Annotated in this window: 104 protein-coding genes, 1 pseudogene and 1 other annotated feature; of the genes and pseudogenes, 93 read left to right on the top strand and 12 right to left on the bottom strand. The window is 34.2% G+C overall.

Translation table 11 applies throughout. From position 1 onward, the window contains the following. Window positions 1-157 precede the first annotated feature (157 nt). From upp to Q9R40_RS03565, 14 genes are all read left to right on the top strand, one after another. Window positions 158-787, top strand: a complete 630-nt coding sequence (gene upp, locus Q9R40_RS03635) for a uracil phosphoribosyltransferase (RefSeq protein WP_004897613.1) — start codon at window positions 158-160, stop codon at window positions 785-787. Window positions 788-878: 91 nt separating this feature from the next. Beyond that, the gene (atpB, locus tag Q9R40_RS03630) at window positions 879-1,595 is read left to right on the top strand and encodes a F0F1 ATP synthase subunit A (protein ID WP_004894150.1); all 717 of its coding nucleotides are present in this window, start codon (window positions 879-881) and stop codon (window positions 1,593-1,595) included. 18 nt (window positions 1,596-1,613) lie between these two features. Beyond that, window positions 1,614-1,826, top strand: coding sequence for a F0F1 ATP synthase subunit C (atpE, locus tag Q9R40_RS03625; protein WP_004894153.1), 213 nt, complete (start codon window positions 1,614-1,616; stop codon window positions 1,824-1,826). 49 nt (window positions 1,827-1,875) lie between these two features. Then, a complete protein-coding gene (atpF, locus tag Q9R40_RS03620) occupies window positions 1,876-2,376 on the top strand; it encodes a F0F1 ATP synthase subunit B (protein ID WP_004894154.1) in 501 nt (166 codons plus the stop codon). Continuing rightward, window positions 2,376-2,924: a F0F1 ATP synthase subunit delta gene (locus Q9R40_RS03615; RefSeq protein ID WP_300723137.1), complete on the top strand. Its 549-nt coding sequence runs from the start codon at window positions 2,376-2,378 to the stop codon at window positions 2,922-2,924. The genes atpF and Q9R40_RS03615 overlap by 1 nt, the downstream gene beginning before the upstream one ends. A gap of 14 nt (window positions 2,925-2,938) precedes the next feature. Further along, complete coding sequence (atpA, locus tag Q9R40_RS03610) at window positions 2,939-4,450, top strand: F0F1 ATP synthase subunit alpha (protein ID WP_297940822.1); 1,512 nt, start codon at window positions 2,939-2,941, stop codon at window positions 4,448-4,450. A 17-nt stretch (window positions 4,451-4,467) separates the two neighbouring features. Next, window positions 4,468-5,424: a F0F1 ATP synthase subunit gamma gene (locus Q9R40_RS03605; protein ID WP_297940820.1), complete on the top strand. Its 957-nt coding sequence runs from the start codon at window positions 4,468-4,470 to the stop codon at window positions 5,422-5,424. Between the two features lie 22 nt (window positions 5,425-5,446). After that, complete coding sequence (gene atpD / locus Q9R40_RS03600) at window positions 5,447-6,889, top strand: F0F1 ATP synthase subunit beta (protein WP_004897607.1); 1,443 nt, start codon at window positions 5,447-5,449, stop codon at window positions 6,887-6,889. 11 nt (window positions 6,890-6,900) lie between these two features. Continuing rightward, a complete protein-coding gene (locus Q9R40_RS03595) occupies window positions 6,901-7,341 on the top strand; it encodes a F0F1 ATP synthase subunit epsilon (protein WP_300592052.1) in 441 nt (146 codons plus the stop codon). Window positions 7,342-7,391: 50 nt separating this feature from the next. Further along, the gene (locus Q9R40_RS03590; protein ID WP_012846386.1) at window positions 7,392-7,625 is read left to right on the top strand and encodes a DUF1146 family protein; all 234 of its coding nucleotides are present in this window, start codon (window positions 7,392-7,394) and stop codon (window positions 7,623-7,625) included. A 107-nt stretch (window positions 7,626-7,732) separates the two neighbouring features. Then, entirely contained in the window at window positions 7,733-8,722 is a 990-nt protein-coding gene (locus Q9R40_RS03585) for a rod shape-determining protein (protein ID WP_004894172.1), read from the top strand. A 189-nt stretch (window positions 8,723-8,911) separates the two neighbouring features. After that, window positions 8,912-9,205 carry a membrane protein insertion efficiency factor YidD gene (gene yidD / locus Q9R40_RS03575; protein WP_011161824.1) on the top strand — a complete coding sequence of 98 codons (294 nt, stop codon included), beginning with the start codon at window positions 8,912-8,914 and terminating at the stop codon, window positions 9,203-9,205. Window positions 9,206-9,215: 10 nt separating this feature from the next. Then, entirely contained in the window at window positions 9,216-9,443 is a 228-nt protein-coding gene (locus tag Q9R40_RS03570; RefSeq protein WP_004894179.1) for a DUF2969 domain-containing protein, read from the top strand. Between the two features lie 18 nt (window positions 9,444-9,461). Further along, window positions 9,462-10,658, top strand: coding sequence for an FtsW/RodA/SpoVE family cell cycle protein (locus tag Q9R40_RS03565; RefSeq protein WP_304676390.1), 1,197 nt, complete (start codon window positions 9,462-9,464; stop codon window positions 10,656-10,658). 49 nt (window positions 10,659-10,707) lie between these two features. On the opposite strand, the gene Q9R40_RS03560 is transcribed toward Q9R40_RS03565, so the two are convergent. From Q9R40_RS03560 to rpsD, 5 genes are all read right to left on the bottom strand, one after another. Then, a complete protein-coding gene (locus tag Q9R40_RS03560) occupies window positions 10,708-11,187 on the bottom strand; it encodes a universal stress protein (RefSeq protein WP_304676389.1) in 480 nt (159 codons plus the stop codon). 57 nt (window positions 11,188-11,244) lie between these two features. Then, window positions 11,245-11,529 (bottom strand): hypothetical protein, encoded by a 285-nt coding sequence (locus Q9R40_RS03555; protein WP_011161826.1) that lies wholly within the window; start codon window positions 11,527-11,529, stop codon window positions 11,245-11,247. Window positions 11,530-11,813: 284 nt separating this feature from the next. Next, window positions 11,814-13,109, bottom strand: coding sequence for a replication-associated recombination protein A (locus Q9R40_RS03550; RefSeq protein ID WP_297940468.1), 1,296 nt, complete (start codon window positions 13,107-13,109; stop codon window positions 11,814-11,816). A 2-nt stretch (window positions 13,110-13,111) separates the two neighbouring features. Beyond that, window positions 13,112-13,576: a YueI family protein gene (locus Q9R40_RS03545; protein ID WP_170088198.1), complete on the bottom strand. Its 465-nt coding sequence runs from the start codon at window positions 13,574-13,576 to the stop codon at window positions 13,112-13,114. A gap of 117 nt (window positions 13,577-13,693) precedes the next feature. Then, window positions 13,694-14,305 carry a 30S ribosomal protein S4 gene (gene rpsD, locus Q9R40_RS03540; RefSeq protein ID WP_003647084.1) on the bottom strand — a complete coding sequence of 204 codons (612 nt, stop codon included), beginning with the start codon at window positions 14,303-14,305 and terminating at the stop codon, window positions 13,694-13,696. A gap of 279 nt (window positions 14,306-14,584) precedes the next feature. Between rpsD and ezrA the strand changes: the two genes are divergently transcribed. From ezrA to mreD, 12 genes are all read left to right on the top strand, one after another. Then, on the top strand, window positions 14,585-16,309 hold the full coding sequence (gene ezrA / locus Q9R40_RS03535; protein ID WP_297940464.1) for a septation ring formation regulator EzrA: 1,725 nt from the start codon (window positions 14,585-14,587) through the stop codon (window positions 16,307-16,309). Between the two features lie 90 nt (window positions 16,310-16,399). Beyond that, complete coding sequence (locus tag Q9R40_RS03530) at window positions 16,400-17,554, top strand: cysteine desulfurase family protein (protein ID WP_304676388.1); 1,155 nt, start codon at window positions 16,400-16,402, stop codon at window positions 17,552-17,554. A gap of 9 nt (window positions 17,555-17,563) precedes the next feature. Then, window positions 17,564-18,781, top strand: coding sequence for a tRNA uracil 4-sulfurtransferase ThiI (thiI, locus tag Q9R40_RS03525; RefSeq protein WP_304676387.1), 1,218 nt, complete (start codon window positions 17,564-17,566; stop codon window positions 18,779-18,781). A 50-nt stretch (window positions 18,782-18,831) separates the two neighbouring features. Then, entirely contained in the window at window positions 18,832-19,533 is a 702-nt protein-coding gene (locus Q9R40_RS03520; RefSeq protein ID WP_300592067.1) for a pseudouridine synthase, read from the top strand. Between the two features lie 237 nt (window positions 19,534-19,770). Beyond that, on the top strand, window positions 19,771-22,398 hold the full coding sequence (locus Q9R40_RS03515) for a cation-translocating P-type ATPase (protein ID WP_304676386.1): 2,628 nt from the start codon (window positions 19,771-19,773) through the stop codon (window positions 22,396-22,398). Between the two features lie 41 nt (window positions 22,399-22,439). Next, window positions 22,440-22,652, top strand: a binding site (T-box leader). A gap of 38 nt (window positions 22,653-22,690) precedes the next feature. Further along, window positions 22,691-25,330 carry a valine--tRNA ligase gene (locus Q9R40_RS03510; protein WP_304676385.1) on the top strand — a complete coding sequence of 880 codons (2,640 nt, stop codon included), beginning with the start codon at window positions 22,691-22,693 and terminating at the stop codon, window positions 25,328-25,330. A 2-nt stretch (window positions 25,331-25,332) separates the two neighbouring features. Beyond that, window positions 25,333-26,598, top strand: a complete 1,266-nt coding sequence (locus Q9R40_RS03505) for a folylpolyglutamate synthase/dihydrofolate synthase family protein (protein WP_304676384.1) — start codon at window positions 25,333-25,335, stop codon at window positions 26,596-26,598. Further along, the gene (locus Q9R40_RS03500; RefSeq protein WP_304676383.1) at window positions 26,588-27,268 is read left to right on the top strand and encodes an HAD family phosphatase; all 681 of its coding nucleotides are present in this window, start codon (window positions 26,588-26,590) and stop codon (window positions 27,266-27,268) included. The genes Q9R40_RS03505 and Q9R40_RS03500 overlap by 11 nt, the downstream gene beginning before the upstream one ends. Window positions 27,269-27,306: 38 nt before the next feature. Continuing rightward, on the top strand, window positions 27,307-27,918 hold the full coding sequence (locus tag Q9R40_RS03495) for a RadC family protein (protein ID WP_300592082.1): 612 nt from the start codon (window positions 27,307-27,309) through the stop codon (window positions 27,916-27,918). Between the two features lie 137 nt (window positions 27,919-28,055). Then, complete coding sequence (locus Q9R40_RS03490; RefSeq protein ID WP_004897587.1) at window positions 28,056-29,057, top strand: rod shape-determining protein; 1,002 nt, start codon at window positions 28,056-28,058, stop codon at window positions 29,055-29,057. Window positions 29,058-29,121: 64 nt separating this feature from the next. Then, window positions 29,122-29,973, top strand: coding sequence for a rod shape-determining protein MreC (gene mreC, locus Q9R40_RS03485; RefSeq protein WP_300592084.1), 852 nt, complete (start codon window positions 29,122-29,124; stop codon window positions 29,971-29,973). Continuing rightward, entirely contained in the window at window positions 29,973-30,506 is a 534-nt protein-coding gene (gene mreD, locus Q9R40_RS03480; RefSeq protein WP_300592086.1) for a rod shape-determining protein MreD, read from the top strand. The genes mreC and mreD overlap by 1 nt, the downstream gene beginning before the upstream one ends. A gap of 48 nt (window positions 30,507-30,554) precedes the next feature. On the opposite strand, the gene Q9R40_RS03475 is transcribed toward mreD, so the two are convergent. Continuing rightward, window positions 30,555-30,683 (bottom strand): DUF4044 domain-containing protein, encoded by a 129-nt coding sequence (locus tag Q9R40_RS03475; protein ID WP_297939630.1) that lies wholly within the window; start codon window positions 30,681-30,683, stop codon window positions 30,555-30,557. A gap of 97 nt (window positions 30,684-30,780) precedes the next feature. Here Q9R40_RS03475 and Q9R40_RS03470 point away from each other — a divergent pair, with 97 nt between their 5' ends. The 26 genes from Q9R40_RS03470 to Q9R40_RS03345 all read left to right on the top strand — a co-directional run bounded on the left by Q9R40_RS03470 (window position 30,781) and on the right by Q9R40_RS03345 (window position 56,149). Beyond that, window positions 30,781-31,116 carry a DUF3397 domain-containing protein gene (locus Q9R40_RS03470; RefSeq protein WP_297939627.1) on the top strand — a complete coding sequence of 112 codons (336 nt, stop codon included), beginning with the start codon at window positions 30,781-30,783 and terminating at the stop codon, window positions 31,114-31,116. A 181-nt stretch (window positions 31,117-31,297) separates the two neighbouring features. Then, window positions 31,298-31,729, top strand: a complete 432-nt coding sequence (gene mraZ / locus Q9R40_RS03465) for a division/cell wall cluster transcriptional repressor MraZ (RefSeq protein WP_011161838.1) — start codon at window positions 31,298-31,300, stop codon at window positions 31,727-31,729. 4 nt (window positions 31,730-31,733) lie between these two features. Beyond that, a complete protein-coding gene (gene rsmH / locus Q9R40_RS03460) occupies window positions 31,734-32,681 on the top strand; it encodes a 16S rRNA (cytosine(1402)-N(4))-methyltransferase RsmH (RefSeq protein WP_304676391.1) in 948 nt (315 codons plus the stop codon). A 28-nt stretch (window positions 32,682-32,709) separates the two neighbouring features. Next, entirely contained in the window at window positions 32,710-33,072 is a 363-nt protein-coding gene (ftsL, locus tag Q9R40_RS03455; protein WP_061400787.1) for a cell division protein FtsL, read from the top strand. Beyond that, window positions 33,072-35,222: a penicillin-binding protein gene (locus tag Q9R40_RS03450; protein WP_304676382.1), complete on the top strand. Its 2,151-nt coding sequence runs from the start codon at window positions 33,072-33,074 to the stop codon at window positions 35,220-35,222. The genes ftsL and Q9R40_RS03450 overlap by 1 nt, the downstream gene beginning before the upstream one ends. Window positions 35,223-35,246: 24 nt before the next feature. After that, on the top strand, window positions 35,247-36,206 hold the full coding sequence (gene mraY, locus Q9R40_RS03445) for a phospho-N-acetylmuramoyl-pentapeptide-transferase (RefSeq protein WP_163588755.1): 960 nt from the start codon (window positions 35,247-35,249) through the stop codon (window positions 36,204-36,206). Window positions 36,207-36,213: 7 nt separating this feature from the next. Beyond that, on the top strand, window positions 36,214-37,596 hold the full coding sequence (gene murD / locus Q9R40_RS03440; RefSeq protein WP_304676381.1) for a UDP-N-acetylmuramoyl-L-alanine--D-glutamate ligase: 1,383 nt from the start codon (window positions 36,214-36,216) through the stop codon (window positions 37,594-37,596). Window position 37,597: 1 nt separating this feature from the next. Beyond that, window positions 37,598-38,710, top strand: a complete 1,113-nt coding sequence (gene murG, locus Q9R40_RS03435; RefSeq protein ID WP_300734942.1) for an undecaprenyldiphospho-muramoylpentapeptide beta-N-acetylglucosaminyltransferase — start codon at window positions 37,598-37,600, stop codon at window positions 38,708-38,710. Window positions 38,711-38,728: 18 nt separating this feature from the next. Beyond that, complete coding sequence (locus tag Q9R40_RS03430; protein ID WP_163588752.1) at window positions 38,729-39,577, top strand: cell division protein FtsQ/DivIB; 849 nt, start codon at window positions 38,729-38,731, stop codon at window positions 39,575-39,577. Window positions 39,578-39,641: 64 nt separating this feature from the next. Then, the gene (gene ftsA / locus Q9R40_RS03425; RefSeq protein WP_304676380.1) at window positions 39,642-41,012 is read left to right on the top strand and encodes a cell division protein FtsA; all 1,371 of its coding nucleotides are present in this window, start codon (window positions 39,642-39,644) and stop codon (window positions 41,010-41,012) included. A gap of 17 nt (window positions 41,013-41,029) precedes the next feature. Continuing rightward, complete coding sequence (ftsZ, locus tag Q9R40_RS03420) at window positions 41,030-42,406, top strand: cell division protein FtsZ (protein WP_304676379.1); 1,377 nt, start codon at window positions 41,030-41,032, stop codon at window positions 42,404-42,406. Window positions 42,407-42,424: 18 nt separating this feature from the next. Then, window positions 42,425-42,859 (top strand): cell division protein SepF, encoded by a 435-nt coding sequence (locus Q9R40_RS03415; RefSeq protein ID WP_004897575.1) that lies wholly within the window; start codon window positions 42,425-42,427, stop codon window positions 42,857-42,859. Then, window positions 42,859-43,155, top strand: a complete 297-nt coding sequence (locus Q9R40_RS03410) for a YggT family protein (protein ID WP_297939599.1) — start codon at window positions 42,859-42,861, stop codon at window positions 43,153-43,155. Before Q9R40_RS03415 ends, Q9R40_RS03410 begins: the two co-directional genes overlap by 1 nt. A 1-nt stretch (window position 43,156) precedes the next feature. Further along, complete coding sequence (locus tag Q9R40_RS03405) at window positions 43,157-43,954, top strand: RNA-binding protein (RefSeq protein WP_304676378.1); 798 nt, start codon at window positions 43,157-43,159, stop codon at window positions 43,952-43,954. Between the two features lie 4 nt (window positions 43,955-43,958). Next, on the top strand, window positions 43,959-44,747 hold the full coding sequence (locus tag Q9R40_RS03400) for a DivIVA domain-containing protein (RefSeq protein WP_300592100.1): 789 nt from the start codon (window positions 43,959-43,961) through the stop codon (window positions 44,745-44,747). A 227-nt stretch (window positions 44,748-44,974) separates the two neighbouring features. Next, window positions 44,975-47,761 carry an isoleucine--tRNA ligase gene (gene ileS, locus Q9R40_RS03395; protein ID WP_304676377.1) on the top strand — a complete coding sequence of 929 codons (2,787 nt, stop codon included), beginning with the start codon at window positions 44,975-44,977 and terminating at the stop codon, window positions 47,759-47,761. Then, window positions 47,761-47,970: a cold-shock protein gene (locus tag Q9R40_RS03390; protein ID WP_297939589.1), complete on the top strand. Its 210-nt coding sequence runs from the start codon at window positions 47,761-47,763 to the stop codon at window positions 47,968-47,970. Before ileS ends, Q9R40_RS03390 begins: the two co-directional genes overlap by 1 nt. Before the next feature lie 13 nt (window positions 47,971-47,983). Next, on the top strand, window positions 47,984-48,547 hold the full coding sequence (locus Q9R40_RS03385; RefSeq protein WP_297939586.1) for an NUDIX hydrolase: 564 nt from the start codon (window positions 47,984-47,986) through the stop codon (window positions 48,545-48,547). Then, window positions 48,540-48,830 (top strand): hypothetical protein, encoded by a 291-nt coding sequence (locus tag Q9R40_RS03380; protein ID WP_300722975.1) that lies wholly within the window; start codon window positions 48,540-48,542, stop codon window positions 48,828-48,830. Before Q9R40_RS03385 ends, Q9R40_RS03380 begins: the two co-directional genes overlap by 8 nt. 15 nt (window positions 48,831-48,845) lie before the next feature. Further along, window positions 48,846-49,547: a 5'-methylthioadenosine/adenosylhomocysteine nucleosidase gene (locus tag Q9R40_RS03375; RefSeq protein ID WP_304676376.1), complete on the top strand. Its 702-nt coding sequence runs from the start codon at window positions 48,846-48,848 to the stop codon at window positions 49,545-49,547. Between the two features lie 101 nt (window positions 49,548-49,648). Further along, window positions 49,649-50,803 (top strand): cysteine desulfurase family protein, encoded by a 1,155-nt coding sequence (locus tag Q9R40_RS03370; protein ID WP_304676375.1) that lies wholly within the window; start codon window positions 49,649-49,651, stop codon window positions 50,801-50,803. 103 nt (window positions 50,804-50,906) lie between these two features. Then, the gene (locus Q9R40_RS03365) at window positions 50,907-51,242 is read left to right on the top strand and encodes a DUF1831 domain-containing protein (protein ID WP_297939576.1); all 336 of its coding nucleotides are present in this window, start codon (window positions 50,907-50,909) and stop codon (window positions 51,240-51,242) included. A gap of 16 nt (window positions 51,243-51,258) precedes the next feature. Further along, window positions 51,259-52,386, top strand: a complete 1,128-nt coding sequence (gene mnmA / locus Q9R40_RS03360) for a tRNA 2-thiouridine(34) synthase MnmA (protein WP_297939574.1) — start codon at window positions 51,259-51,261, stop codon at window positions 52,384-52,386. A 104-nt stretch (window positions 52,387-52,490) separates the two neighbouring features. Then, window positions 52,491-53,150, top strand: a complete 660-nt coding sequence (locus Q9R40_RS03355; RefSeq protein ID WP_304676374.1) for a histidine phosphatase family protein — start codon at window positions 52,491-52,493, stop codon at window positions 53,148-53,150. Next, a complete protein-coding gene (locus tag Q9R40_RS03350) occupies window positions 53,143-53,787 on the top strand; it encodes a lipopolysaccharide assembly protein LapB (protein ID WP_304676373.1) in 645 nt (214 codons plus the stop codon). Before Q9R40_RS03355 ends, Q9R40_RS03350 begins: the two co-directional genes overlap by 8 nt. Continuing rightward, window positions 53,774-56,149 (top strand): ATP-dependent RecD-like DNA helicase, encoded by a 2,376-nt coding sequence (locus Q9R40_RS03345; protein ID WP_304676372.1) that lies wholly within the window; start codon window positions 53,774-53,776, stop codon window positions 56,147-56,149. The genes Q9R40_RS03350 and Q9R40_RS03345 overlap by 14 nt, the downstream gene beginning before the upstream one ends. A 38-nt stretch (window positions 56,150-56,187) precedes the next feature. On the opposite strand, the gene Q9R40_RS03340 is transcribed toward Q9R40_RS03345, so the two are convergent. From Q9R40_RS03340 to def, 4 genes are all read right to left on the bottom strand, one after another. Beyond that, entirely contained in the window at window positions 56,188-57,123 is a 936-nt protein-coding gene (locus Q9R40_RS03340) for a diacylglycerol kinase family protein (protein ID WP_304676371.1), read from the bottom strand. A gap of 51 nt (window positions 57,124-57,174) precedes the next feature. Beyond that, the gene (gene rnjA / locus Q9R40_RS03335; RefSeq protein ID WP_023599724.1) at window positions 57,175-58,854 is read right to left on the bottom strand and encodes a ribonuclease J1; all 1,680 of its coding nucleotides are present in this window, start codon (window positions 58,852-58,854) and stop codon (window positions 57,175-57,177) included. A 5-nt stretch (window positions 58,855-58,859) separates the two neighbouring features. Then, window positions 58,860-59,087 (bottom strand): DNA-dependent RNA polymerase subunit epsilon, encoded by a 228-nt coding sequence (locus Q9R40_RS03330; RefSeq protein WP_004894289.1) that lies wholly within the window; start codon window positions 59,085-59,087, stop codon window positions 58,860-58,862. Window positions 59,088-59,273: 186 nt separating this feature from the next. Next, window positions 59,274-59,828: a peptide deformylase gene (gene def / locus Q9R40_RS03325; RefSeq protein ID WP_004894291.1), complete on the bottom strand. Its 555-nt coding sequence runs from the start codon at window positions 59,826-59,828 to the stop codon at window positions 59,274-59,276. Between the two features lie 246 nt (window positions 59,829-60,074). On the opposite strand from def, the gene typA reads away from it, so the two are divergent. From typA to holA, 9 genes are all read left to right on the top strand, one after another. Beyond that, window positions 60,075-61,931 carry a translational GTPase TypA gene (gene typA, locus Q9R40_RS03320; protein WP_012846345.1) on the top strand — a complete coding sequence of 619 codons (1,857 nt, stop codon included), beginning with the start codon at window positions 60,075-60,077 and terminating at the stop codon, window positions 61,929-61,931. A 113-nt stretch (window positions 61,932-62,044) separates the two neighbouring features. Further along, on the top strand, window positions 62,045-63,229 hold the full coding sequence (locus Q9R40_RS03315; RefSeq protein WP_297940752.1) for an FtsW/RodA/SpoVE family cell cycle protein: 1,185 nt from the start codon (window positions 62,045-62,047) through the stop codon (window positions 63,227-63,229). Next, window positions 63,226-63,561 (top strand): YlbG family protein, encoded by a 336-nt coding sequence (locus Q9R40_RS03310; RefSeq protein WP_297581028.1) that lies wholly within the window; start codon window positions 63,226-63,228, stop codon window positions 63,559-63,561. The genes Q9R40_RS03315 and Q9R40_RS03310 overlap by 4 nt, the downstream gene beginning before the upstream one ends. Beyond that, window positions 63,558-64,106, top strand: a complete 549-nt coding sequence (gene rsmD / locus Q9R40_RS03305; protein WP_304676370.1) for a 16S rRNA (guanine(966)-N(2))-methyltransferase RsmD — start codon at window positions 63,558-63,560, stop codon at window positions 64,104-64,106. Before Q9R40_RS03310 ends, rsmD begins: the two co-directional genes overlap by 4 nt. A 1-nt stretch (window position 64,107) precedes the next feature. After that, window positions 64,108-64,608, top strand: coding sequence for a pantetheine-phosphate adenylyltransferase (gene coaD, locus Q9R40_RS03300; RefSeq protein ID WP_300593731.1), 501 nt, complete (start codon window positions 64,108-64,110; stop codon window positions 64,606-64,608). Next, window positions 64,595-65,605, top strand: a complete 1,011-nt coding sequence (locus Q9R40_RS03295; RefSeq protein WP_304676369.1) for a SepM family pheromone-processing serine protease — start codon at window positions 64,595-64,597, stop codon at window positions 65,603-65,605. Before coaD ends, Q9R40_RS03295 begins: the two co-directional genes overlap by 14 nt. 57 nt (window positions 65,606-65,662) lie before the next feature. Then, window positions 65,663-66,349 (top strand): ComEA family DNA-binding protein, encoded by a 687-nt coding sequence (locus Q9R40_RS03290; protein WP_304676368.1) that lies wholly within the window; start codon window positions 65,663-65,665, stop codon window positions 66,347-66,349. Further along, the gene (locus Q9R40_RS03285; protein WP_300593737.1) at window positions 66,306-68,588 is read left to right on the top strand and encodes a DNA internalization-related competence protein ComEC/Rec2; all 2,283 of its coding nucleotides are present in this window, start codon (window positions 66,306-66,308) and stop codon (window positions 68,586-68,588) included. The genes Q9R40_RS03290 and Q9R40_RS03285 overlap by 44 nt, the downstream gene beginning before the upstream one ends. Next, the gene (gene holA / locus Q9R40_RS03280) at window positions 68,585-69,574 is read left to right on the top strand and encodes a DNA polymerase III subunit delta (protein ID WP_304676367.1); all 990 of its coding nucleotides are present in this window, start codon (window positions 68,585-68,587) and stop codon (window positions 69,572-69,574) included. Before Q9R40_RS03285 ends, holA begins: the two co-directional genes overlap by 4 nt. Before the next feature lie 68 nt (window positions 69,575-69,642). Here the strand turns inward: holA and rpsT are convergent, their stop codons facing one another. Continuing rightward, window positions 69,643-69,900: a 30S ribosomal protein S20 gene (rpsT, locus tag Q9R40_RS03275; protein ID WP_004894312.1), complete on the bottom strand. Its 258-nt coding sequence runs from the start codon at window positions 69,898-69,900 to the stop codon at window positions 69,643-69,645. A 194-nt stretch (window positions 69,901-70,094) separates the two neighbouring features. Here rpsT and rpsO point away from each other — a divergent pair, with 194 nt between their 5' ends. The 32 genes from rpsO to Q9R40_RS03115 all read left to right on the top strand — a co-directional run bounded on the left by rpsO (window position 70,095) and on the right by Q9R40_RS03115 (window position 101,450). After that, a complete protein-coding gene (rpsO, locus tag Q9R40_RS03270) occupies window positions 70,095-70,364 on the top strand; it encodes a 30S ribosomal protein S15 (protein WP_004894315.1) in 270 nt (89 codons plus the stop codon). A gap of 160 nt (window positions 70,365-70,524) precedes the next feature. Continuing rightward, window positions 70,525-72,300: a ribonuclease J gene (locus Q9R40_RS03265; protein WP_297940537.1), complete on the top strand. Its 1,776-nt coding sequence runs from the start codon at window positions 70,525-70,527 to the stop codon at window positions 72,298-72,300. Beyond that, complete coding sequence (locus tag Q9R40_RS03260) at window positions 72,300-73,157, top strand: hypothetical protein (protein ID WP_304676366.1); 858 nt, start codon at window positions 72,300-72,302, stop codon at window positions 73,155-73,157. The genes Q9R40_RS03265 and Q9R40_RS03260 overlap by 1 nt, the downstream gene beginning before the upstream one ends. 177 nt (window positions 73,158-73,334) lie before the next feature. Continuing rightward, window positions 73,335-74,525, top strand: a complete 1,191-nt coding sequence (gene tuf / locus Q9R40_RS03255) for an elongation factor Tu (protein ID WP_004894320.1) — start codon at window positions 73,335-73,337, stop codon at window positions 74,523-74,525. A 158-nt stretch (window positions 74,526-74,683) separates the two neighbouring features. Beyond that, on the top strand, window positions 74,684-76,033 hold the full coding sequence (tig, locus tag Q9R40_RS03250) for a trigger factor (RefSeq protein ID WP_304676365.1): 1,350 nt from the start codon (window positions 74,684-74,686) through the stop codon (window positions 76,031-76,033). A 144-nt stretch (window positions 76,034-76,177) separates the two neighbouring features. Next, window positions 76,178-77,443 carry an ATP-dependent Clp protease ATP-binding subunit ClpX gene (clpX, locus tag Q9R40_RS03245; RefSeq protein WP_300723482.1) on the top strand — a complete coding sequence of 422 codons (1,266 nt, stop codon included), beginning with the start codon at window positions 76,178-76,180 and terminating at the stop codon, window positions 77,441-77,443. Continuing rightward, the gene (gene yihA / locus Q9R40_RS03240; RefSeq protein ID WP_271328999.1) at window positions 77,443-78,027 is read left to right on the top strand and encodes a ribosome biogenesis GTP-binding protein YihA/YsxC; all 585 of its coding nucleotides are present in this window, start codon (window positions 77,443-77,445) and stop codon (window positions 78,025-78,027) included. Before clpX ends, yihA begins: the two co-directional genes overlap by 1 nt. Window positions 78,028-78,238: 211 nt before the next feature. Then, window positions 78,239-78,715, top strand: coding sequence for a low molecular weight protein-tyrosine-phosphatase (locus Q9R40_RS03235; RefSeq protein ID WP_271329000.1), 477 nt, complete (start codon window positions 78,239-78,241; stop codon window positions 78,713-78,715). Beyond that, a complete protein-coding gene (locus tag Q9R40_RS03230) occupies window positions 78,715-79,230 on the top strand; it encodes a hypothetical protein (protein WP_304676364.1) in 516 nt (171 codons plus the stop codon). Before Q9R40_RS03235 ends, Q9R40_RS03230 begins: the two co-directional genes overlap by 1 nt. Before the next feature lie 122 nt (window positions 79,231-79,352). Next, window positions 79,353-79,523 (top strand): hypothetical protein, encoded by a 171-nt coding sequence (locus Q9R40_RS03225; RefSeq protein ID WP_271329002.1) that lies wholly within the window; start codon window positions 79,353-79,355, stop codon window positions 79,521-79,523. Between the two features lie 20 nt (window positions 79,524-79,543). Next, window positions 79,544-80,194, top strand: a complete 651-nt coding sequence (locus Q9R40_RS03220; RefSeq protein ID WP_053106965.1) for a DsbA family oxidoreductase — start codon at window positions 79,544-79,546, stop codon at window positions 80,192-80,194. A gap of 139 nt (window positions 80,195-80,333) precedes the next feature. After that, the gene (locus tag Q9R40_RS03215) at window positions 80,334-80,867 is read left to right on the top strand and encodes a DUF4767 domain-containing protein (RefSeq protein WP_304676361.1); all 534 of its coding nucleotides are present in this window, start codon (window positions 80,334-80,336) and stop codon (window positions 80,865-80,867) included. Window positions 80,868-80,963: 96 nt separating this feature from the next. Next, complete coding sequence (locus tag Q9R40_RS03210) at window positions 80,964-82,232, top strand: hypothetical protein (RefSeq protein ID WP_304676359.1); 1,269 nt, start codon at window positions 80,964-80,966, stop codon at window positions 82,230-82,232. Between the two features lie 67 nt (window positions 82,233-82,299). Further along, a complete protein-coding gene (locus Q9R40_RS03205; RefSeq protein ID WP_135942826.1) occupies window positions 82,300-82,965 on the top strand; it encodes a DsbA family oxidoreductase in 666 nt (221 codons plus the stop codon). 118 nt (window positions 82,966-83,083) lie between these two features. Beyond that, complete coding sequence (locus tag Q9R40_RS03200) at window positions 83,084-83,938, top strand: hypothetical protein (RefSeq protein WP_304676357.1); 855 nt, start codon at window positions 83,084-83,086, stop codon at window positions 83,936-83,938. 207 nt (window positions 83,939-84,145) lie between these two features. Next, window positions 84,146-84,625, top strand: coding sequence for a sigma-70 family RNA polymerase sigma factor (locus tag Q9R40_RS03195; RefSeq protein WP_304676355.1), 480 nt, complete (start codon window positions 84,146-84,148; stop codon window positions 84,623-84,625). Window positions 84,626-84,865: 240 nt separating this feature from the next. Beyond that, on the top strand, window positions 84,866-85,870 hold the full coding sequence (locus Q9R40_RS03190; protein ID WP_135942829.1) for an LCP family protein: 1,005 nt from the start codon (window positions 84,866-84,868) through the stop codon (window positions 85,868-85,870). A gap of 6 nt (window positions 85,871-85,876) precedes the next feature. Continuing rightward, entirely contained in the window at window positions 85,877-86,740 is an 864-nt protein-coding gene (locus Q9R40_RS03185) for a YveK family protein (RefSeq protein ID WP_304676353.1), read from the top strand. A 10-nt stretch (window positions 86,741-86,750) separates the two neighbouring features. Continuing rightward, a complete protein-coding gene (locus Q9R40_RS03180) occupies window positions 86,751-87,506 on the top strand; it encodes a CpsD/CapB family tyrosine-protein kinase (protein WP_304676352.1) in 756 nt (251 codons plus the stop codon). Between the two features lie 6 nt (window positions 87,507-87,512). Beyond that, entirely contained in the window at window positions 87,513-88,283 is a 771-nt protein-coding gene (locus tag Q9R40_RS03175; RefSeq protein WP_304676350.1) for a tyrosine-protein phosphatase, read from the top strand. A 27-nt stretch (window positions 88,284-88,310) separates the two neighbouring features. Beyond that, complete coding sequence (locus tag Q9R40_RS03170; protein ID WP_304676349.1) at window positions 88,311-88,970, top strand: sugar transferase; 660 nt, start codon at window positions 88,311-88,313, stop codon at window positions 88,968-88,970. A 10-nt stretch (window positions 88,971-88,980) separates the two neighbouring features. Continuing rightward, window positions 88,981-89,757: a DUF4422 domain-containing protein gene (locus Q9R40_RS03165; RefSeq protein WP_304676347.1), complete on the top strand. Its 777-nt coding sequence runs from the start codon at window positions 88,981-88,983 to the stop codon at window positions 89,755-89,757. 9 nt (window positions 89,758-89,766) lie between these two features. After that, window positions 89,767-90,846, top strand: coding sequence for a glycosyltransferase (locus tag Q9R40_RS03160; protein ID WP_304676346.1), 1,080 nt, complete (start codon window positions 89,767-89,769; stop codon window positions 90,844-90,846). A gap of 14 nt (window positions 90,847-90,860) precedes the next feature. Continuing rightward, complete coding sequence (locus tag Q9R40_RS03155) at window positions 90,861-91,961, top strand: glycosyltransferase (protein ID WP_135942836.1); 1,101 nt, start codon at window positions 90,861-90,863, stop codon at window positions 91,959-91,961. Then, window positions 91,958-93,076, top strand: a complete 1,119-nt coding sequence (locus tag Q9R40_RS03150; RefSeq protein WP_304676343.1) for a glycosyltransferase — start codon at window positions 91,958-91,960, stop codon at window positions 93,074-93,076. The genes Q9R40_RS03155 and Q9R40_RS03150 overlap by 4 nt, the downstream gene beginning before the upstream one ends. A gap of 9 nt (window positions 93,077-93,085) precedes the next feature. Further along, window positions 93,086-94,180, top strand: coding sequence for a glycosyltransferase (locus Q9R40_RS03145; RefSeq protein ID WP_304676342.1), 1,095 nt, complete (start codon window positions 93,086-93,088; stop codon window positions 94,178-94,180). 17 nt (window positions 94,181-94,197) lie between these two features. Continuing rightward, complete coding sequence (locus Q9R40_RS03140) at window positions 94,198-95,106, top strand: glycosyltransferase family 2 protein (protein WP_304676340.1); 909 nt, start codon at window positions 94,198-94,200, stop codon at window positions 95,104-95,106. Next, complete coding sequence (locus Q9R40_RS03135; RefSeq protein ID WP_304676339.1) at window positions 95,106-96,395, top strand: O-antigen polymerase; 1,290 nt, start codon at window positions 95,106-95,108, stop codon at window positions 96,393-96,395. The genes Q9R40_RS03140 and Q9R40_RS03135 overlap by 1 nt, the downstream gene beginning before the upstream one ends. Further along, a complete protein-coding gene (glf, locus tag Q9R40_RS03130) occupies window positions 96,392-97,504 on the top strand; it encodes a UDP-galactopyranose mutase (protein ID WP_304676337.1) in 1,113 nt (370 codons plus the stop codon). Before Q9R40_RS03135 ends, glf begins: the two co-directional genes overlap by 4 nt. 5 nt (window positions 97,505-97,509) lie before the next feature. Beyond that, on the top strand, window positions 97,510-98,937 hold the full coding sequence (locus Q9R40_RS03125; RefSeq protein WP_304676336.1) for a flippase: 1,428 nt from the start codon (window positions 97,510-97,512) through the stop codon (window positions 98,935-98,937). Between the two features lie 130 nt (window positions 98,938-99,067). Continuing rightward, window positions 99,068-99,718 carry a hypothetical protein gene (locus tag Q9R40_RS03120; RefSeq protein WP_304676334.1) on the top strand — a complete coding sequence of 217 codons (651 nt, stop codon included), beginning with the start codon at window positions 99,068-99,070 and terminating at the stop codon, window positions 99,716-99,718. Between the two features lie 667 nt (window positions 99,719-100,385). Continuing rightward, window positions 100,386-101,450: a hypothetical protein gene (locus Q9R40_RS03115; RefSeq protein ID WP_304676332.1), complete on the top strand. Its 1,065-nt coding sequence runs from the start codon at window positions 100,386-100,388 to the stop codon at window positions 101,448-101,450. A gap of 354 nt (window positions 101,451-101,804) precedes the next feature. On the opposite strand, the pseudogene Q9R40_RS03110 reads toward Q9R40_RS03115, so the two are convergent. Beyond that, window positions 101,805-103,002 (bottom strand): annotated as a pseudogene (locus tag Q9R40_RS03110) (ISL3 family transposase). Window positions 103,003-103,144 lie beyond the last annotated feature (142 nt).

Raw genomic sequence — 103,144 nt, 5'->3', positions numbered from 1 at the left:
CAACTAAAAAATAAAGTCAAACATCCTATTGTGCTTGACTTTACGTAGAAAAAGGCATGTAGAAAAACATGCCTTTTTTCGTATGATTTAGGAAACATTTATCTAATAATTTGTTAAAATAATGAACGAAGTATTATTTTTAAAATAGGAGGCCATTATGGGTAAGTTTACCGTTTTGAATCATCCATTGATCCAACATAAGTTGACAATCATTCGTAAGAAAGATACAGGTACAAATGAATTTCGTCAAATTGTTGGTGAAATTGGTGGACTCATGGTTTATGAAATGACACGCGATTTGCCATTGAAGAATGTTGAGATTGAAACTCCAATTGGAAAGTCAACTCAAAAAGAATTAGCAGGTAAGAAACTAGTTATAGTACCAATTTTACGTGCTGGTCTTGGAATGGTTGATGGTGTTCTTCAAATGATCCCATCTGCAAAAGTAGGACATATCGGAATGTATCGTGATGAAGAAACTCTAAAGCCACATGAATATTTCTTCAAGATGCCGCCAGATATTGAAGAACGTGAATGTATTATTGTTGATCCAATGCTTGCAACAGGTGGTTCAGCAAATATGGCTATTGAGGCATTAAAGAAGCGTGGCGCTAAGAATATTCGTTTAGCTGTTTTAGTGGCTGCTCCTGAAGGTGTAAAGGCGGTACAAGAAGCAAATCCAGATGTAGACATCTATGCAGCAGCCGAAGATGAAAAATTAATGGATAACGGTTACATCTACCCAGGTCTAGGGGATGCAGGAGATAGATTGTTCGGAACTAAGTAATTTTACTCAAAAATATTTTGAAATTGAAATTTTTGGGTGTTATCATTTTTAGTGTGTTTGAGGTATTCAGCACAAGAAGGGAGGTCACGAAGTGAATGAGAAATCTGTAGTCGTTAATGTATTCGGCTTAAATTTCAATGTAACTAACTGCTTAGGGGGAACGTTAGTCGCAATTGCGGTTTTCTTTCTTGTTTGGTATTTAGGACGTAATGTTTCTTTAAAACCTAATAAAAAGCAAAATCTTTTGGAATATATGATTGATTTTACAAATGGGATTGTTAAGGATAACGTTGCTGACGTAGATGCACAAAAGCACCTATCTTTATATGCCTTTACCCTATTCATGTTCATTTTCTTTATGAATCAGTTAGGTTTGTTCTTTGAGTTTTCAATTAATGACCATATCCTTGTCAAATCACCAACTGCTAACCCATTAATTACTATGACTATGGCAATGATGACATTGCTCTTGTCTTATAACTTTGGTGTTCAGAGGTTTGGTGCTAAAGGTTATTTTGCAAATTATGCAAAACCAGTTGGATTTTTACTTCCAATCAATATTATTGAGGAATTCACTAATTTCTTGACGTTATCACTGCGTCTTTACGGTAATATTTATGCCGGTGAAGTATTATTAACTTTAATCGGTAATCGTTTTGCAAAGAGTGCGGGTTGGTTTACCGTCATCGCTTCGGTTCCACTAACTTTAATCTGGCAAGGCTTCTCTGTCTTTATTGGCTCTATCCAGGCATATGTATTCGTAACTTTGTCAATGGTATATATTGGTAAAAAGGTTACTGAAGAATAATTTTACGGAGGTTTTTCTATGAAATATTTAGCTGCCGCAATTGCCGCTGGTTTAGCTGCTTTGGCTGCTTCCTACGGTAACGGAAAAGTTATTTCAAAAACTATTGAAGGTATGGCAAGACAACCTGAATCTGCTAACAACCTTAGAGCAACTATGTTTATCGGTGTTGGTTTGATCGAAGCTGTTCCTATCTTAGCTATCGTTATTGGTTTCTTAATTCTCTTCCTGTAATTTGCGTTTTAAGAATAAGATCGTAATTACGAGAAAGAAGGGTTGAGACATGCAATTTATGTTTGCAGCCTTAAAATTAGAGTTAGGTGACACGCTTTACTATCTTTTGATCTTTGCAGCTTTGCTCCTCTTAGTTAAGCACTTTGCTTGGGGCCCTGTAACAAAGATGATGGAAGAACGTCGTCAAAAGGTAATAAGTGACCTTGATCAAGCAGAAAGTGATCGAAAGAAAGCTGAATTGCTTGCTAATCAACGTGAAGCTGCCTTGAAAGACTCTAAACAAGAGGCAACACAAATTCTTTCTACTGCAAAAAGCAATGCGGAAAAGACTAAGAATAATATTATTAGTCAAGCTGATCAAGAAGCTGCCGCAATTAGAAAGAGAGCATCAGAAGATGCTGCCCAAGCAAAAACTGATGCACTCAATGAAGCAAGAGATCAAGTAGCTGACATTTCTGTTGCCATTGCTGAAAAAGTAATTAGCAAGAATTTATCTGCTGCTGATCAGAAAGACTTGGTAGATCAATTTATCAAGGGGCTGAATGACTAATGGCTTTAAGTAGAGAAGAAATTGCTTCCAGATACAGTAAAGCTTTATTTGCTTATGCACAGGATACTAATAGTCTGGATGCAGTACATGAAGATATGAATGTATTGCTTCAAGTAGCTAAAGAAACTCCTGATATGTTACGTCTGTTAAGTGATCCCATTATTCGGAAGGATCAAAAAGAGGAATTCTTATCAAGTTTTAGTGATAAGTTTTCAGTTGAAACTAAGAATTTTTTGGATTTCTTATTAGAATATCGCAGATTTGAATCCTTAACTGCAATTATTGAGGCATTTAATACTCTTTATGACGAGTATAAAAATATTGCTTCTGGTACTGCAGTAAGTGCTATTAAGCTTAATGAAGATGAATTAAGTCGAATAAGCCAAGCCTATGCTAAGAAGTATGGCTTTAAAGAATTGATTCTGACAAATAAAGTGGATCCAAGTATCTTAGGAGGTATTATCCTCAAAGTTGGGGATCGCATTATTGATGGTTCTATAAGAACTCGATTGCAACAAATTCGTGAGCAATTAATTAAAAATAGATAAAAGAGGTGAAACCATTGAGCATTAAAGCGGAAGAAATTAGCGCTTTGATCAAGCAACAACTTGAGAAATATGATGATAAGCTCAACGTCAACGAAGTTGGTACTGTTACCTACGTCGGTGACGGTATCGCCCGTGCTCACGGTCTAAATAACGTATTATCAAGTGAATTATTACAATTTTCTAATGGTTCATACGGTATTGCGCAAAACCTAGAAGCCAATGATGTTGGTATCATCATCTTAGGTCGCTTTGACGATATTCGTGAAGGTGATCAAGTTAAGCGTACTGGTCGAATTATGGAAGTTCCTGTTGGCGATCAATTAATTGGTCGTGTTGTGAACCCATTAGGACAACCAGTAGATGGTTTAGGTGAGATTAAGACTGATAAGACTAGACCTATTGAAAGTAAAGCTCCTGGAGTTATGGATAGACAATCCGTTAACCAGCCTTTACAAACTGGTATTAAAGCTATCGATGCTTTAGTTCCAATTGGTCGTGGACAGCGTGAATTAATTATTGGTGACCGTAAGACAGGTAAAACTGCTCTTGCACTAGATACAATCATTAATCAAAAAGGCCAAGATGTTATTTGTATTTACGTTGCCATTGGTCAAAAGGAATCAACAGTTAAAAACTCTGTTGAAACTTTAAAACGATTTGGTGCTATGGACTACACTATTGTCGTAGAAGCCGGTCCTAGTGAACCAGCACCAATGCTTTATATCGCTCCATATGCAGGAACTGCAATGGGTGAAGAGTTTATGTACAATGGTAAGGATGTATTAATCGTATTTGATGACTTGAGTAAGCAAGCCGTCGCATACCGTGAAATTTCCTTACTTCTTCGTCGTCCACCTGGTCGTGAAGCTTATCCAGGTGATGTCTTCTACTTACACTCTCGTTTACTAGAACGTAGTGCTAAGTTGAATAAGAAACTTGGTGGCGGTTCAATGACTGCCTTACCATTTATTCAAACCCAAGCTGGGGATATTTCAGCTTATATTCCAACTAACGTTATTTCCATTACTGATGGACAGATTTTCTTGGAAGCTGATTTATTCTTTGCTGGTACACGTCCTGCCATTAATGCCGGTGAATCAGTTTCCCGTGTTGGTGGTAGCGCACAAATCAAAGCTATGAAAAAGGTTGCAGGTACATTGCGTGTGGACTTGGCATCATATAGAGAGCTTGAAAGTTTTGCTCAATTTGGTAGTGATCTTGATCAAGCTACTCAAGCTAAGTTAAATCGTGGACGTCGTACTGTTGAAGTATTGAAGCAGCCACTACATAAGCCACTTCCTGTTGAAGATGAAGTATTAATTCTTTATGCTTTGACGCATGGCTTTTTGGATGCAATTCCTGTACCTGATATTCAACGTTATGAACTTGAATTATATGATTACTTTGCAAGTAACTATAACGACTTACTTGAGGTAATCCGTACTACAGGAGATTTACCTGAGGAAGATAAGCTTAATGAAGCTTTAAAGAACTTCAACGAAGGTTTTTCAATCAGTAAGAAATAGAAGAGGAGGTTTTTTCATTGGCAGAATCTCTCCTTGAACTGAAAAAAAAGATTGCTTCAATTCAGAAAACAGGTCAAATAACTGAAGCTATGAGAATGGTTTCAGGTGTTAAATTGAATAGAACTGAAAAACTTGATCAAGAATATACTATTTACAACGATAAAGTTAGAGCAACCGTTTCTCATCTAATGAGTTCACAAATTGTGAATCAATTAGGGAAAGAGACAAATGAATATAGTGAATTTGGCGGTCAATCTAATATTGATTACAGTAGTTTCTTTGATTTAGGTACTTTAGCATCTTTAGTTCAACCTCGTAAAGAAATTAAATCGACTGGTTACTTAGTAATTAGTGGAGATAGAGGTTTAGTTGGTTCTTATAACAGTCAAGTTATTAAGAATATGATGGGTATCTTTAAAGATGCTGATGCCCAAAATAAAGATGTTAAAATTTTGGCAGTTGGCAGTGTTGCAGCACAATTTTTTAAGAAACAAAATCTTAATGTTGTGTATGAATATAGTGGTGTAAGCGATGTTCCAACTTATAATGAAGTTAGAGATATTGTTCAAACCGCTGTAAAGATGTACTTAAATGGCGTTTATGATGAACTTTTTGTTTGTTATACTCACCACGTAAATACTTTAACTTCTGCTTTTAGAGTAGAAAGCATGCTACCAATTTCTGACATTGATATTAATCATAAAGAAACAATGCCAAAAGACTACATTATTGAACCAGATATTGATTCAGTATTGAAGACAGTTTTACCTCAATTTGCTAAATCAATGATCTTTGGAGCTATTTTGGATGCTAAAACTGCTGAACATGCAAGTTCAATGACAGCTATGCAGAGTGCATCTCAAAATGCAGATGATGTTGTTTCTGGTTTGAAGACTAAATTGAATCGAGCAAGACAGGCACAAATCACTACCGAAATTACTGAAATTATCGGTGGTGCAAATGCCTTAGAATAAAATAGAAAAGGAGGTAGATGTTTTGAGTAAAGGCGAAATTGTCCAAGTTATTGGACCTGTCGTTGACGTGGAATTCCCACTAGATAAAGATTTGCCTGATATTAATAACGCCTTACGTGTCACAAACAATAATGGTGATACTCTTGTTCTTGAAGTTACACTAGAACTTGGTGACGGTGTTTTAAGAACTATCTCAATGGAATCTACCGACGGTTTAAGACGTGGTATGGAAGTTGAAGACACTGGTGCTCCAATTTCTGTTCCTGTTGGTAAAGATACTTTAGGACGTGTCTTTAACGTATTAGGTGATCCAATTGATGGTGGTCCTGCTCTAGGTAAAGATGTAAAACGTGAAGGTATTCATAAAGAAGCACCTAAGTACGATGAATTAAGCACAAGTGAAGAAATTCTAGAAACTGGTATTAAAGTTATTGACTTACTTGAACCATATGTTCGTGGTGGTAAGGTTGGTCTATTCGGTGGTGCCGGTGTTGGTAAGACAACTATTATTCAGGAATTGATTCATAATATTGCCCAAGAACACGGTGGTATTTCTGTATTTACTGGTGTTGGGGAAAGAACACGTGAAGGTAACGACCTTTACTTTGAAATGAAGGCATCTGGCGTTTTGTCTAAAACTGCTATGGTCTTTGGTCAAATGAATGAGCCACCTGGTGCCAGAATGCGTGTTGCATTAACTGGTTTGACTATTGCGGAATACTTCCGTGATGTTGAAGGCTTGGACGTATTATTATTTATTGATAATATTTTCCGTTTCACTCAGGCAGGTTCTGAAGTTTCTGCTTTACTTGGTCGTATGCCAAGTGCCGTTGGTTACCAACCAACTTTGGCAACTGAAATGGGTCAATTGCAAGAACGAATTACTTCTACTAAGAAGGGATCTATTACTTCAATTCAAGCCGTTTATGTGCCAGCTGATGACTATACTGACCCAGCTCCTGCAACTACATTTGCTCACCTAGATGCTACTACTAACCTAGAACGTCGTTTGGTTGAACAAGGTATTTACCCAGCTGTTGATCCACTTGAATCAACTTCTAGTGCCCTAGATCCAGAAATTGTTGGTGAAGAACACTACGAAGTAGCTGTTAAGGTTCAACATATTTTGCAACGTTACCAAGAATTGCAAGATATTATTTCTGTTTTAGGTATGGATGAATTATCAGACGATGAGAAGTTAATTGTTGAACGAGCAAGAAAGATTCAATTCTTCCTTTCACAAAACTTCTTTGTTGCTGAACAATTTACTGGTATTCCAGGTTCATATGTACCAATCAAGGAAACAATTAAAGGCTTCAAGATGATCATTGATGGTAAATTGGATGATCTTCCAGAAGATGCTTTCCGTAACGTTGGTCCAATTGAGGATGTTATTAAGCAAGCTGAAAAGATGGGAGTTACTCCTAAAAATCCTGAAGCAAAAGCAATGCTAGAAGCAAAGTAGGGTGATGCGTTATGGCAGATCCAGAAAAAATTATAAAAGTTAGCGTTGTAACACCTGATGGTGTTGTCTATTCGCATAATGCTACGATGGTAGCAATGCGCGCAATTGATGGAGATCGTGCAATTATGTATGATCATCTTCCAATTGTTACTCCTTTAGCTATTGGTGAAGTTCGGGTAAAAAGAACCCATGAAATGAATGATCGTATTGACCATATTGCTGTTAATGGGGGCTACATTGAATTTTCAAATAATGAAGCAACCATTATTGCTGACAGTGCTGAACGGGCTCGCAATATTGATGTTAAACGTGCACAATCAGCTAAGAAGCGTGCTGAACAGCATATGCAAGAAGCTAAAGAAAAGCACAACGAAAGAGAAATGCTAGAAGCTGAAATTGCCTTACGTCGTGCGGTTAATAGATTACATGTACGTGAAAATTACGGTAAATAGAAATGAGAAAGACGAACGATGGGTTCGTCTTTTTTTATGGAGAAAATTATATGATGAAACAAGTAGGAGTTCATGCAATTGTTAGTCTAATCACATATTTAGTGACGATTGCTTTTTCATTCAGAGCAGTGAGAGGTCTAAGAGTCGACCAGTTATTTAAGAAAGGACACACATTTGAAATTCAAGTATTTTTACTGTTTGTGTCGATTGCCTTAGGATTTATAGTGGGACAATTTATTTTGGCTTTAGTGGATCAATCCTTAGCATTAAAGATGCTTTTTTAATGATTTTTATAAGAAATACTTTTAAACAGCACTTCTTTACACTTGTTCTTAAAGTAAAGCGGTATTTATGTTACAATTTTTAATGATTAAATACTGGAGGCACTAGCGTGGCAAGAGATATAGGAATTGATTTAGGAACAGCAAATGTTCTAATAAATGTATCTGGCAAAGGTATCGTTTTAAATGAACCTTCTGTTGTTGCTGTAGATACTGATAAAGATAAAGTTGTCGCAGTCGGTACTGAGGCATATAAAATGGTAGGGCGTACACCAGGTAATATTAGAGTAATTAGACCATTGAAAAATGGTGTAATTGCAGATTTTGATATTACCGAAGAAATGCTTAGCTACTTTATTGAAAAATTAAACGTAAAAGGTTTTATGTCTAAGCCTAATATTCTAATCTGTGCTCCTACTGGAGTTACTTCAATTGAGCAAAAAGCCATTATTCAAGCTGCTGAAAAATCAGGTGGAGGGCGAGTATATCTAGACTTTGAACCAAAAGTAGCGGCTGTTGGAGCTGGTTTAGATATTTTTAGACCACAAGGAAATATGGTTATTGATATTGGTGGAGGTACTACCGATATAGCTGTCTTGTCAATGGGAGAAATAGTAACTTCTCGCTCACTTCGTTGGGCAGGAGATAAAATGAATCAGGCGATTGCTAGCTATATTAAACGTAGTAAGAATCTTTTAGTAGGGCAACATACTGCTGAACAAATTAAGATTCAACTTGGAACTGCTTTTGAAGCTGATCCAACTAAGACAATGACTGTTCGTGGGCGTGATATGGTTGATGGATTGCCAAAACAAGTTACGATTAATGAATTAGAAGTTCAAAAAGCTCTTGAAGATGGTCTAATGTCTATTGTGGCCGCAACTAAAGAAGTTTTGGAGCAAACTCCACCTGAATTATCTGCTGACATTATCGACCGTGGTATTATGTTAACAGGTGGTGGAGCCTTACTAAAGAATATTGATAAATTAATTACTTATTATCTCCAAGTTCCAGTTTTAAAAGCTGATGAGCCATTAGAAGCTGTTGCAAATGGAACAGGCGTGTTGCTTAAAAATATTGAGAATCATCAGAGACACTAATTATGAAGAGAGTAAGTTTTAATTTTTCATTAGTAAATAAGCATTTAAAAAAAGTGGGAAAGATTATTTTATACTTGTTTGCCACCATGCTCCTTGGAGCCTTTATCGGATGTGGTGTTGCAAGTGGCAATCCTTTTGCAATTTTCTTTCCTACAACATGGATTCATTTTTTTGAGTTTTTAAGTTAAAATGAATAAATTGTTAATTGGGTTGGTAAATGTTTACAAGAAGTTTATTTCTCCAATTTTGCCACCAACATGTAGGTATTATCCTACTTGTTCAAGCTATATGATTGATGCTTTAAAAAAGCATGGAGCAATTTTAGGCTTAATAATGGGCCTAGCGCGGATATTGCGCTGTAATCCTTTTATTAAGGGAGGAGTAGATCCAGTACCGGATTATTTTACCCTGCGTCGTAATCCTCATCCTGAACGATATGAAGATGAAATTATTGCGCAGGCATTTCATTCGAATAAAAAGTAGGAGAATATATATGTCTAGAAAATTGGAAAGTATTGATATTGAAGTTAATGAAAGAAAAGGCACTTCAGCACCTACCTGGGAAGTTGTTATTCCTGGTAAACGTTCTATTGGAATTATTGAACAAGAAGAGGAACGCTACCATGTAGTATCTTCTAAAACAAATCACAGTCTCTATTCCAAGACTTTAGAAAGTGCGATTAATGAATTACTTTCATACTTTACTTTGCATGAAAAATAAACAAAGTAGGGATATACAATGACAAAAGTTGAAAATAAAGCAGATTGGTATGATCGCATCGCATGGGGTGTAGTAGTTCCAGTCTTTTTATTAGCCGTCATCAGTCTATACGGTATTTGGGTTGCAACTGTGAACGACCCTAAAATGGGAAGTCCGGTAAAAGCAGTTATTACTCAAGCAGTTTGGTATCTTGTATCAATTGCACTGGTGATTTTCGTAATGCAATTTGACGCAGAACAACTTTTTAAAATTGCTCCAATTGCTTATGGGATTGGAATAATTTTATTAATTGCAGTTTTATTCTTGTATAACCGGCAAGTATTTGCCGATACTGGTGCGAAGAGTTGGTTTAAATTAGGGCCATTAACTTTTCAACCATCTGAAATAATGAAACCTGCCTTTATTTTAATGTTAGCAAGAGTAGTAGAGCGACATAATGAGCAATATGCCCATACTTTTAAAACAGATTGGCTTTTGATTGGTAAAATATTTGCTTGGTTAATTCCAGTTGCAGTTTTGTTAAAATTACAAAATGACTTTGGTACTATGCTCGTATTCTTTGCAATTGTTGGTGGGGTAATTTTAGTTTCCGGAATTACTTGGAAAATTATTATACCAGTGTATGGTGTTGTGTTTATTATTGGTGCAGCAGCAATCTTACTCGTTACTACCCCCGGTGGACAGGCATTTTTAGGAAGTGCATTTAATTTTAGATCTTACCAGTTTCAGAGAATTAATTCTTGGTTGAATCCATCTCAAGATACTTCTTCGGGTGCTTATCAATTGTGGCAAAGTATGAAGGCAATTGGATCGGGCCAAATTTGGGGACATGGTTTTGGCAAAGTTAGTGTTTATGTTCCTGTTAGAACATCTGATATGATTTTCTCAGTTATTGGAGAATCATTAGGTTTTGTAGGATGTTGTGCTTTGATTTTGATTTATTTCTATTTAATTTTTCAAATGGTCAAAATTACTTTTGAAACAAAGAATGCATTTTATTCTTACATTTCTACAGGAATCATCATGATGATTTTATTCCACGTTTTTGAAAATATTGGAATGGGAATTGATCTTTTACCATTGACCGGTATTCCGTTACCATTTGTATCTCAAGGTGGATCAGCCTTATTAGGAAATATGATTGGAATTGGTCTGATTCTCTCAATGAAGTGGCACCACAAAGATTATATCTTTAGTACTGCTGGAGACTTTTAAAGAACATAAAAACACACCTCATCAAAAATGATGAGGTGTGTTTTTGCTCTTAATTTTTTCTGTTTTTCTTAATATCTTCGTTTTGTGCAGCTGGTTGACGAATTACAAGAACATCACAAGCTGCAGTACGGGTAACATATTCTGTAATACTACCAATTAGTAATCTTTCTACAGCGTTTAAACCCGTAGCACCTAAAATTATCAAATCGATATTGTGTTCTTCCGGAAATTCATGAGCAATGATATTCTTTGGAGAACCAAATTCAATTGAGTAATGAACATCTTTAACACCGACATCTTTAGCTCGATTATAATATTCTTCAATTTTAGTTTTTGCTTCTTCAGATACTTGTTCAACCATTGCTGAATCAAAGCTAGAAACATCTTGAAATGCACGAGTATCTACTACGTGCAAAATTTCAAGAGTAGCACCATTTCTTTTTGCTACTTCTACCGCTTTACTAAATGCAACTTCAGCTTCTTTGGAACCATCTACGGCAACTTGGATATGTTGATATTGTTTTAACATGTTGATCACCTCTCCATCAATATTTTACCAAAATTTGATTTAAATAGAATAATAAAACTATTCATTTAAATTCATAAAAGTAAATGAAAAGATAGAGAGTGCCATTGCAGCAATAATTAAGGTAATGAAATTAAATATTTTAGGTAAGGTAAATAAAATAATAATCCCAATAAAACCAGTTAAAATTAACACTAAACTAGTAATTGAGAACAGCATATTAATTTTTTTATTTCCGATAAAAGTGAAAATAATGAATTGTCCTTTATTTTTACTTCTAATTAAATACCAAGCTGTAATAAACACTAATAAAATAAAAATTAGCATTAGAACTTTTAATACCACTTATTAAACCTCACTTAATAAAAAAAGCGGCTTACGCCGCTTCCTTGAATTTCAATAAAATCTGAGTTGACTGCAACATAATGACGCTTGTTGAACCCGCAGTGTTCAAAATTTGAATCTATGTCGCAGTGAATATGGATCCTAGGACAAGCTAGTATTCCGATTCAGATGTTATTCATAAATTCCAACGTCTTTAGTTTGATCGGTCAACTTTGTAATTAGGTTGATCAACTCAGATCACTATCTATTCTAGCAAAGATATCACTAATGTCAATAAATTGGATTTACTTTTGGAGTCCATCTTTTTGCATCTTTTTAAGACGCAAATATTGTCTTTTTAATGCATCTTCAACTTTAGAATTACCTTTTGGATTAAAGTAAGAGACATTTTTTAGGTTGTTCGGTAAATATTGTTGTGCAATCCAATCTCCTTGAAAATCATGGGGATAAATATAAGAAACTCCACGATTCAAGGCTTGTGCTCCTTTATAGTGTGCATCCTTTAGAGTATTCGGAATAGGATCATTCTGCTTATTTTGAATGTCACTTATTGCAGCATCGATTGCTGTAATTGCACTATTACTTTTGGGCGATAGGCACAGTTCAATGACAGCATTTGACAAAATAATTCGCGCTTCTGGTAGACCGACCATTTGAGCAGCTTGTACTGCATTAACTGTACGACTGCAGGCTGGGGGATTAGCTAATCCAATATCTTCATAGGCAATGACTAATAATCGTCTACAGATTGCTACTAAATCGCCAGATTCACAGAGATTTCCTAGATAATAAAGTGCTGCATCAGTGTCAGAACCTCGAATTGATTTTTGAAATGCAGATAATAAATCATAATGGCCATCACCATTTGCATCGTAATTCTGAGATTTAAATTGGATGGAATCTTGCATTTCAGTTTTATCAATTACTACTTTATTATCAGAGTCATTTTGTTTTTCTTCTTTTGTTGATAGAACTGCTAATTCTAATGCATTAAGTGTCGCTCTTAAATCGCCATTTCCTTTTTCAATTAGAAGATCACGTGCATCTTTTGTTAACTCTACATTGTATTTACCTAATCCTATTTCGGTATCTTTAAGAGCACGGTCAATCGCGTGCGAAATATCCATTTTTTTAAGACGATGTAATTCAAAAATCTGACATCTGGATCGTATAGCAGGAGAGATAGAAATATAGGGATTTTCTGTCGTAGCACCGATTAAAATAATATTCCCAGATTCTAAAAGAGGTAAGAGAAAGTCTTGCTTTGTTTTGTCTAAACGATGTATTTCATCTAAAAGTAAGATGACGGTTCCACTCATTTTTCCTTCTTCAGCAACGATTTGAAGATCTTTCTTTGTGTCGGTTGCTGCATTAAGTTTTCTGAATGCATATTTAGTGGATCCCGCAATTGCGCTGGCAATACTAGTTTTTCCAATACCAGGAGGTCCATAAAGAATCATGGAAGATAGAAGTTTGGCCTCGACCATTCGCCTAATTATTTTCTTATTTCCTACTAAATGTTCTTGACCAACAACTTCATCTAAGTTTTTTGGGCGCATACGATAAGCAAGAGGTTGCATAATTAGTCCTTTTTTCTAAATAATTTGTCCCAGAAATTTTCTTTTTTTGGTTTTGACAATTGTTCATGAGGAACTTCTGGAGCATATACTTGGTTGATATCAATTCTATAATGATTAATAGCAGTTTTTGAAACTACTAAAACGCCAGTGGAGTCTGGTTCATTTTTGGCAGTTTCGTCATTTATTAAAGTGAACTTAATATCTTTTTGTGAACATAAACTCATTAACTTACTAATAAATTTATTTTGAGGCATTTTACCATTAATTAAGATAGTGTAATTTTTAAAGTCATTTAAATGGTCTAAAAACAAAGCATCTAAGTCCGGATTGTCGGTTTCTTTTACAGTCATTCTTACTAGAACTCGTTCACGTAAAGAACCTAAATATCTTCTCCGTTCATCAGGACAAGTTTGAGGAGTAATTCCTTTAGCAGCATGTTCAAGACGGGTATTTAAATCTTCAGTCATATTTCTTTTTCCTTTTTATAATAAAATATTACATTCTTAGTGTAGCAAGTGGAAAAGAAGAAAACAAAAAAGTCTTTCCAAAGGAGGAAAGACTTTTTTGTAATGAAGCAATAAATATTAAAGCTTCTTGTTGTACCATTCAACGATAAGAGCTTCATCAACTTCTGGTTCCATTTCGTCACGTTCTGGAAGACGAACTAAAGTACCAGTCATCTTGCTGTCGTCAAATGAAACAAATGGTGGACGTGATACAACTGCATCTAAAGCGTCCTTAACTTGTTGCAAGTTCTTTGACTTATCTCTTAAGCTGATTTCTTGACCAACTTTAACTTCGTATGAAGGAATGTCAACACGCTTGCCATCTACTAAGATGTGACCGTGGTTAACAAGTTGTCTAGCTTGTTCTCTAGTTGAAGCTAAACCTAAGCGGTAAACGATGTTGTCTAAACGTCTTTCAAGTAAAGCCATAAAGTTAACACCGTGCTTACCTTCACGAATCTTGCCGGCACGGATGAATAAGTTTTGGAATTGACGTTCATTTAAACCAAACATCCAACGTAACTTTTGCTTTTCTTTTAATTGTTGACCATATTCAGAAACCTTTGCACGGTTGTTAGGACCATGATCACCAGGTGCGTAGTTACGACGGCTAATTTCCTTACCAGTACCTGAAAGTGAGATACCTAAGCGTCTTGAACGTTTCCAACTTGGACCAGTATATCTTGACATAAAAAATCCTCCATAAAAAATAATAATTTTTTGGAGTAAAATATGAGAAATAAGTTCAACATTCGTGCATCTCAAGTTGCATGTTTCGCCCAGTGCAGCGCGGGTTACTCGTTCACTAAACGCCTCAAGATGTTGACGTTCTTGTCACTTATTGCTGCAAATATTTTACACGAAGACTATTATAGTAAGAAATCTGTTTTAAAGCAAGTAAAAGTAGAGATTTTCTAGCTGGCATTAAGATGAAGTCTGGTATAATTAATATGAAATATGGAGGGTATTATGTCATCAGGGTTATCTATTCTTATTATTGTAATATTGATTGCTATAATTGCTGTTATTGCTACAGTTGTTATTCTTAATAAGTATTTTAATCATCAGATTGCGGAATTAGATGCGCTAACTGATGAATTAAAAGATATTAGCGTTGAAGAAGATATTAAACGTTTAGAGAAAATGGAATTAGCCGGAAAAAGTTTGGAAACTTTTAAAAGATGGCAGAAAGTATATCAAAAAGTTGATACTAAGGACGTTGGAGAATTAAAGCATCTTCTTGAACAAGCAGCTGGACTTAATGCAAAATTTAATTTAATAAAAACTCGCCAATTAATTAAAGAAGCAACAGAATTATTGCAGACTAATCAAGACAATGTCGAACATAGTAAACAAGTATTTACTAATTTACTTGAGGCAAATCGAGATAATCAAAAACACTATGCTGCTTTATCAAAAGACTACCAACAACTACGTAAAAAAATATTATCTCAATCTTTTAATTATGGAAATGCAATTGACCAGATTGAAGAAGATTTGGCAACCTTAGAAAGTGATTTTCAAACTGTAAAGAATTTATCTGGTGAAGGAGATCATGAAGAAGCAAAGAAAGTATTAGTTAAAATCGATACAAATCTTACTACTTTAAAGACTGATCTTCCTAAGGTAGAGAACTTTGATCAAGAGTTGAAAAATGTTTTTCCTGACCAACTTAACGAACTCAGCAATACTTATCGTCAAATGATAAAAGATAAGTATAAAATTACTGAAGTTGATGTATTAGAAGAAATTAAGAGTTTAAGAGAATTAGTTGATAGTACTAAAAAGGATCTTAACAAATTAGAGCTTGAAAAAGTTGAAAAGAATAACAAAGAAATAAGTACACGAATTGATAGCTTGTATGACATTCTTACAAAAGAATTTAAAGCTCGACCATTTGTTGATAAAAATCAAGATAAAATTGTTCAAATTCTCTCCCATGTTGGAAATGCATCTAACCAACTTGTAGCTAAGTTAGAGCATGTTGATCAAAGTTATGAATTGACACATGGAGAGCTAGCTGAAGCTAGACAACTAAAAAGTCAAGTTAGCCGAATGAATTCTGACTTTGATGTTGACTGTCAAAAACTAGCTGATGGTAATGGCGTTTACTCTCAGATTGAGAATAAGTGGCTGACCATGTTAGATAATTTAAAGGAAATTGAAAAGACTGAGAAAAAGCTTTCAAATGATATAGATGGACTATTTGATGCAGAAAAAATTGCCAATGATTCTATAATTCATTTTAAGCAAGAAATTTCTTTAGTTTATCGAAAAGTTGAACGGCGTCAGCTACCAGGAAAGCCTGAAAGTTTTATTCAAATGTATACTTTAGTTTTAAATGAAGTTAAGCATACAGATAATGAGTTGAATCAAGTTAGAATAAATATGGAAAAAATATCTAGTGAATTGATTCAAATTCAAGAAGATATTCAGCGCTTAAAGAAAGAGGCAGATGAGATTTTGAATTCTGCTGATTTAGTTGAATTGACAATGCAATATTCAAATAAATATCTTTCAAATCCTGAAATTAAACGTGCACGTAAAGAAGCTTATGATTTATATCAGAATAAATATGAGTATAAAGAAGCATTGGACGTAATTGCTACAGCGCTAGAAAAGGTAGAGCCAGGAAGCTATCAAAGAATTGAAAAAGAATACTATAGCGAGCAAGAAGCAGACGAAGAAGAGTAAAAGATTGAAGCAATAGTATTTTTAAGTTAAGATTTTATATGATTATCAAACGACCATTACCCATGGTCGTTTTTTAGGGGAGAAAGAAAATTGATCTATTTTGATAATAGTGCTACAACAGCTGTCTATCCTGCAGCTTTAGCGACATATGATAAAGTAACAAAGGATATCTGGGGAAATCCTTCAAGTTTGCATAAAATGGGAGATCGATCTCATCAACTTTTAGAAGCCTCTAGAAAACAAATTGCTAATTTATTGAATGTTAAGCCATATGAGATATTTTTCACATCTAGTGGAAGTGAATCTGATAATTGGGCAATCAAGGGTACTGCTTTAGCTAAAAAAGAATTTGGTAACCATATTATTACATCAAGTGTTGAACATGCAGCAGTTTCAAATTCAGTACGTGCTTTAGAAAATTTAGGATTTCGTATAACTGTTTTACCAGTTGATAAGAATGGGCAGGTAAATCCTGAAGATGTAAAAGAAGCCTTAGATAAAGAAACAATCTTGGTTTCAATTATGGGTGTCAATAATGAGATTGGTACAATTCAACCTATTAAAGCCATTAGTAAAGTTTTAGAAGACTATCCCAATGTTACTTTTCATGTTGATAATGTCCAAGCTTTGGGAAAAGATGTTTGGGATGAAGTATTTACTAATCGAGTAGACCTAATGAGTTTATCAGCTCATAAATTTCATGCACCTCGTGGCGTAGGCATTCTTTACAAAAAAGAAGGTAAAATGATTAAGCCGTTAATTGATGGCGGTGGTCAAGAGAAGGCCTTACGTTCAAGTACCGAAAATTTACCTGCAATTGCGGCAACTGCTAAAGCCATGCGTTTATATTTAGCTGATGAAAAGAAAAATGCTAAGCAAGAATTAGCAGTTAAGGATAAAATAGTTTCCTATTTAAATGGAAAACCAGGAATTCATATTTTTTCACCAATTAATGATAATTTTGTTCCGAGTATTTTATGCTTTTCATTAGAAGGTATTCGCGGAGAAACTTTAGTTCATACGCTTGAGTCTAAGGATATCTATGTTTCAACTACTAGTGCATGTTCTTCTAGAAGTGGTGTAGAGAGTGGAACTTTGAATTCTATGAAGGTAGATGATGATTTAGCTACCGGTGCAATTAGATTAAGTTTTGATCCAAGTAATACAATTAAAGAAGCTGAGCAATTTATTTCAGTTTTTGATAAAATATATAAGCACTTCGCTGAAATTAATCATTTGAAATAAGGTGAAATTATGCAATATACAGAAGTAATGGTTCGCTATGGTGAACTATCCACTAAAGGAAAAAATCGAAAAGACTTTATTGGAAGACTTGCTGGCAATGTAACTAGAGCTTTGCAAGATTTTCCAGAAATTGAGATCCATCCTAAACATGATCGTATGCATATTGTCTTAAATGGTGCACCATTTGAGAAAATTGATCAACGTTTAAAACTTGTTTTTGGTATTCAAACATATTCTCCAACTATAAAAGTTGATAAGAATCTTGATGCAATCAAAAAAGCATCCCTTGAATTAATGCAAGCAACTTTTAAAGATGGTATGACATTTAAAGTTAATACTAGACGTAGTGACCATGATTTTGAATATGACACTAATCAATTAAACATGATGATTGGTGATTACCTATTTGATAATATGGATAATTTAAAGGTTCAAATGAAAAAGCCCGATCTAGTCCTAAGAATTGAAGTTCGACAAGACGCAATCTATATTTCAAACCAACTTCTTCATGGAGCCGGTGGTATGCCGGTTGGAACTGCTGGAAAGGCAGTTATGATGTTATCAGGTGGGATTGATTCTCCAGTGGCGTCTTACTTAGCAATGAAACGTGGAGTTGAAATTGATATGGTGCACTTCTTTAGTCCTCCATATACTACTGAAAAGGCACTTGCTAAAGCAAAAGAGTTAACTGGAATTTTGGCTAACTATTCTGGAAAGATTAATTTTATTGCTGTACCTTTTACTGAAATTCAAGAGCAAATTAAGGAAAAGTTACCAGAAGGTTACTTAATGACCATTCAACGTCGTTTTATGTTGCAATTAGCAGATCGTATTCGCGCAATGCGTGGTGGGTTAGCAATCTTCAACGGTGAATCAGTTGGTCAAGTGGCATCTCAAACACTAGAATCAATGGTTGCAATTAATGATGTGACTTCAACACCACTTCTTCGCCCAGTGGCTACAATGGATAAAACTGAAATTATTAAGCTAGCTGAGCAAATTGGAACATTCGACCTTTCTATTGAACCATTTGAAGATTGTTGTACAATTTTTGCTCCACCACGTCCAAAGACTAAACCAAAATTGGATGAAGCTCGTAAGTTAGAAGATAGACTTGATGCTGAAGGAATGATTCAGCGGGCAATTGATGGAATGGAGATTACACCAATTTATCCAAATCAAAGGTTCTTGGATGATAAGGCTCAAGAAGACGCAGACTTGTTATAAAAAAGTGCTAGCAGAATGCTAGCGCTTTTTATTTTAGAAAGACAAAATATATGAGAATTGATAAGTATTTGGCTAACATGAATGTTGGTTCACGTAGGGAAGTCCATAATCTCATTAAAAAGAAGATTGTGACAGTTAATGGAGAAGTTGTAAAGACACCCAAGGAGCAAGTTAAAGAAGAAGACCAAGTAGCAGTTAATGGAGAAAAAGTGGCCTATCAGCAATACCATTATTTTCTACTCAATAAACCTAAAGGTGTTATTTCAGCAACAGAAGATAGAAGTCAAAAAACTGTTCTTTCTTTACTTAAACCTAAAGATCGTTATAAAGGCATAGCGCCGGTAGGTAGACTGGATAAGGATACAACGGGTTTATTATTGTTAACAAATGATGGTGCTTTAGCCCATGAGTTGCTGGCTCCTAATAAACATGTTACTAAAAAATATCGGGCAAAAATTGCTGGAGTAGCTGATAAAGAGACAGTTAAAATTTTTGCTAGTGGTATGACATTAGGCGATGGTACAAAACTAAAACCAGCAGAATTAAAGATTTTGATACAGGATAAAGAATCTGATCGATCAGAAATTGAGATTGAAATTCAGGAGGGAAAGTATCACCAAATTAAGCGAATGTTTGGAGCAGTAGGGATGAAAGTAATAGAATTAGATCGAATTTCTATGGGAAAATTAGTGTTACCTACTAGCTTAAAACGAGGCGAATATAAAGAAATTAGTTTGAAAGAGATCAAATAAGAACTATAAGATTAGGTAAAGTGATAAATCTTTATTGCTAGCTTAACTAAAACATGATAAACTTATAATCAACATATAGGGAGTAACCGGCATAAGGGTGTACTTACGGCGTCAAAACGAAATTAATTTTTCCGCTGTAAGTTTAAATGGTGAGACTATTGGCTAAACGTTTTTGTTCAGACAATGGTCTCTTTTTTTATGCCAAAGTCTGGTTTTCCCAGTAGATGGAGGGTTTAAGTGAAAGCATATTATCGTGAGAGCAAAGAAGAAGTTCTAAAAGAGCTTGGAGCTAATGAACAGCAAGGTTTAACTAGTAAAGCTGCTCAAGAAAAATTAGCACAAGTCGGACCAAATGCTCTAGTAGAAGGTAAGAAAAAAAGTGTTGTAGAAGTCTTTTTAGAACAATTTAAAGACCTAATGGTTATTATCTTGATTGTTGCAGCTGTGATTTCTGCATTCACTGGTAACTTAGAAAGTACAGCAGTTATTATTGTTGTTTTGATTCTAAATGCTATTTTAGGAACAGTACAACATGTTAAGGCGGAAAAATCACTAGAAGCCTTAAAGTCTCTATCTGCACCTGTTGCTAAGGTTTTAAGGGACGGTAAAAAACAAGAAATTTCCGCAAAAGATGTTGTTCCTGGAGATATACTTTTACTTGAAGCAGGAGATTTAGTTACCGCTGATGGTAGAATTTTAGATAATTTTTCATTGCAGGTAAACGAAAGTTCCCTAACCGGTGAATCAACTAATATTGATAAGTTAGATACGACTTTTGAAAAAGAAGTTCCTTTGGCTGATCGAGTAAACATGGTCTATTCTAGTTCTCTTGTAACTTATGGTCGTGCGAATGTTTTAGTTACAGCAACTGGTATGGACACTGAAATTGGTAAAATTGCTACCTTAATGAATGAAACTAAGGAGCGTAGAACGCCATTACAAGTTTCACTTGATCAATTTTCATCTCGTCTTGCAACTGCAATTTTGATTTTCTGTGCCTTGATCTTAGGATTGCAAATGTGGCGTGGTCAGCCTTTACTAGATGCATTGCTATTTGCAGTTGCATTAGCCGTAGCGGCTATTCCTGAAGCTTTAAGCTCAATTGTAACTATTGTGCAGGCTATGGGAACTCAAAAAATGGCTAAAGAGCATGCAATTATCAAAAATTTAGCTGCAGTTGAATCATTAGGGTCAGTTTCAGTAATTTGTTCTGATAAAACTGGGACTTTAACGCAAAATAAGATGACTGTTGAAGATATTTATATTGGCGGTAAAGTTCTTAAGCCTGAAGAGTTGAACTTAAGTAATCAGTTGCACCGTTATTTACTATATGATGTAGTTTTAAACAATGATGCAAGTTTATCAGATGGTAAAAAAATTGGTGATCCAACAGAATCAGCCTTACTAGAAATGTATCGTAAAGTTCCAGGAATTGATCTTGGTGACGGAAAATTAGGCTTATCTGAAAGTGAGTTAAGAGAACATTTAGATCGTTTAGAGGAAGTGCCTTTTGACTCTGATAGAAAATTAATGAGTACTAAGCACTTAATTCATACGGTTCCTACAATTTTTGTAAAAGGAGCAATCGATGTTTTACTTAAACGTTGTGTGAATATTCGTTTTGGGGATGATGTCCGCCCAATGACTGAAGAAGATCGAAAAGATATTTTGGCTCAGAATAATCACTTTTCAGAAAATGGATTAAGAGTATTGGCATTTGCATATAAGGAAAGTGATGAAGAATTATCTACTGATAGCGAAAAAGACTTAACTTTCATTGGTTTAGTTTCTGAAATGGATCCACCTAGAGAAGAAAGTGTTGCAGCTGTTGCACGGGCTAAAGAAGCCGGAATTAGAACTGTGATGATCACTGGTGACCATAAAGTAACTGCAGTAGCAATCGCTAAAAAGATTGGTATTTTCACTGATGGGGATCTTGCATTAACAGGTTTAGAGTTAGATGCATTAAGTGATGAAGAATTAGACCAACAAATTGAAAAAGTAGCAGTTTATGCTCGAGTTTCTCCAGAAAACAAAATTAGAATTGTTAATGCTTGGCAAAGAAAGAATCATATTGTATCAATGACAGGTGATGGAGTTAACGATGCACCTGCATTAAAGAAGGCAGACGTTGGGGTTGCAATGGGGATTACTGGTACCGAAGTATCAAAAGATGCCGCAAGTATGATCTTAACTGATGACAACTTTGCTACAATTATTAAAGCTGTTGCAAATGGTAGAACAGTTTATGAAAATATCCGTAATGCAATTGGATATCTATTATCTGGTAACTTATCAGCTATCATTACTGTTTTATTTGCTTCAATTGCTGCATTGCCAGTTCCATTTGTTGCAGTTCAACTTTTATTCATTAACTTAGTTACTGACTCTCTTCCAGCTTTAGCTATTGGGATGGAACCAGGAAATCCTGATATTTTAAAACGTAAACCACGTGATCCTAAAGCTAGTTTGTTAGATAAAAAATTTGTTACACAAATTAGTATTCAAGGATTCTTAATTTCACTAAGTGTTATCGCTGCTTTCTTACTTGGTTTAAGAGATACACCAGCAATTGCATGTACTATGGCGTTTTCAACTTTAACGTTTGCACGTTTACTTCATGGATTCAACTGCCGTTCACAACACAGTATTTTTAAGATTGGATTTAAAAATAATTGGTACAGTTTGGCAGCCTTTGCATTAGGTACCGTACTTTTAGCCTTAATTCTTTTTGTACCAGCATTACATGGACTATTTGCAGTTCAACCATTAACTGCTCAAGAAGTATGGCTAATTGTGATTTTGGCAATTATTCCAACTATCTTAATTCAAATAGTGAAAGTGATTAGAGAAAATAGAGGTTAATTCTTAGCTTTCTTCTTATTTTCTTTCATGCTATAATCATAAACAAAGCAAGAATCAAGAGGAGTAATTTCACATTACAGAGAAAAGTCAGTATGCTGAGAGACTTAAAGAATATTACTAGTAGCTTGATTAGCTGATTAATTGAATTTTTTAGTAGGTTAATCCGGACACTTCAGCACCGTTATCGCTTATAAGAGAGGTATATATTCTATACCTAATCGTAGGTGGTACCGCGGAAAAATTTCGTCCTAGACAAATATTTGTCTAGGATTTTTTTATTGGAGGAATTTAAATGGCAGATTTAGCACCTAAATATAATCCTAATGAAGTTGAAAAAGGAAGATATCAGGAATGGCTTGATGAGGATCTTTTTAAGCCATCTGGCGATAAAAAAGCTCATCCTTATTCAATCGTTATCCCACCACCAAATGTAACTGGTAAGTTGCACTTGGGTCATGCATGGGACACAGCAATTCAAGATACATTAATTCGTTTTAAGCGTATGCAGGGCTATGATACCTTATACCTTCCTGGTATGGATCATGCTGGTATTGCAACTCAAGCTAAAGTTGAAGCTAAACTTCGCACACAAGGAAAAGATCGTCACGAAATGGGACGTGAAGCTTTTGTTAAGCAAGTTTGGGACTGGAAAGATGAATATGCATCAATTATCAAGAGCCAATGGGCAAAGATGGGTCTTTCACTAGATTATTCTCGTGAAAGATTTACCCTTGATAAGGGGCTTTCAAAAGCTGTTAGAAAAGTTTTCGTTCAACTTTATAATGAAGGACTCATTTACCGTGGTGAGTACATCATTAACTGGGATCCAAAATTGGAAACTGCTCTTAGTGATATCGAAGTTATTCACAAAGATGATAAGGGCGCATTTTACCACATTAAGTATCCATTTGCAGATGGTTCTGGATTTGTTGAAATTGCAACTACTCGTCCTGAAACTATGTTTGGTGATACTGCAGTAGCTGTTGCACCAGGTGATGAACGCTACAAAGATATTGTTGGTAAGGAATTAGTATTGCCACTTGTTGGACGCCACATCCCAATTATTGAAGACCAACACGTTGATCCAGAATTTGGTACGGGGCTTGTTAAGATCACTCCAGCGCATGATCCTAACGACTTCCAAGTTGGTAATCGTCATAACTTAGAAAGAATCAATGTTATGAACGATAATGGAACGATGAACGAAGAAGCTGGCAAGTATGCTGGTATGGATCGTTTTGAAGCACGGGATGCTTTAGTTAAGGATCTTGAAAAAGAAGGTTTCTTAATCAAGGTTGAACCAATTGTTCACTCTGTTGGTCACTCAGAGCGTTCAGGTGTTCAAGTAGAACCAAGACTTTCTAAACAATGGTTCGTTAAGATGAAGCCATTAGCTGAAAAAGTTTTGGAAAACCAAAAGACTGATGACAAGGTAAACTTTGTTCCGGAAAGATTTGAACATACTCTTGAACAATGGATGAGCGATGTTCATGACTGGGTAATTTCTCGTCAATTATGGTGGGGACACAGAATTCCAGCTTGGTACAACAAAAAGACTGGTGAAACTTATGTAGGTCTTGAAGCTCCTAAAGATAGTGAAAACTGGGAGCAAGATCCAGATGTACTTGATACTTGGTTCTCAAGTGCATTATGGCCATTTTCTACTTTAGGTTGGCCTGATGAAAACTCAGAAGACTTTAAGCGTTACTTCCCAACTAATACTTTGGTTACTGGTTACGACATTATCTTCTTCTGGGTATCAAGAATGATCTTCCAAAGTTTACACTTTACTGGCAAGCGTCCATTTGACGATGTTGTTTTACATGGATTAATTCGTGATCCACAAGGACGTAAGATGAGTAAGTCATTGGGTAACGGTGTTGACCCAATGGATGTTGTTGATGAATATGGTGCAGATGCTCTTCGTTGGTTCTTACTTAATGGTACGGCTCCTGGTCAAGATACTCGTTACGATCCAAAGAAAATGGGTGCAGCCTGGAACTTCATCAACAAGATTTGGAACGCAAGTCGTTTCGTAATTATGAACTTGCCAGAAGATGCTAAGCCTGCTCATATGCCAGATACTTCCAAATTTGACTTAGCAGATAGCTGGATTTTTGATCGTTTGAATCACACTGTTAGTGAAGTAACTAGATTATTTGATGAATATCAATTTGGTGAAGCTGGCCGTGAACTCTACAACTTTATCTGGAATGACTTCTGTGATTGGTACATTGAAATTTCTAAGGTTGCATTAAATGGTGATGATGAAGAATTAAAGGCTAGAAAACAAGAAAACTTAATCTGGATTCTTGATCAAATCTTACGTTTACTTCACCCAATTATGCCATTTGTAACTGAAAAGTTGTGGCTTTCAATGCCTCATAATGGTAAGAGTATTATGGTAGCTAAATATCCAGAGACTCATCAGGAATTTGAAAACAAAGAAGCTGACAGTCAAATGGCCTTCTTAATTGAAGTAATCAAGGCTGTTAGAAATATCCGTATGGAAGTTAATGCACCTATGTCATCCCCAATTGATATCATGATTCAAATTGATGATGATAAGAATAAAGCTGTCTTGGATAATAATGCTGAATATGTAGAAAACTTCCTTCATCCAAAAGCTTTATCTGTTGCATCTGATATTGAAGCACCGAAACTTGCTAAAACTGCCGTAATTCCAGGAGCTCAAATCTTTGTTCCATTGACTGAATTAGTTAATGTAGATGAAGAACTCGCTAAGATGGAAAAGGAAGAAAAACGTCTTGAAGCTGAAGTTGAAAGAGCCGAAAAGAAACTTTCAAATCAAGGATTTGTAGCTCATGCGCCTGAAGCAGTTATAAATAAAGAGAAAGAAAAGAAGGCTGACTACGAAAGTCAACTTGCTGGTGTTCGTGAAAGAATGAAAGAATTAAAGGAAAGTAAATAGAAGTGAAATTTACTAATGTTGACCAGGTAATTAAGAGAATATATTCTTTACCCAAGCTTCATCCTAAAAATGATCTGAGTTATATCCGAAGGATTTTAAAACAATTAAATAATCCTCAAGATAGTGTTAAGACAATTCATGTTACCGGAACAAATGGTAAAGGGTCGACATCCTATTATTTGAGTAATCTATTGCAAAAGGCCGGTCAAAAGACTGGCCTTTTTGTGTCTCCTTATATATATGAATTTAATGAACGAATGCAGTTAAATGGTAAAAATATAAGCAATAATGATCTCATTAGAACCGCTAATGAAATTGAGACGGCAATAGAGATACTAAAAAAAGATGATCCAAATTTTTCTCTAGTAACATTTGAATATGAAGTGGCTTTAGCCTTTCAATTTTTTGCTCAAGAACACTGTGACTATGCAGTTATTGAAGTAGGAATTGGAGGAGAACATGATAAGACAAATGTAATTGTTCCTGAAGTAAGTATTATTACAACGATTGGATTAGATCATGAAAAAATAATAGGACCAACTTTAAAAGATATTGCTCAAGAAAAAAGTGGCATAATAAAATTGAATAAACCTGTTGTCTTAGGAAATGTTCCCCAAGATGTATTAGAGATTTTACTTAATAAGGCACAAAGTAAAAACTCAAAATCATTTTTATTAGGAAGAGATTTTCAAATAAAAATGATGTCCGATGTAATTGAATATCAAGATTCAAAGAATATCTATAATTTTGCATTGCGGCCTTTGGTAGAAGCTTATGATATTGGGGTAGCAGTTCAAGCGATTCAATTGTTGCAGCTTGATTTAGATAGAAAAAAGATTGAAGAAGCAATTAATGAAACGCGCATTCCTGGTAGATATGATGTGATCCAAACTTGTCCTGAAATTATTATGGATGGAGCACATAATTTACAAGCAATGGAGAATCTCTTAGACTTAGTTCGAAAGAAGAAAAAAGGACAAATTTACGTGTTACTTGGAATGATGAAAGATAAAGACTTAGGCCTAATTACAAGATTGTTTAAGAATGAAAAGGTCACTTTAACACGAATTGATTATCCTAGGGCTGCTAGATTAGAAGATTTTCCAAAAGAGGCACAAGAAAAATTTAAATATGAAGAAAATTTTGAAGAAGCGTATACGAGCTTGAAGAATAAATTGCAAGTAGATGATATGCTATTAGTGACAGGATCTTTTTATTTAGTTGGTGCAGTTTTAAATTACTGCAAAAGAGGTAAAGATGAAAGTTGAAGATATTGCTGATCCTATTGAAGGCATAATTTTTGATATGGATGGATTATTAGTTAATTCCGAAAAGTTGTATTGGGATGCTAATATCGTCGCTGCTAAAGAAGTAAACTTAGATATTCCTGATGATAGTTATCTAAAACTAGTTGGTTCTTCAGTTAAGGAAATGGAAGCTTTTTATCATAAACATTTCAAGACGGAAGCGGATCGAGATAAATTTATTAAAAGAACTGATGACTTAGTCTGGAAATGGACTGATGAAGGTAAACTTAAACTTCAACCAGGAGTACGAGAAGCATTAGCGGTATTTAAAGAAAAAAATATCAAATTATCAATTGCATCGAGTAATTATGAAAATGTAATTGCTCATAATTTGGATGTTTTAAAAATAAAAGATTACTTTGACTTTTATTTAAGTTATAAAGATGTTGAATCTGGAAATATTCAAGCTAAGCCAGCACCAGATATTTATCTGTTGGCTGCTAAAAAGATGCAATTACCTAAAGAGAATTTACTAGTATTTGAAGATTCAAGCACAGGTGTTGCAGCGGCCAGTGCTGCGGGTTTAAAATGCGTAATGGTTCCAGATTTAAAGCAACCAACAAATTTAGATAAAGATAAGGCGACATTAATTTGCAAAGATTTTTATGCTTTTCTTGAAAAAATTAAATAGTTTTTTCGTAATAAATATCAAAGGAGTAATTGATATTTATGAAAAAAGAAGAACTATTGCAGACTGATGTTGATTTAATAAAGAAATTAGCTGAATCGTTAGAGAAAAAAGATATTATTACGTTTGATAGTTTATTTAGAAAGCTAGATAATGTAGGAATCCATAGCTTTAAGGAGCTGTGGCAATTTGCTGCTAGTCCAAGTTGCAATGATGAGGTAGCAATTTTACTTCAATTATTATTGGAGCGCGTAAAGAGTGTCAATAATAAGAAAATTGAGAGTTTTTACTCAAGCTCACAAGTAGGATGCTATATTGCAGATAAATTATGTGGCCGTCCGCAAGAAGAGCTTTATGGGATTTATCTGGATTCGAAAAATAAGATAATTGCTGAAAAATTAATTTTTCAGGGAACGGTAAATAGAGCAGTTGCTCATCCGCGAGATATTTTTCGTTGGGCTGTTATTTATAATAGTACTGCCTTTTTTGTGGCGCATAATCATCCTAGCGGGGATGAACAGCCATCGCAGCATGATTTGCGTTTTACCAAGAAGCTGGCAGAGGCAAGTAAATGTATGGGAATTGATTTCTTAGATCATTTTATTGTGACTGATAATACCTATTTGAGCTTTCGAGAGACTGAACTTCTTTAAGTCTTCCTTAAGTATTAGGCAAATTTCCTTAAAGCAAATTTTTACATCAGTGTTTCTATGCTATAATATCTAAGACTAAATAAAGATACGATTTAGGCTAAAATAATTAAAGAGATAAATTTAAGGAGAGATTTTGCGTGTTTGGATTAGGATCTAAAAATATTGGGATTGATTTGGGAACTGCCAACACACTCGTTTATATTGAAGGTAAGGGTATTGTTTTACGTGAACCTTCTGTTGTTGCTAAGAATACTCAAACGGGTGAAGTTATTGCAGTTGGTTCCGAAGCCAAAGAAATGATTGGTAGAACCCCTGGATCAATTGTAGCTATTCGACCAATGAAAGATGGAGTTATTGCAGATTACGATACAACTGCTGCTATGCTTAAGTATTTCATGGAAAAAACAGTTGGTAATTCAAAGCCAGCTGCAATGATTTGTGTACCATCAGGTGTAACTGAAGTCGAAAAGAGAGCTGTTATTGATGCAGCTAGAGTTGCTGGAGCACGTGAAGCATACGTCATTGAAGAACCATTTGCTGCAGCAATTGGTGCCGGTCTTCCTGTTATGGATCCAACAGGTTCAATGGTTGTTGATATTGGTGGGGGAACTACTGATGTAGCAACTATCTCATTAGGTGGTATTGTTTCATCTCGTTCTACTAGAATGGCAGGCGATAAGTTTAATAGTTCAATTGCAACTTATATTCATCAAAATTACAACTTGTTAATTGGTGAAAGAACTGCTGAAACTATTAAGATTCAAATTGCTTCTGCCTCAGTTGAAAAGGCAAAAGAAATTGAATCAATGAATATTCGTGGACGTGATTTAGTCACAGGATTACCAAAGTCAATTGATATTAATGCAGAAGATGTTGCAAAAGCTATTCAAGAAGTAGTTCAAAATATAATTGTAGCAATTAAAGAAACTTTGGAAGAAACATCTCCAGAAATTGCTGCTGATGTTATTGACCATGGTATCGTATTAACCGGTGGGGGAGCTCTTTTGAAGAACTTACCGGAAGTTATTTCAGATGCTACTAAAGTTCCAGTCTTTATTGCTCAAGATCCACTTGATTGTGTTGCAATTGGTACCGGTGAATCTCTCAAAAATATTGAAGTTATGCGTAAGAGACGTTAATTTAGAGGCCGGCGTAAAAGCCGGTCTTTTTCTATTAACTTTTAAATTAGGAAGATAGTAGTAGATGAAAAAATTTCTCAAAAACAAGAAGTTATTGACAATTTTTGTCTTAGTTATTTTAGTTTTAAGTATGTTATCTATTTCTGTTCGCTTACGTAATAGAAGACAATCACCTTTTTTAGTTCAAAAAATTGGTAATGATACGGTTTCCATAATAACCCGCGTAGTTAATTGGCCAATTAACTTAATTTCTAATGGAGCGGCTAATGTAGAAGATCTGTTTAATACTCAAGCTGAAAACGATCATTTGAAAAAGCAAGTCGATAATCTTGCCCAAACAAAGGCTCGAAATAGTTCACTTGAAGCTGAGAACACTCAGTTAAAGCAAGCCTTAAAATTAAAGAAAACTTTGACCGACTATACAGTTATTAATGGTTCGGTAATTTCTCGTGCTGCAGATACTTGGTCAGATTTATTAATTATTGATCAAGGTTCAAGAGCTGGTGTTAAAAAGAATATGCCTGTTATGGCAGGTAAAGGTGTAATTGGTCGGGTTGTTGAGGTAAACAGTACTACGTCGAAGGTTGAATTGATTACTACAACTGATAAATCAACAAATAAATTTGCTGTAGAAGCTGATGCAGCTAATGGAAAAAAGGTTCATGGAGTAATTTCTGTTGTTGGAAATAATCAAATAGCATTTACTCAAGTAGTTGATGGTCAAAAGTTGAAGAAAGGAACCCGAGTTTATACTAGTGGAATGGGTGGTCTATCTCCAAAAGGTCTCTTAATAGGAACAGTTAAGAAGACAACACGTGATACATTTGGTTTATCGGATGTTGTAGAAATTCAACCCGCGGGTAACCTTAACGATCCATCCATTGTATCTGTAATTAAAAGGAAGGTTGAAGAGTAATGGCAGAATTACGTCGATGGTATGTTGCCATTGCTTTGTTCATGGCATTAATTCTGGATGGAGTATTAGCCTATAATTTACAGACTTTTATCTTTCATCGAGGTTTTTCTGGAAGTTGTTGGTTAACAATTATTGGAATTACCTTGATTTCTCTATGTGATGATAAAAATGATGCTGATATTTGGCTCTGTTTAGGATTAGGTCTTATTGCGGATTTATACTATTTAGGAATTATTGGAATTTATACTGTAGCTTTTCCTTTAATCTGTTTTATTATTCAGCAAAGTGCTCGCTTTCTTCCAGAAGTATTTTGGTTTAGATTATTGATCTGTTTAGTTACTTATTTATGCGTAAGTGCTTATGTATTTTTGATGTTTAATATGGTAGGCATAATCCAATTATCTTTTGCTAGTTTTTCACGTAGTATTTTGCCTAATTTATTATGGTGCTTTGTTCTTGTTTTATGTACTTATTGGTTTTGGGTAAAACTAGCCGAAGAGTATCCATTTTTGAAAAAAGAATATTATTTTTAACAAAAAAAGAGTCGCTATTAAGCGACTCTTTTTAATATGCAAAAGATTTTAAAATTGAAAGACACCAGTTCCAATTAAGGCAGTAGCTACTACCCCGAGAAGGGTGATAACTGCCATAAACCAGGCCATAAAAATAGTTAACTTTTGAAATCCGGATTTTTTCTTACGTTTTCTCATATGTCCCTCCTAAATTAATAATTCTAGTGTACCATGTTTTAATTGTAATTTTATATTTAATTGAAATAGTTTAAAATAAACTTATTGGAGGGTTTTCATGAATTTTTTGCTTATCTTTTTAATTCCTTTATGTGGAGTTGTCGTTGCTGCTTTTTTAGTAAAATTGTTTCCTAAGGCTCAATTTAGTGGTTATGACATTTTGCCTTTTTTCTTTATTGTTGCTTGTCAGTTGTTAACTCAGGAAACAAAGCAGCCATCTTTTTTACCATATGGATTTTTACTTTACTTTATTTTAGTTGTAATTGTTTCAATTTATACGGCAATTAAAAACAAAAATATTTCAGTGGGTAAGACCTTTGGGATGTTATGGCACTACTTAGCTGCCTCATCTATTGTTTGGTACGTTGGTCTCTTAATTTTACTTTTACTATAAAATTCTTTCCCCACTTTTTTAATAAACCTTAAACTGTCCTCAATCATGATGATGAGGGCAGTTTTTGTTAGATGAAATTATAATTATCATAAAATAACGTAATATCTAAATAAAAAGTGTAAAACTTGTGGTAGAAAGTGGGGAAGTGTGGTAAATTATTCATTGGAAAGGGGGCTAGACCATGTTCATGGGCGAGTATCATCATAATCTCGACAGCAAGGGCCGGCTAATTATACCAGCCAAATTTAGAGTTGAGATTGGTGATAAGATGATATTTACTCGTGGAATGGAAGGCTGTATTTTTGGCTATCCAATTGAAGAATGGCAAAAAATTGAGGCTAAGTTAGCCAAACTTCCACTGACTAAGAGAAGTGCACGTAAGTTTACGCGGCTTTTCTACTCAGGTGCGATGGAGAGTGAGTTTGACAAGCAAGGACGTGTTAATCTGACCATGACACTGAAAGAGCATGCCGCACTCATTAAGGAATGTGTAATTGTTGGTGTTTCCAATAGAATTGAAATTTGGTCAGCAGAACGCTGGAATGATTTCTCAGAGGAAGCCAACGAAAACTATGACGATATCGCAGAAGACTTGGATGACATCGAGTTATAAAATTATGAAATTCAAGCATAAAAGCGTGCTTTTGCACGAAACAATAGACAATTTAAATCCAAAAGATGGTGGTCTTTATGTAGACGCAACTTTTGGTGGTGGTGGTCACGCCCGATATCTACTCAGCAAGTTAAATAAGGGTACTGTGATTGGATTTGATCAAGATGAGTATGCAATTTCTATGGCAAAAGAAAGTTTTGCCAAGGAGTTACAAGTAGGAGCAGAACCTCGATTAATGTTGGTTCATGATAACTTCTGTCATTTGAAAGAAAATCTGGTAGAGCTGGGAATTTCAGATGGAATAGATGGTATTTATTACGATCTCGGAGTTTCGTCTCCACAGTTTGATCAACCTGAACGGGGGTTTTCTTATCGTTTCGATGCTCGATTAGATATGAGGATGGACCAAAGCCAAGAGTTAGATGCTTATACAGTAGTAAACACTTGGTCACAAAAAGAATTAAGTGACGTTTTGTATAAGTATGGAGATGAAAAGTTTTCTCGTCAGATTGCTAGAAAAATAGTTGATCGAAGAAAAGAGAAGCCGATTGTAACTACCTTTGATTTAGTAGATGTGATTAAGGATGCCATTCCAGCGTATGCACGACGAAGTGGAGGACATCCGGCAAAGAAGAGCTTTCAAGCTATTCGAGTTGCAGTTAATAATGAATTGGGTGTATTACAAGAATCTCTTGAAGAAGCAATTAAGCTATTGAAACCAGGTGGTCGAATTAGTGTAATTACTTTTCAGTCTCATGAAGATAAAATCGTCAAAAAGATATTTAAAAAGTATTCTGAAGTCGAAATACCACGGGGAATGCCTATGGTACCGGCTGACAGTAAACCAACATTGCGATTGATTAGTCGCAAACCTATCATGGCAAGTAGCGATGAATTAGAGGAAAATAATCGCTCACACAGTGCCAAGTTAAGGGTTGCAGAGAAATTATAATTTTTAGTTAAAAGTTAAGGAGAAAAAGATGGCTGATAGCTCAGCAAGAAATTTAAATTATCAACAAAGTCAACAGCAGACTGAGCAGCCAAAGAAAGCAATTATTCTTAATCCTAAAAGCGTTCCTTGGACAGCATTTGAAAAAAGTTTAGTCGTTCTAGGTTCACTCATTACTTTAGGTTTAATGATTTTATTGGTTTCAGCTAGCATTTCCGCTACTAGTGCTCAACATAAATTAGCAAACGTTGAGCAAACAATAATTTCTCAAAAAAGTCATAACACTGATCTTCGTCAGAAGATTGGTGAATTAACGTCAACTACTAGAATTAATAAAATTGCCCGCGATCAAGGCTTGCACTTGGTTGAGAGTAACATTAGGAATGTCCGTTAATGAAAAAGTTTAATAACTTAAATAGAAATAGATCCAAAGCCCACGGCTACCGCTTTACGGTGGGGAGAATCCTCCAGCTAGTCTTGGCTTTGGTTTTTCTTGTATTTATAGGTAGATTTTTATATATAGGGATTTCAAATCAGGTTGCTGGCGAAAACTTAAATAAGCGTGTAAATCAGATTTATAGGCGAAATGAAGTTTTAAAGGCAACTCGAGGAACAATTTATGATAAAAATGGGTTAACTCTTGCTGAAGATGCGCATGTGTTTACTGTCTATGCCATCTTAGATAAGAGTTCAATCGATTATCATAATAAGCCAATGTATGTTACAAATAAACGCAAAACAGCACAAAAGTTGGCTGAAGTACTTCCTTTAAGTGAGGAAAAGATATATTCATATTTGACTCCGAAGCATAAAGCTTTCCAGGTTGAATTTGGTTCGGCTGGAACAGGCTTAACTTTATCTCAAAAGGAAAAAATCGAAGAGATGAAGTTGCCAGGAATTAAATTTATCGAAACTCCATCTAGACTTTATCCAAATGGAAATTTTGCTTCTCACATTATTGGTTTGGCACAACCCCAAAAGAACCAAGGAAACAGTACTTTAGTTGGTACGATGGGAATTGAAGCATACTTTGATAAGCAATTGGCAGGTAAAGATGGTTATCGCGAAGCTTTTGTTGATGCAGAAAATTATCAATTACCTAATAGCCAAAAGAATGCACGTGCTACAAAAGATGGAGACAATGTTTACTTGACACTTGATTCACGGCTTCAAACTTACTTAGAGGTTTTAATGTCACAAGTTCAAGATAAATATAAGCCGAAAGCTTTAACAGCAGTTGTAGAAGATATTAAAACTGGTAAAATTTTGGCAGCTTCTCAGCGTCCTACTTTTAATCCGCAAACTAAAAAGGGATTAGATACGTCATGGCGAAATATTTTAGTGCAGGATTCCTATGAACCAGGATCTGTTTTCAAAGTTTTAACTTATTCAAGTGCAATTGAAAGTGGCCATTACAATCCTAATGAGCAATATAAGTCTGGATCAGTGACCGTTCAAGGCTCAACGATTCATGACTGGAATAATAGTGGTTGGGGAAGTATTCCATTTAGTCAAGCCTTTCCTCGTTCAAGTAATGTTGGTTTTGTAAAGCTTGAACAAAAGATGGGTGCAAAAACTTGGAAAGAATACTTGAATAAATATCGAATTGGTAAAAAGACGGGAGTAACGCTTCCGGGAGAAACCGCAGGTATTTTAAACTTTTCTACTCCATTGAATCAGGCTGTTACTGCATTTGGACAGGGGGTTAACGTTAATGCAATGCAAATGATGCAAGCATATAGCGCCTTAGCCAATAATGGCCAGATGGTAAAACCTCAATTTGTCGAAAAAATAGTTTCACCATCTGGTAAAGTAGTAGAAAAGTTTCATCGTACAAAAGTAGGCACACCTATTTATTCTGCTAAAACAGCTAAAACTGTGCTAAAAGGAATGCAAGACGTTGTAAACGCATCTTACGGTACTGGTGGCGCTTATAAAATGCCAGGGAAGAGCATCGCTGTAAAAACAGGTACGGCACAAATAGCTGGGCCTCACGGTGGATACTTGACCGGGGATAATAATTACATTTTCTCAGTAGTTGGGGTAACACCTGCTAATAATCCGCGTTATTGTGTTTATTTAACCATGAAGCAACCACAAAAAATGTCCAAACCAGCTGAAACAATTCTTTCTTCTATTTTTAAACCAATTATGAATCGCTTGATTTCACTTTCTGATTCTTCAGCAAAGGTTAACGAAAAAGTAACCGTTCCAGCTTTAACTGGTAAAAGCGTTGAAAAAGCAAAAGAAGATGCTAATAATGCAGGAGTTTCAGTGGAAGTGATTGGAACTGGAAAGAATGTTAGTCGGCAGTCAGTAGGAGCCGGTGTAAAAGAAGATACTAATACAAAGATTTTCTTATTTACCGGAGGACAAGTTACATGTCCAAATATGGTCGGCTGGAGTGAAGATGAAGTTAATAGCTTTATGACGACAACTGATATTCCAATTACGATTAATGGAAAAGGACAAGTTACTAAACAGTCTATTCCGGCTGGTAAAGTAATTGATAAGAATAGTAAGCTATCAGTAAACTTAAAATAGTAAAAGTTAAAGGAGTAATACAAAATGCAGTTTTCTTTGATACCGTTCATTAGCAGCTTTGCTCTTACGGTTATCTTCTTACCGTTGTTTATTGGTTTCATGCGAATGAAACATGAAGGACAAGTTATTAGAGATGAAGGCCCTAAGTGGCATGAGAAAAAATCGGGTACACCAACTATGGGTGGCGTAGTCTTTATGCTTGCCGGTGTTATTTCTACCTTATGGGTGTTAATTTGGCAAAAAGATTTAAATAAGACTGCATGGATTTTAATTATTGCTTTCTTAGGATACGGAATTATTGGCTTTTTAGATGATGGAATTAAACTATATTTTAAACGCAACTTAGGCTTGAAAGCATGGCAAAAACTATTAGGACAAATTATTATTGCAGCTTTAATTATTGCACTAGCATTTAGTGATCATTTTGCGTTTGAATTATATATTCCTTTTGCAGGAATGGTAAAAAATTCTTTCTTATTTAGTTTGTTTGTTCTTTTCTGGTTGGTCGGTTTTTCTAACGCAGTTAACCTATCTGATGGCTTAGATGGATTAGCAACTGGGTTATCAATTATTGCTTATGCTACTTATGCTTGGATAGCTTACCAAGAAAAAAATTGGGTTATTGTTGTATTTACTCTCAGTGTAATTGGTGGTTTAGTAGGTTTCTTCATTTTCAACCATAAGCCAGCTAAAATTTTCATGGGAGATGCAGGTTCATTAGCTTTAGGTGGAGGCTTAGCTACTGTGTCGATTTTCCTTCATCGTCCATGGTCATTGCTGTTAATTGGAATTGTTTTTGTATTAGAAACTTTAAGTGTGATCTTACAAGTTATTTCCTTCCAAACTACTGGAAAGCGAATTTTCAAGATGACACCAATCCATCACCATTTCGAAATGCTTGGCTGGTCTGAATGGAAGGTTGACATTGTATTTTGGATTGTTGGTTTAATTGGAAGTATTATTTATTTAATTATCTGGGGTTAATTTTAAAATGAAAAAAATTAAAACATACGAAAATAAAAATATTTTGATTTTAGGCTTAGGAAAAAGTGGTTTTTCTGTTGCTAAGCTTCTTTTAAAGCTTGGCGCTAAGCTGACTTTAAATGATAAAAAAGATTTGTCTAACGATGATCGTGCTGCTGAATTAGACAAGTTAGGAGTTAGAGTCATTTCTGGATACCATCCAGTAGAGATTTTTGATGAGGAAAAATTTGATTATCTTGTTAAAAACCCCGGAATTCCTTATGAAAATCCAATGGTAGAGAAGGCAGAGAAGTTAGATATTCCAGTTATTACCGAACCTGAAATTGCACTTAATGTCAGTGAAGCACCATATGTTTGTGTTACTGGCTCAAACGGAAAGACGACTACGGTTATGCTTACCCAAAGAATTATGGATCATCATTTATCCAAAAATGGTGGGCATGCCTATGCAGTTGGTAATATCGGAGTTCCAATTTCAGAAGTTGTTGAAAAAGCGACCCCTAAAGATCTTCTAGTAGTAGAAATGTCTAGCTTCCAATTACTTGGTGTAACTGATATTAAGCCTAAAGTAGCTGCCATTGTTGATATTTATAATAATGTTCACCTTGACTACCATAAGACTTTTGGCAATTATGTTGAAGCTAAGCTCAGAATTACTCAATCTCAAGATCAAGATGATTATTTCATTGCTAACTTTGATCAAAAGGATATTTTAGAAAAAGAGCTTGATAAAACAAAAGCTAAAGTTCAGACATTTTCAGAAACAGATAAAACTGCTGACTATTTTATTGGTGATGAATATCTTGAAAGCAAAGATGATCATCAGATTATGAAAATCACTGATATCAAGATCCCAGGTATTCATAACCAACAAAATTGTTTAGTAGCCATTGCTATTTCTAAATTAATGGGTGCAGATGACAGTGATATTCAATATGCATTGAGTACCTTTACTGGTGCGACTCACCGTTTACAATATGTAATGACTTATAATGATCGTAAGATCTATAACGATTCAAAATCAACTAATATTGAAGCTGCTACTGTAGCTATTCCATCATTTAAAGAACCTGAAGTGTTGATTGCGGGTGGATTAGATCGCGGATTTATGTTTGATTCACTTGTTCCACTATTTAAAAAGCATGTAAAATCAATTGTACTTTATGGCGAAACTAAATATCTTTTGGCTGATGCTGCGCGTAAAGCGGGTATTAAAGATATCGTAATTGTTAACACTTTACAAGAAGCTGTTCCACGAGCATATGAATTAAGTGAAGCAGGTGATGTTATTTTGTTTTCACCAGCATGTGCATCTTGGGATCAATTTAACACTTTTGAAGAACGTGGAGACTTTTTTGTAAAATTTATTAAGGAATTAAAGACTAAATAAAATGAGAGTAATTTTTTCTGGTGGCGGAACTGGCGGCCACATTTATCCAATTATGGCGTTAATTGAACGTTTGAAAGAACGTAAGTTAGTTACAAATGATGAAATTTTATTTGTTGGGACAGATAAAGGATTAGAATCAAAGATTGTGCCTGCTGCAGGCGTTCCTTTTAAGACTTTAAAAATTAAAGGATTCGATCGAAAGCATCCTTTAAAAAATTTTGAAACAATAGAATTATTCATTAAAGCTACAAAAGAAGCAAAACAAATTATTAAAAACTTTAAACCCGATGTGGTTATTGGAACTGGTGGATATGTATCAGGTGCGATAGTTTATGAGGCAGCTAAAATGCACATTCCAACTATCATTCATGAATCTAATTCAGTAGTTGGACTAGCAAATAAGTTTTTAGCTCATTATGTTGATAAAATTTGTTATACCTTTGATGATGCTGCAAAGCAATTTTCAGAGAAAAAGAAATTAGTAAAAACTGGTAATCCACGCTCACAACAAGTTCTTGGGTTAAATAAGGAAAATATTGATATTGCTAAGAAATGGAATTTAAATCCTAACATGCCAACTGTACTTATTTTTGGTGGCTCACGCGGTGCTTTAGCAATTAATCAAATCGTTGAAAAGTCTTTATCAGAGCTTGAAACAAAACCATATCAGGTTATTTGGGCAACTGGACAATTGTATTATGGTGATGTTAAGAAAAAACTAGCCGGTAAAGAAGTGAATTCAAATATAAAGATTGTTCCTTATATCGATAATATGCCAGGCTTACTACCACAAATGACATGTGTTGTAGCACGATCTGGAGCAACTAGTCTGGCTGAATTTACTGCCCTTGGTGTCCCTGTAATTTTAATTCCTAGTCCAAATGTAACGCATAATCATCAAATGAAAAATGCACTTGATATGGAAAAAGCAGGAGCTGCTTTAGTTATTGCAGAAAATGATTTAAATCCTAATAACTTTGTTTCATCAATTGATCATATTCTACTCGATACAAACTATGCAAAGAAGATGAGTGAGGCATCTAAGAAATTAGGTGTTCCAGATGCATCTGATCAAGTAATTTCGGTGATGGAAAGTCTAATTAAAGATAAATAGGGAAAGGAAGTGAGGCATGTGGCCAAAAGAAAAATAACCAAAAAAGATCCTAAAAAAGAATTATCAGGATGGATTGATTATAAAAATAAGGCAAACAATAATGAAAAAAGACGGGTCTCTGCCTCACTAACTAAATTGCAAGCTGAACGACGGCATGCTTTATTAACTAGATTAGGTTTTATAATTTTCTTTTCACTGTGTTGTATTTTAGCCTTAGGATACTATGTTTCTCCAAAAGCAAATGTAGCAAGCGTACAGGTTAAAGGAGCACCTGAGCTAAATAGTAAGCAAGTAGTAAAGACTGTAGGCATCTCTCCTGAAAATAAGGTTGTCTTTTGTCTCCTAAAAGGAAAAGAATACAGTAGAAAACTAGCGACTACTTTCCCGGAAATAGAGAAAGTACAAGTGGGCGTCCAAAAAGCGAATCATTTGATTTTAAGTATCAAAGAGCGACCAGTAATCGGATATATTCATGAAGGTGACGGTTATCGCAAAATCTTGGCGACTGGAAAAGTGGGTAGTCAAATTATCGCAAGTAATAAAATTGATAAAAATAAGCCTTTATTTACTGGATACAATCAAAAAGTCTCTCTTAGTGAAGATATTAAGGTTTATGCCAGTCTTCCACAAAATATCCGTGACCAAGTTAAAATGCTGAGTGGTGAAACCCGAAGGCCAACACAGATTATTTTGGTAATGAAAGATAATAATATAGTTATTGGAAATCTTTCTACCATTAAAAGTAAAATGCGCTATTATGACAAAATTAAAAGTCAGCTGAAAGAACCATCTGTAATTGATTTCGAAATTGGTGCGTATAGTAGACCGCTCACACAGGCAGAAAAAGTCAAATTAGGACTGACTTGATATTAGTGAGAACTTAAACCATATGTTAAAATTTATTGTATAGTTATGTTTTGGGGGCATTACCTTGGATAAAACTGATTTACTTGTAGGCTTGGATATAGGAACAACAAGCGTAAAAGCAGTAGTCGCTGACACTGCATCTAATGAAATGCAAATTATTGGTGCTGCAAATGGTCCTACTAAAGGAATGCGGCATGGAAAAATTGTTGATATTGATCAAACTGCTGAAAGTATTGGCGCTGTTTTAAAGAAAGTAGCGCAAAAGACAAATTCAAAGATTTATCGCGTAGTAACTGGAATTCCAGTTGGATTGCTTCAATTAGAAAATGCTATTGGATTGATTAACATTGAAGAAAATGGCAGAGAAGTTACAGATAGTGATGTAAAACGTGTTCTAGTAACTGCTATTGATACAGCACTAAAAGATGGACGAGAAGCAATTGCTTTCTTACCTAATAAATTTTTAATTGATGGAAAAACTGATGTAGACGATCCGAGAAAAATGATTGCTCATTCCCTGGAGGTACACGGTATATTATTGACGGCACCGAGTGCGGATTTACATAATATTCGCAAAGCCATCGAAAGAGCAGGATATCAGAATAACTTCTTTGTACCTACACCGTTAGCAATTGCAAGTGTCGCTCTTGATGAAGGAGAGAGAACCTTTGGTACAGTTCTTCTTGATTTAGGTGGCGGATCAACTACTGCTACTGTTATCCATGAAAATAAGATTAAGTATGCAACAATTGATTTAGAGGGTGGAATTGATATTACCAATGATATTTCAGTTGTTTTAAATACTTCGAAAAAAGAAGCAGAAAAAATAAAACTACAATTTGGTTATGCAGACCCAAGCTTGACGTCAAGTGATAACCAATTTCCAGTTAATGTAGTGGGAGAAAATGCTCCAAAGATGATTGATGAAGAGTACTTAAGTGAAATAATAAATGCTCGTCTTGATCAAACTTTCAGTCGAATTGGAAAAGGATTAAAATCTCACGATGCCTTCAATTTGCCAGGTGGTGTTGTGATTACTGGTGGAAGTAGCGCACTCCAGGGAATTGATGACATTGTAAAAGAAGATTTTGGTGTAAAAGCTAGAATTTTTCAACCAGATCAGATGGGACTACGCAATCCAATGTATGCTGCTAGCTATGGAGTAGTAAATTATGCTTATAGTTTGGCTGATATTGATTACCTGGTTAACAGTGTTATTTATGGAAACCAGATTACTTCTCCGGTTTCTAACCAATCTTCGTCTCAAGAAAATATGAAATTTTTCAAAAGACGTCTAACTCCTAGTGAAATGGAGCAGAAAGAAGATTATAATAGGACTAGTGCTACATCAACGGTCTCTACGTCTGAAGAGAATGATGATAATAAGAATAATAAAAAAGGAATCAAAGAATTCTTTAAAAAATTTTTTGATTAAATAAGGTGGTTTACTAAATGGATTTTACTTTCGATTCTGATGACAATAAAAACGCAGTCATTAAAGTAATCGGTGTTGGTGGTGCCGGTGGTAACGCTGTAAACCGAATGATTGATGAAGGAGTACAAGGAGTTTCCTTTATTGCAGCCAACACGGACGTACAAGCTCTTAATAGTAATAAAGCAGAAAATAAGATTCAACTTGGACCTAAACTTACTCGTGGGTTAGGTGCAGGTTCTCATCCCGAAGTTGGTCAAAAAGCTGCTGAAGAGAGTCAACAAACAATTGAAGACTCTTTAAAGGGCGCTGACATGATCTTTATTACTGCTGGTATGGGTGGTGGTACTGGAACTGGTGCTGCTCCTGTAATTGCAAAGATTGCACGTGAAACTGGAGCCTTAACTGTTGGGGTTGTTACTCGTCCCTTTACATTTGAAGGACCAAAGCGTTCAAAAAATGCAGCAGAAGGAATTGCTCAATTAAAGCAATATGTTGATACTCTAGTTATCATTGCTAATAATCGTTTATTAGAAATGGTTGATAAGAAGACACCAATGATGGATGCGTTTAAAGAGGCTGACAATGTTCTTCGTCAAGGTGTCCAAGGTATTTCAGATTTAATTACCTCAACTGATTATGTTAACCTTGACTTTGCAGATGTTAAGACTGTTATGGAAAATCAAGGTGCTGCCTTAATGGGAATTGGTCGTGCTAGTGGCGAAAATAGAACAGTTGAAGCTACTAAACTTGCTATTTCATCTCCATTACTTGAAGTATCAATTGATGGTGCTAAGCAAGTGCTACTGAACATTACTGGTGGACCAGATTTAACTTTATTTGAAGCACAAGATGCTTCTGATATTGTTTCAAAAGCTGCTGGAGATGGTGTGAATATTATCTTTGGTACGTCAATTAATGCAAACTTAGGGGATGAAGTAGTAGTTACTGTTATCGCAACGGGTATTGACTCAAAAGCTGAAGAAGAAGCTTCAAAACAACCAATGCGTCGTCCTTCACGTCCAGCACGTCAAGAAGTAGTAACTCCGGAACCTGCAAAGAGTGAACAACCGGAAGTATCTAAGACTGTTTCAGTAGATGATACCGAAGTTAAAGTTGAGAACACTATTTCTCACGAAGCTCCTACTCAATCTATTCCTGAAGTAAAAGCAGAAAAGAAAGAATCTCAAGATACTTTACTTGACCCCACAAGCGTTTGGAAGCAAGATAGAAAAGAGAACAATCGTCCACAACCTGTAGAAAATAATGAAAAAGATGACGATGAATTTGATTCATTTAGTTCAGACGACTCCACTAGTATTTCTCAAATTGAAACTAGTGTAGATGATGAATCAGATAATGATATTCCATTCTTCAAACATCGTCGTCAAGATTAGTATTTGGAGGAAGAAATCATGGCTTTCGATAAATTAGGTAGATTTTTTGGTATCTCTGAAGATGATGAAATGAATGAAGTGCCATATACTGAATCAGAGGAACAACAAGAAGAAATCCCTCAAACTCAAAAAAATGAGAGAAGAGCAAATGTGGTTTCTATTAATTCTGGTGTTAGTGCTACGAGTAAAATCGTTTTATACGAGCCTCGTGTATATTCTGATGCAAAAGAAGTAGCTCAAAATCTTCTAAATAACAAGGCTGTTATTATTAATTTTGCACGTATGGATGATGAACAAGCACGTAGAATTGTTGATTTTATTACTGGTACTGTTTATGCCTTAAACGGTGAAATTCAACGTGTAGGTGACAAGATCTTCTTAGCAACTCCACCAAAATTTGAAACTGATGGTAAAATAGCTGAATTAGTTGAAAAGAAAGATAAAATGGATTAATGGTATTTTCAATTGTAGGCTGGATATTACGTATTATTTCTGATTTGTTAAATATCTATAGCTTTCTGATTGTTATCTATACTTTACTAACTTGGATCCCAAGACTACTTGTAACTAAAGTTGGGCGAGTACTAGGGAAAATTGTTGAGCCTTATTTGGAGATATTTGAACGTTTTATTCCTCCAATAGCTGGAATTTCTTTTGCTCCTGTTGTAGCTTTGTTAGTAATTTATTTTGTAAATAATTATGTCCTTTATTGGATAGCAAATATAATTAGGTACGTATTGATTAGATAAAATGGAAAAAAGACAAGCTAGTAGTTTTTATCAACATTTTGATGAAAGTGAAAGACCGACGGTGGATTATTTCGTCGGTCTTTTTAATCAGTTTTTATTTAAAAATGAACCAATTTTAACTGATTTTCTCAATCCTAGAGAACAATATATTTTTCGAGAAATAGTTGGAGGATATGCACAGTTATATAGCTTTGGAGGCTTCTCTAATGCCGAAAAGAGGCGAATGCTTTTATGTGAGTGGAGTGAAGGCTACGAGCCTGATAAATTCAACATTTTGCTTTTAGCTATTGCTTATCCTCAAAAATGGTCTGAACTAACTCATAGTCAAATCTTGGGTGTTTTGACGCACTTAGGAATTGAATTGGATACTTTTGGTGATATTATCAATGATGAAAATGGAAATTGGCAGTTCTTCGTTAAAACTGAATTGAAAGATTATTTTCTTGATGAAATTGATCGAATTGGTAGAACGAAAGTAAAATTATCTGAACTGCCCCTATCCAAAGTTTTAGTGCAGGAAGATGATAGTGATGAAACGACATCAGTAGCGATTTCCCTTCGGCTTGATGCTGTTATCAGTGCAATTACTAATTTAAGCAGAAGTCACGTTAAGAAAATTATTGAAGCTGGAGAAGTGAAATTAAATTGGCATCTTGTAACACAATCTAATATAATTATTTCTGTACAGGATATGCTTAGTATTCGCCATTATGGGAGATATGAAATTATTAATCTTGCCACTACGAAGAAAGGTAAAAAACGACTTCAAATAAAAGTATGGCAAGCAAAGAAAAGGTGATAATATGACATTAACGCCAATGGATATCCATAATAAGGAGTTTAGTACAAAACTTCGTGGATATGATTCCAAGCAGGTAGATGGTTTTTTAGATCGAATTGTTGATGCATATGGGGATGCACTTGATCAAATTGTTGATTTAAAAAATGAAAATGTTGAGCTAAAGAAAAAAGTAGATAAATTTGAAAAGGTTAAAGATTCAATTAATGAGTCTTTAATTTCAGCACAAGAAAATGCTGAAGAAATAAAAAAAAGAACAAACACAGAAGCTCAAGAAATTATTCAAAAAGCTAATCAAGATGCTGATGAGATAGTTAAGAAAGCTCAAGACGAGGGGGAGAAAAAAAGAGCTGACCTTCAAAAGCAATATGATACTTTAAATCATGATTATGATTTGCTTAAGGCAAAGGTAGAAGATTTTAGAGAAGCAATTCAGGGAATGTTAAAAGATCAGATAAAAGAATTAAGTGACTCTGATTGGCAATATTACCTAGACAAATATTATGGACGCTCACGCTTATATCCAGCTGATGGGTCACAGCCTCTCGAGGATGAGCAAATTCCGGATGGACCACTAGATGATGAAGTGCCGTCTGAAGAAACTAATTCTGCTATTTCAGAGGTTGACAATAATGCAGTAAATGAAGTAAACTCTGTTCAAGAAAAGGAAGATAGTGCTGAACTCTTAGATGGAGGAAACTCCGTTAAGGAAAGTATGCATGCTACAGAGGAAAGTTCTGAGCGTCGCGATGGTCCAGTAATTATTTTTCCTGATGATTTAAAAGATAATTAAAGTTTAAGTCGACAGTAACAACAAGTAGATACCTTAGCGAGTTAGTGATGGTGAAAGACTAACAACCGTCGAAAGTTAATCAGCTGCCAATTGACTTAAACGTTTTCTGTACGATACACAGAGAATAAGTGGGATAGGGTAAGTATACCCTATTCAATTTAGGTGGTACCACGAGAAGCTTCGTCCTATTTGGGATGAAGCTTTTTTTGATTAAGAAAGGATTTTTTATGAGAGTTAAAGATACATTGAATTTAGGTAAAACTAAATTTAAAATGCGCGGTAATCTTCCAGTTCGTGAAGCTGAATGGCAAAAAGAATGGGAGGAAAATAAATTATATGAACAAAGATTAAAACTTAATGAAGGCAAACCTCGTTTTGACCTTCATGATGGTCCTCCTTTTGCTAATGGTAATATCCACATGGGACACTCCTTAAATAAGATCTCGAAGGATATTATCGTTCGCTTCAAAAATATGAATGGTTACTATGCTCCTTATGTTCCTGGATGGGATACTCACGGACTTCCAGTTGAACAACAATTAGCCAAAAAGGGCGTTGACCGTAAAACATTAGATCGGGCTAAGTATAGAGAACTTTGTCGTCAGTTTGCGGAAGAACAAGTTCAAAAACAAATGGCCGACTTCAAACGCTTAGGAGTAATGGCTGATTGGGATCATCCTTACATTACTTTACAACCAAAATTTGAAGCTGAAGAAATTAGAGTCTTCGGTGAAATGTTCAAAAAAGGTTATATCTATAAGGGTAAAAAACCTGTTTACTGGTCTTGGTCAAGTGAATCCACTTTAGCTGAAGCCGAAGTGGAATATCATGACATTAAATCACCAAGAATTTATGTTGCTTTTCCAATTAAAGATGGAAAGGGTATTCTAGATTCAGATACATCACTAGTAATTTGGACTACTACTCCTTGGACTATTCCAAGTAATGTCGGAATTACTGTAAATCCTAAATTTGATTACTCAGTAGTTGAAGTTAAGGGTAAAAAGTACGTAATCGGCTCACAACGTCTTTCAGCAGTTGCTGAAGATCTAGGTTGGGAAGATTATAAGGTTGTTAAGACTTTAAAAGGTACTGACTTTGATAGAATGACATACCAACATCCATTATATGATGTAACTGGTTTGGTAATGAATGATACTTATGTTACTGCAGATGATGGTACTGGATTAGTTCATAACGCTACTGGTTTTGGTGAAGATGACTACAATGTTGGCCGTCGTTATGGTTTACCAGTATTTAGTCCTATGGATGCACAAGGTAGATTTACTAAAGAAGTACCTGATCCAGACTTAGTAGGAATGTTTTATGATGATGCTAATAAAGTTGTTGCTGATAAGCTTGAAAAAGCTGGCGCATTATTAAAACTTAGTTTCTTTACTCACTCGTACCCACACGACTGGCGTACTAAGAAACCCGTTATTTACCGTGCAACTACTCAATGGTTTGCGTCAATTGACAAATTTAGAGATCAAATTTTAGCAGAAATTGAAAAAGCTAATTTCATTCCTGCATGGGGTAAGACTCGTCTTTACAATATGATTAAAGATCGTGGTGATTGGGTAATTTCTCGTCAACGTGCATGGGGTGTACCACTTCCAATTTTCTATGCAGAAGACGATACTCCAATTGTTACTCCAGAAACTGTCGAACATGTGGCTCAAATCTTTGAAAAAGAAGGTTCTAATGCATGGTATACTCATAGTGCAGAAGAACTACTTCCAGAAGGATTTAAGTCAGAACATTCACCAAATGGTAAATTTAGAAAAGAAACTGATATCTTAGATGTTTGGTTTGATTCTGGTTCTTCTTGGGCTGGTGTCATGCAAGAGCGTGATGGCTTAGATTTCCCAGCAGATCTATATCTTGAAGGTAGTGACCAATACCGTGGTTGGTTTAACTCAAGTTTAATTACTTCAGTTGCTGTAACTGGTAAAGCTCCATATAAGCAAGTTTTATCTCAAGGTTTTGTTTTAGACGATAAAGGACATAAGATGTCTAAATCATTAGGTAATGTAATTTCACCTAATGATGTAATCAAGCAAATGGGTGCAGAAATTATTCGTTTATGGGTTGCTGGAGCAGATACTACTTCTGATGTAGCCGTTTCTCAAGATATTTTGCGTCAATCTGCTGAAAGCTATCGTAAGATTAGAAATACTATGCGTTTCATGCTTGCTAACACTTCTGACTTTGATCCTAAGGAAAATGCAATTGCTTACCCAGATATGTCCGGTGTAGATCAATATATGGAAATCAAGTTAAATCGCTTGATCGAAGAGGCAATTGAAGCATACAATAAGTTTGATTTTAATAGTGTTTATAAGAAAGTATTTAGCTTCATTTCAAATGACTTATCTGCCTTTTACTTAGACTTTGCTAAGGACATTCTTTACATTGATGCTGAAGACAGTGAAAGTCGTCGTTCAATGCAAACTGTAATTTACGATGTTTTAGTTAAGCTAACTAAATTGATGACACCAATCCTTCCACATACTATGGAAGAAGTTTGGGGTTACCTCAAGGAGCCAGAAGATTACGTTCAACTTGCTAATATGCCAGAAGTAGACCATTTTGCTAATGAGGATGAAGTTTTAGCAAATTGGAACGCCTTTATGAAGGTTCGTTCAGATGTTTTGAAGGCACTTGAAGAAACACGTAATGCTAAGGTAATTGGTAAGTCATTTGAAGCACACGTTACTCTTTATCCAACTGAAGAAACGAAGGCACTTCTCGATAAATTAAATGCTAATATCAGACAAATCTTGATTGTTTCTGATTTAACTATTAGTGATGAAGAAGCACCTGAAAATGCTGAAAAATTACTGACTGCTTCAATTGTAGTGGAACATGCTGCTGGTGAAGTTTGTCCAAGATGTCGTCGTACTACAACTGATGTTGGTAGTGACCCACGTTTCCCAGAATTATGTGCCCGCTGTGCAGCTATTGTTGCTGAAAACTTTCCTGAAGCAGAAAAAGAAGGTTTAGAAAAATAATGCGTAAAGGTACTGTTAAACAATTTGATCCAAACTCTGCGTATGGATTTATTGAGGATGATTTAACTCATTCATCTTACTTTGTTTTTTATAAGTCAATTAAAGAAGAAGGTTATAAAAAACTGACTGTAGGTCAAAGAGTTCGTTATCAATTAGCGCAAGGAAAAAAAGGTCTACAATGTATCAACGTTTATGTTGATCATGACTAAAAGGAGAAATTAAGTGAATCTGAGAGAAACTGAAATCTCAAATAAACCTATTTTCGAAGGTAAACTTATTGACTTAAATGTTGAAACTATTAGTTTACCAAATGGAAAAACAGCTACTCGTGAGATAGTTAAGCATCCCGATGCTAGTGCTGCAATTGCTATCAATGATGAGAAAAAAATGCTTCTTGTAAAGCAATGGCGTGAGCCCATTAAACAATTAACTTTGGAGATTCCTGCAGGTTTAATTGATGAGACAGACGCTTCACCTCTTGATGCAATGAAAAGAGAGCTGAATGAAGAGGGCGGCTACAAGGCTGAGTATTGGGAAAAGGTAAGTGAATTTTATACATCTGTTGGTTTTTGTGATGAAAAAATTCATTTATTCTATTGTGATACTTTGTCAAAACTTGAAAATAAACGTCCTCTTGATGAAGATGAATTTTTAACTCAAGAATGGTACAGTCTTCCAGAATTAAAACAGTTAATTGCTTCGGGAGAAATTATGGATGCAAAGACTGTTATGGCAATTACATTTTGGGAAAATATGATTTTAACAGGAAATCAAAGTAATGACTGAAAAACGAGCAGATTATCGTAAAAAACAACAAAAAGAAAAAGTAAGCAAAGTTTTCGCTAATTTTAAACGATTGAGGAAATATAAGCATCAAACTGATGTAAGTGATCAAAAAGTTGAGGTTCAAGATTCTTCACAATTTGAATCAAGAGAGGATCTCGCAAATCGTGCTTTAAAAGAAAAGCGTGAAGATAAGGTTAATCGTTTAAAAAAGCGTCTAAATTATGCCATTTTAATTGTTGTTGTTTTATTAGTTATAGTTTTGTTCGCTTTGTTTAAACTTTAGATTTAGAGGTAAAAAATGAAAATCGCAATTATTGTCCCAATGGAAGAAGAAGCAGAATTCTATAAAAAGCATTTTAAGTCTGAAAATAAAGAGGTCTTCGGCACGACTGAATTTGATCATTTTTCAGTAAATGGAAATGACATTTACTTGGGATTAAGTGGAATCGGTAAAGTTAATGCAGCTATGAATTTGACTAGTCTGTTAATCAAGGAAGATATCGACTTGATTTTTATGACTGGTTCTGCTGGATCATTGCAAGAAGATGTAAAGAGAAAAGATTTAATTTTGCCTAATAAGTTTATGTACTATGATGCCCATAATACTAGTGCAGGTAACTATGTGGAAGGACAAATTCCCCAAGAACCTGCAGGCTATACTCTAGATAATGCCTTCCGTGCAAAATTTGCGGCGTATTTGAAGGAACACGATATTCCTTTTAAAGAGGGATTGATTGTAACTGGAGACAGTTTTATTGCTTCTGAAGCACAAAAAGATGAGATTAAAAAGAATTTCTCTGACGCATTGGGAGTAGAAATGGAAGGGGCTGCTTTTGCACAAGTAGCCAGACATTTTAATACTCCATTAGTCGCAATTCGTGCTATTTCAGATAATGGAGATGCTAATGCTGACAATGACTTTGATAAGTTTGTTAAGGAAGTTGGAGCAAAAGCTGCAAGTATAATTGCATCCTATCTGGAAGAGACAGTTTTAGATTAAACTATTGATAGACTAAGTTCATCGTAACTTAGTCTATTTTTATGTTAAAATAAAATAGCCACTTCCGAAATGTAAGGAAAGTAAAGAGGTTATAAGATAATATGACTAGGAAAAATGTATACTTAGATAATGCAGCTACTACGCCAATGGATCCAAAAGTTATTGAAAAAATTAGTAGCGAAATGGCTGATGATTTTGGCAACGCTTCTAGTCAACATGCATTTGGGCGTAAGGCTCGTCATGTAGTGGAGACAGCTCGTCATCAACTAGCAGAAACCATCAATGCCCAAGATAAGGAAATAATTTTTACTAGTGGTGGCTCTGAAAGCAATAATACTGCTATTTTTGGCACAGTTCGGTCTAGAAAAAATATTGGCAAAAAGATTATTACTACTAAAATTGAACATCCTTCTGTCTTAAATCCGATGAAACGCTTAGCTCAAGAAGGATACGAAATCGTATATCTTAATGTTGATAAAACCGGCCATGTTAATTTGGACGACTTGAAGAGAGAACTGACACCAGATACAATCTTAGTTTCTATTATGGCAGTTAATAATGAAGTCGGATCAATCATGCCTTTAAAAGAGATTGGTGACTTAGTAAAAGATTCTAATGCTTATTTTCATGTAGACGACGTGCAAGGATTTGGGAATATTGAAATTGATGTTAAAGAAATGAACATCGATTTATTATCAACTTCTGCTCATAAAGTTAATGGACCAAAGTTTTTAGGTTTTCTTTATGAAAAAGATGGCTTAAAAGTAAGTAATCTACTTTTAGGTGGTGAACAAGAAACTAAACGTCGGCCAGGAACGGAAAATGTACCCGGTATTGCAGGTTTTGGTATAGCTGCTCAAGAATTAAATAAGATGAACAAGCAAGAGTTACAAGAGAAATATCAAAAGTTTCAAAAAATAATTCTGGATGAACTTGATAAAAATCAAATTGATTATGAAGTCAATGGAACTCTAGAAGGTGAAGTATCTCACCATGTTTTGAACTTATGGCTAAAAGGTGTAGGTACTTACTCTGCTTTAACTAACTTAGACTTAGATGGATACGCTGTTTCTGGTGGCTCTGCATGTACAGCAGGTTCACTTACTCCTTCACATGTTTTACAGGCAATGTATGGTGAGGACTCACCAAGAATTGCGGAATCAATTAGAGTTAGCTTTGGTAGATTTAATACTGAAGAAGAAATTCAAAAATTTGCAGCAGATTTAGTTAAGATGTGCAAGCGTCTAGTTAAATAGTAAAATTATCTTTTGTAGAAATTGTCTTAGGGTATAATAATAGTAAAATCATACACTTGACACTTACAAAAAATAAGATAATAATATTGAGAGTGATATTTTTATGGCAAATACAGTAATTATTAATGGCGATAATCGTAAGTTTACGATTAATCCTGAAATTAAACGTTATGCATTGATTGATGCAGGTTTTACAAAAACTAAAAGAGGAAATTTTTTGTATAAACATCCCTTATACAATGAATCTCCTTATAATGCAACCTGTCAATTAAAGCTAACAATTAATGAAGATTTAGATCATTTAACAATGGTAGTTACAGATACTAATGGTTTGCAAAAGGTTAATATTTTTAAGAATAAACAACTAGCACCAATGGTTGAATTGCTTAACTTCATTTTAAAGGATCTTGAAGATCGCCAAATTATTGCACCTTGCTAAAAGGAGAAAAAGATAAATGGTAGATAACAGCAAAATTAGAGTCGTTGTTGGTATGAGTGGTGGAGTTGATTCTTCAGTTTCTGCACTTTTGCTCAAACAACAAGGCTTTGATGTTGTCGGCGTCTTCATGAAGAATTGGGATGATACTGATGATTCCGGAGTCTGTACGGCAACTGAGGATTACGAAGATGTAAAAAAAGTTGCCGATGAAATCGGTATTCCTTACTATTCTATTAACTTTGAAAAGGATTATTGGGAGCGTGTATTTGAATATTTCTTAGATGAATATAAAAAAGGCAGAACTCCAAATCCTGATGTAATGTGTAATAAAGAAATAAAATTTAAATCTTTCTTAGATTTCGCCATGGATTTAGATGCGGATTATATTGCAATGGGGCACTATGCAGCAACTCGCATTGATGATAATGGTGTTGTTCATATGATGCGACCTAAGGATGGCAATAAGGATCAAACTTACTTTTTAAGCCAACTTTCACAAGATCAATTAAAGAAAGTAATTTTTCCACTTGCTAATTTAACTAAGCCACAAGTACGTGAAATTGCTATTGCTTCAGGATTAGCAACTGCTAAAAAGAAAGATTCGACAGGAATTTGTTTCATTGGTGAACGTAACTTTAAAAAATTCTTGAGTGAATTTTTACCAGCTCAATCAGGAAAAATGGTTACTCCAGATGGAAAAGTTGTTGGTGAGCACGCTGGTTTAATGTACTACACTATTGGTCAAAGATCTGGGCTTGGTTTAGGTTCAACTAAGGAATCAACTGATCCATGGTTTGTAGTAGGCAAGGACCTAAAGAAGAACGAGCTAATTGTTGAGCAAGGTTATGACAGCAAGCTTTTATATGCTACTAGCCTAGACGCAAGCGGTGTGTCATTCTTTACAGGTCAGCCAGATCACGACGTTGATTTGAAGTGTACTGCTAAGTTTAGATACCGCCAACCTGATGTTGGTGTGACTATGCATTACCGTGCAAAGGATAATACAGTTCATGTTGAGTTTGATGAGCCAGCACGTGCTGTTACTCCTGGACAAGCTATTGTGTTCTACAATGGTGAAGAGTGCCTAGGTGGAGCTACAATTGACCGTGCCTACCAAAACGAAAAACAATTACAACTAGTATAGTTTAAGGGAAGTCTCTTTTTGAGGCTTCTTTTTTATTTTTATAAACTGTTATTTTCTCTTCTTAAAACTTATAATAGTAATAAAAGTGGAGGGATAAGCAAATTATGCAATTATATTTTGTAAGACATGGAAAAACAAAATGGAACTTAGAAGGACGCTATCAAGGCGGTAGTGGTAATTCACCTCTTTTGCCTGAAAGTTATGAAGACATCAAAAAATTGGCTGAATACTTAAAAGGAACAAAGTTTAGAGCCTTTTATTCTAGTCCTTTACAACGCGCATTAACAACTGCAGTGATGCTTAGAAATGATATGGGAATTACTGTCCCAGTCATTGTTGACGACCGTTTAAAGGAGTTTAATCTAGGAGATCTGGAAGGAATGAAGTTTGTTGATGCTGAAAGTAAATATCCAGATCAAATAAAAGCATTTCGTTATTTCCCTGATCGTTATGATCCATCAACTTTCCATGGTGAAAATTTTGACCATATGATAGAACGTGGGAAGAAATTGATTGCTGATATTGTAAAAAGATATCCTAATAAAGATGATAAGGTATTATTAGTAAGTCATGGAGCGGCTTTGTGTGCCTTGATTAGAACGCTAGAGGGGTACGATATTGCCGATATTAGAAAGCGTGGCGGCTTAACTAATACAAGTCTTACCATTCTTGATACGGAAGATCATGGAAAGACTTTTGATGAAGTAGCGTGGAATGAAACAAGCTACTTAGATCTAGTAGGGATACAATTTAAAAATGGATAAAAAAATAGCCAACTTATATGATGCTGGCAATGTAGATAAAGCTATACATTTACTAATTGAAAAAATAAACAAGCATTCCAAAGATATCGAAAATTATTTGCAGCTTTCAACTTATTTAATTGAACAAAATGCTGCTGATCAGGCGTTAGAACTATTAGAAAAAGCTCGTGGCCTGGTTAAGCATCCTGAAGATCTAACCTATAACATTGCTGTCTGCTACTACATACAGGGAGATTTTGCCAAGTCGCTTGCCTTGCTTAACTCGATTGCAGATGATGAAGAGACAATGTATCAAAAAGCTTTGATCTTTATGAAATTAGGGCAATATCAAAAGGCACTAGCCTATGCCTTAACGTTAAAGAATCAGGATGAACGAACTTTAGAATTGATTGGTGATATTTGGCTTAGCTTGGGAGATTTTAAGTCCGCAAATCAAACTTATAATAAAATTTCAGAAGATCAAAGAAATGCAAAGGTTAATTTTTTATTGGGGTTAACTTTATTTGATACTGATCCTGATGAAGCAGAAAAATATTTTAAATTATCAAAAAGTCAAGATCCCAATTATTTTGCTCAAGCACAAAAGCAATATAATGCGGTAGCAAAATTGATTAGAGGTAAAAATGGCAGAAACTAGTTTTACTGGACGAATAAATGGAATTGTTTTTGAAAATAATCAAGATCTTTTTAAGATTATTGATGTAGATTTAATTAGTAAATTACCTGATTATGATCGTGATAATATCCGAGTAACTGGAAATTTTGGGGACATCCAAATTGGATCAACTTATAAATTTACCGGGAATATTGTTGTACACGAAAAATTTGGCAAACAATTTCGTATAAGTTCTTATGAACCAGTTTTACCCCATGAAGAGGGCAGTTTAGCTAAGTACCTTAGTTCTGACAAGTTTCCTGGAATTGGTAAGAAGGCTGCTGAAAAGATCATTGATAGTTTAGGAACGAATGCTTTAGATCTTATTAAGTCAAATCCAACTGAGATTGACAATCTTGATTTGACTCAAAAGCAAAAAGATAGCTTATTATCTGGAATTAATCAGATGGATTCATTTTCAGAAATTGTGATTAAACTAGCTAGATATGGGATCAATAAAAAAGTAGCTGGTAATATTTATAAAGTGTATCATGTTGATTCCTTGAAGAAACTAGAGGAAGATCCTTATCAAGCTCTCGGTGAAGTTCGCGGCTTTGGCTTTAAAACGGCGGATAATATGGGACACGCGCTCGGAATAGAACTAAATGATCCTAGAAGAATTAGGGGGGCAATTCTAAGTATTTTGCAGACTGCTCTTAATACTTTGGGAGATACTTATGTTCCACTTGATGAATTATTAACTCAGGCTTACGACTTAGTTCAATCTACATCTTACGATGAGTTAGCTAATAGTGTGAACGAACTTCAAAGGCAAGGAAAAGTCGTTGTTTCAGGTGATAAGGCAGCTTTACAAGCAATTTTTCAAACTGAGTTTGATATAGCAACTGAATTAAAACAGGTAGTTAATAATCAAGTTGAAAAAGAAGAATTTGATGATAGCGCTATTGAAAAAGCAATAAAACATGTTGAAGAAACGCTTGAAATTGAATATGATGATACTCAAAAAAGGGCAATTAAAAACGCTCTAAATAACCCAATTTCAATTCTTACCGGTGGTCCTGGTACTGGTAAAACGACAATTATTAATGGAATTTTAATGTGTCTAAAGGAACTTGCGGAAATTCCAAGTGCAGCTTTATATAGCGATGATCCACCATTTTTGCTTGCTGCACCAACCGGGCGCGCAGCCAAGCGCATGAGCGAGGTTACAGATATTTCAGCAAAAACTATTCACCGCTTATTAGGGTTAGGCATTGGTGAAAATGATGCAACTGATGTAAACGAATTAAATGGTGAAATTTTAATAATTGATGAAATGTCAATGGTTGATATGTTCCTCTTTAAACAGCTTTTATCCGGTATTAATTCAACAAAGAGAATAGTTTTTGTTGGAGATAAAGACCAGCTTCCTTCAGTTGGTGCAGGTAACGTTTTCGGTGATTTAATCAGCTCCGGAGCCTTTCCCACTACACGGTTGCAAGTGATTCATAGACAGGGTGAAGATTCATCAATTATTAAGTTGGCCCATGCAATTAATGATGAAGAAGCCGAGGAGACTATTTTTAATAAAACTAAAAACTACTCTTTTATTCCATGTCAACCAAGCTTAGTGGGTGATGCAATTGATCAAATCGTAAATTTGGCTATTAAACGTGGCTTCAAAAAGGATGATGTTCAAGTTCTGGGAGCGATGTACAACGGTCAAGGTGGAATTACTCACTTGAATGATATTTTGCAGGATGTGATGAACCCACTATCAGCAAAAACTAAAGTAATTGAAGCTCACAATGAAAGTTTTAGAATCGGGGACCGAATTTTACAATTACAAAATAATCCGGAAAAAGATATTTATAATGGTCAAATTGGTAAAATTATTGGCCTTAATCCTGATGATAAGGCCAAAATATTAATCGCTGATTTTGACGGTCGTGAAATAGAATTTGGTATTAAAGACTTAAATGATATTACACGTGCTTATGCGATTACCATTCATAAGTCCCAAGGGTCAGAATTTCCGTTAGTAATTTTAAATCTTACGATGCAAAATTATATGATGTTGAGGCGGAATTTGTTATATACTGCCATTACTCGTGCCGAAAAAAACTTAGTTATGGTAGGAGAAAAAAAGGCGTATATCATGGCATTGCGTACGCCAGGTAATGACCGTAAGACTGAGTTAGCAGCTAAAATTAGGCATGAACTAGGTCTTAAAGAAGTTGAAGATACTTCAAAGATAAGTGCGGAGCAAGAAGAAACTAAAGCTGAAGTTAAAGAAGAAAATGTTGAGCCAGAAAATTATCTTTTGACTCCCGAGCTAATTTATTCTGGGCAGATTGATCCCATGATTGGTATGGAAGATATTAAATTAGAAGAAAAAAGATAGCAAAACAGCCAGTTCATTATGAGCTGGCTATTTGTCGTTTATTGCAAAAGATCAAAATGATCTACTTCAAATTTTAGATGAAACTTTCTTTTTGATAATTCTTCTCCATCAAGTTGACCGTACTCAGGATTATCAGTTTTAACTTCAATTGCAGATGATTCAAAATAATGAAATTGGTTACTTTTCAAGTGTGATCCATTAATTAGCAACTTAGAAAATAGATAAATAAATTTTACTAAGTTTGGCTTTTCTACAATTACAATATCTAAGTGATGATTATGAATGCTAGCAATTGGTAAGATGGGTACACCACCACCAAAGTAGGGATGGTTGGTGGTGGTCACTAAATATGCGTGTTCATAGTAAGAGGTATGACCATTGGTTGAAACTCTAACTTTAAAATTATCTTGTCCCTTGAGAGCTTGAACAATATTAATCCCATAAGTTAAGTTACCTAAATTGATTTTATTAAATTTAGTTTTTAGTTTTGAGTGATTAGTTTTGTTAACTACATAAGCATCAAAACCAATTCCTAAATTGTTGACAAAGTATCTTGTCTCACCGTTAATTAAATCATGGTATTTTCCGCAATCTACTTTAGTAATAGTTAGATTGTTCTTTAGATGTTTAATCAATTTTAGAGGATCTGTTTCAATTTTAGCTGCTCTAGCAAAATCATTTCCAGTGCCTGCTGGGAAGTAGGCAAGAGGAGTGTTAGGCTGTTCGGAATTTTTAACACCATTTAATGCTTGGTTCAGAGAACCATCACCACCGATTACAATAACATATTCATTTCTAGAACTAATCTCATTGACTATCTTGGTTGCAATTGGAACCAATTGTCCCGGATAATGCGAGATATGAATATCATAGTTAATTTTTTCGGCTTTAAGTACAGTTTCAATTTGCTTGAGAGCCTTTTCGCCTTTGTTGCTCCCTGATTTTAGATTTACAAGTAAATGAATCTTTTTCATTATTTTTTGCCCATGTAATATAAAAAAATAAGCCCCGAGGTGGGGCTTATTTTATTTCTTTTCAATTAGCATTGGCAGAATCATTGGTCTTCTTTCAGTCTTTGAATATAAGAAATCTTGAAGATTCTCAATAATTGCCTTTCTAATTTCATTTTCTTTTGGTTGTGGATCTTTCGCCATTTCCGTCTTAAGCACATGGTAGACATGTTTCTGAGCTTGACTAATCAATTCTGTTGATTCACGCATGTAGACAAAACCACGACTCAAAATGTCTGGACCCGCAAGAACACGTTGGTGTTTGTAGTCAACAGTTGCTACTACTACTACAAGACCTTCTTCAGCCAAGATTTGACGGTCACGAACAACGATATTACCAACATCATCGCTACCAGAAGTATCAACAAAGACATCCGGAATATTAATGTGACCAGCAATTCTAGAAGAATCTTTCGTTAAAGCAAGAACATCTCCGTTTTTAAGAACAAAAGTATGATCTTTAGGCATACCAGTAGATTGAGCAGTTTCAGTATGAACGACTTGCATTCTATATTCACCGTGAACTGGAATGAAGTATTCAGGTTTAGTTAACTCAATCATCATCTTTTGTTCTTCTTGTCCAGCGTGTCCAGAAGTATGAACATTGTGAATCTTACCATGAACAACATTCGCACCAGCTTCAGTTAACTTATTAATTAAGTGGTTAACGCTAGTAGTGTTACCTGGAATTGGATTAGAAGAAAAGATGACTGTATCGCCTGGTTGTAGTGAAATCTGACGGTGAGTTCCATCTGCAATTCTTGAAAGAGCAGCAAGAGGTTCACCTTGAGAACCAGTACATAAGATCATTGCCTTTTCCGGTGGAGTATGATTAATTTCATTGGCATCAACTAAGGTTCCTTCAGGAATATCTAAGTAGCCAAGATCAATACCATTTTGAACCCCATTTTCCATTGAACGACCAAAAATAGCTACTTTTCTTCCGGTATCAACAGCAGCTTTGATAGCAGTTGATACACGGTAAAGGTTGGAAGCAAAAGTAGCAAAAATAATTCTGCCTTTAATTCCAGTAATGATGTCATGCAATGAGTGAGCAACGAATCTTTCTGACTTGGTAAATGTAGGAACTTCTGCATTAGTAGAGTCAGATAAAAGGGCTAAGACCCCTTCTTTTCCGAGCTTAGCCATCTCTTGAAAATCAGGAGCTGGTTGATTCATAACTGGAGTTAAATCGAATTTAAAGTCTCCAGTAAATAGAACGGCTCCTTCAGGAGTATGAACTGCAATTCCTAGAGTATCAGGAATTGAGTGAGTGGTTCTGAAGAAACTTACTGATAACTTATCAAATTTTAAAACAGTATCTTCATGTTCTTCATGAAGTTCACTAGAGTTTAAAATTCCATGTTCATCAAGTTTTCCACGAATTAAGGCTAAAGCAAATGGAGTAGCATAGACAGGAATTTCAGGAATCTTCTTTAAAAGATAAGGAATTCCGCCGATGTGGTCTTCATGTCCGTGTGTAACTACCAATGCTTTGATTTTTTTTCTATTCTTAACTAAGTAGGAATAGTCTGAGATAACATAATTAATCCCCATCATATCATCTTCAGGGAATTTGATACCGCAGTCCATGATGATAATTTCATCTTGGTACTCAACGCAGTACATATTACGGCCGATTTCGCCTAGACCCCCTATAGCGTAAACGCCGACTTCGTTATTCTTTAATTTCAAGGTCGTTAATTATCCTTAGAATCAAAAGTTGTCAGTTTGAAATCTGGACTTTGCTTTTCGTAAGCAAGGGAGTTTCCAGTTAATTCTTGGATGAGTTCAATGTTATAGGGGGTGTTATCCTCAACCATAGTTCTTGCTGCAACTACATTGTCTGCTTCTAAAAAAAGAGTTTTAGTAGTTTCTCTTCTTGGATTAACGATCTGGTCTTTTTGGTATAAAACTTTGTAGATCATTTCTTATAATCTCCTTATATTTAAAACGTTCAAAAAAACTTCTGCAGAAACTTGCAGAAATTCATAGCTATTAAAATTTTATCATAAACTTGCTTTTAAGTATACCAATTTGCTTCATATATAGTATGGAAAAAGGCGATAGAACATCTTGCTCTAACGCCTAACTGGAAAAATTAAAAGTTAATTTTAAGAAATTACGATTGTATCTTCTGCTAATTCAAAAGGATTTTGCTTATTGATGCGATCATAGAATAAATGACCATTTAAGTGATCAATTTCGTGGGAAGCAACAATTGCTGGATAGTCTTTTAAGCGAATAGTTTTTTCTTCACCATCTACTGTGTAGTAACGAATTTTTAATTTATCAGGACGAGGAACATATCCTTCAATGTCTTTGTCTACACTTAAACAACCTTCTCCTTCAGCAAGACAAGTTCTTCTAACTGATTCAGAAAGAATTTTAGGATTAACAAAAACTTCCTTAAAGATGATTTCACCTTTGTCGTTTGGAACTAAAAGAGCAGCCATTTGAACACTTTCACCAACTTGTGGAGCAGCCAAACCAACGCCAGCTCTTAATTGGTGCTTTTCAGCAATCTTAGGATCTTGTGAGTTGATTAAGTATTGCATCATGTCGTCAGCTAATTTTTTGTATTCATCGGATAATGGAAAAGTTAAAGGCTTAGCAACTTGTCTTAAAACTGGATTGCCATCGCGCGTAATATCATGCATTAAAATCAAAATTATATCTCCTTAATTAAATAATTTGCTATAAACTATAATAACAATTGAAAGAAAAGACGGCAACGACCGAAGTTTTTGGTATAATATTTTTGTTAAAAATAAACAGTTCACAGCTTGTACTTCCGTTGACGCCATTATATTTTTAGAGTAGAATTGTAAAACGAAACTATAGAGATATAAAGCTTCAATAACTGCATTATTATTTTTGCGTAAAAGGGCTGTGACTGGAGTCACAGTTTTTTTATGAAGTTCGGGGAGGAATTTCTTTTGCAAAGAAGAGACGATATTAGAAATATTGCCATTATCGCACACGTTGACCACGGTAAAACTACTTTGGTTAACCAATTGTTAAAACAATCAGATACATTGCCAGAGCACATGAATCTAGAAGATCGTGCTATGGACTCCAATGCTATTGAACGTGAACGTGGTATTACTATCTTATCTAAGAACACTGCTGTTAAGTACGGTGATACTACTATTAACATCTTGGATACACCAGGACACGCTGACTTCGGTGGTGAAGTAGAACGTATCATGCACATGGTTGACGGATGTTTATTGCTTGTTGATGCTTACGAAGGTACTATGCCACAAACTCGTTTTGTGCTTAAGAAGGCTTTGGAAGCGGGCGTTAAGCCAATCGTAGTTATTAATAAGATTGACCGTCCAGGTGCTCGTCCAAAGGAAGTATTGGATGAAGTTCTTGAATTATTCATCGAATTAGGTGCTAGTGATGAACAACTTGATTTCCCAGTTGTTTACGCATCTGCTTTAAACGGTACTTCTTCATACGAATCAGACCCAGCTAAACAAGAAGAAACAATGGATCCTATTTTTGATACTATTGTTAAGAACATTCCTGCTCCAGTTGATAATTCTGATGAACCATTACAATTCCAAATCACTATGCTTGATTGGGATGACTACGTAGGTCGTATCGGTGTAGGACGTATTTACCGCGGAAAAGTTAAAGTTGGTGACAACATTACTGTTATGAAACGTGATGGTTCAACTCAAAACTTCCGTGTTACTAAATTATTTGGTTACTTCGGTTTGAAGCGTAACGAAATTCAAGAAGCAAAAGCCGGCGATATCATTGCTATTTCTGGTATTAATGATATTTATGTTGGTGAAACTATTGCTTCTGCTGACAAGCCTGAAGCATTACCACTTCTTAAGATTGATCCACCAACTCTTCAAATGGACTTTGTTGCAAACGATTCACCATTTGCTGGTCGTGAAGGTGATCAAGTTACACCTAAGAAACTTGAAGACCGTTTAATTCGTCAAACTCGTACTGATGTTTCTTTAAAGGTTGAACCAACTGACCAATTAAATGCCTGGACTGTTTCTGGTCGTGGTGAGTTACACTTGTCAATTTTAGTTGAAGAACTTCGTCGTGAAGGATTCGAATTACAACTTTCACGTCCTAAAGTTATTTACCGTGAAGTTGATGGACAAATGTGTGAACCATTTGAAGCAGTTCAAGTAGATACTCCAGATGCTTATGTAGGTTCTGTTATCGACTCTCTTTCACAAAGAAAAGGTGAAATGAAGAATATGGAATCTACTGGTAACGGCCAAACTAGACTTGAATTCTTAGTACCATCACGTGGTTTGATTGGTTACAACAACGAATTCATGTCTCAAACTGCTGGTTACGGAATTATGAACCATACTTTTGATTCATACAAGCCTGTTGTTAAGAACTGGGAACCAGGTCGTCGTAACGGTGCCTTAGTTTCAATCAACCAAGGTCAATCAACTACTTACTCACTTCAATCAGTTGAACAACGTGGTGAATTATTCATCGGTGCTGGTGTTGAAGTTTACGAAGGTATGATTGTTGGTCAATCATCACGTGAACGTGATATTGCCGTTAACGTAACTAAGGGTAAGAACTTAACTAACACCCGTGCTGCCGGTAAGGACCACTCAGCTTCAATTAAGACTCCTAAGACTATGACTTTGGAAGAAGCCATTGAATTCTTGAATGATGATGAATACTGTGAAGTAACTCCAGAAAGTATTCGTTTACGTAAGAAGATCTTAAACACTAACGAAAGAAAAAAGGCAGATAAGAAACGTAACAAATAGTCTGTTTCTTATTTAATTTTAAAAGTAGCTCAATTTATTGAGCTACTTTTTTTGTTATGCAGAGGTAGTGATATAATAAGAAAGATTATTTAACTAAAGGGGGCAGATATATTGTGCGACAAAAACTAAGATACTTAGACTATAGCATCTTGATCCCATATCTTGTCTTGTCAACTATCGGGGTTATTATGGTCTATTCGGCAAGCTCGGACATTTTATTAGTAAATGGTTTTTCACCGAGTGTATATATGAAAAGACAGATTATATATTTCTTGGCAGCATTTATAGCCTTTGGAATTCCCTGTTTTGCTTTAAAATTAAAAGTATTTAAAAATAGAAAATTTGTTATGTCCTACTTAGGAATTTCATTTTTGATGTTGATGTTTTTAATTGTTCTGAAAGTTGTCAGTCATGGAAAAGCTGCGATTAACGGTGCGGTTGGTTGGATCAATTTAGGGTTTATCAATATTCAGCCAGTGGAGGTAGCTAAATTATCTCTAGTTCTTTATTTGGCTTTTGTCTTGTCGAGACGAGATGGAAAGTTTGTTCCTGGACAAATCTGGCATAATTTATTTGGACCAACTGTAATTTCATTTTTGATGATAGGATTGGTAATTTTAGAGCCGGATTTTGGTGGTTCAGCAATTCTATTTATGATAGTCTTTGTCATGTATAGTGTTTCAGGAATTCCTACTAGATTAGCCGTTTATTGGTTAGTAGGGTTACTGCTGGGAATTGTCTTATTGATGGCAATTTTATTATTTTGGACCCCCGGATTTATCAAAGATTCCTATCAATTTCAGCGATTGCTCGCTTTTGCCCATCCTTTTAAGCTAGAAAAAACAGGTGGTGCACAGCTAGTAAATTCTTATTATGCAATTCATAATGGTGGTTTATTTGGTGTTGGATTAGGTAACAGTATGCAAAAGAGAGGTTACTTACCTGAACCATATACTGATTTTATTTTATCTATTACTGCCGAAGAGTTAGGCGTAATTGGAGCTATTGTAATTATTACCTTATTATTCTTTTTAATGTGGCGCATTATGGAAGTAGGAATTCATGCCGATTCACAATTTAATGCTTTAGTCTGTTTCGGGGTTGTAACCATGATCTTTACAGAAACGCTCTTTAATGTAGGAGCAGTTTTAGGATTGTTACCAATTACTGGGGTAACCTTACCATTTATTTCTTATGGGGGATCATCAATGATTGTACTAACTGCTGCTTTAGGTCTGGTTTTAAATATTTCAGCTGCTGAAAAGAAAGCATTAGTAGAAAGTAGGAGTGTACTTTGAGTTTGGTTTTTAAGGATGAGTCAAATGAAAAAATGACTCCCCGCACGCAGATAATTGTTTGGCTGAATCAGATTAGCGATCAATATAAGTTGCGTCGATTTGGTAATATTATTTATTTTTCACGTAAAAATAAGTATGTGATTTTATATGTTAGTTCACAATATGCAGCTAAGGTAATTGCAGAGTTAAGAAGCAAAAGTTATGTGCAGTCTGTGGAAACATCAAAAACCGATGAGCTTGATTTCTCTGCTGAGCACGAAGAAAAAATGATGCGGGAACTAAAAGAAGAAGCAGAAAAATTACGAGAAGAAAACGAGGATTTACGAGTTTGAGAATTATTGCAGGAAAATATGCTAAGCGTAATTTACATACATTGAAGAGTAACGCTACTCGACCAACTAGTGACAAGGTAAAAGGGTCTTTATTTAATTCTTTGGGGCAATTTTTTGATGGTGGTAAAGTACTCGATCTGTATGCTGGCAGTGGTGCATTAGGAATTGAAGCTGTTTCTCGTGGCTATGATGGAGCTGTTTTAGTTGATATTAGTGGTCAAGCATGCCAGGTTATCAAAAAAAATGTTGAACTCACCAAGGAAGAGGAAAGATTTAGAGTTCTAAAGTGTAGTGATAATCGTGCAATAAAAATTTTGCAGGATGAAGGTAAAAAATTTGATCTTGTTTTTCTTGATCCACCTTATGCTAAACAAAAAATTGTAAAGATTATGACTAAACTACTTGAGAATAATCTATTAAATGAGAATGCGCTCGTTGTGGCTGAAACAGATGAACATGATGAATTACCAGAAGTTTCCGGCTTTTCAATTATTAAAGATCACCAGTTAGGGCGCACAAAGGTAAAGGTTTACGAAAGGGACTAAAATGATAAAGGCAATTTTTCCTGGAAGTTTTGATCCAATAACTAATGGACATGTTGAGGTGATTGAAGCTGCCTCCCATATGTTTGAAAAATTATATGTGGTGATTATGACCAATACTAGTAAAAAGTATCTTTTTAATGAAGAAGAACGCTTAGAATTGACTAGAAGAGTTTTTGAAAATAACGAAAGAGTTGAAGTTATTGCGCGGCCAGCTGAATTGACAGTGGAAGTGGCTCATGAACTTGGTGCAGGGGCAATTGTTCGCGGATTGCGAAATACAGCTGATTTTAACTATGAGCGTGACATCGCTGGAATCAATAAGACTTTAGATCCAGATCTAAATACGGTTCTATTGTTTACTCGGCCAGAAGATAGTTTTATTTCTTCCAGTATGATTAAAGAAACTGTATTTTTTGGTGGGGATGTTTCAACCTTAGTTCCAAAGCCAGTAGCAGCTGCATTGGAAGAAAAATTGAGGAACAGAAATAATGAAAAAAAATAAAAAATTAAAATTTTGGCTGCTAGGAATAGCGGCATTTTTAATAGCAGTTGTTTTTTGTCTATGGCCAACGCAATATTATATTGAAGCTCCTGGTAAAGCTTTTCAGATGAGTAAATATGTAAAAAGTAGTAGAAAAGCTAATCCTAATTTTTATTTGGTAACCGTAAGTGAACGACCGGCGGTAATGATTGATTATTTGACAAGTTTTTTGAGACCAGCAGATAGTCGCTACTCAAAGGATGAATTAATGGGAACCTCGACTAGTGCAGAATATAACCAAATGCAGCAGTATTACATGGAAACTAGTCAAAATAATGCTATTTACTATGCGGCTAAGAAGGCAAATATTCCGCATCGTCAAGAGTTCTTAGGCGTTTACGTAATGGAAATAATGAGTAATTCAACTTTTAAGAATAAGTTGAAGGTAGGAGACGTATTAGTTAACGTAAATGGTAAGAAATTCACTTCTAGCCAAGAATTAATTAAATATGTTTCTTCTTTAAAGAAGAGTAAGGTAAGAATTGAAGTTATTAGAGGGAAAAAACACCTAACTTTTTCTGGTGAAACGGTAAAACTTTCTGGAACTAACCGTTATGGAATTGGTATTCAGCTTGTAGATCATACGCGGGTAGTAACAAAGCCTTCAGTAAAAATCGATGCGGGTGATATTGGGGGTCCGTCCGCTGGATTAATGTTTACACTTGAATGTTATCAATTATTTACCGGGAAAAATCTTAGCTCTAAAAAGATAGCGGGTACTGGGACAATTGATGAGCAAGGAAAAGTAGGCATGATTGGCGGCGTTGATAAGAAAGTAATAGCAGCTAGTCGTCAAGGAATGAAAGTTTTCTTTGCTCCAACTGATCAACCAGCGGGAGTTAAGCAGAGTGAGACAAACTATGCGGAAGCGGTAAGAACTGCTAAGAAAATTCATACTAAAATGAAAATTGTACCCGTGGCTCGATTTGAAGATGCACTAAATTATTTAGAAAAATAAGAAAAAGCAGCAAAAAAATTGCTGCTTTTTTTCGTAATAAATAATGAGGTGATAAAAATGGATTTTGAAAAAATAAAAGACTTCTTCTTGGAAAAGAAAGGATTAGTAATTGGAATTGTAGCGGTGATTTTAATTGGTGGATACTTTATTCAAAAAAATAATCAGCCGGCAATTAATAATAACCAAGTTTTAAGTGAAAATAATAAGAGCCAATCAATGGAATTCTCTAAAAATAAAAGTAATAGTACTAGCTCTACTACAGGCCTAAATAGTCCATCTAAACAAAATACAGTAACGGTAGATATTACTGGGGCTGTTAAACATAGTGGAGTCTATACCTTAAAAAATGGAGCCCGCTTAAATGATTTATTAAAAGTATGTGGCGGCTTAACAGACAAGGCGGAAACAAAAGCAATAAATCGAGCAGCTCTTTTGAAGGATCAAGATCAAATTTATGTCCCCCATATTGGTGAAAAAATAGAGAATATATCTGCAGTCGGAAATACAACCACTACTAACTCATTCGCTTCAGATTCTGCTAGTTCAAATTCTGAGCAGGTTCATTTAAATTCTGCAACCGTCGAAGATCTACAAAAATTAAATGGAGTGGGGCAGAAAAAGGCAGAACAAATTATTGCTTATCGCAATCAAAATGGCGGCTTTAAACAAATTGAAGATTTAACTAAAGTAACGGGAATTGGTGAAAAGACTTTTGAAAAGCTTAAAGATCAATTGGCACTCTAGTTTTTATGCACCAGGATTTTATTTATTACTTAGTTTGGGATGTATTTCAGTTACCTTTCTAATTTTGCAGACTACTACTTTTGCCCAAAAAATTGTAGCTATAATTTTTCTGCTTTTTTTCTGCTTTTTGCTCATCTATAAATTCCCTCAATATCGCCAATTACTAGCTTTATTTTTAGGAATAATATCCCTTGTAACTTTACTTAATCAGCAGATAAGTGAAACGAAAATTGGAGAACCAATTGAAATATATAGTGATCAGGTGAAAGTGAGTGACCAATTTTTCTATGGGGAGGGAAGAATTGAAAAGAATAAAGTTTTAGTTAGTGGAAGTATAAATAAGTCACTTGAGAAAGAATTAAATCACTTTGGGGGATGTTATTTAGTAAACTACAAGGCAAAAGTAGAAAAAATTATGCCAGCAACTAACCCAGGTGAATTCGATTATCAAAAGTATTATCGTAGTAAAAAAATAAAGGAAAGAGTGAAGCTTGAAAGCTATGAGCTTTATCCTAAGAAAATTACTATTTTTGATTGGATTCATATTTTACGTAAGCATCTGATAGATTATTTTGAAAAAATGCCCCAGTTTACAAGATTTTTTGCCAGTGAGATGGTTTTAGCACAAAATCCTAGTCCAGAAAATAAGGTTTTACTCAATAGTTATCGTGACTTGGGAATTATCCATTTGTTAAGTATCTCTGGTCTACACGTAAGTTTATATATTCTGGGAATTATGTGGCTTGGAACAATTATGAAAAGAACAGAAGAAGAGCTAACGATTTTCTGTGTTCTTTTTTTAATAATTGAAATCTTACTTTCTAATTTTCAAGCTGGTTTTGTGCGAGCAAGTTTAAGCTATTTTTGGAATGTTTTCTTTAAAAGAAAGAAGATTATGATTAGCAGCGGAGATAAATTAGGAGTAGTAGCATTAACTCATCTCATATTTAATCCGCTATTATTTTTAAATAGTGGGGCGATTTTAAGCTATTTGTTAGTCTTTGGATTAGAAATAAGTAAGGATTTTAAAAAAATTAAACAAAATATAGTTCTTAATTTATTAATTACGCCAATTCTATTACATAATTTTTATCGGATTAACTTTTTAACTATCATTTATAATTTCTTGATTGTTCCAATTTTCAATTTTATTCTTTTACCTTTAACCTTTATTGTGATTTTTCTATTTTGGGGTTTACCAGATATTGTTAGAATAAGTGAACCAATTTTTAAAGTCATTGCAGACTTAACTAATTTTATTGCTGATAAGCAGGTGGGATTAATAACTTTTGGGCAAATAAATTGGTTTCAAACTATATTTTTATTGGCTGTGACTTTGTTTTTGATTATTATGCCTAAGCATAACGTAAAGAAATTAAAGCTAAGAGTAATTCTAATTGGAGCATATACTAGCTTTTTTTGTTTGATTCATTTTCCGTTAAAAGGACAAGTTTCTTTTATTGACGTAGGGCAGGGAGACAGTATTTTAATTACTACGCCCTTAAATAGAAAAACATATTTAATAGATACGGGCGGAAAGCTAAATTTTGGTAAAAGAAAAAGTGAGCCCCAGTTAAATCGAATTACTATTCCATTTTTATATGCTCAGGGGATTGATCATCTGGATGGAGTATTTTTAAGTCACCAGGATGCAGATCATATTGGCGATTTAAAGGCGTTGCTCGATCAAATTCCAGTCAGTCGTCTATATTTTGCCAGAGGTTTGACTGATAATCAGTCTTTTATGAGGAAAATAAGTAATCATTTAAATGATGTGCAACTGATGCCACTTCTTGCAGGCGATAAAGTTAGAGAGGGTACGATCGACTTTGACGTGGTTTATCCTTTTAAACCGGGCTTAGGGAAGAATGAGGATTCTTTATCTATAACTTTTAAGTTAGCGAATAAACGCTGGCTTTTTACTGGAGACTTGGGCCGAGAAGGAGAAAAAGAAATACAAAATCACTATAATTTCCAAGTTGACTACTTTAAATTGGGCCATCATGGTAGTAAAACTTCTAGCGATCCAGATTTTTTAAAGCAGTTGAATCCGCGGCTGGTCTTTATTTCTTCAGGACGCAATAATCGTTTTGGACATCCTCATCAAGAAACTTTAAAAACATTGAAAGACTTAGGTATTCCATATTTAAATACGCAAGATAGTGGTACAATTACTTGGAATTACTCACCATTTCAAGGTGATAAGATTACGACTTTTTATAAAGGAAATACAAAATGACATTAATCTCTCTTTTTAAACAGACTAATTCTAATAATGCTAATCTTTTGATTCAAGGACCCGATTCATTTTTTAATGATTATTTGGTTCGTAACTATCTCAATCAAAAATCTTTTTCTGAACTTGATCAAGTGATTGTAGACTGCCTTGAAGATGGACTTGATGAATTGATGGCAACTTTAACAGAGTCTTCTTTATTTAGTAATCAGAAAATTGTTGTTGTTAAAAATCCTTTCTTTTTAATGGCCAAAGTACCGCAAAAGTATAAAAAACAAATTGAAAAATTAACTAACATCATTGAGCATTTAAGTGATTTAGAAGATATAGTTGTTTTTGTAGCTAATTATGAAAAAATCGATCGTAGAAAAAAGATTAGTAAACTTTTGCTTGAACATGTTAATGTGATTGAAACTACTTTTAAGCCTTATGAAGTAAGTGGAATAATTAAGGCTATAAGTAAAGAAGAAGGATATCAAATTACTAATATGGCGCTTCAAATATTGATCCAAAGAAGTGACCAAGTTTTAGATGTCTCTTTAAGTAACTATGTAAAATTAAAAAATATTGTTGGTGAAGATAAAAAGATCACGGAAACACTAATTAATGAAAATATTGATCGTTCTCTTTCAGAAAATATTTTTGAAATATTAACAGCCGCTTTTGATAAAAAATACCAAGAGGCTACTCAACGTTTAGAGGATCATTTACGAGAAGGCGCAAGTGCAATTCAGCTACTAGCTATTTTTGAATCTCAACTTGAATTTTTGACTTGTGTTAAAGTTTTGCAGAATAGACGGTGGAGTAAAGATCAAATTACTAAAGAGTTAAAAGTGAATCCGTATCGAGTAAAATTAGCCCTTGAAAATAAAGTCTCATTAAGTAAATTAACAGTGTTGCTAAAACAGGCGATTGAACTTGATTTTGGCTACAAAAACGGAACTTATCATGGGGATGAATTTTTGAAGCTCTTTTTATTAAAAATTTAGACAACAAAAAAGCCCGGAGGAAAACTCCGAGCTTTTATTTTGCCTAATATCAGGTGTCAAGTAAATAATTACTTGTTAGCAGCCTTTTTAGATAAGCGTGATTTATCACGGTTAGCTTTGTTCTTAGAAATAAGACCTTTAGAAACAGCCTTATCTAAAGCACGTGCAGCTTTAACTTCTAAATCGAGGACATCTTTTGCGTCATTTTCAACAGCTTCGTTGAATTTTCTTACAGCAGTTCTCAATTTACTTAATTCAGCAGCGTTGCGCTTGTTAGCAGTAGCATTAGTCTTAACACGTTTAATTGCTGATTTAATTTGTGGCATCAAAATCACCTCGATAAAATAGATTTACTCGTTAATTATACTTAATACAAGCCGTTGGTGCAAGGTAATTTGGACTTGCATTTTTAAAAACTTCCATGTAATATTAATATCTGTTGGAACCATTGACGCTGTTTTCCCGCCGCCGACGGTTAACGTTGTTAATGGCAATTATTTAAAAGAGAGGTATTTTTCTAATGGCTATTTCAAAAGAAAAGAAAGATGAATTAATCAAAGAATACGCACGTCACGATGGCGATACTGGTTCTCCAGAAGTTCAAATTGCACTTTTAACTAGTGATATCAACAACTTGAACGACCACTTAAAGGCTAACAAGCAAGACCACCACTCATACGTTGGTTTGCTTAAGAAGATTGGTCACCGTCGTAACTTACTTCGTTACTTAAAGAACAAAGATATTCAACGTTACCGTGAATTAATCAACAAGTTAGGTTTACGTCGTTAATTCTAATAATTCATAAACCTCAGCTACTCTTTATCTTAAAGAGTAGCTTTTTTGTTCCTTTCAAATTCATACTATTATATGGTAAAATTAATTAGATTAACTTCGTTTTGATCATTAAGATCCATAAATAATTTAAGTAAATATAGAAAGAAGCAAAAAAATGTCACAAAAGATTAAGATAATGATCTTGGGTGGCGCACGTGAAAATGGTAAAAACATGTACGCTGTTCAAGTAGAAGACGAAATTTTTATTATGGATGCAGGTTTGAAGTATCCTGATTCATCTTTATTAGGAATTGACGTTGTTATTCCTGATTTACAATTTTTCCAAGATTATGCCGATAAAATTGCCGGTATCTTTTTAACTCATGGTCACGCTGACTCAATTGGTGCTCTACCATATATTTTAAGAGATCACGATATTCCAGTTTTCGGTTCAAAATTAACTATTGAATTGGCTAAGATCGCTGTTCAACGTGAAAATAGACGTCGTAAAAACGACTTGTTCCATGTTATTGACGCTGACACAGAAATTGAATTTAAAAATGCAAATGTCTCTTTCTTCAAGACTACGCACTCAATTCCAGATTCTTTAGGAATTGATATTTCCACTAAAGAAGGAGAGATTGTCTACACTGGTGACTTTAAGTTTGATCCATCAGCTAAAAAAGGTTATCGAACTGATTTTGTTCGTTTATCTGAAATTGCCCAAAAGGGTGTGCTCGCACTTCTTAGTGACTCCACTAATGCTGAAGCTAACTTCCCGAATGATCGTCAGACTAGTATTGAAAAATATATTTACAATATTTTTGAGAATTATGATGGTCGAATCATTGCTGCAGCAAAAGCATCAAATATCGTCCGTGTTCAAGAGATTTTCCAAGCAGCGGCTGCCACTGGAAGACATGTTTTCTTGACAGGTAGAGATGCTGGTAAGATTGTCTATACAGCAATGAAGTTAGGTTACTTAAATGTGCCTAAGGGATTGCTTGTTCACAGTAAAGACTTAAAGAAGATTCCTGATAATGAATTAGTAATCTTAGAAACTGGTCGTATGGGTGAACCACTTAAGTCCCTTCAAAAGATGGCAACTAACCGTCACCGTATGATTAAGATTAAGAAAGGTGATTTAGTTTTCATCGCTACCACTCCTTCACACTCTGTTGAAACTATGGTTGCCCAGACTAGCGATATGATTTACCGTGCTGGCGGAACAGTTAAAGAACTTGGCAGAGACAAGCATACCAGTGGACATGCAACTGGGCGAGACTTGCAAATGTTAATTGATACACTTAAGCCTAAGTTCTTAATTCCAGTTATTGGTGAATATCGTCTTCTTGAGATCCATAAAGATTTAGCTATTGAAGCAGGTATGAATAAGAAGGATATTTTCTTACCACATAATGGGGATGCATATGCTTTAGAAAAAGGACGTTTCTATCGTACAGATGCGGTTCCTGGTGAAGATATCATGATTGACGGTTCTGGTGTAGGTGATGTTGGAAACATCGTTTTAAGGGACCGGGAAGTTTTATCTGATGATGGAGTTTTCATTGCTGCAGTTACTATTGACAGAAAGAAAAAGAAGATTATCTCAGAACCACGTGTTTCAACTAGAGGATTTGTATACATTAAGGCTAACCATGCCTTGATGAATGGTGCTGCTGATGTAATTAAAGAAGCAGTAAACAATAACTTTGAACACAAGAAATTTGATTGGACTGAATTAAAGCAAGATGTTCGTAATGATGTTGAAAAATATCTTTACAAGCAAACAGGTCGTCGTCCAGTTGTTTTACCAGTTGTAATGGAAGTTAACCAAAATAGACACCGTGCAATGGCTAGACGGAATAATCAAGATAATAATTCTGAAAAACGTCCAGTTAGAAAAAATCATCATAAAAAAGATTCAGAACAAAAGAAGGCAAAAGCTTAATGTCACATGCAAGTCAAGATAACTTTCTTCTTTTAGCAAAAGAAGCTAAAAAGCACAATGATTTGCCGCAAGCTAAGCAATATTTACTTGAGGCTTTACGGTTAGGTCACGATTCAGATATTGTTTGTGAGCTATGTGAAATATATTTAATCCAAGAAAAGGGGGATCAGGCATATTCTTTAATTAAGGAAGAGCCTGACCTTTTTTCTAATCAAAGAGTATACGACACTTATCTTAAAATTTTAGCTTTTCAGCATTATGCAATTGAAGCAGCTGAGCTGGAACACTTACTACAAAAAAAGCTACCGGTAAAAGTTGAACCAGTTAGTCAAATTAAGCAATTAGAAATAATGAAAAATTTTAAACAGCTTAAATATATTCAAGAAAAAGACTACTTACTGCTATATTGCTTAAGTACGGAAAACTTTACTAATTTGGCAAAAAGTATTTTAATGGATCCATCTCCTAATTTTGCTTTGCGCTTATCCTTATGCGAAGATTTAATAAAACTTGGATATAGTGAAAAAGTTCAAGTTTACATTTTAGGAGAGTTAAAAGAATTCATTCCTAAAGAAACCGACTTACTTGAAAAAAGCCCAATTTATCGTGAAGTTTGTGTTAGCTTAGCGGATTACTTTAGACAAGATCCAAGCAAACTACCAATAATGATAGGTGAGATGAATGTTTGTTTAGGGATGCTGTATCCTCGTTTAAATGAGTATATTAGAGATCCGGATCAATTTGCTCATGATTTTAGAAATTACCTTGAGCAAAAGAAGGGCGGAGCTAACCAGAAACTTTTAAATAAAATATATGAATATTTGGCATATGAAAAAGCAACAAATTCTGATTTTTAGTTCCGATATTGAGCAAAAAAGGTTTACATTTTCTGTGGATCTAGTATAATCAATAAAGGATATTTTCAAAGGGGTACGAGCTAGGCTTTTACCTTTGAAAGTAGTATAATAATCAACAGAGAATTATCCGTTACTTACTCAACGGACTTCTTGCAAATTTACAGGAGGGTCATATTAATGGCAGAAAAAGAACATTACGAAAGAACTAAGCCGCACGTTAACATTGGTACTATCGGCCACGTTGACCATGGTAAGACCACTTTAACTGCAGCTATTACTACTGTTTTGGCAGAAGACGGTTTGGCACAAGCTGAAGATTACTCACAAATCGATGCTGCTCCAGAAGAAAAGGAACGTGGTATTACTATTAATACCGCTCACGTAGAATACGAAACTAAGAATCGTCACTACGCTCACATGGATGCTCCAGGTCACGCTGACTACATCAAGAACATGATTACTGGTGCTGCACAAATGGATGGTGCTATCTTGGTTGTTGCTGCAACTGATGGTCCTATGCCACAAACTCGTGAACACATCTTACTTGCTCGTCAAGTTGGTGTTCAATACATCGTTGTATTCTTAAACAAGGTTGACTTAGTTGACGATCCAGAATTGATCGACTTAGTTGAAATGGAAGTACGTGACTTGTTATCAGAATACGATTACCCTGGTGACGATGTTCCTGTTATCCGTGGTTCAGCTTTGAAGGCACTTGAAGGTGACCCAGAACAACAAGACGTTATCAGAAAATTAATGGAAACTGTTGACGAATACATCCCAACTCCAGAACGTGATACTGACAAGCCATTCTTAATGCCAGTTGAAGACGTATTTACTATCACTGGTCGTGGTACTGTTGCTTCTGGTCGTATCGACCGTGGTACTGTTAAGGTCGGCGATGAAGTTGAAATCGTTGGTTTAACTGACAAGATTGAAAAGTCAACTGTTACTGGTTTGGAAATGTTCCACAAGACTCTTGATCTTGGTGAAGCCGGCGATAACGTTGGTGTATTGCTTCGTGGTATCGACCGTGACCAAGTTGAACGTGGTCAAGTTTTAGCTGCACCTGGTTCAATTCAAACCCACAAGAACTTCAAGGGTCAAGTTTATATCTTGAACAAAGATGAAGGTGGTCGTCACACTCCATTCTTCTCAGATTACCGTCCACAATTCTACTTCCACACTACTGACGTAACTGGTAAGATTGAATTGCCAGAAGGTACTGAAATGGTTATGCCTGGTGATAACGTTGAATTCACTGTTGAATTGATCAAGCCAGTTGCCATTGAAAAGGGTACTAAGTTTACTATCCGTGAAGGTGGTAAGACTGTTGGTGCTGGTCAAGTTACTGAAATTCTTGACTAATTCCAAACTTTCTTAAAAAAGATGTATCTTAGGATACATCTTTTTTTTATACAAAAATTAACAAATTTCTCTCTGGATTTGTGTTTTAGCAAGGTTTAGGGTAAGATAGTTAAGTGTGCAATAGCAAACCCAAATTTGACATCGGAGGTATTTAATTAATGTCTGTAAAATGGGAAAAGACCGGTAAAACATCCGGTGAATTAACTTTTGAAATTTCACAAGAAGAAGTAAAAAAGGGCTTAGATCAAGCTTTCAAACGTGTTAAGAAGAACTTACGTGTACCTGGTTTCCGTAAAGGTCACGTTTCTCGTATTGTTTTTGATCAATTTTACGGTGAAGAAGCTCTTTACGAAGATGCTTTAAACACCGTTTTACCAGAAGCTTACACTGCTGCTGTTAAAGAAGCTGGTATTGACCCAGTTGGTCAACCACAAATTACTCCAGTTTCAATGGATAAGAACAAGCCTTGGGAAATGAAAGCTACTGTTTCTGTTAAGCCAGAAGTTAAGTTAGGTGACTACAAGGGTATTGAAGTTCCTAAGCAAAACACTCGCGTTTTAGTTAAAGATGTAGATGCAGAATTAAACAAACGTCGTGAACAAAATGCTGAATTAGTATTAAAGGACGGTAAGGCTGCTAAGGGCGATACTGTTACTATCGACTACACTGGTACTATTGATGGTAAGCCATTTGATGGTGGTAGTGCACAAAATTACTCATTAGAATTAGGTTCTGGTACTTTCATTCCTGGTTTTGAAGATCAACTTATTGGTCACAAAGCTGGTGACGATGTAGACGTTGTTGTAACCTTCCCAGAAGATTACGGTGCAAAAGACTTAGCTGGTAAAGAAGCACACTTTGCTACTAAGATTCATGAAGTGAAATCTAAAGAATTACCTAAGTTAGATGACGAGTTTGCTAAAGATGTTGATGATTCAGTAGAATCACTTGATGAATTAAAAGATAAGATCAAGAAAGACTTGAAGAAGCACAAGGAAGATGATGCAAAAGACGCTATCCAAGATGCTGCAATCAAGGGTGCAGTTGAAAATGCAACCATTGATGAAGTTCCTCAAGCAATGATCGATGAAGATGTTCAAAATCAATTGAACCAATACTTAGGCAACATGCAACGTCAAGGTATTGACCCACAAACTTACTTCAAGTTAACTGGTACTACTGAAGCTCAATTGCGTGAACAATTAGCTAAGGGTGCTGCAGAACGTGTTAAGACTAACCTTGTTTTGGAAGCAATTGTTGCTAAAGAAAAACTTGACGCAACTGCTGATGAAATTAAGCAAGAAATTAAGGACTTGGCACACGACTACAACATGGACGAAAAAGTTGTTCGTCGTAGCTTGAGTGATGATATGCTTAAGCATGATATTGCTATTAGAAAAGCTATTGATTTAGTGGCTGACAAGGCAAAGCAAGTTGCTAAGAAAGCTACTAAGAAGTCAACTGCTAAGAAGTCAACCAAAGAAGACGACAAAAAGGCTGATAAATAATAGTTGATAACTAGTTTAAGAAAAGGGCGGCTATGACAGTCGCTTTTTTCTTTACTATTAATTAATAAGACAATTTTCTTTACTCTGTTAAAGTGAATTGCTAAGCTTATTTTGACATAAAGTAAGTGAAAAGGAGGATGGCTGATGGCTAACCAAATTACTGAGCAAGAAGAAGTAAAATGTTCTTTTTGCGGTAAACCACAGTCACAAGTTAAAAAAATTGTGGCTGGAAATGGAGTCTACATTTGTAATGAATGTATTGATCTTTCCAAGAAAATTATTGATGATGAATTAAAAGCAGATTCCATTAAAGAAACTAAAGATTTACCTAAGCCAATGGAAATTAAAAAGCAATTGGATGAGTACGTAATTGGCCAAGATCGTGCCAAGAAGGTACTTTCCGTTGCTGTTTACAACCACTATAAACGTATCAGTCAAATGGATATTGATAGTACCGGAACTGAGTTGCAAAAATCAAATATTGCTTTGATTGGGCCAACTGGTTCGGGTAAAACTTATTTAGCTCAAACTTTGGCTAAAATTTTGAATGTTCCATTTGCTATTGCGGACGCTACTACTTTGACTGAAGCCGGTTATGTTGGTGAAGATGTAGAAAATATTTTGCTCAAATTGTTGCAAAATGCCGATTATGATTTAGAGCGTGCCCAACGTGGAATTATCTACATTGATGAAATTGATAAAATTTCTAAAAAAGCAGAAAATGTTTCAATTACGCGTGATGTTTCCGGTGAAGGTGTACAACAGTCACTGCTTAAGATCTTAGAAGGAACTATTGCTTCTGTTCCTCCTCAAGGTGGACGTAAGCATCCACAACAACAAATGATTAAGATTGATACCACTAATATCTTATTTATTGTCGGTGGTGCTTTTGATGGTATTGAAAATATCGTTAAAAACCGCCTTGGAAAGAAGACAATTGGTTTTGGCGCAGAAAATGGTCTTAACCAAGTAGATGCAGATGACTGGCAAAAGAATCTTACAACTGGAGATTTAGTTAAATTTGGTTTAATTCCTGAGTTTATTGGACGTATTCCAATTATCACTACTCTTGATAAGTTGAAGACTGAAGACTTAATTAGAATTTTAACTGAACCAAAGAATGCTTTAGTAAAACAATACAAGAAATTGTTGTCACTTGACGATGTTGATCTTGAATTTACTGATGGAGCGCTTCAAGCTATTGCAGATATGGCTATTAGTCGTCATATGGGTGCACGTGGCTTACGTTCTATTGTTGAAAATTCCTTAATGGATGTAATGTATCAGACACCAAGTGATGATAACATCAAAGAAGTCCAAATTACTAAGGATGTTATTACTAAGCAGGCAGAGCCTAAGATTAGCTATAAAGAGAATAAGGCTGAAGATACGAGTGAGGCGACTAAATAATGAAAGTCGTAGATACTGAATTTGTCATTAGTGCTGTTTCTGAAAAACAGTATCCAAAAGATGATTTACCAGAATTTGCCTTGGCTGGCCGTTCGAATGTTGGTAAATCTAGTTTGATTAATACGATTGTTAATCGTCGCAAACTAGCCCGCACTTCACAACAACCAGGTAAGACTCAAACTCTTAATTTTTATAAGGTTAATAATGAGTTGTACCTAGTTGATGTACCAGGTTATGGCTATGCAAAAGTGTCTAAAAAGCAAAGAGCTGCTTTTGGTGAAATGATTCAGGATTATTTGGAGACACGTGCTGATTTAAAGGGACTAATTCTTTTAGTTGATGCACGGCACAATCCGACTGCAGATGATATCAATATGTTTAATTATGCTCTCTATCTTGATATTCCAATCTTAGTGGTAGCAACAAAAATGGATAAGTTGAAAAAGATGGAAGCAAGTCAGATTAAGCAAAAAATTGGTAAGAGTCTGGATCTTTCACAAGCAAACGTATCTTTCTTACCATTTTCTAGTGTTTCTAAATTAAATGTAGATAAATTCTGGGATTGGGTCGAAGATAAAATGTAATTTAAAAAATTGCATAATTTACTGATTAAATTGATCTATCTTTGATATAATTAGATACGTTGAAAATATTGAACTAATAATGTTTCAGCAACCTTTGAAAAAGAAGAATGCCGATTGGAGTGAATAAGCTCTAGTCGGTATTTTTTCTTGCCTAAATAATTGCATTAGATTTAGAATAAAAACATACACTTTAAAGAAATAAGGGAAAGAAATGACTAAGAAAATCTTATTTGTTTGTCATGGGAATATTTGTCGATCACCCATGGCTGAATTTATTACTAAAAAGATTGTTAAAGATCTAGGTAAAGAAAATGAGTATGAAATTAGTTCAGCCGCTACAACCGAAGATGCAATTATTAGTGGGATTGGCCATGATATCGATATACGTTCTCAACGAGTGATGAATGAGCATGGAATTCCTTTTAACCATCGGCAGGCTAGAAAAATGGTTAAAAGTGACTATGAGAAATATGACTACATTATCGGGATGGATGAAGAAAACTTCTTTGATATGAATCATATTTCGGCTGGAGATCCTAAAAGAAAAGAATATAAGCTTTTATCTTTTGCTGGTTCTATGTTGGATGTTGATGATCCATGGTATACTGGTGACTTTGAAGGGGCTTACCAGGATATTTATCGCGGCTGTGAGGCCCTTATTAAGAAGATCGAGATGTCTGATAACTAATGCAAGTTTTACCAATTTTCCTGGTTATTTTAGCAATAGTAGTATCAGGATATATTTTTACTTCTAAACATCGGTTTTATTTTTTAAGAGCGATTATTTTATTTTTAGTATTACTACTGTTTAGTACAGTTAACTTCTCAATTTTCTTTGGAATTGCGGCACTATTTATTGATCGGGTTCATGATATGAAATTAGGAAATCTCTTCTTGCTTTTAGCAGCGTTAGTAATTCTATCAGGCTTACTATTATATGAGGGATTAAAGAGATTCAATAAACATTATCATATTTCCGAAATAACGTTAACGCTGATTGAATACTGTATTCAATGGTCATTAATTTATGTTACGGTCTATCAATCAATATTCAATAATATTGGCAAAATTAATACAATTACTAAAATGATCAAAACGGTTCGAATTTTGAATCCCGATCTTTTAGTAGTAATTATTTTGCCATCATTTATTTCAATTTGGATTGCAGTTGTTTTACTGAAAAAATATCAACATGATTTATAAAAAGATAGTCTTATGATAAGGCTATCTTTTTATTATGCTGAGCCCAAATTTTTGTCATTAGATCCTAAAGATCATACAATAAAAGGTGGAAGCGGATTAATATATGAAAGAAGGCTGTAATTATGACAGTTCCAACATTTGATCGTGAAAAAGAAGCTATTATTAAAGACGTTCGTGAAATGATTCACCGTAATCGTGATAATGGATTCATTCTAGAAGAATTACAAAATAAATATGGTAAAGATTTTTCTGATGATGATTTAAAAGCTTTAATTAAAAAAGCTGCTAATTAACCGGAAAGTAGGCATACTATATGAGAATGAGTTTTTGGATGGATTATGCATCTCCATTTTGTTATATTGCTTTTCATAAACTAACTGAAGCAGTTAAAGCAGTAGGAATTGATCAAAATAAGTTAGATTATAACTTTCGCGCTTTTCAAATTGATCCAACTGCTGCGGAAAATCCAACTCAAACGCGAGGAGAGAAGTTGATGCAGAAAGATGGTTTAACCCAAAAGCAACTTCATGAAAGATTTCAAAATATTACTGAACAAGCTAGAGATGCTGGCTTAACAATTAATTATGCAAATACACTTCCAGTCAATACCATGAAGGCATTGCGTTTAACTAAATGGGCTAATGATACACAGAGTAATAAAAAGACAGCTCAGTTAATTAACGCAATCTTTAAAGCTTATTTTGTTGAAAATCAAAATATTGCTGATAACGACGTCTTAGTAAAATTGGCAAAAGACGCTGGGTTGGATGACTCATCTGCAAAGAAAATTCTTACTAGTGAAGAATATAAGGACGTAGTTATCGAAGATGAAAATGACTTAGCCAATCGAAATGCGGATGCAGTGCCATACTTTGAAATTGGCCATTATCATGATGAAGGTGTGCCTACTAAAGAAGCTTTAATTGAAGCAATTAACAATTTAATATATCAGAAGGTAAAATAAGCTCTATTACTAAATTTCTTCTATTCAAAGTGTAATTTCGCATAAAAAGTGAAATTACACCTTTTTTATTCAAGATTAAATAGGTTCGAAAGTTGAAATTTAATGGTAGGATAAGAATGGAAGAAAAGGAGACAGATTTATGAAGAAAATATTATTAATGAGTGTGGTTGCTCTCAGCTTGGTAGGTGCAAGTGGCTGTTCAAATAACTCTAATTCAACTAATAATAGTAGTGTTAAGAGTTCAAAGACAGTTCAAAAGAAGCACTGGGATAAGAAAAAAGACCAAAAACTTGCTAAGGAAATGGATAAGTATAGCAAAAAGAAGAACCAAACCTATACCAAGTATGATGGTAAAAATAAGCTTTCTACTTCAGCAAATCGTGTTTATCCAGATGCCTTTAAGAAAGATACTTTTAAGCTAAATGGTAAAAAGATAAGCATTGGCTGGAGTCCTCAAGGCGAACACCATTATGATTATGACGTCTTGGCTATCTATAATCATGATTTAACTAAAGATGGACAACATAAGACTTTTCTCTTTTGCTGGCACGATCAAAAACCAATTGTTTTGGTAGATGAATCGGGAAAGGGAAACGTTGTTAACTTACATGTCAGTCAAGACAAGTCATTAAATGGTAGCTTTTCAAATATTATGTATGGTGAAAATATCTAACTTAAGGTCTGCTTATTTGCAGACTTTTTGTCTCTAAAAATAAATATCCGTATAATAGATAAAAAGTGAGATGATTGGAATAGGTAGGGTATAAAAATGTTAAGTAATAAAATGAAAGAACTGCTTGACAAGGTGTATGAAACACCAAATACAATGGATCTGGCAGTCGTAGTACAGACACCGGATTTTGAAGAAACTTTTATTAGTGATAATTTACGCCGCTCTTATCAACCGGCGCGAGCTGAAGGTCTTGTTTTTAGGTTAATTGAGACTTTCGTTCAAAGACTTGATCTAGATTATTATGAATTTATTGATGTATTAAAGGGCGATTTAGAAAGTGACCTATTTAAAGTACACGCTATGAGAAAGCTCAAGCGCCCTAATCAAGAGATTTCTGATAATAAACTTAGACAACTAGAAACACGAGTAGAAGACATCGTTGACTTAGCTGAAGAACTGGCTAGTGAAAAAGAGATTGGGGACTATGTCATAGTTGTTAATTATACTGCCCAGTTAGGGGATGTTTTCTTCCACGATACTAGCGATCAAAATATGTCGACTTATCATGACATTCAAGTGATGTTAATGGAGTATGCGAACCGTAATATTCTTAATCCGCTAGCTGTAATAAAAGATTTAGAAAAAAAGCGCCCTAGTGAAGCTAAATTGCTTAATAAGGCTGCTTTTGAAGATCGAAATATCGATGGTTTCAATGTAGAAAACTTTTGGCAAATATATCGGGCGCCTTATCAGGGAGGTCAATTTGATTTAGAAAATCCTGAAGGTTATCGCTTTGAAAAGGAACTAATTAAATATAGTAGAAACTTGCAACATTTAGATTTAACATATTTTCTTCTATTTGTGCGAACAGACCGCTATGTTTATGTGCTAACGCCATCGTTTAAGACAGAAGACGATTTAGTAGAAGCTTTAGCTGGATATTTAACCAGTCTAGAAGTAAACATGGACTTTACCGATGAAAAGTTTAAAGAGATTAGCGACATGATGCTTGAGAGCAAGTCTTACCTTGACTTAGCGCATGGAAAAGATTCAGCATATGCAATTGACTTACCGGTTAAACGAGAAGTGACTGATGGGCAAGAAATTCGAAAAGAAATTAAGGATATTTTTAGTGAACTGGTAACTTACCAAAATATGGATACAGTTCGAGACTTTTACATGTTTGCAAATATTAAAGATAATAATTTCACTGGTGGGATGATGAAAGACAATAATTTAACGAGTTACTTATTAAATTTTGTCGAATTATTAGCTTATCTAACTCATATGTATCCAAATCTAGCACCAAAGAAGATTATTGACTTAGTTACAACTAAAGAAGAACTAAAACGTAAGCGAAAATAGTTGCTTTATATGAAGAAAGTTTCTATTGTAGAGGTGAGAGTGTAATAAGAGAAAGAAGAGTTGAAAAATGAAAATTTCAATTTGGGGCGATTATGCATGTCCTTACTGCTACATCGGTGAAACTAACTTACAAAAGGCAATTGAAGAGTTAGGAGTTCAAGATAAGATTGAATATGACTTGAATGCTTTTCAAATTGATTTAGATGCACCTAAGTCAACTAAGCAAACTAATGCAGTTCTCTTAGCCTATGAGAAGGCAATTCCTTTAGCTAAAGCAAACGCAGCCTATGATCATGCTAAGGCAATGGGTAAGGCAGTTGGTTTAACAATTAATGAAGCAACGGCTTATAATACGAATACCATGGATGCTCACCGGATGGTTCAATGGGCTAAGGCAACTTATCACGATTCTAAGCTAATTGAAAATCTAGCCGATGATTTATTCTATGCTTACTTTACCGAGAATAAGGAATTAGCAGATCATAAAGTATTATTAGATGTGGCAAAGAAGAATAAGCTAGACACCACGGAAGTTAAAAAGATTTTAGATTCAAATGCATATCAAGATGTAGTTATGCAAGAAGAAGCTGACTTAGAAAGTCGCGGAGTTCAATCTGTGCCATACTTTTTAATTAATGGTCAGCAATTTGATGGGGTTCAAGATGTTTCAACCTTCAAAACTGTCATTGGAGCAGCTTTAGGGATGAAACCAGATGAATTTTTGAACTTTTAAAGTTATTTAATGAGGTCCTACACCGTTTAGAGGTGTGGGACCTTTTTTATATATTGATTTTTTGGTATTATTATTTTCCATGATAAAAAATGTTATTTTATAGATGAAGGAGTTGAAGATGCGAAAAGAATACACTGAAATTAGCGTTAAATTACCAAGTAATGAAAACTTTAATACTTGGTCCAACGAACTGGTTAAAGCACGATTGACTAGTACAGTAACTATTGAAGGCCTTATACCATTTATTCAAGAAAATAATTTATATCAATTAAATGAAAATATGCTAGTGTTATATGACTTCCATGAGAATCCTATTTCAGGAAAATATGAATCAGTAATTTTAGATAAAAAAGATGGTATTATTTTATGCCGAAAAAACAGTCGACAATTGGTTAACCATTTTTTGAAACATCGTTTAATTCTAGGAGCAGTTTTGCAAAAGAGATTGCAGAAAGAGTTAGGATTTTACTATCGACATACAATTTCTTTGGGTGAAATTGCCTATTTTTCATTAAGGGCTCATTCAGAAAGACATACCTGCTGGATTGGCTTACACCATATGCAGACAATGCAGCAATGTAAAAAGAAAGTAATATTTTCTTGTAAAGGAAATAATCGCGTTTATAATTTTGAATTTGATGATTATGCGCCGAATTTACATAAACGTTTGGCAGAAGCAATTACGCATAATCATGTTTTTGGTCAAATGTTGGTCAATTATGCTAATTCACATGGCTTTCATCTAAAGTTATGTAAATGTAGAAAAAAGAGCTTAGTAGCAGATCAAGAATATCTTTACTTAACTAAAATTCATAATGTTTTAAATTTGAAAGATCTTGCTGAAGCTGCAATTGAAGAATTCCATCAAAATTATGGTCGGCACTGCGCTGACTTTTTTGATATTAAAGATTGGCAAATTAACGACCACAACCTGTTTTATCGTTTATCGAGAAGAATTAAATCACTTTTATAACACGTCTGAAGAAGGCGTGTTTTTCTTTTACAAGAAATGCAGTAAAGGAATAAAGAGAGAAAAAGGAAAAAGAAAGCATAGATAAAAATAAAAATCGCTTAGCAGCACAGTTTTGTAGTAGGTAGGTCTTGGATTTTAGAAAAATTCTGTTCTTGATAATCTAATACCTGCACAAGCGCTTGTGACATTACTTAAAGGAATGGTCACATGATTAAAGAAGAGAGTTTTATTAAAGCATGGGAAAATCGCCGGTTAGTTTGCGGGGCAATTAAGGCTGCTGGCGTGAGGAAAGATTATCAAGAGTATGCAGATTTGGTCCAGGATGGAGTTTTGATTTATGCGGGGATGCTTGAGAAGAGTCAGGACTACGATATTGATCGGCTTGCCTTTAAGAAGATTCTTTGGCATACCTTAGATGAGTTAAGAAAGGTTCAACGCCGCGAAGAAAGAAGCGAAGAGATAAATAACGAGCTCGAATTAAAGAAAAAAATCGAATGGGATAACTTAATAATTTTGAAAGATAAAGTTCAGGAATTAAATGAAATTGAAAAACTAGTGTTTTTTGAACACTTACTCGCACAAAAAGAAATTACAAATTTGGTTGAAGTGGCGGGATGTTCAAGGCGAACTCTGCAGAGAGTGAAGAAGAATTTACTCCTTAAATTGAAAAACGCTTTGAAAAATTAAATAAAAAACGCAGCAAATTAAATAACGAGAGCCGTGTTTTTGCCGAAATAAGGTTGATTTTATGGGGGGGGTGCCAGTATACTTATCAACGTGAAGATGGTTAGACCGCTATTTAGAGCATGTTCTGATTCAATAAATGTGTTTTTTTATGCTAACTGTGAATTTTCTATGAATTTTCATATATTTTTTGTATAATGACTTTTAGTGTTACTAAAAATCAAAAAATAAAAGAGGAATAAAATGGATCATAATAATAGTGATAATGAATTAAGACATCGCTCACATCATCACCGTCATCATCGACGTAAAAAGTTTTGGCGTATCTTTTGGATTGTATTGGGTGTCTTCCTAGCAGTAGACATCATTGCGGTTATTATCGCTTGGCACAATATCCATGTTGCCACTAATAATATGTATAATCCGATGAGTAATGAAATTAGTGATCGGAAGGTTAGCGACACATTAAAAGATAAGAAGCCAATAAGCCTGCTTTTATTGGGAACAGATACAGGTGAATTTGGACGTTCTTACAAGGGAAGAACAGATACCATCATGATGATGGTTATTAATCCTAAGACTAATAAGACAACAGTTGTCAGCTTGCCTCGAGATATGAAAGTTAACTTACCGGATTATCCAGACTATTCACCAGCTAAGATTAACGCAGCCTATACTTATGGTGGTGTAGATGAAACTGTTAAAACGATCAAGAAGTATTTCAATGTTCCAACGGATGCTTACGTAATGGTAAACATGGGAGGATTAGAGAAGGCTATTGATCAAGTTGGGGGAGTGACAGTTAAGTCGCCATTAACATTTGATTATGAAGGCTATCATTTCACTAAAGGTGTAACTTATCACATGAATGGGAAGAAGGCTTTGGCATTCAGTAGAATGCGGTATGATGACCCTAAAGGAGATTATGGGCGTCAAGAGAGACAAAGACTTGTAATTATGGCATTATTAAAGAGTTCCATTTCTTACAAGACAGTCGTAAACCAAGAATTCTTAAATTCAATTTCTAAGCAAACGATGACCAACTTGACATTTGATAATATGGTTGCGTTAGCTCAAAACTATCGTCATGCAACCGATAATGTCACAACTGATCATGCTCAAGGGCAAGGCGATTGGGAGAATGGCGTTGCCTATGAGTCAGTAAGTCAAGCAGAATGTCAAAGAATTAGTAATAAGTTACGTGCTGCCTTAGGGCTTAAGCCGGAAACCTTAAAGACAGGAGAATAGGAAAAAGTGGAAAACAGTACAAAAACTGAAAATACAATCGATTTACGTAGATTATGGATGCTTCTTCGAGCACATATTTGGGCAATTATTGCATGGGCAGTTGGTTTAGGAGCAGTTGGCTTTGTTCTAGCTGCTTTTGTTGTTGAACCAAAGTATACTTCAACTACTCAGATTTTGGTTAATCAAAAAAGAAATACAACTGATGCTGGCCAAGCATTCAATGCTCAACAAGCTGATGTTCAATTAATTAATACTTATAAAGATATTGTTACTAGTCCAGTTATCTTAAAAGATGCTTCTAAGTGGCTAAAAAATCCTACTGAAGTCGTAAAACCAGCTAAACCAGCTAAATATCGGACTTTAGCAGATGGGACTAAAAAATTAGTAAGCCCAGCTGAACCAGCAGTTGTTAGAAGAGCGGGACGTAGTTATAATGTGAGCGCTAAGGAAATGCAAAAAGCAGTTTCTGTAACTACACAACAACAATCTCAAGTTTTCACGATTAGCGCGAAGAGTAATGATCCAGAAAAGGCTCAAGCAATCGCAAATGCAGTTGCTCAAACATTTAAGAGTAAAATCAAGAGCATTATGAATGTTAATAATGTGACAATTGTATCACCAGCTTCTCGTGGTACTAAAACTTTCCCTAAGACTTCACTATTTACATTTGCCGGTATTATTCTTGGATTAATTATCAGTATAGCTTTAATTGTCTTACGTGATTCATTTAATACTACAGTTAGAGATGATGATTATTTGACTAAAGAATTAGGTTTAACAAATTTAGGTCATATATCTCACTTCCACTTGTCTAATAAATTTAGTATTAATGACAATGATAGTAATTCTGGTAAAAAGAAACGTGTATAGGAGAGTATAAATGGGATTGTTTAATAGACGTAAAAAACGTGGTACTGATGAAACCATGCAATATGGTGCTAAGTTGATTACTGTAGCAAAGCCACAAAACCCAGTAAGTGAGCAATTTAGAACTGTTAAAACGAACATAGATTTTACAAGTGTTGATCACCAAATCAAGGCTTTAGCTTTTACTTCAGCTAATATTAGTGAAGGTAAGTCAACTGTAATCGTTAATGTAGCTATAACAATGGCTCAAGCTGGTAAAAAAGTATTATTAATTGATGCCGATTTACATAGACCTACGCTACATCAAACATTTGATATTCCAAATCGAGTAGGATTGACCACGATCTTAACTTCACATTCAAATGAAGTAGATATGGCTGATATTGTAAAAGAAGATATTATTCCGAACCTTTCAGTAATGCCTGCTGGTCCAATTCCACCTAACCCAGCTCAATTATTAGGTTCTAACAGAATGCGTGCTTTCTTAAATATGGTAAAAGAACACTATGATTTAGTAATTTTAGACTTAGCGCCAGTTTTAGAAGTTTCGGATACACAAATTTTAGCTGGTGAAATGGATGGTGTAGTCCTAGTTGTACGTCAAGGAGTTACGCAAAAGGCTGGAGTTGAGCGGGCTATTGAAATGCTTAACTTAAGTAAGACACATGTTTTAGGCTATGTAATGAATGACGTGAAAACCGGACCAGATGGGTATGGATATGGATATGGATATGGATACGGTCAAGAAAAAGATGGAGAAGCGAAGTAACAAATAATGGTATTAGTTGATATTCACTCACATATATTGCCAGGAATTGATGATGGTTCACCTGATTTAGAATCATCATTAGGATTAGCTGAAGCTGCAGTTGCAGATGGAATTACGCATGCACTAATGACTCCGCATACTTTAAATGGAAAATATCTGAATCATAAAAAGGATATTATTAAGGAAACGACTGCGTTTCAATCTGAATTAAAGAAGCATAATATTCCATTAACAGTCTTTCCGAGTCAAGAAGTTCGTCTAAATGGTAATTTACCTCAAGCTTTAGACGATGATGATATCTTATTTTGTGATGATGATGGTAGATATATGTTACTGGAATTTCCAAGTGAAGATGTACCAACTTATGCCAAAGACATGACTTTTAAATTATTGGGCCGGGGAATAACTCCAATAATTGTTCATCCAGAAAGAAATTCGGGTATCTTGGCCCATCCAGAAAGGTTACAAGAATTTATTGAACAAGGATGTTTAACACAAATTACTGCTAGTTCGTATGTGGGAGTATTTGGAAAAGAAATTGAAAAGTTAGCTGATCGATTTGTAGAAGCAGGTCAGGTAGCTACCTTTGCTTCTGATGCCCATACATTGCCAAAACGAGAAAGTCGTATGCATGACGCTTATGAGAAGTTAGAAAAAACGCAAGGATTGGATGTTGCTAATAGCTTTAAGCAAAATGCAAGAAATATTATCAATTCTGATAATGTTAATTTAAATTGGAAACCTTTAAAGAAAAAGAAACGTTTCTGGATATTTTAATTTTATTATTGGGGGATAGAGTTTTAAATGATGGCACAAGAGGTTAAAAAGGTAAAACTAGATCCGTCAAAAGTTAATGGACGTATAGGATACCGTGCTATAAAGCGCTCTTTTGATGTTTTAGCTAGTGGGTTAGCCTTAATATTATTATCACCATTATTTTTAGTTTTAATTTTTCTAATTAAAAGAGAAGATGGAGGCCCAGCTTTCTATTCGCAAGAACGAATTGGTAAAAATGAGAAACCATTTAAAATGTGGAAATTTCGTTCTATGATTGTTAATGCTGATCAAATGGTAGAACAATTAGAAGAAGAAAATGAAATTGATGGGGCTATGTTTAAGATTAAGAATGATCCTCGTGTAACTAAAGTGGGCCATGTAATTAGAAAATATAGTCTTGATGAACTACCACAGTTATGGAATGTGTTAAAAGGTGATATGTCTTTAGTGGGACCTCGTCCACCTCTACCAATGGAAGTAGAAGATTATACACCATATGACAAGTTACGATTGACTGTTACACCAGGTTGTACTGGTCTTTGGCAAGTAACCAAGCGTAATGATGCGGATTTTGATGAAATGGTAGAATTAGACTTGGAATACATTAATAATAGCAGTCTATGGTTTGATTTTAAGATTTTGTTAAAGACTGTCGGTGTTGTTATTCATCCAAATAGTGCTTATTAATGGAGTTAGAATGAAGATAAAAATTTTAATTGCTGCTCATAAAAAATTTCCAATGCCAGCTGTTCCTGGATACTTACCAGTATTAGTAGGCGCCAAGAAAAATTATAAACCAGATATTCCTTATCAACGAGATGATGAAGGAGACAATATATCTGAAAAAAATCCTAATTATAACGAGTTAACAGCTATTTATTGGGCTTGGAAAAATTTAAAAGATGTCGATGCTGTAGGCTTAGTTCACTATCGACGTCTTTTTTTCGATAAAAAACCTTATAATTTAGATAATGTTATAAATATTGAAAAGATAGAACAACTCTTACAAACGTATGATGTGCTTCTGCCTAAAAAGAGAAATTACTACATTGAAACAAACTATTCTCATTACATTCATGCACACCATAAAGAACCTTTAGATAAAACACGCGAAATAATTGAAAAGTCATATCCAGCATATCTAACAGCTTTTGATAAAGTGATGAAAAGCCGAAAAGCACACATGTTTAATATGTTTATTATGAAAGCTGATGCATTTGATTCATACTGCAATTTTATGTTTGGGATTCTAGAGAAGCTTGAAAATGAAATTGATATTTCAGATTATTCTGTTCAAGAAGCGAGAGTATTTGGATATATTTCAGAGCTTTTAATGGATGTTTGGTTATATACCACTAATGAAAGCTATAAAGAAATTCCGTGGGGACAAATTGGCCCTAAACAATTAGTGAAAAAGGGTATTAGTTTTGTCAATAGAAAATTTGGAATTGGTAAAAAACAAACTCATTTTTAGGTGGTTAATATGAAGAAAGTTATAGTTGCTGTCCCATACCTAAAAGGAACTGGAGGTACAGAAACAGTAATTAAAAATTTTGCGGAAGCTCTTAATGTGAAACAAACTAATGAGGACATAAAATGGAAGTTAATTAGTTTTGGAGGGAGTAATAGCTCTGCCTGGTTAAACGGTTGGGACAAAAAGATATATAATTTTTCAAAATCAAGATATTTGCAGCTTGTAAGTTATGCTACGGGGATGCCAATATTGATAGCTAGCACGTTAAAGAAAGAAAAACCTGATTTTTTTGTAGCTACGAACCCTATAATTTGGAGTTTTGCTTATAAATTAAAGAGAATCTTTTCTCCAAATACTAAAATTATTGCTTGGTATCATTATTCATTTAAAATGAAAAATATTAAAACTAAATATTTAGAAACTACAGATGAATTTTGGGCAATTAGTATGGGAATAAAAAAAGAATTAATTTCTATGGGAGTAAAAGAAAATAAGATTTCTGTTGTATATAATCCAATTAATATAACAAAGCCTAAAAAAGTAAAAAGAACTGGTAGACAGAATCGATTTGTCTATGTTGGTAGAATTGATTATAATGGCCAAAAAAATGTATCTGAATTAATTAAGGCTCTAAATTTAGTAGAAGGAAATTGGAAATGTGACTTGTACGGTACTATTGATGATAAAACTAAAACTAAATTATTAAAACTTGCAAATAAAAATTCCCAAGAAAAAATATCTTTTAAAGGTTTTTCAGAAAATGTATGGGATAAGATAAATGAGGCAGATGTATTAGTATTAACTTCAAAGTATGAAGGTTTTGGGATGGTTCTGTGTGAAGCGGCAATTAGAGGAATTCCCTTAATCTCTTCATCTTGTCCGATTGGACCAGATGAAATTGTTAATTCAGAAAATGGTTTTTTATATAAACCAGGCGACGTAAAAAAATTGAGTTTATTAATTAAAGATATAGTGAATCAAAAAAATATTCTACCCAGTACTGAACAAGTAACTGATTCAGTAAAAAAATTCGGCTACAAATCTTTTTCAAAAAGAATTCTTTTGTCTTTAAGAAATAATATAAATTAGTTTAGGTGATAATTTTGAAACGAATTCTTCAAGTAGGTATGACATCAAATTATGGTGGAATCGAAGCTTTTATTATGAATGTTTATAGAAATATAGATCGTGAAAAATTTCAGTTAGATTTTATTAATATGGAAACTGAAAATAAAGAAATTGCTTATGCTGAAGAAATAAAAAAACTCGGTGGTAAGATATATAAAATACCGGGTCGCAGAGAAAATCTACGTGAAAATAAAAGACAGTTTAGGAAGATTTTAGAGCATAATAAATATGATTTTGTGCATAATAATATATTGACTTGGAGCTATTCAGAAGGGATTTCTCTACCTTTAAAATATTCTTCTGCAAAAGTCATTGTGCATTCACATAATTCATATATGAATCCTGGTATGTATTCACGTAGAATCTTAAACTTTGTGAATCGAAGATTTAACTACCGAAATGACATAATTAGGCTAGCTTGTAGCGAGGGTGCACGAAAATGGCTTTTTAAAAATAGATCAGCCGAAATTATACCAAATGGAATTGAAACTAGGAGTTATCAATTCAATGCAACTATTAGAAATAAATATAGAAAAAAATTTAATGTAGTAAATAAAAATGTGTTTTTACATGTTGGACGTCTATCACATCAAAAAAACCATGCATATTTATTTAAATGGTTCAATGAGATATTAAAAAAAGATTCTAACTCTATTTTATTTTTAGTAGGTGATGGGGAGCTTAAACCTAAATTACAAGAACAAATAGCTAAAATGGGTTTAACTGATCAGGTTAAATTTTTAGGAATTAGAGATGATGTAAAAAATCTTATGTTTATGAGTGATGTATTTCTTTTTCCTTCTCATTATGAGGGCTTAGGAATTGTTTTAATTGAAGCTCAGGCTACGGGACTGGAATGTATTGCAAGCAATCATATAGAACCTGAGGCAAAAGTCACTAATCAAATAGAAACTATTGATATAAGCAAATCTCCAAAACTATATGCAAATTTAGCTCTTGAAAAAGTTAATAAATCTAGAAAAGAAGAACGCAATTTATCGTATTTAGATGTTAAAAATGCTGGTTACGATATTAGTGATACAGTAAAAATGTTAGAGGAGATTTACTCAAGGTGAAAAAGAGACTATTAGTTGTTGGCGATTTCATTAGTGGTAGTGGACTTACAGAGGCTATATTTAATATATTTTCAAATTTTAATAGTAATAAATATGATATTAAGTGCGTTGGATATGGAGTGGATCTAAAAGGTAACGCTACTGAGAAATGTAAAAAATTAGGTTGGACTCTCGAAAGAGTAATCCCAGTAACTAAAAGACCATTTAATCATATTAAATGGTGGAAAAAATTTTTTAAAAAAAATGATTTTGATTTAGTGTATTTCAATTATTCTTCCTCATGGAATTATTTTCCTGTAACGTATGCTAAACGCTATACAAAAGCAAGAGTTGTCTGCCATTCACATAATTCATATTATAGCCATGTCTTTAGTAATAAAATATTAATGAAGCTATTAAACACACTAAATGATAGGGGAAAGAAAATATTAGAAACTCAGGCAGATGTTAAAGTTGCTACTTCTAAAGATGCAGCTAAGTGGATGTTTGGAACTTTAAGAGAGGTCAACATTATTAATAATGGAATTGAACTCAAAAGATTTGTTTTCGATGAAGACGCACGAAAAGAACTTAGGGATCAATTAAAGATAAAAGAAAATGAAAAAATAGTTGCATTTGCGGGCGCATTTGTGAATCGTAAAAATCCGGCCCTTGTTTTACAGGTATTTGCCAATTATCATGCTCAATATACTGACAGTAAATTATTATTAATCGGGAAGGGACCATTGGAAGAAAAAATAAAAAAAATGGTTTCTGAATTAAAAATTGAGGAAAGCGTAAAATTTATTCCTTATACTAATATATTGAACAAGTGGTATTCAGCAATGGATGTGTTAATTTTTCCAAGTCTATATGAAGGCTTTGGTCTTGTACCGCTAGAGGCGCAAGTTAGTAACCTTCCAGTTCTTGCTTCCAGTAAGGTGGCCCCACAAGTTTTTGCAACGCAGGATATTACAAAAATAGAGGGATATGATGATAGTAAGTGGAATCATGCTTTAATTAATATAAAATTTAAAACAAATGCTGAACGTAAAGAATTAAATCCTGTGTTAGAAAAATTCGATATAAAAGAACAAGTTGTAGAAATATCTAAATTACTAGAAAGTGAAAGATAGTAAATAAGAATGAAAGTTATGCATTTTACGGCTGGTTTTGTTAACGGTGGAGTAGAGCAAGTTTTATTAAATTATACTGGTAAGTTAAATAAAGATTATGAGGTAAAGGAATCAATAGTTTATCTACATACTGCAGATTCAGCAAAAAAGAAAATGTCGGAACAATTAGGAAATAAAATGTATCAAATTCCGGCTCGAAGAGAAAGTCTTTGGGGAAATATAAAATCAACGTACCAACTTATAAAAAAAGAAAAACCTGACGTTGTACATAGTCATATGAGTCTGATGAATTTCTTTCCACTAACTATTGCAAAAATTTTGGGTGTTCCAGTGCGTGTATCCCATTCTCATTTAGCCCTAAATGATGGTGATTCTGTTAAAGATAGGATCTATAAGAAATTAACTAGTTGGTCAGCCAACGAATTAGTAGCATGTGGTGAAGAGGCTGGAAAATATCTCTACGGAAATCAAAAATTTAATATCTTGTTTAATGCAATTGATCAGAGTAAATATCAATTTAATCAATCTGCAAGAGAAGAAATAAGAAAAAAGTATCATATTCCAGAGAAATCGTTTTTAATTGGAAATATTGGACGAGTAGTTGAACAAAAAAATCAAAAATTTCTTGTTGAAATATTTGATAAATTTTATGATGAGTATCCCGATAGTTACTTAATGATTATTGGAAAGGGCGAGAAGAACCAGCCTGATGAACAAGAATTAGAAAAATACATTAAATCAAAGAAAAGCGCAGCTCATATCATTAGAGTGCGTGGTGTAAAAAGTACTGAAAAGTTTTATTCTGCGTTTGATGTATTTGCTATGCCTTCTCTTTATGAAGGCTTGCCAGTAGTAGCAATAGAAGCTCAAGCATCTGGTATACCAACAATACTATCTAAAAACATAGATCCTTCAGTTATATATTCTGATAAAGTAAAATTACTCTCAATAGATGAGGGAGTAAATCCTTGGATTAATGAATTTCAATCTTGGAAAAAACAGGATTTTGATCGTAGTTTTAGAGGAAACGATAATTATAATATTAATGTTCAAAATAAAAAACTATATGACTGGTATTATTCATGGATAAACAAATATAAGTAAAGATGAGTAGGAGTAATATGAAAAATAAAAAAAGCGTTGATTGTGTAGTTGTAACCTTTAATAGATTAGATTTATTAAAGGAATGTGTTGAAGCCATTGAGAGTCAAACCTATCCAATAGAACATTTTTTTATTATAGATAATTGTTCTACTGATAATACTTGGGAATATTTACAATCTATTAAAAGTGAAAAAATAGTTCCTATACATCTAGAAAAGAATCTAGGGGGAGCTGGTGGTTTTAACGCCGGTTTAAAAACTTTTATTAATAAAAGTAACGCAGACTATGTTTGGATTATGGATGATGATACCATTCCAACCTCAACTGCTTTAGAAAAATTAATTGATAAATCAAATATTTCTTCTCATCTTGGATTTTTATGTAGTAATGTACGTTGGCAAGACAATAGTGTGGCTGTCATGAATATTCCAAGTCCAGATAAAGAATGGAATAAATATAGTGATCAAGGTGTAACGAAAGTTAAATCAGCATCTTTTGTATCCATTATGTTTCCTAGAAATGTAGTAAAAAAGGTAGGATACCCAATTACTGATTTCTTTATTTGGGGCGATGATGTTGAATATACTCTTAGAATTACGCATGATTATCATTTAGATGGATTTATGGTTAACGACTCTTTAGTAGAGCATAAAATAAAGCAAAATATTGCTACGGATTTGGTTAAAGAAGAGAGCTTGGGTCGTGTAAAACGTTACTATTTGGCACAGCGTAATACAATTTTTTATCTTAAGAAACATACTACAAAAAAAGAAGTATTTAAAGCAACCATACGTCAAGGAGTAAAGGTACCAATTAAAGCTTTAATCAAGTCTAAAGACCATAGATTTTATAGAGCTTGGGTATCAGTAAAAGGTACAGCAGCGGGATTATTTTTTAATCCAAAAATAGAAAAGGTAGAAAAATAATGATATTTTTAACTTTATCGTTAGTATTATTAACTTTATTAGCCTACTATCTAAATAATCGATCATTAGTTTCACCATCAATTCTTTTTTGTGGCGGCATGACTATAGCGTCTTTTATTGCTTGGATTAATCAAATAGCTTGGAATCTTGAGTTGGATATAAGAACGTTCTTAGTTATTACCTTAGGTGCGTTAGAATTTATAATAGTAGGATACGTTGTAAATTTTATTTTCAACACTATATCAAGTGGGACTCGAGCAAAAATAGCCCCTTATAAAGTAATTCCCGAATATGTTGATAAAAGATTTACAAGTATCCTTTTTATACAAGTAGTAATATTATGTTTAGCAGTATTTACAATCAGGCGAGCTACAGGTATCTCAAATTTAATGACTGCTATCAATTATATTAACTATGTTCAGAATGGATTTATAAAAGGACAAATAAATTTACCACGTTATTTTGGGCTTATTCTTCTTTTTAATAGTTCGGCTGGAATGATGGCTGGATATGTTTTTCTAGAAAATATAATAGTAAAGCGAAAATTTAATTTAATTTTGTTTTTTAATTTACTTTTGGGTCTCGCAACACCACTATTAACAGGAGCTCGAGGCGATAGTATTGTATTTTTAATTGCTTTGACTATTTTAGGATACTTTATAGTTAAAGAACAACATAACTGGAATTCAGCAAATACGAAATATGTTGTCTTAGGTATTATAGGGGCAATTTTGTTTGTTTTTGTCTTTGAATGGTCCGCTAGCTTAGTGGGAAGAAATATGGAGAATAGTAATCTAGGAGAATATATTTCTACCTATATGGGAGCAGAAATTGCTAATTTAAATGAATTTATAAAAAATCGTTCATTTCCAATAAAAGAGGAAATTTTTGGACAACAGACTTTTGTGACAATTTTGCCAACTTTATCACGAGTATTTCGATTTGCTTTGCCAGATTATAAATTGGATATACCGTTTCAAATTTTAAATGGTCATAATACTGGTAACGTAGCAACTATGTTTTATTCTTGGCTATATGATTTTGGATATATGGGAATAGGCATTCTAACTATTGTAGTTAGTGGTGTTGGGGAAGTATGTTATAAGTTTGCAAAGCAAAGCAATGGTTTTGGAATTATGAAATTAGTTTATAGTTATATAGGTGCCTTAATTGCTTTGTCTTTCTTCTCTAATAGATTTTTTGAAAACCTAAACGTAAATTTTTTGTATATGATAATCTCATGGATAGTATTAAAATATACTTTATTTAGACGGGGGAAAAACGCATGAATTATTTAGTTGTAGGATCAGGCTTATTTGGTGCAGTATTTGCTCATGAAGCAGCAAAACGTGGTAATAAAGTTACTGTAATTGAACAACGGGATCACTTGGCAGGAAACATTTACACTAAAGAAGTTGATGGGATTCAAGTTCATCAATATGGAGCACATATTTTTCATACCTCAAATAAAGAGGTTTGGGATTATGTACAACAATTTGCTGAATTTAATCGATACACAAATGCACCCGTAGCTAATTATTATGGTAAAATGTACAATTTGCCATTTAATATGAATACTTTTAGTGAAATGTGGGGAGTAAGGACTCCGCAAGAAGCTCTTGAAAAAATCAATGAACAACGTCAAGAAATGGCAGGAAAAGAGCCACAAAATCTTGAAGAACAAGCTATCTCGTTGATTGGACGTGATATCTATGAAAAGTTAATTAAAGGCTACACTGAAAAACAATGGGGCAGAAAAGCCACTGAATTACCAGCCTTTATCATTAAACGTTTACCAGTTCGATTAACTTATGATAATAACTATTTTAATGATGATTATCAAGGAATTCCTAAGGGTGGTTATACTCAAATAGTAGAAAAAATGCTGGATAACGAAAATATTAAGGTTAAGCTAAATACGGATTTCTTTGATAAGAAAAATGAATATTTAAAGAATTTTGATAAAATTGTTTACACTGGTATGATTGATAAATTCTTCGATTATAAGTTAGGCGAACTAGAATATCGTTCACTTCGTTTTGAAACTGAGGGAAAGGACGTGGACAATTATCAGGGAAATGCAGTAATTAATTATACTGATGCAGAAACTCCGTACACTCGAGTAATTGAACATAAGCATTTCGAGTTTGGGAAAGGCGATAAAAATAAAACAATTATCACCCGTGAATATCCAGCTGATTGGAAACGTGGAGACGAACCATATTACCCAGTTAATAATGACAGAAACAATGAGTTATATGAACAATACAGAGATTTAGCCGAAAAAGAAAACGATAAAGTCATTTTTTGTGGTCGTTTAGGTCAATATAAATATTACAATATGGACCAAGTAATTGCAGCTGCTTTAGAATCTGTAAAAAATGAGTTTGGTGAATAATTTTTATGAAGGTCATTAAGAATTACCTTTACAATGTTGGATATCAAGTTTTAGCAATAATAGTCCCCTTAATTACATCCGCATATGTCAGTCGAGTTTTAAGACCAGAGGGTGTTGGTGCTAATTCATTTACTAACTCCATAATTCAATATTTTATCTTATTTGCAAATATGGGTATTGGATATTATGGGAATAGACAAATTGCTTATGTTAGAGAAAATAAAGATCAAATGTCGAAAACTTTTTGGGAAATCCAAATAGTTAAAACAATTATGACTCTTTATGCTTTCGTAGCATTTGAAATCTTTATGATATTTTATACTCGTCAGCCTGAATATATGTGGGCTCAATCGCTTAATTTGATTGCAATTGCTTTCGATATTTCATGGTTTTATGAAGGTATAGAAGATTTCAAAGTTACGGTTTTGAAAAATTCGTTGGTAAAAGTATTATCAATGATTGCCATTTTTATCTTCATAAAAGGACCTAATGACGTAACTCTGTATATCATTGTACTTGCATTATCAACATTAATTGGTAATTTAACACTGTGGCCAAATATAAGACGTGATCTTAATAAATTTTCCTTTAAGTTTTTAAATCCGTGGCAGCATTTTTTACCAATGGCAGAATTGTTCATTCCACAAATTGCGACACAAGTTTATGTTCAGCTTAATAAAACTATGCTTGGGGTAATGGTTAATGAAACTTCCTCAGGCTATTATCAATATTCTGACAATTTAGTTAAATTAATTTTGGCCTTAGTTACAGCGACAGGTACTGTTATGTTGCCACATGTGGCTAATGCAGTTTCACATGGTGACATGCATAAAGTAAATAAAATGTTGTATAAGTCATTTAACTTTGTTTCTGCGGTTTCCTATCCTATGATGTTTGGATTAGCGGCTATTTCATTAACTTTGGCACCCAAATATTATGGTCCAGGTTATGGTCCTGTTGGTCCGGCGATGATGATTGAATCTATTGTAATTTTAATCATTGCATGGAGTAATGTATTGGGTGTGCAGTATTTGTTACCTATCCATAAGCAAAAACAATTCACTTGGTCAGTTACATTAGGTGCTGTTGTCAATCTAATTTTAAATGTGCCATTAATACGAATTTGGGGATTAAATGGTGCTATGTGGTCAACAGTGCTATCTGAGATTTCAGTCACACTCTATCAAATGTGGGCAGTGAGACATTTACTTAATTTTAAAGAATTATTTGCAGATTCGTGGAAATATTTTATAGCTGGGTTAGTAATGTTTGTACCTGTTTTTTGGATGAATACTCATTTAAGAAGTTCTTGGTTAATGATGGGTGTAGAGGTTCTAGCGGGAATAGTCATTTATGTAGGACTTCTATTTATACTGCGTGCAAAGATACTTGATGAAGCTAAGGGATTGATTAGTAAAAGGATTAAGGGATAGGGTTACTGTTTTAATTAAATGTTTGTATTTTCAAGATTTTATATGTATGAACTATAGTAGTAATTTTGCAATGAACCTATGCTTTTCTAACTATATTATTTATTTTGAACAAGGGGAATAATAAGAAAAAGTGAAAAAAGAATATAAAAAAAGTTCTTTGATTGAAAAAATATACAATCTTTTTAAAAGTCATGTATATGTGTGGAAAAGATTATTTTTTGCTTTTATATTAAGTATAGTTGAATCGATTTTCGTAACATTGTGGTATGCAGTAAATTTCCAGAATAATCAAAAAAATATTCGTAATTTTTTGAAATTGAAAACTTTTATAACTCCTTCAGCAGAAAATTTTTGTTCATTTCTTTGTGTTTTTGTAATTGGTATTTTGTTTGTAGTAGTGTTGACTCAAAAGAATGTAATGAGCGAAAAATTAAATGGAAAAATAGAGTCCCTAAAAATTTTAAGTAAAAACGAGATGGAAAAAATAAAGAGGGAAAACGATAAAAATATTTTTCAATGCTGCACATGGGGACTTACTTTAGTAGTCCTCTTCCTCGCAATATGCCGTGTTATTAAGTGGAGTATTGCAACGACATTTACGTTATTAATGGAAATTTTTTTATGGTTAATTTTATTTACTCTATCCTTAATAGTAATATTAATTGCCTCAGTAATTTTAGAATGGTTAGAAAAGGATAATACTCAAACTGGAGGAATACCACGTACTGCTATATTTTTAGGATTTGTGGCTACAGTTTTGGCTGCCATTTTAAAACACTAAATTTTTTATCTAATCAGAATTTTCAAACGATATATTATATTAATCTAATAATAGCAATGGATACTAAATGTATTATTGAACAACCTTAAATGAAGAGATGAACAATAGCATTATAATGTTCATCTCTTTTTTGCTATTTGTAGATACTAGAATTGGTCTATTAATGTATTTGCTCGCTCAATAAGTACTGTCAGTTGATATGGAGAATTGAGTAGAAATAAAACTTATGTATCAAAATAACTGGTAAATAAAAGAATTTAGATGTAAAAAATAACATTACTGATATTACTTTCTTGTTGAGACTTTTAAAAGTAGATATTGATTGCATGATGTAAATATAATTTTACCAATATATATTTTGTAGTAGCATTAATCATTTCAGAAAATGTATGCAATAATTAAAAAATTTAGTTGAGAGGAATGATGAGTTATGATTTAAAGTGTATCTTAAAACTTTATAAGGTATAGGGTATTGAAATAAACAACATTATCGGCTTTTTATATCGGATTTTTTCAATAAACATATAGGCTAATCATGTGATTTTATAAGAATATAGGATTGAGATATGAATTTTAAAAAAATGTATAGAAAAAAGATAACTATTTTGATATAAAATTTAAGAAGTTAGAAGAAAATTTCTCTCATACAAAGTTTTATAAAACATACATGGTGGATAGGAATATTAACTATAAATCATTTTTTTGGTTTAGTTTTGGTTGCTTGATTTTATATCCAATTATACTAGGTTCTTTATTATGGTTAGTGATTGAGAAAAAAAGTATTATTCAAATAATTTTAAGTTTATTAGGAAATTGGGAAAAAAGTTTAAACTTAGACATGCAACATTATATTGAACTAATTAAATCAATTTATGGTATATGTTTAGTAATTTATTTAGCCGTAAGTGTTGTATGGGTAGAATTCGAAACGTCAAAGATTATTGATAGTGACATTAAATTAAAAATCAAGAAATTTATGCTTACAATAGTCTTACTATCATGTGTACTTATACTATGGGGAAGATATGATCCTTTCTCAGAAGTAATAAATTATCTTCATATTGTTCATCCAATGACTAAATCTCAATTAGATATATTTTTATTTGTGGAACAAATTTCTTATCCAAAACTTCATTTGCTTCTTTTTGCATTTCTGTTATTTAATAAGATAGTTTTTGTTGTTATCAATTTTATACTTTTGTATTTTTTTAATTTTAAATTTAAGATTCTATTATTATTGTTTCTTATGATGGTGTTTTATGAAACTTTTTCAAGTGTAGTAACATGGTTAACGAGTGAGGGAGAAGAGATTCAATATAGATATCATATTGAATTCCTGGTATTATCTTTTCTCAGTATTTTTTTTGCTTTTTTTGAGAATGGTGCATCTTTGTTAGGAATTATTCCAGTTTTGATTTGTGTAGGAATAGCAACGCTAAAGGAATGTTTTAATAAGACTTTATTAATGAATAGTCTCATTATATTTATTGGATATTCGATTTCTTTAGCATTGAGTAATAGTAAATCAATTAAAATTATGTTTCAAATTTTTAATGCGAGTGTTATTTCTCTATATATTTGTGTGTGGTTTATATCTAAAGTAAAGATATTAAAATATATGAATAACGAAGAAAAAGATGCAGTTAATGGTATTGCAAAAGAAGCTTTTGGTGGGGGTATAATGGGAGCAATTATATTTTTTATTTTAACTTTGCTAAGAAATATGTTATAGAAAATCAAAATATATAAAGGTAAATAATATATCCTCAAAATTTGGTGGACGTTCTGCAAATCTTGTTGATGAATAGTGTTTGAAGAAGAATCAGGCAACTTGAAGATAGTTGTTTGGTTCTTTTTTCTACCCAAAGTCAAGTATTATCAGTATTTTGCTAGAATGATTTTTAGTAAGTTTTATTAATAATTTAATCTTTTTAAGTAATTTTGTTAATTTGCTAAAAAATAAAAGTACACCAAATAAGCCTATGAAAATCTGTATTTTTTTCATGAGTTGTTATACTTAAGTTGATTATTTGATTTCAGCTAAAGTCTTTTATTTTCTGTGGCTACGTTGTAATCATATAATTGATTATGTTTCTTTTACAATATTTTCTTCAAGTCTGATTCTAATTAATAAATGTTTAAAGTTACTGTATCCATAAGCAGTTCGTTCGATTTGTTTAATCTTGCGGTTAATGCCCTCAAGACAACCATTAGAATAGCTAGAGGAAATACCGTTTAGAACGCCGGTATAATTGCGTTTAAAAGTTAATAATGTTTGGTACATTTGTTTACCTGCAGTTTGTTTTGAATAGCAGGCATAAAGTCCTGCATAACCCAATATGTGTTTTCGAGATCTTTACTGCAGTCTAAGCCATCTAAAACAACATGTTCTTGGTTAAAATGCCAGTCATAGTAAGGTGTTTTCTTGTTGAGTTTGTCATACTTCATCAGGTAGAGTTTCCAGGTGGATTTTAAGAGTTTATACTCACGACTTTGCTTTTTAAATTGTTTCATAGTCTGAACACGTAAACTATTAAAGAATCTAGTAAGCATCTGAACTATATGAAAACGATCGATCACAATCTGAGCATTTGGGAAGAGCTCTCTAGCAACTAGTGGATAATAGCAGTTAAGATCCATGATTACTGTTTTGACCATAGCACGAGCCTGCGGAGTAAACTTATAGAAGTAGTGCAGAATTTCAGGCTTAAAACGTGTTCTAAGGATTTGGACTACTTGATGAGAATTGCCATCTAAACAGATAAAGTGCAGTTTCTTGCCAACACCCTTAAATTCGTCGAAAGCTAAGTGTTCAGGCAATCGATCAAACTCCTCGTAAAATTTAGAAGAGTAGGATTCTAAAACTCTCTGAACAGTATTGACTGAGACATTTTGCTCACGAGCAATACTTGTCATCGAACGATCTTCAGTAAGAGCAGCTAAGACTTTACGCTTAGAATTATTAGAGATGTGGCAATATTTATTAACAAGATTAGATTGAGCCATAGATCTTTTAAGGCAATTATTGCAGAGAACACGTTGCTTTTTGAGTCTAATGGATACTGGATGACTAGCATCAGCAGTAATAAAGCGTACGTTGGAAATATAATGACCGTTGTGCTTAAGATTAGTAGAATGGCAATAAGGACAAGAAGACTGAATAAGTTCAGCTAAGTAGACCTTATGAATTTACCATCAATAAACTTTTTAAAATAATCAGTAAAAACAATGTTTTGATCTTCAATATCAAGAGAGAATTTAATATAATCGTTAAGAGAGGACATAGTAAAACTCCTAGTAAACTTAATTGAATTGGTCGAAGAGGGATTTTAAGTTAAGAGAGACTATGGCCTCTTTTTATTTATGCAATAAAAAAATCCTGTCGATAGGATATCATAGATATCCATCAACAGGAAAAAGTATAGA

The organism is uncultured Lactobacillus sp. (assembly GCF_948948975.1).
Lineage (GTDB): Bacteria > Bacillota > Bacilli > Lactobacillales > Lactobacillaceae > Lactobacillus.
Note: the sequence above shows the minus strand (reverse complement) of the source record. Positions and strands in the feature narration are given on the sequence as shown.

Excerpts from the sequence above, each read along its gene's own strand:
- upp (WP_004897613.1), top strand. The coding sequence starts at position 158 with ATGGGTAAGTTTACCGTTTTGAATCATCCATTGATCCAACATAAGTTG.
- atpE (WP_004894153.1), top strand. The coding sequence starts at position 1,614 with ATGAAATATTTAGCTGCCGCAATTGCCGCTGGTTTAGCTGCTTTGGCT.
- atpF (WP_004894154.1), top strand. The coding sequence starts at position 1,876 with ATGCAATTTATGTTTGCAGCCTTAAAATTAGAGTTAGGTGACACGCTT.
- Q9R40_RS03615 (WP_300723137.1), top strand. The coding sequence starts at position 2,376 with ATGGCTTTAAGTAGAGAAGAAATTGCTTCCAGATACAGTAAAGCTTTA.
- Q9R40_RS03595 (WP_300592052.1), top strand. The coding sequence starts at position 6,901 with ATGGCAGATCCAGAAAAAATTATAAAAGTTAGCGTTGTAACACCTGAT.
- Q9R40_RS03590 (WP_012846386.1), top strand. The coding sequence starts at position 7,392 with ATGATGAAACAAGTAGGAGTTCATGCAATTGTTAGTCTAATCACATAT.
- yidD (WP_011161824.1), top strand. The coding sequence starts at position 8,912 with ATGAATAAATTGTTAATTGGGTTGGTAAATGTTTACAAGAAGTTTATT.
- Q9R40_RS03570 (WP_004894179.1), top strand. The coding sequence starts at position 9,216 with ATGTCTAGAAAATTGGAAAGTATTGATATTGAAGTTAATGAAAGAAAA.
- Q9R40_RS03565 (WP_304676390.1), top strand. The coding sequence starts at position 9,462 with ATGACAAAAGTTGAAAATAAAGCAGATTGGTATGATCGCATCGCATGG.
- Q9R40_RS03560 (WP_304676389.1), bottom strand. The coding sequence starts at position 11,187 with ATGTTAAAACAATATCAACATATCCAAGTTGCCGTAGATGGTTCCAAA.
- Q9R40_RS03550 (WP_297940468.1), bottom strand. The coding sequence starts at position 13,109 with ATGCAACCTCTTGCTTATCGTATGCGCCCAAAAAACTTAGATGAAGTT.
- Q9R40_RS03545 (WP_170088198.1), bottom strand. The coding sequence starts at position 13,576 with ATGACTGAAGATTTAAATACCCGTCTTGAACATGCTGCTAAAGGAATT.
- rpsD (WP_003647084.1), bottom strand. The coding sequence starts at position 14,305 with ATGTCAAGATATACTGGTCCAAGTTGGAAACGTTCAAGACGCTTAGGT.
- ezrA (WP_297940464.1), top strand. The coding sequence starts at position 14,585 with ATGTCATCAGGGTTATCTATTCTTATTATTGTAATATTGATTGCTATA.
- thiI (WP_304676387.1), top strand. The coding sequence starts at position 17,564 with ATGCAATATACAGAAGTAATGGTTCGCTATGGTGAACTATCCACTAAA.
- Q9R40_RS03520 (WP_300592067.1), top strand. The coding sequence starts at position 18,832 with ATGAGAATTGATAAGTATTTGGCTAACATGAATGTTGGTTCACGTAGG.
- Q9R40_RS03510 (WP_304676385.1), top strand. The coding sequence starts at position 22,691 with ATGGCAGATTTAGCACCTAAATATAATCCTAATGAAGTTGAAAAAGGA.
- Q9R40_RS03500 (WP_304676383.1), top strand. The coding sequence starts at position 26,588 with ATGAAAGTTGAAGATATTGCTGATCCTATTGAAGGCATAATTTTTGAT.
- Q9R40_RS03495 (WP_300592082.1), top strand. The coding sequence starts at position 27,307 with ATGAAAAAAGAAGAACTATTGCAGACTGATGTTGATTTAATAAAGAAA.
- mreC (WP_300592084.1), top strand. The coding sequence starts at position 29,122 with ATGAAAAAATTTCTCAAAAACAAGAAGTTATTGACAATTTTTGTCTTA.
- mreD (WP_300592086.1), top strand. The coding sequence starts at position 29,973 with ATGGCAGAATTACGTCGATGGTATGTTGCCATTGCTTTGTTCATGGCA.
- Q9R40_RS03475 (WP_297939630.1), bottom strand. The coding sequence starts at position 30,683 with ATGAGAAAACGTAAGAAAAAATCCGGATTTCAAAAGTTAACTATTTTT.
- Q9R40_RS03470 (WP_297939627.1), top strand. The coding sequence starts at position 30,781 with ATGAATTTTTTGCTTATCTTTTTAATTCCTTTATGTGGAGTTGTCGTT.
- mraZ (WP_011161838.1), top strand. The coding sequence starts at position 31,298 with ATGTTCATGGGCGAGTATCATCATAATCTCGACAGCAAGGGCCGGCTA.
- rsmH (WP_304676391.1), top strand. The coding sequence starts at position 31,734 with ATGAAATTCAAGCATAAAAGCGTGCTTTTGCACGAAACAATAGACAAT.
- ftsL (WP_061400787.1), top strand. The coding sequence starts at position 32,710 with ATGGCTGATAGCTCAGCAAGAAATTTAAATTATCAACAAAGTCAACAG.
- Q9R40_RS03450 (WP_304676382.1), top strand. The coding sequence starts at position 33,072 with ATGAAAAAGTTTAATAACTTAAATAGAAATAGATCCAAAGCCCACGGC.
- mraY (WP_163588755.1), top strand. The coding sequence starts at position 35,247 with ATGCAGTTTTCTTTGATACCGTTCATTAGCAGCTTTGCTCTTACGGTT.
- murD (WP_304676381.1), top strand. The coding sequence starts at position 36,214 with ATGAAAAAAATTAAAACATACGAAAATAAAAATATTTTGATTTTAGGC.
- murG (WP_300734942.1), top strand. The coding sequence starts at position 37,598 with ATGAGAGTAATTTTTTCTGGTGGCGGAACTGGCGGCCACATTTATCCA.
- ftsZ (WP_304676379.1), top strand. The coding sequence starts at position 41,030 with ATGGATTTTACTTTCGATTCTGATGACAATAAAAACGCAGTCATTAAA.
- Q9R40_RS03415 (WP_004897575.1), top strand. The coding sequence starts at position 42,425 with ATGGCTTTCGATAAATTAGGTAGATTTTTTGGTATCTCTGAAGATGAT.
- Q9R40_RS03410 (WP_297939599.1), top strand. The coding sequence starts at position 42,859 with ATGGTATTTTCAATTGTAGGCTGGATATTACGTATTATTTCTGATTTG.
- Q9R40_RS03405 (WP_304676378.1), top strand. The coding sequence starts at position 43,157 with ATGGAAAAAAGACAAGCTAGTAGTTTTTATCAACATTTTGATGAAAGT.
- Q9R40_RS03400 (WP_300592100.1), top strand. The coding sequence starts at position 43,959 with ATGACATTAACGCCAATGGATATCCATAATAAGGAGTTTAGTACAAAA.
- ileS (WP_304676377.1), top strand. The coding sequence starts at position 44,975 with ATGAGAGTTAAAGATACATTGAATTTAGGTAAAACTAAATTTAAAATG.
- Q9R40_RS03390 (WP_297939589.1), top strand. The coding sequence starts at position 47,761 with ATGCGTAAAGGTACTGTTAAACAATTTGATCCAAACTCTGCGTATGGA.
- Q9R40_RS03380 (WP_300722975.1), top strand. The coding sequence starts at position 48,540 with ATGACTGAAAAACGAGCAGATTATCGTAAAAAACAACAAAAAGAAAAA.
- Q9R40_RS03375 (WP_304676376.1), top strand. The coding sequence starts at position 48,846 with ATGAAAATCGCAATTATTGTCCCAATGGAAGAAGAAGCAGAATTCTAT.
- Q9R40_RS03370 (WP_304676375.1), top strand. The coding sequence starts at position 49,649 with ATGACTAGGAAAAATGTATACTTAGATAATGCAGCTACTACGCCAATG.
- Q9R40_RS03365 (WP_297939576.1), top strand. The coding sequence starts at position 50,907 with ATGGCAAATACAGTAATTATTAATGGCGATAATCGTAAGTTTACGATT.
- mnmA (WP_297939574.1), top strand. The coding sequence starts at position 51,259 with ATGGTAGATAACAGCAAAATTAGAGTCGTTGTTGGTATGAGTGGTGGA.
- Q9R40_RS03355 (WP_304676374.1), top strand. The coding sequence starts at position 52,491 with ATGCAATTATATTTTGTAAGACATGGAAAAACAAAATGGAACTTAGAA.
- Q9R40_RS03350 (WP_304676373.1), top strand. The coding sequence starts at position 53,143 with ATGGATAAAAAAATAGCCAACTTATATGATGCTGGCAATGTAGATAAA.
- Q9R40_RS03345 (WP_304676372.1), top strand. The coding sequence starts at position 53,774 with ATGGCAGAAACTAGTTTTACTGGACGAATAAATGGAATTGTTTTTGAA.
- Q9R40_RS03340 (WP_304676371.1), bottom strand. The coding sequence starts at position 57,123 with ATGAAAAAGATTCATTTACTTGTAAATCTAAAATCAGGGAGCAACAAA.
- Q9R40_RS03330 (WP_004894289.1), bottom strand. The coding sequence starts at position 59,087 with ATGATCTACAAAGTTTTATACCAAAAAGACCAGATCGTTAATCCAAGA.
- typA (WP_012846345.1), top strand. The coding sequence starts at position 60,075 with ATGAAGTTCGGGGAGGAATTTCTTTTGCAAAGAAGAGACGATATTAGA.
- coaD (WP_300593731.1), top strand. The coding sequence starts at position 64,108 with ATGATAAAGGCAATTTTTCCTGGAAGTTTTGATCCAATAACTAATGGA.
- Q9R40_RS03295 (WP_304676369.1), top strand. The coding sequence starts at position 64,595 with ATGAAAAAAAATAAAAAATTAAAATTTTGGCTGCTAGGAATAGCGGCA.
- Q9R40_RS03290 (WP_304676368.1), top strand. The coding sequence starts at position 65,663 with ATGGATTTTGAAAAAATAAAAGACTTCTTCTTGGAAAAGAAAGGATTA.
- holA (WP_304676367.1), top strand. The coding sequence starts at position 68,585 with ATGACATTAATCTCTCTTTTTAAACAGACTAATTCTAATAATGCTAAT.
- rpsT (WP_004894312.1), bottom strand. The coding sequence starts at position 69,900 with ATGCCACAAATTAAATCAGCAATTAAACGTGTTAAGACTAATGCTACT.
- rpsO (WP_004894315.1), top strand. The coding sequence starts at position 70,095 with ATGGCTATTTCAAAAGAAAAGAAAGATGAATTAATCAAAGAATACGCA.
- Q9R40_RS03265 (WP_297940537.1), top strand. The coding sequence starts at position 70,525 with ATGTCACAAAAGATTAAGATAATGATCTTGGGTGGCGCACGTGAAAAT.
- Q9R40_RS03260 (WP_304676366.1), top strand. The coding sequence starts at position 72,300 with ATGTCACATGCAAGTCAAGATAACTTTCTTCTTTTAGCAAAAGAAGCT.
- tuf (WP_004894320.1), top strand. The coding sequence starts at position 73,335 with ATGGCAGAAAAAGAACATTACGAAAGAACTAAGCCGCACGTTAACATT.
- tig (WP_304676365.1), top strand. The coding sequence starts at position 74,684 with ATGTCTGTAAAATGGGAAAAGACCGGTAAAACATCCGGTGAATTAACT.
- clpX (WP_300723482.1), top strand. The coding sequence starts at position 76,178 with ATGGCTAACCAAATTACTGAGCAAGAAGAAGTAAAATGTTCTTTTTGC.
- yihA (WP_271328999.1), top strand. The coding sequence starts at position 77,443 with ATGAAAGTCGTAGATACTGAATTTGTCATTAGTGCTGTTTCTGAAAAA.
- Q9R40_RS03235 (WP_271329000.1), top strand. The coding sequence starts at position 78,239 with ATGACTAAGAAAATCTTATTTGTTTGTCATGGGAATATTTGTCGATCA.
- Q9R40_RS03230 (WP_304676364.1), top strand. The coding sequence starts at position 78,715 with ATGCAAGTTTTACCAATTTTCCTGGTTATTTTAGCAATAGTAGTATCA.
- Q9R40_RS03225 (WP_271329002.1), top strand. The coding sequence starts at position 79,353 with ATGACAGTTCCAACATTTGATCGTGAAAAAGAAGCTATTATTAAAGAC.
- Q9R40_RS03220 (WP_053106965.1), top strand. The coding sequence starts at position 79,544 with ATGAGAATGAGTTTTTGGATGGATTATGCATCTCCATTTTGTTATATT.
- Q9R40_RS03215 (WP_304676361.1), top strand. The coding sequence starts at position 80,334 with ATGAAGAAAATATTATTAATGAGTGTGGTTGCTCTCAGCTTGGTAGGT.
- Q9R40_RS03210 (WP_304676359.1), top strand. The coding sequence starts at position 80,964 with ATGTTAAGTAATAAAATGAAAGAACTGCTTGACAAGGTGTATGAAACA.
- Q9R40_RS03205 (WP_135942826.1), top strand. The coding sequence starts at position 82,300 with ATGAAAATTTCAATTTGGGGCGATTATGCATGTCCTTACTGCTACATC.
- Q9R40_RS03200 (WP_304676357.1), top strand. The coding sequence starts at position 83,084 with ATGCGAAAAGAATACACTGAAATTAGCGTTAAATTACCAAGTAATGAA.
- Q9R40_RS03195 (WP_304676355.1), top strand. The coding sequence starts at position 84,146 with ATGATTAAAGAAGAGAGTTTTATTAAAGCATGGGAAAATCGCCGGTTA.
- Q9R40_RS03190 (WP_135942829.1), top strand. The coding sequence starts at position 84,866 with ATGGATCATAATAATAGTGATAATGAATTAAGACATCGCTCACATCAT.
- Q9R40_RS03180 (WP_304676352.1), top strand. The coding sequence starts at position 86,751 with ATGGGATTGTTTAATAGACGTAAAAAACGTGGTACTGATGAAACCATG.
- Q9R40_RS03175 (WP_304676350.1), top strand. The coding sequence starts at position 87,513 with ATGGTATTAGTTGATATTCACTCACATATATTGCCAGGAATTGATGAT.
- Q9R40_RS03170 (WP_304676349.1), top strand. The coding sequence starts at position 88,311 with ATGATGGCACAAGAGGTTAAAAAGGTAAAACTAGATCCGTCAAAAGTT.
- Q9R40_RS03165 (WP_304676347.1), top strand. The coding sequence starts at position 88,981 with ATGAAGATAAAAATTTTAATTGCTGCTCATAAAAAATTTCCAATGCCA.
- Q9R40_RS03160 (WP_304676346.1), top strand. The coding sequence starts at position 89,767 with ATGAAGAAAGTTATAGTTGCTGTCCCATACCTAAAAGGAACTGGAGGT.
- Q9R40_RS03145 (WP_304676342.1), top strand. The coding sequence starts at position 93,086 with ATGAAAGTTATGCATTTTACGGCTGGTTTTGTTAACGGTGGAGTAGAG.
- Q9R40_RS03140 (WP_304676340.1), top strand. The coding sequence starts at position 94,198 with ATGAAAAATAAAAAAAGCGTTGATTGTGTAGTTGTAACCTTTAATAGA.
- Q9R40_RS03135 (WP_304676339.1), top strand. The coding sequence starts at position 95,106 with ATGATATTTTTAACTTTATCGTTAGTATTATTAACTTTATTAGCCTAC.
- glf (WP_304676337.1), top strand. The coding sequence starts at position 96,392 with ATGAATTATTTAGTTGTAGGATCAGGCTTATTTGGTGCAGTATTTGCT.
- Q9R40_RS03125 (WP_304676336.1), top strand. The coding sequence starts at position 97,510 with ATGAAGGTCATTAAGAATTACCTTTACAATGTTGGATATCAAGTTTTA.
- Q9R40_RS03115 (WP_304676332.1), top strand. The coding sequence starts at position 100,386 with ATGGTGGATAGGAATATTAACTATAAATCATTTTTTTGGTTTAGTTTT.